General features: G+C 61.1%; 115 protein-coding genes and 1 tRNA gene (1 of these 116 running past the window's edge). 71 read left to right on the forward strand and 45 right to left on the reverse strand.

Translation table 11 applies throughout. From position 1 onward, the window contains the following. Positions 1-40: 40 nt before the first annotated feature. Positions 41-790 carry an RNA methyltransferase gene (locus NKF25_RS07925; RefSeq protein WP_253226149.1) on the reverse strand — a complete coding sequence of 250 codons (750 nt, stop codon included), beginning with the start codon at positions 788-790 and terminating at the stop codon, positions 41-43. A 223-nt stretch (positions 791-1,013) separates the two neighbouring features. On the opposite strand from NKF25_RS07925, the gene NKF25_RS07930 reads away from it, so the two are divergent. From NKF25_RS07930 to NKF25_RS07965, 8 genes are all read left to right on the forward strand, one after another. Continuing rightward, a complete protein-coding gene (locus NKF25_RS07930; protein ID WP_253226150.1) occupies positions 1,014-1,715 on the forward strand; it encodes a hypothetical protein in 702 nt (233 codons plus the stop codon). A gap of 865 nt (positions 1,716-2,580) precedes the next feature. Further along, on the forward strand, positions 2,581-3,810 hold the full coding sequence (locus tag NKF25_RS07935; protein ID WP_253226151.1) for a hypothetical protein: 1,230 nt from the start codon (positions 2,581-2,583) through the stop codon (positions 3,808-3,810). A gap of 130 nt (positions 3,811-3,940) precedes the next feature. Continuing rightward, positions 3,941-6,028, forward strand: a complete 2,088-nt coding sequence (locus NKF25_RS07940; protein ID WP_253226152.1) for a hypothetical protein — start codon at positions 3,941-3,943, stop codon at positions 6,026-6,028. Between the two features lie 130 nt (positions 6,029-6,158). Continuing rightward, complete coding sequence (locus NKF25_RS07945; RefSeq protein ID WP_253226153.1) at positions 6,159-8,252, forward strand: hypothetical protein; 2,094 nt, start codon at positions 6,159-6,161, stop codon at positions 8,250-8,252. 40 nt (positions 8,253-8,292) lie between these two features. Then, a complete protein-coding gene (gene folP / locus NKF25_RS07950) occupies positions 8,293-9,111 on the forward strand; it encodes a dihydropteroate synthase (RefSeq protein ID WP_253226154.1) in 819 nt (272 codons plus the stop codon). Then, a complete protein-coding gene (locus NKF25_RS07955) occupies positions 9,108-9,809 on the forward strand; it encodes a 6-hydroxymethylpterin diphosphokinase MptE-like protein (protein ID WP_253226155.1) in 702 nt (233 codons plus the stop codon). Before folP ends, NKF25_RS07955 begins: the two co-directional genes overlap by 4 nt. A gap of 11 nt (positions 9,810-9,820) precedes the next feature. Continuing rightward, positions 9,821-10,399 (forward strand): maltose acetyltransferase domain-containing protein, encoded by a 579-nt coding sequence (locus NKF25_RS07960; RefSeq protein WP_253226156.1) that lies wholly within the window; start codon positions 9,821-9,823, stop codon positions 10,397-10,399. A gap of 48 nt (positions 10,400-10,447) precedes the next feature. Further along, positions 10,448-11,857: an FAD-binding oxidoreductase gene (locus NKF25_RS07965; RefSeq protein ID WP_253226157.1), complete on the forward strand. Its 1,410-nt coding sequence runs from the start codon at positions 10,448-10,450 to the stop codon at positions 11,855-11,857. Between the two features lies 1 nt (position 11,858). Here NKF25_RS07965 and NKF25_RS07970 read toward each other — a convergent pair whose 3' ends face one another. Beyond that, positions 11,859-12,131, reverse strand: a complete 273-nt coding sequence (locus tag NKF25_RS07970; protein ID WP_253226158.1) for a hypothetical protein — start codon at positions 12,129-12,131, stop codon at positions 11,859-11,861. A 135-nt stretch (positions 12,132-12,266) separates the two neighbouring features. Between NKF25_RS07970 and NKF25_RS07975 the strand changes: the two genes are divergently transcribed. Then, the gene (locus NKF25_RS07975; RefSeq protein ID WP_253226159.1) at positions 12,267-12,926 is read left to right on the forward strand and encodes a class I SAM-dependent methyltransferase; all 660 of its coding nucleotides are present in this window, start codon (positions 12,267-12,269) and stop codon (positions 12,924-12,926) included. On the opposite strand, the gene NKF25_RS07980 is transcribed toward NKF25_RS07975, so the two are convergent. Continuing rightward, the gene (locus NKF25_RS07980) at positions 12,917-14,608 is read right to left on the reverse strand and encodes a thiamine pyrophosphate-binding protein (protein WP_253226160.1); all 1,692 of its coding nucleotides are present in this window, start codon (positions 14,606-14,608) and stop codon (positions 12,917-12,919) included. The two genes, NKF25_RS07975 and NKF25_RS07980, sit on opposite strands and share 10 nt — an antisense overlap. 160 nt (positions 14,609-14,768) lie before the next feature. Between NKF25_RS07980 and NKF25_RS07985 the strand changes: the two genes are divergently transcribed. Next, positions 14,769-15,755 carry a DMT family transporter gene (locus tag NKF25_RS07985; protein WP_253226161.1) on the forward strand — a complete coding sequence of 329 codons (987 nt, stop codon included), beginning with the start codon at positions 14,769-14,771 and terminating at the stop codon, positions 15,753-15,755. Positions 15,756-16,000: 245 nt separating this feature from the next. Beyond that, positions 16,001-16,231 carry a hypothetical protein gene (locus NKF25_RS07990; protein WP_253226162.1) on the forward strand — a complete coding sequence of 77 codons (231 nt, stop codon included), beginning with the start codon at positions 16,001-16,003 and terminating at the stop codon, positions 16,229-16,231. Between the two features lie 10 nt (positions 16,232-16,241). Here the strand turns inward: NKF25_RS07990 and NKF25_RS07995 are convergent, their stop codons facing one another. The 3 genes from NKF25_RS07995 to NKF25_RS08005 all read right to left on the reverse strand — a co-directional run bounded on the left by NKF25_RS07995 (position 16,242) and on the right by NKF25_RS08005 (position 19,354). Continuing rightward, complete coding sequence (locus NKF25_RS07995; RefSeq protein ID WP_253226163.1) at positions 16,242-16,652, reverse strand: luciferase family protein; 411 nt, start codon at positions 16,650-16,652, stop codon at positions 16,242-16,244. A gap of 269 nt (positions 16,653-16,921) precedes the next feature. Beyond that, complete coding sequence (locus NKF25_RS08000) at positions 16,922-17,923, reverse strand: TIGR04024 family LLM class F420-dependent oxidoreductase (protein ID WP_253226164.1); 1,002 nt, start codon at positions 17,921-17,923, stop codon at positions 16,922-16,924. Between the two features lie 141 nt (positions 17,924-18,064). Continuing rightward, positions 18,065-19,354, reverse strand: a complete 1,290-nt coding sequence (locus NKF25_RS08005; protein ID WP_253226165.1) for an MFS transporter — start codon at positions 19,352-19,354, stop codon at positions 18,065-18,067. 81 nt (positions 19,355-19,435) lie between these two features. Between NKF25_RS08005 and NKF25_RS08010 the strand changes: the two genes are divergently transcribed. The 3 genes from NKF25_RS08010 (at position 19,436) to NKF25_RS08020 (ending at position 22,076) form a co-directional block, all read left to right on the forward strand. Then, complete coding sequence (locus NKF25_RS08010) at positions 19,436-19,828, forward strand: helix-turn-helix domain-containing protein (protein WP_253226166.1); 393 nt, start codon at positions 19,436-19,438, stop codon at positions 19,826-19,828. A 57-nt stretch (positions 19,829-19,885) separates the two neighbouring features. Next, positions 19,886-21,070 carry a lactate 2-monooxygenase gene (locus NKF25_RS08015; protein ID WP_253226167.1) on the forward strand — a complete coding sequence of 395 codons (1,185 nt, stop codon included), beginning with the start codon at positions 19,886-19,888 and terminating at the stop codon, positions 21,068-21,070. Positions 21,071-21,143: 73 nt separating this feature from the next. Further along, entirely contained in the window at positions 21,144-22,076 is a 933-nt protein-coding gene (locus NKF25_RS08020; protein ID WP_253226168.1) for a PrsW family glutamic-type intramembrane protease, read from the forward strand. A gap of 83 nt (positions 22,077-22,159) precedes the next feature. Here the strand turns inward: NKF25_RS08020 and NKF25_RS08025 are convergent, their stop codons facing one another. Together NKF25_RS08025 and NKF25_RS08030 are read right to left on the reverse strand one after the other, a co-directional pair. Next, positions 22,160-22,624: a DUF5518 domain-containing protein gene (locus tag NKF25_RS08025; RefSeq protein ID WP_253226169.1), complete on the reverse strand. Its 465-nt coding sequence runs from the start codon at positions 22,622-22,624 to the stop codon at positions 22,160-22,162. A gap of 89 nt (positions 22,625-22,713) precedes the next feature. Further along, complete coding sequence (locus NKF25_RS08030; RefSeq protein WP_253226170.1) at positions 22,714-24,264, reverse strand: long-chain fatty acid--CoA ligase; 1,551 nt, start codon at positions 24,262-24,264, stop codon at positions 22,714-22,716. A 136-nt stretch (positions 24,265-24,400) separates the two neighbouring features. Here NKF25_RS08030 and NKF25_RS08035 point away from each other — a divergent pair, with 136 nt between their 5' ends. The 4 genes from NKF25_RS08035 to sod all read left to right on the forward strand — a co-directional run bounded on the left by NKF25_RS08035 (position 24,401) and on the right by sod (position 27,950). Continuing rightward, positions 24,401-25,798: a deoxyribodipyrimidine photo-lyase gene (locus NKF25_RS08035; protein WP_253226398.1), complete on the forward strand. Its 1,398-nt coding sequence runs from the start codon at positions 24,401-24,403 to the stop codon at positions 25,796-25,798. A 320-nt stretch (positions 25,799-26,118) separates the two neighbouring features. After that, positions 26,119-26,505: a hypothetical protein gene (locus NKF25_RS08040; protein ID WP_253226171.1), complete on the forward strand. Its 387-nt coding sequence runs from the start codon at positions 26,119-26,121 to the stop codon at positions 26,503-26,505. A gap of 114 nt (positions 26,506-26,619) precedes the next feature. After that, positions 26,620-27,219 (forward strand): superoxide dismutase, encoded by a 600-nt coding sequence (locus NKF25_RS08045; protein ID WP_253226172.1) that lies wholly within the window; start codon positions 26,620-26,622, stop codon positions 27,217-27,219. A 119-nt stretch (positions 27,220-27,338) separates the two neighbouring features. Beyond that, positions 27,339-27,950, forward strand: a complete 612-nt coding sequence (gene sod, locus NKF25_RS08050) for a superoxide dismutase (protein WP_066146261.1) — start codon at positions 27,339-27,341, stop codon at positions 27,948-27,950. A gap of 46 nt (positions 27,951-27,996) precedes the next feature. Here sod and NKF25_RS08055 read toward each other — a convergent pair whose 3' ends face one another. After that, positions 27,997-28,425, reverse strand: coding sequence for a hypothetical protein (locus NKF25_RS08055; protein ID WP_253226173.1), 429 nt, complete (start codon positions 28,423-28,425; stop codon positions 27,997-27,999). Positions 28,426-28,590: 165 nt separating this feature from the next. Here NKF25_RS08055 and NKF25_RS08060 point away from each other — a divergent pair, with 165 nt between their 5' ends. Both NKF25_RS08060 and NKF25_RS08065 read left to right on the forward strand, forming a co-directional pair. Next, a complete protein-coding gene (locus NKF25_RS08060) occupies positions 28,591-28,857 on the forward strand; it encodes a DUF5827 family protein (RefSeq protein WP_253226174.1) in 267 nt (88 codons plus the stop codon). Then, positions 28,854-29,642, forward strand: coding sequence for an ATPase (locus NKF25_RS08065; protein ID WP_253226175.1), 789 nt, complete (start codon positions 28,854-28,856; stop codon positions 29,640-29,642). The genes NKF25_RS08060 and NKF25_RS08065 overlap by 4 nt, the downstream gene beginning before the upstream one ends. Positions 29,643-29,651: 9 nt before the next feature. Here NKF25_RS08065 and NKF25_RS08070 read toward each other — a convergent pair whose 3' ends face one another. Further along, positions 29,652-30,230 carry an MBL fold metallo-hydrolase gene (locus tag NKF25_RS08070; protein ID WP_253226176.1) on the reverse strand — a complete coding sequence of 193 codons (579 nt, stop codon included), beginning with the start codon at positions 30,228-30,230 and terminating at the stop codon, positions 29,652-29,654. Positions 30,231-30,626: 396 nt separating this feature from the next. Continuing rightward, positions 30,627-31,112, reverse strand: a complete 486-nt coding sequence (locus NKF25_RS08075) for an Lrp/AsnC family transcriptional regulator (RefSeq protein WP_253226177.1) — start codon at positions 31,110-31,112, stop codon at positions 30,627-30,629. A 276-nt stretch (positions 31,113-31,388) separates the two neighbouring features. Between NKF25_RS08075 and NKF25_RS08080 the strand changes: the two genes are divergently transcribed. Beyond that, positions 31,389-32,288 carry an EamA family transporter gene (locus NKF25_RS08080; protein ID WP_253226178.1) on the forward strand — a complete coding sequence of 300 codons (900 nt, stop codon included), beginning with the start codon at positions 31,389-31,391 and terminating at the stop codon, positions 32,286-32,288. A gap of 35 nt (positions 32,289-32,323) precedes the next feature. Here NKF25_RS08080 and NKF25_RS08085 read toward each other — a convergent pair whose 3' ends face one another. Both NKF25_RS08085 and NKF25_RS08090 read right to left on the reverse strand, forming a co-directional pair. Then, positions 32,324-32,941, reverse strand: coding sequence for a class I SAM-dependent methyltransferase (locus tag NKF25_RS08085; protein ID WP_253226179.1), 618 nt, complete (start codon positions 32,939-32,941; stop codon positions 32,324-32,326). Beyond that, positions 32,925-33,629 carry an RNase P subunit p30 family protein gene (locus NKF25_RS08090; RefSeq protein ID WP_253226180.1) on the reverse strand — a complete coding sequence of 235 codons (705 nt, stop codon included), beginning with the start codon at positions 33,627-33,629 and terminating at the stop codon, positions 32,925-32,927. Before NKF25_RS08090 ends, NKF25_RS08085 begins: the two co-directional genes overlap by 17 nt. A 163-nt stretch (positions 33,630-33,792) precedes the next feature. Between NKF25_RS08090 and NKF25_RS08095 the strand changes: the two genes are divergently transcribed. Then, positions 33,793-34,878, forward strand: coding sequence for a phytoene/squalene synthase family protein (locus NKF25_RS08095; RefSeq protein ID WP_253226181.1), 1,086 nt, complete (start codon positions 33,793-33,795; stop codon positions 34,876-34,878). On the opposite strand, the gene NKF25_RS08100 is transcribed toward NKF25_RS08095, so the two are convergent. Next, complete coding sequence (locus tag NKF25_RS08100; protein ID WP_253226182.1) at positions 34,875-35,429, reverse strand: hypothetical protein; 555 nt, start codon at positions 35,427-35,429, stop codon at positions 34,875-34,877. The two genes, NKF25_RS08095 and NKF25_RS08100, sit on opposite strands and share 4 nt — an antisense overlap. A gap of 115 nt (positions 35,430-35,544) precedes the next feature. Beyond that, on the reverse strand, positions 35,545-36,801 hold the full coding sequence (locus tag NKF25_RS08105) for an ABC transporter substrate-binding protein (RefSeq protein WP_253226183.1): 1,257 nt from the start codon (positions 36,799-36,801) through the stop codon (positions 35,545-35,547). A gap of 284 nt (positions 36,802-37,085) precedes the next feature. Between NKF25_RS08105 and NKF25_RS08110 the strand changes: the two genes are divergently transcribed. Further along, entirely contained in the window at positions 37,086-37,964 is an 879-nt protein-coding gene (locus NKF25_RS08110) for a hypothetical protein (RefSeq protein ID WP_253226184.1), read from the forward strand. A 22-nt stretch (positions 37,965-37,986) separates the two neighbouring features. Here the strand turns inward: NKF25_RS08110 and NKF25_RS08115 are convergent, their stop codons facing one another. After that, positions 37,987-38,844 carry a 3-hydroxyacyl-CoA dehydrogenase NAD-binding domain-containing protein gene (locus NKF25_RS08115; protein WP_253226185.1) on the reverse strand — a complete coding sequence of 286 codons (858 nt, stop codon included), beginning with the start codon at positions 38,842-38,844 and terminating at the stop codon, positions 37,987-37,989. Positions 38,845-39,011: 167 nt separating this feature from the next. Here NKF25_RS08115 and NKF25_RS08120 point away from each other — a divergent pair, with 167 nt between their 5' ends. From NKF25_RS08120 to NKF25_RS08130, 3 genes are all read left to right on the forward strand, one after another. Further along, positions 39,012-39,587, forward strand: a complete 576-nt coding sequence (locus NKF25_RS08120) for a hypothetical protein (protein ID WP_253226186.1) — start codon at positions 39,012-39,014, stop codon at positions 39,585-39,587. Positions 39,588-39,706: 119 nt separating this feature from the next. Further along, positions 39,707-40,495: a class I fructose-bisphosphate aldolase gene (locus tag NKF25_RS08125; protein WP_253226187.1), complete on the forward strand. Its 789-nt coding sequence runs from the start codon at positions 39,707-39,709 to the stop codon at positions 40,493-40,495. Between the two features lie 2 nt (positions 40,496-40,497). After that, the gene (locus NKF25_RS08130; RefSeq protein WP_253226188.1) at positions 40,498-41,334 is read left to right on the forward strand and encodes a class 1 fructose-bisphosphatase; all 837 of its coding nucleotides are present in this window, start codon (positions 40,498-40,500) and stop codon (positions 41,332-41,334) included. Between the two features lie 27 nt (positions 41,335-41,361). Here NKF25_RS08130 and NKF25_RS08135 read toward each other — a convergent pair whose 3' ends face one another. Further along, positions 41,362-43,776 carry a hypothetical protein gene (locus tag NKF25_RS08135; protein ID WP_253226189.1) on the reverse strand — a complete coding sequence of 805 codons (2,415 nt, stop codon included), beginning with the start codon at positions 43,774-43,776 and terminating at the stop codon, positions 41,362-41,364. A 387-nt stretch (positions 43,777-44,163) separates the two neighbouring features. Here NKF25_RS08135 and NKF25_RS08140 point away from each other — a divergent pair, with 387 nt between their 5' ends. The 3 genes from NKF25_RS08140 (at position 44,164) to NKF25_RS08150 (ending at position 46,863) form a co-directional block, all read left to right on the forward strand. Next, a complete protein-coding gene (locus tag NKF25_RS08140) occupies positions 44,164-44,502 on the forward strand; it encodes a hypothetical protein (RefSeq protein WP_066146303.1) in 339 nt (112 codons plus the stop codon). Between the two features lie 131 nt (positions 44,503-44,633). Then, complete coding sequence (locus tag NKF25_RS08145; RefSeq protein WP_253226190.1) at positions 44,634-46,337, forward strand: acyl-CoA carboxylase subunit beta; 1,704 nt, start codon at positions 44,634-44,636, stop codon at positions 46,335-46,337. A gap of 178 nt (positions 46,338-46,515) precedes the next feature. Next, positions 46,516-46,863: a DUF5658 family protein gene (locus NKF25_RS08150; RefSeq protein WP_253226191.1), complete on the forward strand. Its 348-nt coding sequence runs from the start codon at positions 46,516-46,518 to the stop codon at positions 46,861-46,863. A 12-nt stretch (positions 46,864-46,875) separates the two neighbouring features. Here NKF25_RS08150 and NKF25_RS08155 read toward each other — a convergent pair whose 3' ends face one another. Beyond that, complete coding sequence (locus NKF25_RS08155) at positions 46,876-47,340, reverse strand: MaoC family dehydratase (protein WP_253226192.1); 465 nt, start codon at positions 47,338-47,340, stop codon at positions 46,876-46,878. 165 nt (positions 47,341-47,505) lie between these two features. Between NKF25_RS08155 and NKF25_RS08160 the strand changes: the two genes are divergently transcribed. Then, positions 47,506-48,675 carry a PQQ-binding-like beta-propeller repeat protein gene (locus NKF25_RS08160; protein WP_253226193.1) on the forward strand — a complete coding sequence of 390 codons (1,170 nt, stop codon included), beginning with the start codon at positions 47,506-47,508 and terminating at the stop codon, positions 48,673-48,675. Positions 48,676-48,796: 121 nt separating this feature from the next. Then, positions 48,797-50,071 (forward strand): glutamate dehydrogenase GdhB, encoded by a 1,275-nt coding sequence (gdhB, locus tag NKF25_RS08165; RefSeq protein ID WP_253226194.1) that lies wholly within the window; start codon positions 48,797-48,799, stop codon positions 50,069-50,071. A gap of 71 nt (positions 50,072-50,142) precedes the next feature. On the opposite strand, the gene NKF25_RS08170 is transcribed toward gdhB, so the two are convergent. Continuing rightward, positions 50,143-50,343 (reverse strand): hypothetical protein, encoded by a 201-nt coding sequence (locus NKF25_RS08170; protein ID WP_253226195.1) that lies wholly within the window; start codon positions 50,341-50,343, stop codon positions 50,143-50,145. A gap of 145 nt (positions 50,344-50,488) precedes the next feature. Here NKF25_RS08170 and NKF25_RS08175 point away from each other — a divergent pair, with 145 nt between their 5' ends. From NKF25_RS08175 to NKF25_RS08200, 6 genes are all read left to right on the forward strand, one after another. Next, a complete protein-coding gene (locus NKF25_RS08175; RefSeq protein ID WP_253226196.1) occupies positions 50,489-51,334 on the forward strand; it encodes a CoA ester lyase in 846 nt (281 codons plus the stop codon). Between the two features lie 84 nt (positions 51,335-51,418). After that, positions 51,419-52,675, forward strand: coding sequence for a Glu/Leu/Phe/Val dehydrogenase (locus tag NKF25_RS08180; protein WP_253226197.1), 1,257 nt, complete (start codon positions 51,419-51,421; stop codon positions 52,673-52,675). Positions 52,676-52,816: 141 nt separating this feature from the next. Then, positions 52,817-53,470, forward strand: a complete 654-nt coding sequence (locus NKF25_RS08185; RefSeq protein WP_253226198.1) for an HAD family hydrolase — start codon at positions 52,817-52,819, stop codon at positions 53,468-53,470. A 92-nt stretch (positions 53,471-53,562) separates the two neighbouring features. Further along, positions 53,563-54,234 carry a metal-dependent transcriptional regulator gene (locus NKF25_RS08190; RefSeq protein WP_253226399.1) on the forward strand — a complete coding sequence of 224 codons (672 nt, stop codon included), beginning with the start codon at positions 53,563-53,565 and terminating at the stop codon, positions 54,232-54,234. A 1-nt stretch (position 54,235) separates the two neighbouring features. Continuing rightward, positions 54,236-54,952, forward strand: a complete 717-nt coding sequence (locus NKF25_RS08195) for a TMEM165/GDT1 family protein (protein ID WP_253226199.1) — start codon at positions 54,236-54,238, stop codon at positions 54,950-54,952. Between the two features lie 71 nt (positions 54,953-55,023). After that, positions 55,024-55,680 carry a LysE family translocator gene (locus tag NKF25_RS08200; protein WP_253226200.1) on the forward strand — a complete coding sequence of 219 codons (657 nt, stop codon included), beginning with the start codon at positions 55,024-55,026 and terminating at the stop codon, positions 55,678-55,680. A gap of 33 nt (positions 55,681-55,713) precedes the next feature. Here the strand turns inward: NKF25_RS08200 and NKF25_RS08205 are convergent, their stop codons facing one another. Then, positions 55,714-56,421 (reverse strand): HD domain-containing protein, encoded by a 708-nt coding sequence (locus NKF25_RS08205; RefSeq protein ID WP_253226201.1) that lies wholly within the window; start codon positions 56,419-56,421, stop codon positions 55,714-55,716. Positions 56,422-56,513: 92 nt separating this feature from the next. On the opposite strand from NKF25_RS08205, the gene NKF25_RS24440 reads away from it, so the two are divergent. Then, positions 56,514-57,236 (forward strand): alanyl-tRNA editing protein, encoded by a 723-nt coding sequence (locus NKF25_RS24440; RefSeq protein ID WP_342766318.1) that lies wholly within the window; start codon positions 56,514-56,516, stop codon positions 57,234-57,236. Here NKF25_RS24440 and NKF25_RS08215 read toward each other — a convergent pair. Next, the gene (locus tag NKF25_RS08215; RefSeq protein WP_253226203.1) at positions 57,233-58,252 is read right to left on the reverse strand and encodes a metallophosphoesterase; all 1,020 of its coding nucleotides are present in this window, start codon (positions 58,250-58,252) and stop codon (positions 57,233-57,235) included. The genes NKF25_RS24440 and NKF25_RS08215 overlap by 4 nt on opposite strands. 163 nt (positions 58,253-58,415) lie before the next feature. Here NKF25_RS08215 and NKF25_RS08220 point away from each other — a divergent pair, with 163 nt between their 5' ends. The 3 genes from NKF25_RS08220 to NKF25_RS08230 all read left to right on the forward strand — a co-directional run bounded on the left by NKF25_RS08220 (position 58,416) and on the right by NKF25_RS08230 (position 60,564). After that, on the forward strand, positions 58,416-58,850 hold the full coding sequence (locus tag NKF25_RS08220; protein WP_253226204.1) for a hypothetical protein: 435 nt from the start codon (positions 58,416-58,418) through the stop codon (positions 58,848-58,850). A gap of 725 nt (positions 58,851-59,575) precedes the next feature. Next, positions 59,576-60,202, forward strand: a complete 627-nt coding sequence (locus tag NKF25_RS08225; RefSeq protein WP_253226205.1) for a PEGA domain-containing protein — start codon at positions 59,576-59,578, stop codon at positions 60,200-60,202. 131 nt (positions 60,203-60,333) lie between these two features. Further along, positions 60,334-60,564, forward strand: a complete 231-nt coding sequence (locus tag NKF25_RS08230; protein WP_253226206.1) for a hypothetical protein — start codon at positions 60,334-60,336, stop codon at positions 60,562-60,564. Positions 60,565-60,572: 8 nt separating this feature from the next. Here the strand turns inward: NKF25_RS08230 and NKF25_RS08235 are convergent, their stop codons facing one another. The 9 genes from NKF25_RS08235 to NKF25_RS08275 all read right to left on the reverse strand — a co-directional run bounded on the left by NKF25_RS08235 (position 60,573) and on the right by NKF25_RS08275 (position 69,927). Further along, positions 60,573-61,415 carry a class I SAM-dependent methyltransferase gene (locus NKF25_RS08235; protein WP_253226207.1) on the reverse strand — a complete coding sequence of 281 codons (843 nt, stop codon included), beginning with the start codon at positions 61,413-61,415 and terminating at the stop codon, positions 60,573-60,575. Between the two features lie 125 nt (positions 61,416-61,540). Further along, a tRNA-Gln gene (locus NKF25_RS08240) sits at positions 61,541-61,643 on the reverse strand. A gap of 55 nt (positions 61,644-61,698) precedes the next feature. Continuing rightward, positions 61,699-62,439, reverse strand: a complete 741-nt coding sequence (locus tag NKF25_RS08245; protein ID WP_253226400.1) for an HNH endonuclease — start codon at positions 62,437-62,439, stop codon at positions 61,699-61,701. 88 nt (positions 62,440-62,527) lie between these two features. After that, positions 62,528-62,956, reverse strand: a complete 429-nt coding sequence (locus NKF25_RS08250) for a metal-dependent transcriptional regulator (RefSeq protein WP_066146353.1) — start codon at positions 62,954-62,956, stop codon at positions 62,528-62,530. Further along, complete coding sequence (locus NKF25_RS08255; RefSeq protein WP_253226208.1) at positions 62,953-63,453, reverse strand: ferritin-like domain-containing protein; 501 nt, start codon at positions 63,451-63,453, stop codon at positions 62,953-62,955. Before NKF25_RS08255 ends, NKF25_RS08250 begins: the two co-directional genes overlap by 4 nt. Before the next feature lie 78 nt (positions 63,454-63,531). Next, positions 63,532-64,740: a Fe-S cluster assembly protein SufD gene (sufD, locus tag NKF25_RS08260; RefSeq protein WP_253226209.1), complete on the reverse strand. Its 1,209-nt coding sequence runs from the start codon at positions 64,738-64,740 to the stop codon at positions 63,532-63,534. Further along, positions 64,737-66,167, reverse strand: coding sequence for a Fe-S cluster assembly protein SufB (gene sufB / locus NKF25_RS08265; protein WP_066146363.1), 1,431 nt, complete (start codon positions 66,165-66,167; stop codon positions 64,737-64,739). The genes sufD and sufB overlap by 4 nt, the downstream gene beginning before the upstream one ends. A gap of 9 nt (positions 66,168-66,176) precedes the next feature. Beyond that, positions 66,177-67,082, reverse strand: a complete 906-nt coding sequence (locus tag NKF25_RS08270; RefSeq protein ID WP_253226210.1) for an ABC transporter ATP-binding protein — start codon at positions 67,080-67,082, stop codon at positions 66,177-66,179. A gap of 163 nt (positions 67,083-67,245) precedes the next feature. Then, positions 67,246-69,927 carry a DNA-directed DNA polymerase gene (locus NKF25_RS08275; RefSeq protein ID WP_253226211.1) on the reverse strand — a complete coding sequence of 894 codons (2,682 nt, stop codon included), beginning with the start codon at positions 69,925-69,927 and terminating at the stop codon, positions 67,246-67,248. A gap of 108 nt (positions 69,928-70,035) precedes the next feature. On the opposite strand from NKF25_RS08275, the gene NKF25_RS08280 reads away from it, so the two are divergent. Genes NKF25_RS08280 through NKF25_RS08290 form a run of 3 tightly spaced genes read left to right on the forward strand, consistent with a single transcriptional unit; the run spans position 70,036 to position 71,080 of the window. Then, positions 70,036-70,221 (forward strand): hypothetical protein, encoded by a 186-nt coding sequence (locus tag NKF25_RS08280; RefSeq protein WP_066146371.1) that lies wholly within the window; start codon positions 70,036-70,038, stop codon positions 70,219-70,221. A gap of 46 nt (positions 70,222-70,267) precedes the next feature. Continuing rightward, the gene (locus tag NKF25_RS08285) at positions 70,268-70,618 is read left to right on the forward strand and encodes a M48 family metallopeptidase (RefSeq protein ID WP_253226212.1); all 351 of its coding nucleotides are present in this window, start codon (positions 70,268-70,270) and stop codon (positions 70,616-70,618) included. Positions 70,619-70,645: 27 nt separating this feature from the next. Further along, positions 70,646-71,080 carry a hypothetical protein gene (locus tag NKF25_RS08290; protein WP_253226213.1) on the forward strand — a complete coding sequence of 145 codons (435 nt, stop codon included), beginning with the start codon at positions 70,646-70,648 and terminating at the stop codon, positions 71,078-71,080. On the opposite strand, the gene rad50 is transcribed toward NKF25_RS08290, so the two are convergent. Then, positions 71,057-73,723, reverse strand: coding sequence for a DNA double-strand break repair ATPase Rad50 (rad50, locus tag NKF25_RS08295; protein WP_253226214.1), 2,667 nt, complete (start codon positions 73,721-73,723; stop codon positions 71,057-71,059). The two genes, NKF25_RS08290 and rad50, sit on opposite strands and share 24 nt — an antisense overlap. Then, positions 73,720-75,213 carry a DNA double-strand break repair protein Mre11 gene (gene mre11 / locus NKF25_RS08300; protein WP_342766319.1) on the reverse strand — a complete coding sequence of 498 codons (1,494 nt, stop codon included), beginning with the start codon at positions 75,211-75,213 and terminating at the stop codon, positions 73,720-73,722. The genes rad50 and mre11 overlap by 4 nt, the downstream gene beginning before the upstream one ends. Positions 75,214-75,272: 59 nt before the next feature. Here mre11 and NKF25_RS08305 point away from each other — a divergent pair, with 59 nt between their 5' ends. After that, the gene (locus NKF25_RS08305; RefSeq protein WP_253226215.1) at positions 75,273-76,841 is read left to right on the forward strand and encodes a succinic semialdehyde dehydrogenase; all 1,569 of its coding nucleotides are present in this window, start codon (positions 75,273-75,275) and stop codon (positions 76,839-76,841) included. After that, complete coding sequence (locus NKF25_RS08310) at positions 76,842-77,921, forward strand: SDR family oxidoreductase (protein WP_253226216.1); 1,080 nt, start codon at positions 76,842-76,844, stop codon at positions 77,919-77,921. It begins immediately after the preceding gene. Between the two features lie 292 nt (positions 77,922-78,213). On the opposite strand, the gene NKF25_RS08315 is transcribed toward NKF25_RS08310, so the two are convergent. Beyond that, positions 78,214-78,438 carry a helix-turn-helix domain-containing protein gene (locus tag NKF25_RS08315; RefSeq protein ID WP_082837869.1) on the reverse strand — a complete coding sequence of 75 codons (225 nt, stop codon included), beginning with the start codon at positions 78,436-78,438 and terminating at the stop codon, positions 78,214-78,216. 191 nt (positions 78,439-78,629) lie between these two features. Here NKF25_RS08315 and NKF25_RS08320 point away from each other — a divergent pair, with 191 nt between their 5' ends. Next, positions 78,630-79,847 carry a proteasome-activating nucleotidase gene (locus tag NKF25_RS08320; RefSeq protein WP_253226217.1) on the forward strand — a complete coding sequence of 406 codons (1,218 nt, stop codon included), beginning with the start codon at positions 78,630-78,632 and terminating at the stop codon, positions 79,845-79,847. A gap of 128 nt (positions 79,848-79,975) precedes the next feature. Here the strand turns inward: NKF25_RS08320 and NKF25_RS08325 are convergent, their stop codons facing one another. Both NKF25_RS08325 and NKF25_RS08330 read right to left on the reverse strand, forming a co-directional pair. Further along, entirely contained in the window at positions 79,976-80,122 is a 147-nt protein-coding gene (locus NKF25_RS08325) for a hypothetical protein (protein WP_253226218.1), read from the reverse strand. Positions 80,123-80,176: 54 nt separating this feature from the next. Further along, the gene (locus NKF25_RS08330) at positions 80,177-80,374 is read right to left on the reverse strand and encodes a DUF5800 family protein (RefSeq protein ID WP_066146401.1); all 198 of its coding nucleotides are present in this window, start codon (positions 80,372-80,374) and stop codon (positions 80,177-80,179) included. An 897-nt stretch (positions 80,375-81,271) separates the two neighbouring features. On the opposite strand from NKF25_RS08330, the gene NKF25_RS08335 reads away from it, so the two are divergent. From NKF25_RS08335 to NKF25_RS08355, 5 genes are all read left to right on the forward strand, one after another. Beyond that, complete coding sequence (locus NKF25_RS08335; protein ID WP_253226219.1) at positions 81,272-82,237, forward strand: polymer-forming cytoskeletal protein; 966 nt, start codon at positions 81,272-81,274, stop codon at positions 82,235-82,237. A gap of 170 nt (positions 82,238-82,407) precedes the next feature. Then, entirely contained in the window at positions 82,408-83,256 is an 849-nt protein-coding gene (locus NKF25_RS08340; protein WP_253226220.1) for an electron transfer flavoprotein subunit beta/FixA family protein, read from the forward strand. 2 nt (positions 83,257-83,258) lie between these two features. Further along, the gene (locus NKF25_RS08345) at positions 83,259-84,836 is read left to right on the forward strand and encodes an electron transfer flavoprotein subunit alpha/FixB family protein (RefSeq protein WP_253226221.1); all 1,578 of its coding nucleotides are present in this window, start codon (positions 83,259-83,261) and stop codon (positions 84,834-84,836) included. 3 nt (positions 84,837-84,839) lie between these two features. Continuing rightward, positions 84,840-86,513 (forward strand): FAD-dependent monooxygenase, encoded by a 1,674-nt coding sequence (locus NKF25_RS08350; protein WP_253226222.1) that lies wholly within the window; start codon positions 84,840-84,842, stop codon positions 86,511-86,513. A 7-nt stretch (positions 86,514-86,520) separates the two neighbouring features. Further along, the gene (locus NKF25_RS08355) at positions 86,521-86,940 is read left to right on the forward strand and encodes a hypothetical protein (RefSeq protein WP_253226223.1); all 420 of its coding nucleotides are present in this window, start codon (positions 86,521-86,523) and stop codon (positions 86,938-86,940) included. A 23-nt stretch (positions 86,941-86,963) separates the two neighbouring features. Here NKF25_RS08355 and NKF25_RS08360 read toward each other — a convergent pair whose 3' ends face one another. Continuing rightward, complete coding sequence (locus NKF25_RS08360) at positions 86,964-87,359, reverse strand: DUF2267 domain-containing protein (protein ID WP_253226224.1); 396 nt, start codon at positions 87,357-87,359, stop codon at positions 86,964-86,966. Positions 87,360-87,502: 143 nt separating this feature from the next. On the opposite strand from NKF25_RS08360, the gene NKF25_RS08365 reads away from it, so the two are divergent. The 4 genes from NKF25_RS08365 to NKF25_RS08380 all read left to right on the forward strand — a co-directional run bounded on the left by NKF25_RS08365 (position 87,503) and on the right by NKF25_RS08380 (position 92,095). Further along, positions 87,503-88,234, forward strand: coding sequence for a GNAT family N-acetyltransferase (locus tag NKF25_RS08365; protein WP_253226401.1), 732 nt, complete (start codon positions 87,503-87,505; stop codon positions 88,232-88,234). 182 nt (positions 88,235-88,416) lie between these two features. Beyond that, entirely contained in the window at positions 88,417-89,391 is a 975-nt protein-coding gene (locus NKF25_RS08370) for a deoxyhypusine synthase (RefSeq protein WP_253226225.1), read from the forward strand. A 744-nt stretch (positions 89,392-90,135) separates the two neighbouring features. Then, a complete protein-coding gene (locus NKF25_RS08375; protein WP_253226226.1) occupies positions 90,136-91,317 on the forward strand; it encodes a redox-regulated ATPase YchF in 1,182 nt (393 codons plus the stop codon). A gap of 175 nt (positions 91,318-91,492) precedes the next feature. Further along, positions 91,493-92,095, forward strand: coding sequence for an NUDIX hydrolase N-terminal domain-containing protein (locus tag NKF25_RS08380; protein ID WP_253226227.1), 603 nt, complete (start codon positions 91,493-91,495; stop codon positions 92,093-92,095). 26 nt (positions 92,096-92,121) lie between these two features. Here NKF25_RS08380 and NKF25_RS08385 read toward each other — a convergent pair whose 3' ends face one another. Then, positions 92,122-92,760, reverse strand: coding sequence for a type 1 glutamine amidotransferase (locus tag NKF25_RS08385; RefSeq protein WP_253226228.1), 639 nt, complete (start codon positions 92,758-92,760; stop codon positions 92,122-92,124). 158 nt (positions 92,761-92,918) lie between these two features. Beyond that, complete coding sequence (msrB, locus tag NKF25_RS08390) at positions 92,919-93,323, reverse strand: peptide-methionine (R)-S-oxide reductase MsrB (protein WP_253226229.1); 405 nt, start codon at positions 93,321-93,323, stop codon at positions 92,919-92,921. An 87-nt stretch (positions 93,324-93,410) separates the two neighbouring features. Between msrB and NKF25_RS08395 the strand changes: the two genes are divergently transcribed. Then, on the forward strand, positions 93,411-93,563 hold the full coding sequence (locus tag NKF25_RS08395) for an HVO_A0556 family zinc finger protein (RefSeq protein WP_253226230.1): 153 nt from the start codon (positions 93,411-93,413) through the stop codon (positions 93,561-93,563). A 143-nt stretch (positions 93,564-93,706) separates the two neighbouring features. Here the strand turns inward: NKF25_RS08395 and NKF25_RS08400 are convergent, their stop codons facing one another. From NKF25_RS08400 to NKF25_RS24445, 3 genes are all read right to left on the reverse strand, one after another. Further along, the gene (locus NKF25_RS08400; protein ID WP_253226231.1) at positions 93,707-94,684 is read right to left on the reverse strand and encodes a D-2-hydroxyacid dehydrogenase; all 978 of its coding nucleotides are present in this window, start codon (positions 94,682-94,684) and stop codon (positions 93,707-93,709) included. Positions 94,685-94,816: 132 nt separating this feature from the next. Continuing rightward, complete coding sequence (locus NKF25_RS08405; RefSeq protein ID WP_253226232.1) at positions 94,817-95,803, reverse strand: alpha/beta fold hydrolase; 987 nt, start codon at positions 95,801-95,803, stop codon at positions 94,817-94,819. Between the two features lie 257 nt (positions 95,804-96,060). After that, positions 96,061-96,225 carry an HEWD family protein gene (locus NKF25_RS24445; RefSeq protein ID WP_342764502.1) on the reverse strand — a complete coding sequence of 55 codons (165 nt, stop codon included), beginning with the start codon at positions 96,223-96,225 and terminating at the stop codon, positions 96,061-96,063. Positions 96,226-96,303: 78 nt separating this feature from the next. On the opposite strand from NKF25_RS24445, the gene NKF25_RS08410 reads away from it, so the two are divergent. The 5 genes from NKF25_RS08410 (at position 96,304) to dph2 (ending at position 99,525) form a co-directional block, all read left to right on the forward strand. Continuing rightward, positions 96,304-96,897 carry a YbhB/YbcL family Raf kinase inhibitor-like protein gene (locus NKF25_RS08410; protein ID WP_253226233.1) on the forward strand — a complete coding sequence of 198 codons (594 nt, stop codon included), beginning with the start codon at positions 96,304-96,306 and terminating at the stop codon, positions 96,895-96,897. Positions 96,898-96,933: 36 nt separating this feature from the next. Then, complete coding sequence (locus NKF25_RS08415) at positions 96,934-97,449, forward strand: N-acetyltransferase (RefSeq protein WP_253226234.1); 516 nt, start codon at positions 96,934-96,936, stop codon at positions 97,447-97,449. A 109-nt stretch (positions 97,450-97,558) separates the two neighbouring features. Continuing rightward, positions 97,559-97,882 (forward strand): EthD family reductase, encoded by a 324-nt coding sequence (locus NKF25_RS08420; RefSeq protein ID WP_253226235.1) that lies wholly within the window; start codon positions 97,559-97,561, stop codon positions 97,880-97,882. 55 nt (positions 97,883-97,937) lie between these two features. Then, positions 97,938-98,426 (forward strand): TspO/MBR family protein, encoded by a 489-nt coding sequence (locus NKF25_RS08425; protein WP_253226236.1) that lies wholly within the window; start codon positions 97,938-97,940, stop codon positions 98,424-98,426. 61 nt (positions 98,427-98,487) lie between these two features. After that, positions 98,488-99,525, forward strand: coding sequence for a diphthamide biosynthesis enzyme Dph2 (gene dph2, locus NKF25_RS08430; RefSeq protein WP_253226237.1), 1,038 nt, complete (start codon positions 98,488-98,490; stop codon positions 99,523-99,525). 198 nt (positions 99,526-99,723) lie between these two features. Here dph2 and NKF25_RS08435 read toward each other — a convergent pair whose 3' ends face one another. Next, positions 99,724-100,641: a DUF726 domain-containing protein gene (locus tag NKF25_RS08435; RefSeq protein ID WP_253226238.1), complete on the reverse strand. Its 918-nt coding sequence runs from the start codon at positions 100,639-100,641 to the stop codon at positions 99,724-99,726. Positions 100,642-100,917: 276 nt separating this feature from the next. Here NKF25_RS08435 and NKF25_RS08440 point away from each other — a divergent pair, with 276 nt between their 5' ends. Both NKF25_RS08440 and NKF25_RS08445 read left to right on the forward strand, forming a co-directional pair. After that, positions 100,918-101,316: a hypothetical protein gene (locus tag NKF25_RS08440; protein ID WP_253226239.1), complete on the forward strand. Its 399-nt coding sequence runs from the start codon at positions 100,918-100,920 to the stop codon at positions 101,314-101,316. A 49-nt stretch (positions 101,317-101,365) separates the two neighbouring features. Next, positions 101,366-101,995: an METTL5 family protein gene (locus NKF25_RS08445; RefSeq protein WP_253226240.1), complete on the forward strand. Its 630-nt coding sequence runs from the start codon at positions 101,366-101,368 to the stop codon at positions 101,993-101,995. Here NKF25_RS08445 and NKF25_RS08450 read toward each other — a convergent pair. Continuing rightward, complete coding sequence (locus NKF25_RS08450; RefSeq protein WP_253226241.1) at positions 101,992-103,659, reverse strand: rhomboid family intramembrane serine protease; 1,668 nt, start codon at positions 103,657-103,659, stop codon at positions 101,992-101,994. The genes NKF25_RS08445 and NKF25_RS08450 overlap by 4 nt on opposite strands. Positions 103,660-103,744: 85 nt before the next feature. On the opposite strand from NKF25_RS08450, the gene NKF25_RS08455 reads away from it, so the two are divergent. Continuing rightward, entirely contained in the window at positions 103,745-104,122 is a 378-nt protein-coding gene (locus NKF25_RS08455) for a MaoC family dehydratase N-terminal domain-containing protein (protein WP_253226242.1), read from the forward strand. Here NKF25_RS08455 and NKF25_RS08460 read toward each other — a convergent pair. Beyond that, the gene (locus tag NKF25_RS08460; RefSeq protein ID WP_253226243.1) at positions 104,119-104,577 is read right to left on the reverse strand and encodes a hypothetical protein; all 459 of its coding nucleotides are present in this window, start codon (positions 104,575-104,577) and stop codon (positions 104,119-104,121) included. The genes NKF25_RS08455 and NKF25_RS08460 overlap by 4 nt on opposite strands. A 173-nt stretch (positions 104,578-104,750) precedes the next feature. Here NKF25_RS08460 and NKF25_RS08465 point away from each other — a divergent pair, with 173 nt between their 5' ends. Further along, the gene (locus NKF25_RS08465; protein WP_253226244.1) at positions 104,751-105,965 is read left to right on the forward strand and encodes a DUF4397 domain-containing protein; all 1,215 of its coding nucleotides are present in this window, start codon (positions 104,751-104,753) and stop codon (positions 105,963-105,965) included. A 192-nt stretch (positions 105,966-106,157) separates the two neighbouring features. Then, on the forward strand, positions 106,158-106,496 hold the full coding sequence (locus NKF25_RS08470) for a hypothetical protein (protein WP_253226245.1): 339 nt from the start codon (positions 106,158-106,160) through the stop codon (positions 106,494-106,496). A gap of 54 nt (positions 106,497-106,550) precedes the next feature. Here NKF25_RS08470 and NKF25_RS08475 read toward each other — a convergent pair whose 3' ends face one another. Further along, entirely contained in the window at positions 106,551-107,030 is a 480-nt protein-coding gene (locus NKF25_RS08475) for an acyl-CoA thioesterase (protein ID WP_066146472.1), read from the reverse strand. Positions 107,031-107,113: 83 nt separating this feature from the next. Between NKF25_RS08475 and NKF25_RS08480 the strand changes: the two genes are divergently transcribed. The 4 genes from NKF25_RS08480 to NKF25_RS08495 form a co-directional block, all read left to right on the forward strand. Further along, positions 107,114-108,724 carry a bacterio-opsin activator domain-containing protein gene (locus tag NKF25_RS08480; protein WP_253226246.1) on the forward strand — a complete coding sequence of 537 codons (1,611 nt, stop codon included), beginning with the start codon at positions 107,114-107,116 and terminating at the stop codon, positions 108,722-108,724. A 46-nt stretch (positions 108,725-108,770) separates the two neighbouring features. Further along, the gene (locus tag NKF25_RS08485) at positions 108,771-109,115 is read left to right on the forward strand and encodes an ArsR family transcriptional regulator (RefSeq protein WP_253226247.1); all 345 of its coding nucleotides are present in this window, start codon (positions 108,771-108,773) and stop codon (positions 109,113-109,115) included. 146 nt (positions 109,116-109,261) lie between these two features. Continuing rightward, the gene (locus NKF25_RS08490; RefSeq protein ID WP_253226248.1) at positions 109,262-109,492 is read left to right on the forward strand and encodes a HalOD1 output domain-containing protein; all 231 of its coding nucleotides are present in this window, start codon (positions 109,262-109,264) and stop codon (positions 109,490-109,492) included. Between the two features lie 78 nt (positions 109,493-109,570). Then, positions 109,571-111,231, forward strand: partial view of a TraB/GumN family protein gene (locus NKF25_RS08495; protein ID WP_253226249.1) — the 5' portion only. It continues 58 nt past the right edge of the window; the window shows 1,661 of its 1,719 coding nt (coding positions 1-1,661); the start codon lies at positions 109,571-109,573; its stop codon lies off the right edge, out of view.

The raw sequence follows: 111,231 nt of genomic DNA on the forward strand, positions 1-111,231 counted from the left end.
GCATGGCTACACCCTACTCTAGCGACAGATTATAAAGAAGTTATGTATCGTTTCGCCTCGGTCGGTGTGAGTCCGATGACGACGCTCGCTCGTTTGCTCGCCGGACGATGCCGCGCAGTGTTGCGATTTCCCGGCCAGTCGGATGTGCTCGACCGAACAGCCTGCGGATCATTCGCATGTTTTTGTCGTGCTTTTCGGCGGGTTGGCCGACGGTGTCGAGCAGGTCGGCAAAGGCCCCATAGAAGCCCTCTATTTCGCCCTCGTCGGCGCGCTCGCGTTCCACGTCCGGTAACTGGTATTCGTCCACGGTCAGCGTCCTGAGTTCGTAGAGGGTGACGGTCGCGGCTTGCCCGAGGTTCAACGCGGGATACGCCGCGCTGGCAGGAATCGAGCACACCTCGTCGATGCGTGCGAGTTCCTCGTTCGTCAACCCGTTCGCTTCCCGTCCGAAGATGAGGACGGTGTCCGTCTCCACCGTTTCGAGGTTCTCGGCGAGTTCCCGCGGTGTCGTGAACGGAAATCGAACGTGGTGGCTCGCGTCCTCGTTCGTCGTCGCCGTCAGTCCGACGGTGTGGTAGTTTTCGACCAGTTCGTCGAACGTGACGTCGTCGTAGTTCGGAAGGACGTCCTCGCGGGCCTGTCCGGCAAAGCCGTAGGCCTCGCTGTCACGTCCGAACTCCGGCGGGTTCACGAGTTTCAGGTCGTCCAAGCCGAAGTTTTTCATCGCGCGTGCTATGGTTCCGATGTTTCCGGGCGTCTTCGGTTCGACGATAGCGACTGCAGGTTTCATGTACGATACTCCCCTCTCGCGTCGAATCGCCACCCGCGAAGACCGACGTTCACGGTACTCATTACGCCCCCGTAGCAACCGGACCGACAAAAAGAGCGTGTTGTCGAGGAGCGGAGGACCCTGATTCGTGAATCGATGTCTAAGACGAACGGGATGGACGACTGATTTCCCCCTGTTCCTATCCGAATTTTTATTATCGTACAATCAAATTACACATCTAACAATGCCGTCTTCAGGGATTTCGTTCCGGGGGGGTAGTGGGTCACCGGAGTTCCACGACGTACTCGCCGATTTCAAGCAACGAGGCTGTAACATTCTCGTCACGGGGCGGGTCTCTGAAACGACGACGAACCGGACGACGATGCAACTTCTCGGGGCGTCAACCGAGGAACGAAAGCGGGTTCTCGTCCTGACCGATACGACGGCACAGTACGCGAACTCGAAACTCCCCGGCGGGACGAACGCGGACGACCCGGACGTCTGGGTCATCGACTGGGGTGACGACGAGCGGTCGGTATCGGGATCGATGCCCGTACCAGAGACGCCGCAACTGACGACTTCCCCCGAGGACTCGATTCGCGAACTACGGAGCGACATCGTCACCGCCGTCAGCTTCTTCGACGAGTGGGCGGACGGGTTGACGCCGTCGGAACTCCGACTCTCGTTCGACTCGCTCATCAAACCGCTCGAACGGTGTGAGCAGGAAGCGGTCGAACGGTTCCTCCGGACCATCATGGCCCTCATCCGTGGCGTTTCCGGAATGGCCCATTATCATCTTCCGGTTCCGACGTCCAACCCGGTCGTTCAGGAGTTGACGCCGTTGTTCGATGCGCGTGTCGAACTCCGCCAGTCGAACGGCCTCGTTCCGGAACAGCGCTGGCACATTCCGGAGTACGAACAAACGACCAACTGGGTTCAACTATGAGTCACGACGAACGAACGAACCCGAACTCACCGGTGTTCGAATCGAACCCGGATACGTCGGGGATTCGGATCTGGGACCCCATCGACAAGGGCAGTTTCGTGTTTCATACGCCCGTTCCCGTCTCCCTCGAACGGGCCGATACCGACACGTTTCCCGTCCCGATAGACTCGGCGGTCAGGTTGCGGACGAATCGTCTCGACGTCCCGGAACGGGTCGATTTCAACGTCTGGGATTCGGACGGATCGGTTTCCGACCTCGTAAACCCGTGTGACGGTGACTGGCACTCCGAACAGGTGGCCTACCTCGAAATACCGACGTCCCCGATGAAACTATACGTCCACGTCGACTGTCCGCTCTCCATTCGGGAACGGCACGGGAGCGTTCACATCGATCTGGGCAAAGAACGAACGATCTTCATCGGCAGTCGATCACACAGCGAATTGCCCGTCGGGACGATCACCGTCACCGACGACATCGAGGACCTGATGCGTGCGGTCTCGCTGCTCGGGTCCTCGCTGAAACCCTCGATCCCGAACGTTCGTTTCCCACGCTTCGTGGCCACCCACCGCTCATCGAGCGAGGTGACGAGTTTTCGGTCCCCTCGAACGTCGTTCGTCCCGAAACGGAAGTACGACTGGTACTGCCACCGGAGCGACGGTACGTCTACGCCGCGACGTCACTCGCGTACTATCTGGGCGCGAACGTGGTTCCCGGCGATGCCCCACGGCTTGAAACCCCAACTCGTCGGTATCCGTTGGATGGAACGGGAGGGTTCGACGGGTTCGAAGCGGAAGTATCCCGCGTCTTTCAACACCTCTTCTTCCTCGACTGTATCATCCGGAACGAAGGCTCGTACGACATCCCCGTGCAGGAACGCGAAGCGGTCGAACCGCTCTTGGACTTCGACTGTTCAAGCCTCTACGAACGGTCGTTGGCGGAACAGGTGGACACGTATCTCGACGTTCCGTTCGACGTTACTGAACCCCATCTTCCCAAATGGTGCCTGACGACCGATCTGGTGCCATCGGAAGCGAACGTCGGGGCGCTCCCGTTCATCGCGGACGAACTCTCGTTAATTCGGTGCCCCACACCCACCACCCACGTGCAACCGGCGGCAGAGGCCCCTGAAATAGCTGATTTCTGTCGAAGCACTCAGACCCCAGCCGAATCGGAGGGGAGTACGCCTGCTGTCAGTCCGCAACCGACGACGTCGAAGGAACACGTTTGGATCGGGGAAGGCGTTCCCGTCGGCGGCAACAAGGCGACGGTGGACTCCTATCGTCGCCGCATCGATCACGATTCGTCGGAACGCTCGACGATTCGGGTCCAGATCGTCTGCAACGACACGAACATGAATGACGAGGGGAAGGTGTGTGAGCAGTACAGCTTCCGGGATACGAGTCGTCACGAGGTCGATATCGCCTACAACTTGACCGTCGAGGAACTACGAACCGTATTCGCCGCCGACATCGATTATCTGCACTACATCGGCCACGTCAATCACAGCGGTATCGAGTGTGCCGACGGCGTGCTCGATACCCGGACGTTGGACGCGGTGAACGTCGAGTCGTTCCTGCTCAACGCCTGTCGCTCGTACGAACAGAGCGCCACCTTGGTCGAAAAGGGGTGCCGGGTCGGTGTCGCAACCCTGTCGGACGTGTCCAACGACCCGGCCACGAAGATCGGGTGTCTGCTCGCCCGCGGACTCGGTGCGGGCCTTTCGTTCTGGAGCGCGCTCTCCATCGCCCAGTCGGAGACGCTGTCAGGCGACCAGTACGTCGTCATCGGGGACGGGAGTCTCACCCTCTGCCAACCGTTTTCGAGGATCAAACCGATGCTGTTCATCGAGACGGACGATGATGGAGGGTACACGATTCGGATCAAACCGTTCTATCCCCCCCGTGACAGCGCCGGTTCGATGTTCGGATCGGTGTGGGACGACGACATGACACAGTACCTCCAGTCGGACTGGATCGGCGACTTCCACTTGGAGGCGGAGACGCTCGACGAGGTGTTTCGAGAGGAGTCGATGCCGATCAAATACGACGGCGACCTGTACTGGAGCGACGACATCACGACGAAGGATTTGCAGTAATCGATTCGGTTTTCATCCGTGAGTACCATCGTTGCGATATGATTGTTCGTTCCACCACGATTCTGACCGACGTTTCGGTGCGATTCGGACGATTCGAGCGGACAGTCTCCGGAACGAACACCGGGGAATCATGACGCGGGGCGAAGATCGACCGAAAGGGACTGGAATACAGGTCGAACGCGTTTCGGATGGGTGTGGAATTAGAATCTGGGATCCTATCGAAAAAGTCACCGTCGTGTTACGGACGCCGTCCCGAATCGACGTTCAACGAGGTTCGACGGACGGATTTCCGTTTCCCGTCGAGACGGCGGTCGAATTCCGGACGGATCGAATCGATATCCCCGCAGGTATGTCGTTCGGTGCTTGGGATAGTTCTGACGTGCTACGGGGCACCATCCAGCGAGGCAGGGGAACGTGGGAACCAGCGTTCCACGTCAAGTATCTAGAGCTATCGAACGCCCCGATGAGATTTTACATTGGCGTCGACAGTTCCACCACCATCGAGACCAAGAATAATTCTTCGAGGATCGATCTTGAGGGGAATCAACGAATCACGGTCGGTGTCGGGTCGAAATACCGATTCCCCGAGGGAACGATAACTGTCACCGACGACCCCGAGGACGTGATGCGTGCGGTCTCGCTGTTCGGATCGGCGCTGGATACCCTCTCACCCGAGCGCTCGTTTCCCACACTTCGGGGTCACCCGCCGCTCATCGAACGCGGTGACGAGTTTTCGACCCCTTCGGGTCTCGAACGTCCGGATACCGGAGTTCGGTTAGTCGTTCCCCCCGATCGGGAGTACGTCTATCCGATAGTCTCGTTGGCGTACTATCTAGGTGCGGAGGTGGTTCCGGGGAACCATCCGCGCCTCGAAACCCCCGATTCGGAGTACGTATTCAGTGACTCCTCATCGTTTGAGCGGGACGTCAACGAACTACTACGCCACGTTTTCTTCATGGATTGTGTGACTCGTGAAGAGTGGTTCTACTCGGCACCACTCCACATACGTCCCGAGATCGAATCGTTGGTGAACTTCGACTTCGAAAGCCTCTATGACCGCTCGCTATCCGAACAACTCGACGCATACTTGGACGTACCGCTCGACCGGGTCGGGCCGCATTTTCCGGATTGGTACGTCACGGTAGCGCTGGAACCGACGACACGAAACGTCGAAGCGCTCCCGTACGTTTCATCCGACCTCGCGTTCGTTCGGTGTCCGTCCCCTACCGCCTGCACGCCACGAACAGAGCCACCAAGAACGGTCACCGACTTCTGTCGGAGTCAAACGGCTTCGGGACAGACGACGGAACCGATGGTCGTGACCCCTCCGGAAACGGAAACCGTCCACGACGAATGGCTCGCTGCGGGAGTTCCGGTCGGAGCGAACAAACTCTCGATTGATTCGTATCGCCGTCGGGTCGCCGAGGTAGAACCGAAGACATCGACGATTACCGTCAAAATCGTCTGTAACGACCAGCGGATGAAATCCGAAGAAAGGGTCGCTGAGATGTATGATTTCCGGGAGGTGACCGACTACGACATCGATATCGAATACGACCTAACCGTCGACGACCTCGCGACGATGTTCACCACCGACATCGACTTCCTTCACTACATCGGGCACGTCACCGACGAGGGTATCGAATGTACTGACGGCGCACTCGACACACACGAACTGGGGGAAGTCGGGGTGGAATCGTTTCTGCTCAACGCTTGTCGATCATACCACCAGAGTATGGCATTGATCGAAAACGGCTGCCGTGGCGGTATCGCCACGCTTTCGGAGGTATCGAATACACCTGCGACCGAAGTCGGGTCGTGGCTCGCTCGCCTACTCGGACAGGGCTTCTCGATCCGTGATGCGCTCTCTATCGCACGAACGACGACACTGAGCGGGGACCAGTACATCGTCCTCGGTGATCCGACGACGGCAGTCTGCCGGTCGTTTACCGTGTCGAATTTCAGTGTCGAGGTCGCGTTAAAGGAGAGCGGAGTGTATTCGGTAACCGAAGAATTACACCTCGACAGGAAAAATGCCGGGACGACTTACTACCCCGGAGAGGAAGAAAGTGAGCGCCATTATCTGTCCCCCGAAACCGTGCGGAAGGAGATGACCGCCGACGAACTCGACGAACTGCTGAACACAGACCCGATGCCGGTCAAGTACGACGGCGACCTCTACTGGAGCGACGACATCACGACGAAGGATTTGCGGTGATCGATTCGGTTTTTATCGATGAGTACCATCGTTGCCGTATGATTGTTCGTTCCACCACGATTCGGAGACGCGTTTGGTTGCAATCCGGACTGGTTGGCGGGGCCGTTACCGGGTCCGGATTAAGTGAATCATGACGGGGGACGATAATCGACCGAAAGGGGCTGAAATACAGGTCGAACGCGTTTCGGACGGATGTGGAATTCGAATCTGGGATCCCATCGAAAAAGCCGGTGTCGTGTTACGGACCCCGTCACGAATCGATCCACAGCAGGGTTCGACGGAGGGGTTCCCGTTCTCGGTCGAGACGGCCGTCGAGTTTCGGACGGATCGGATCGATATCCCCGCAGGTATGTCGTACAACGCATGGGACACTTCCAACGCGATACGGGACACCATTTTCATGGGCGGTGGAGTGTGGGAACCATCGTTCCGCGTCGGCTATCTCGAACTGAAAGTCACTCCGATGCGGTTCTATATCGCCGTCGATTGCTTCCCAACGGTTCGATCCGGAGACAGTTCCTCGACGATCGAATTCGGGGAAGAACGACGTATCACCGTTGGGGTCGGGTCGGCGCATTGCACCCCCGAGGGAACGATTACCGTTACCGACGACCCCGAGGACGTGATGCGTGCGGTCTCGCTGTTCGGGTCGGCACTGGGAACGCTCTCGCCTGAACGTTCGTTCCCGACCCTCCGTGGGCATCCACCGCTCATCGAACGTGGTGACGAATTTTCGTCTCCACCAGATCTCGAACGTCCGGATACCGGGGTTCGATTGATCGTTCCTCCCGAGCGTGAGTACGTCTACCCGGTAGTCTCGTTGGCGTACTATCTGGGTGCGGAGGTGGTTCCGGGGAACCATCCACGGCTCGAAACCCCCGATTCGGAATACGTGTTCGGTGACACCACTTCGTTCGAACGAGAGATCAACGGACTGCTACGCCACGTCTTCTTTTTCGACTGTCTGACTCGTGAAGAGGGGTTCTACCCGGCACCGCTTCGTATCAGATCGGAGATCGAACCGTTGGTCCCCTTCGACTTCGAAAGTCTCTACGACCGTTCACTATCCGAACAACTCGACGCATACTTGGACGTACCGCTCAACCGGGTCGATTCGCACTTTCCGAATTGGACTGATGCGGTAGCACTCGAACTAACGGCACGAAACGTCGAAGCACTTCCGTACGTTTCGTCCAATCTCGCGTTCGTTCGGTGTCCGTCTCCCACCGCTCGGATGTCGCGGACCGAGCCACCACAAACGGTCACTGACTTCTGCCGAAGCCAAACGACGGCTTCGGGAGCGGTGACGGAAACGACGGTCGTGAGCATCCCGGAGACGGCGGCCGTCCACGACGAGTGGCTCGGTGAGGGGGTTCCTATCGGCGGCAACAAGGTCACCCTCGATTCGTATCGTCGTCGAACGGAGAACATGGAGCCGAAAACGTCGACCATCTCGGTCAAAATCGTCTGTAACGACCCGCAGATGAAAGCGGAAGGAAAAGTGACGGATCTCTATATGTTTCGGGAGATCACCGATCACGAGATCGATATCGAATACGATCTTACCGTCGAGGAACTCGCCTCGGTGTTCGCCGCCGACATCGACTTCCTTCACTACATCGGGCACGTTAACGACGAGGGTATCGAGTGCACCGACGGCGTGCTCGACACGCGGACGTTGGACGCGGTGAACGTCGAGTTGTTCCTGCTCAACGCCTGTCGATCGTACGACCAAAGCATGGCGCTAGTGGAGAAAGGATGTCGGGGCGGTATCGCCACGCTTTCGGACGTCTCGAACGGACCTGCGACCGAGGTCGGCTCGTGGCTTGCTCGTTTGCTTGGCCGGGGGTTCGCTCTTTGTGATGCGCTCTCTATAGTACGAAGAACGACGTTGAGCGGGAATCAATACGTCGCCCTCGGCGATTCCTCGGCGACTGTTTGCCGAGCCTTCAATTCGTCGAACAGTAGCGTTCACATCGATTCGTACACGGACGGTGTATATACTGCAGATCTGGAGATCCACATGTTACGAGGGCACAAAATCGGTTCGTTTTACAATCTCGTACAGGAAGACGACGAACGGTTCTACTTATTTCCCGAAACCGTGCGGAAGGAGATGACCGCCGCCGAACTCGACGAACTTCTCAAACAGGAGTCCTCCCCGGTCGAATACGACGGTGACCTGTACTGGAGCGACGACATCACCGCGGCGGACCTGCACTGAAAGGGCCGATTTTTAACCGTGCTCGCCCTCGTTTTCGGATATGCAGAACGTTTCCGCCGCGGGACTCGGAATCGGGCCGGAACATCCGCCGCGAATCATGGGCGTGTTGAACGTCAGCGAGGAATCCCCGTACGACCCGAGCGTGTACGACGACCCTGCCGACGCCGCGGCGTACGTGGACGCGGAACTCGTCGCGGAAGGCGCGGACATCGTGGACGTCGGTCTCGAATCGGCGAACAAACGGTTCGACGTGCTCTCCGCGGAGGAGGAACTCGACCGACTCGATACCGCGCTGGAAGCCATCGAACAGGTGGAAGGGAACCCCGTCTTCTCCATCGAAACCCGGTATGCGGACGTGGCGGATGCGGCGCTGTCGGGTGGCTTCGACATGGTCAACGACATCTGTGGCTTCGCGGACCCGGAGATGGCGACGGTCTGTGAACGCCACGACGCCGCCGTCGTGAAGATGGCGAGTCCGCCGGACCTGACCCGTCCCGGCGCGATCGAGCGCGTGGACGACATTTACGACGCGCTCGCCGCCGAACCGCTGACGGACAAGACCATCCTCGATCCCGCATTCGGCGGATGGAGCGAGGAGAAGACGCTCGCTGACGACCGCGAGACGTTCCACCGACTCGGCGAGTTACGAGAACTGGGGCGGCCAATCCTGGTCTCCATCAACCGGAAGAACTTCTTGGGTGACGTGGTGGGCAGGGACACCGAGGATCGACTCCCGGCCAGCCTCGCGGCGACCTCGCTGGCCGTCGAACGCGGGGCCGACGTGATCCGAACGCACGACGTGGCCGAAACCCGTGACGCGGCCGTCATCGGCCACGCGTTCGGCCGCGAACGGCAATGAGGTTCGACGAGTGGGACCCCGTCTACCGCGCAATCCTCGCGGATTTCGGCTTCCCCCGAACGGACGACGAACGCGCCCGCGACGTCCTCGCCGAACTCGCGGTTCCGTTCGACCGCGAGAAACTCGACCGGATCACCGGGAACACCGTCGCAATCGCGGGAGCGGCCCCCTCGCTGGCCGACGAACTCGACACGGCACGAGGAGCGGAGTGCGTCGTCGCGGCCTCGACGGCCGCCGACGTGCTCCTCGATGCGGGCATCGACGTGGACTGCATGGTGACAGACCTCGACAAAAATCCGGAGACGGCGCGGGAGTTGAGCGAATCGCGGATTCCGGTCGCGGCGCACGCACACGGAGACAACATTCCCGCGATACGCGAGTACGTCCCGACGTTCGACGCGGAGAACGTCCTCGCCACGACGCAGGCGGAACCGCACGGACCGGTCGAGAACTTCGGCGGGTTCACTGACGGCGACAGGGCGGCGTTCCTCGCCGACGAGTTCGGCGCGGCCGAACTCGTCTTCCTCGGCTGGGATTTCGACGACGCTACCGTGAACCCGATGAAACGGAAGAAGCTCGACTGGGCCGAGCGGTTGCTGTACTGGTTGGAACGGCGGCGCGACGAGCGGTTTTCGATTTTGGATGGCCGACGGACGGAAATCGATTTCGACACCGACCTATTTGAATCGGGGACGTAAACCGCCACACGATGGTCACCGAGAAGGAAAGGATGCTGGCGGGCGAGCTATACGACCCATCGGATTCCGAACTCGTCGAGGGGCGACAGCGGGCGAGACGACTCACGAGACGGGTCAACACGACGGAGGTAACGGAGGCGAACGAACGGGAGTCGCTGCTCCGGGAACTGTTCGGCTCACTCGGTGATTCCCCACACGTCGAGCCGCCGTTTCGGTGTGATTACGGCTCGAACATCCACGTCGGCGACGGCTTCTACGCGAACTTCGACTGCGTGATTCTGGACGTCTGTCGGGTCGAGATGGGGGACGACTGTTGGCTCGGACCGGGCGTCCACATCTACACGGCGACGCACCCCCTCGACGCGGAAACCCGTGTCGAGGGACCGGAGTACGGAAAACCGGTGACGATGGGGGACAACGTCTGGGTCGGCGGGAGGGCGGTCATCAACCCGGGCGTCGAAATCGGCGACGACGCCGTCATCGCCTCCGGAGCGGTTGTCACCGCCGACGTTCCGGACGCCGTCGTGGTGGGCGGCAACCCGGCGACGGTCGTCAAGGAACTGGATGGTGATGGTGAAATGGACGGGTAAGGAAGCCGTCCGAACAGCTTTATTTCATCGCACGCCGAGTGCTATCGTATGGCGCACGATTGTTCGTTCCTCCGCGACCTGCCGCTTCCCGACGACCGATTTTCCTTCGGCGACTCGCATCGCGCCGGGCACGCGGGGGATTTCGGAACCTTGGAAGCCGAGGAGGTAGAACCGGACGCGGTCGTCTGGCCGGAATCGACCGAGGAGGTATCGACGGTGCTCGCGGCGGCGGACGAGCGGGGCGTTCCGGTGACGCCCTTCGCCGCCGGAACCGGACTGGAAGGGAACGCGACACCGACCCGTGGCGGGATCAGCCTCGACATGACGCGGATGGATTCGGTGCTCGACGTTCGTCCGGACGACTTCCAGGTCGACGTCGAACCGGGGATTTTCGGGAAGGAGGTGGATGAAACCGTTGCTGGAGATGGGCTGTTCTTCCCACCGTTGCCGTCGTCGGGCGACATCTCGACGATCGGCGGGATGATCGCCAACGACGCGAGCGGGATGAAGACGGTGAAGTACGGCGAGGTCCACGACTGGGTGCTCGAACTCGAAGCCGTCCTCGCGGACGGATCCGTCATCACCGCGGGGAGCAAGGCGGTCAAAACGTCCAGCGGTTACAACCTCAAGGACCTCATCGTCGGCTGTGAGGGGACGTTGGCCGTCGTCACCCGTGCGACCCTCGAACTCGCGGGACGACCACAGCAGATTCGCGGGGGACGTGCCGTCTTCGATTCGCTCTCGGACGCCGTGGACGCGATTTCCGACGCGGTTCGGTCGGGCGTGGACGTGGCGAAGATCGAACTCGTGGACGAGACGAGCGCGACGATGGCGAACGCCTACACCGGGTCGTCGCTCCCCGACGTGCCGATGGTGTTCGTGGAGTTCCACGCGAACCACGGCATCGAGGACGAGATCGAGTTCTGTCGGTCGGTGTTCGAGGCACACGACGTCTCCCAGTTCGAGATCGCCGAGGGGGAAGAGATGAACGAGCTCTGGCAGATCCGGCGGGAGATGGCCTTCGCGGTCGAATCCTACGACCTCGACCTCTCGCCGCTCCATCTGGGCGACGTGACCGTCCCGATCAGCAGATACCCCGACATGGTTCGGCTCGTTCGGCAACTCGCCGACGAGCATGACCTGCTGATTCCCTGCTTCGGCCACGCCGGGGACGGCAACCTCCATTACACCGTGCTGGTGGACGAATCGGACGACGAGCACGTCGAACGCGCGAAGGAGGCCCAAACCGAAATCGTCCACACGGCCATCGAGTGGGGTGGAACCTGCACCGGCGAACACGGCATCGGACGGGGAAAACGCGAATACCTCGAACTCGAACACGGTGCGGCGAGCATCGACGCCATGCGTCGGATAAAGCGCGCACTCGATCCGAACGACACGCTCAATCCGGGCAAGATGTTCCCCGAGACGGTCGATGGTGGTCGGGTCGGAAACTGAGTCAGAAATCGTCGGCGAAGTCGCGTTTCGGCACTTCTCGATAGCGTTCACGCCCGACGGGCGTTCGCGTCCGCACGAGGTACGTCTCCTCGGTGAGGTCGTACACCGTCTTCCGTCGTCCCGCGTCGGTGGTTTCGGTCACCCGCGAAACGTCGTCGGAGTTCGAAAGGTGGTCGCCTAGCTGCCAGCTAATCGGGGTGCCACGGGGACCGGTCGGAGGGCGGTTCGCTTCGGACGCACGTGTGCCGTTCTGCCATTCCCCACGCAAATCCATGCCAATGGGAACGATATAAGGTGATAAAACGATATCGACATCGGACTATCACGGAAAATTAATATCGTCGGGAGACAGGCAACTGGCGTTTTAGGTATAACCGACGTTTTACGTATGGGGTTCGTAGAACCGTGAATGGATCCCAACAGCGTCCGCCAACAGTGGGAAGAACGGTCGGGAGAGTACTCGCCGGACTACTACGCCTACTACGGGCCGAACGAGACGAGCGAGTTGATCCGCGCTCGCCTCGACTCCGCTATCGAATCGGACGCGGCCATCCTCGAACTCGGGTGCAGTTCGGGACGGCACCTCGCGCACCTTCACGACGGGGGATACGAGGACCTTCACGGCATCGAAATAAACGGCGAGGCACTTTCGGTGATGGAGGAAAACTATCCCGAACTCGCCGCGGACGGAACGTTCTACATCGACGCCATCGAGGACACCATCACCGAGTTCGACGACGATCAGTTCGACGTCGTGTTCTCCGTCGAGACTCTCCAGCACGTCCACCCCGACGGGGGCGTATTCGAGGAACTGGAACGAATCACCGCCAACCGTCTCATCACCGTGGAAAACGAACGAAGAGCCGATGAGAACCTGGGGGAAGGAGACGACGGGTCGTCTGAAACCCCCGTGAACTACGTCCACGACGAGTTCCCGCTCTACTTCAGGAACTGGAATCGGGTGTTCACCGACCGAGGATTCACCGAGATTTTTTCCGAACAGACCGATCGGGACGTGTTTCGGGAATTCCACCTCGACGGCGGGGACGACGCGGCCATTCAGTCGTGAACCAACACGTCCACGACGCTCGGTCCGTCCTCGGCCAACGCCGTTTCCAACGTCTCCGCTATCGCACTGGGTGACTCGACGAGATAACCGCTCGCACCGTGGCTCTCCGCGTTCTTCGGGATATCGACCGGCGGTTCGAAATCCATGCCGACGTACTCGTGGTCGGCGTCCTCGCCGCCGAGCAGTTTCAGCGTGTTGTCCTTCAGGATGCGGTAGTTGCGGTTGTCGGAGACGACGACGGTCACGTCCACGTCGTATCGCGCCGCCGAGTAGAGCGAATGTGGGTAGTACAGATACGATCCGTCGCCGACGAAGCCAACGACCTGCCGCGGGTCGTCCCGCTCGGCTTCCGCCATCCCGGCCCCGATTGCGGCGGGGAGGCCGTAGCCGAGACCGCCACCCTTGTTCGAGATGTAGGCTTCCCGCTCGAACGCCCAGCGAAGGAGCATGACGTACTTCGACGTGATGCCCTCGTCCACGATGTACGGGGAAGAAAGGGTTTCCCGAAGGGTATCGACGAGTTCGGCTTTCGAGGCACGCGGGTCGTCGGTATCGTCGCCCTCGCCCATCGACGCCATCTGCCCTTTCGCGAACTCCTTGAACTGCGCGACGCGTTCCAACCGTCCCGTGAGTTCGTCGTCCCCTATTTCGACTTCCTCGGCGAGTTCGTCCATCACGTGTCCCAGATCACCCGTCACGGCGACGTCGGCGGGCGTGTTCTTGCCGACCTGCCACGGTTCGTCGTTCAGGTCGATGATGGTCGCGTCCTCGGGGACGAGGTCACGGTCGTGGCGCGTCAAGGTAGTATTGGTCGAACACCCCGCGAACACGACTGTGTCGGCGTTCATCGTCGCGGCGGCGATACCCTCGTCCGGCGGGATGTGGGACACCCACTGGTCGTGCGTGCCGGGGAAGTCCACTTCACAGGCCAATATTTCGGCGTGAACTCGCGCGCCGGTCGCTTCCGCCAACCGGACCGCCGCGTCGAGCGAGTCGACCTCGGAGTACGCGTTGTGTCGAGGGATGTGGTCGCCGACGACGATGACGGGGTCCTCGGCGTCTTCGAGCAACCTCGCGGCTCGTGCGATTGCGGCCGGGTCGCCGGAACCGGGGTTCTGAATCCGGCCCAATCGTTCGGGTTCGGCGTCGGTCTCGGCCATCATCACGTCGAGCGGGAGCGAGAGGAAGACCGGACCCGTCGGCGGCGTCTGGGCCACGCGGAACGCCCGCCGGAGCATGGTCGGGAGGGCTTCCACGTCCGTTACCTCCGCGCTCCACTTCGTGAACTGGTCGGTCATGGCGAGCACGTCTCCCGAGAGGATCGGTTCCTCGTGGCGGAAATCGAGGCTGTGTGCTCCGGCCGTGACGACGAGCGGCGCGCCCGTCACCGACGCGCCGTAGAGGTTGCCCAGTCCGTGAGCGACGCCCGGCGCGACGTGTAGGTTGACGACGCCGACCGGACTACCGTCTTCGGTACCTCGATAGTTCCTCGTGCTCGCATAGCCCGCGGCCATCCCCACCGCGATGTCCTCGTGTGGCGCGAGGACGTACTCCAGTTCGCTCTCTCCCAGCGCTTCCATGACCGGGAGTTCGGTCGTTCCGGGGTTCCCGAACACGTGTCGAACGCCGTAGGCTTCGAGCGCGTCAGTGAACAACGCCGCGCCCGTGCGTGTGTCTGCCATGCCGATGACTGGTCGTGAACCCCCAAAGGATTTCCGGGGGAACATAACGGTCCGAAACTGATCCGTGGGGGCGTGTACCGTGGTATCGTGTCTTCGAGAATTTTCAAGTATACCCGCACACTACCAGCGTCACCAACTGAACACAGGTGTCCACTCTCTCATGATTCCGTCACGATATCGAAATTCGATGCTGTTCGCTCTGCTCGCGGTGATCTGGGGTTCGTCGTTCGTCGCCATCAAGGCCGGCTTGCACGCGTTCCCACCCGTCCTCTTCGCGGCGTTCCGGTACGACGTCGCTGGCGCGGCCCTGCTGACCGTCGTCGTCGGCCTCGGCCTGCGAAACGACGACTTCCAGTGGCGACCGACGACACGAACCGACTGGACGCTCGTCGGAGTCGGCGGGACCTTCATGTTCGGTGCCTATCTCGCGCTCCTCTTCACCGGCCAGCAGTACGTCACGAGCGGCGTGGGTGCGGTCATCCTGAGCCTGAAACCCGTCGTCACGCCGCTGTTCGCATTGGCGCTCCTGCCGAACGAACGGTTCAACGCACTCGAAGTCGTCGGCGTCCTGCTCGCGCTGGTCGGCGTTGTCGTCGTCGCCGACCCCACATCGCTCGGCGGTTCGACGGTCGGCATCGCGCTGCTGCTCGTCGCGGCGCTCGTCTTCGCGTTCGCGTCGGTGGTGACCCAGCGATTGCGGACGACGCTCCCGGCGTTGACCCAGCAGGCGTGGATGATGGTCGTCGGCGCGCTCGTCCTCCACGCGACGAGCGCCGCAATCCGCGGGTGGCCGTCCGTCTCGTTCACCCGCCCGGCGCTCGTTTCGCTCGTGTACCTCGCGTTCGTCGCCAGCATCGGCGGGTACGTCATTTACTTCGACCTGCTGGAGCGAGTCGGCGCGAACGAGGTCAATCTCGTGAACTACGCCGTTCCAGTGGCCGCCACCCTGTTCGGGTGGGCACTCCTCGGCGAACCCATCACCGACGCGACGGTTTCGGGCTTCCTCGTCATCGTCGCCGGGTTCGTCCTGCTGAAGTGGGCGACGCTCAAACGCGGCGTCGTCGCCGCCCAGCGGCCGTCCCGACGCGTTCCCCAGGGAGGCTCGGAAACCGTCGTCGTCTCCGGAAACGTCTATTATCGCGGGTAGTAGGGCGGCGCGGTTGCGGTATGTTGGGGCTCGGCGGTCGTCTCTGAAAAACCAAACAGGACCGTTCGTAGTGAGCACGGAAGGGGTTCTCAAAACCATCGTCGCAGTGGTCCCAATCACAGGAAAATAAAATCGGATTCGCTCTTTCTCGCCCGAACGTACAAGTGCGAACCCGTCGTGGCGAATTCTACGATGATTCGTCCCGAGTACGAGCGAGACAACAGCACCATCAGGAGGTCGCCATAGTGCCGATCGAGGGTTGGCGACGGAGGGAGGATCTGGAAGGTGGCAAACAGATCCGGATCTGGTTGCGCGACGACGATACCAAGGAGTTGTACGTCGAAAATCTGACCTACCGAGACGAGGGCTACGCGGTTTACGTCTACGACGTGGAGGACGACGAGTGGGAGACTATCGCCGAGACCGATTCACGAGCGGATGCCGTCGAGAAAGCGACGGAGTGGGCGGGAAGTTAGAAACGGGTACTCAGAGGAGCGCCCGCAGTTCGTCGCTCGGTCCGAGGGAAGCGAGTTCCGAATCCACGTCGAGGTTCGAAAGCGTGTCCTCCCCGCCCGTCGTGTTCACCATCGTGCTGGCGTGAAAGAGGTATGAGAGTCGCAACAACCAGAGCGCACGCTCCACGTCGTCCGAACCCTCGACGTGGAACGTAGTCCACCCGGATCTCGGATAGATGTGATGTGGCTCCGTTCGCCCTTCCGTGACGAGCTCGTCGCGGACCCGACGCGGAAACGCGATATCGAGGATACCCCACTGATGGACATGGCCGATTTCCCGTGGCCCGAGGGAGAACTCCGTGCCACCGAACCGGTGTTCACCCACCTCCACGCCGTCCCATTCCGATACTTCCGTGATGATCGTCTCGATTGCTTGCGTCATGGTTTCCGTTCACCGTCCCCCCACAGTATGTGAATAGATCACACGGGGGTTTGCTCCTTTCGCAAAACGGGGACGATGACGGCGGAAATAGCTGGGCTCGGAGCTATCACTGGCCAGCGTACTAAAAGGCAATACAGGGGGTAGCCCCGGAAGGCTACCCTTCAAGGTTGCACTGTTCTAAGGCACGGGGCAGCTATGAAAGCCCCGATGTATCATTATCGATCTAGATATAAATCGGCGGTTCCTAACACGTTTGGTCGGGCACCGATTCACGGGGCCAACGCGGCCATCGTCTCCCGTGCGTCCTCGACCGTGGCACCGCGGGGGAACCCCACGGCGACCGAATCGACGCCGTCGATATCGGCGAACTTCTCGAACATCTCGCGGGCACGTTCGGGCGTGCCCGCGGCGGCGAGGTCGTCCAGCAGGTCGTCGGCCACCAGTTCGGTCGCCCGCTCCTTGTCGCCGTTCGCCCACGCTTCCGAGATGTCGTAGGCGACGTCCTCGTACCCCTGCCGGGCCAACGAATCGCGGTAGTAGGTTCCCATCCCACCGATGTAGAAGGCGGCGTGTTGTCGCGCGAGGTTTCGGGCGCGCTCGCCGTCCGAAAGCGCACAGCAGGTCAACGAGAGCGTCACTTCCACGTCGTCCGCATCGCGGTTTCCGAGGTCCACACCGCGCCGTAAGTCGTCGAGTCGGTCGGCCATCCCGTCGGGCGTGAAGAGGGTCGCGTGCCACCCGTCGGCGAACCGTCCCGCCAACTCCACCGACTTCGGCCCCATCCCGGCAGCGTCGATCGGCGGCGGCGTTTCCGGTGGCTCACACCGCAGTCGGAAGCCACCCAGCGTGAAGCAGTCGCCGTCGTAGTTCACCGTCTCGCCCGACAGCACTTTTCGGACGATGTCGATGGTTTCGCGGGTGCGCCGCAGCGGGCGGTCGAACGCCTCGCCGTGCCATCCCTGAATGACGGCCGGTCCGCTCGGGCCGATACCGAGCCGAAATCGTCCGTCCGACACTTCCTGTAGCGTCGCGGCGGTCTGCCCGATGAGCGCGGGCGACCGCGAGTAGACGTTGACGATGGACGGCCCGAGACCGATTTTTTCCGTGCCGAGCGCCATCGCGGTCAGGCTCGTCACCGCGTCGCGTCCCCACGTCTCGGGAAGCCACGCGTGTTCGTAGCCCAGTTTCTCAGCCTGCTGTGTCAGTTCGACGAGCGTCTCGACGCTCGGTTGTGCCGCGACCGGGAGATGAACCGTCCTCGTTGCAGCCATTTCCTATGAATCGTTCGTGTAGTTACCTATCGGTGTCGGTATTCACGATTTACGGGTTTCCGGGAGTTGTTCGCCGAAGGGTACCCACAAGTATCGGGGAATAGAGTTCGAGGGTAGCGCTCGACCGACGGGAGACAGTGTTCACGTCCCGAAGGAGTTCGGTTCGACGCTCGTGACCGGCGGGAACTCGCGGAGTGCGGGCACGACCAGCCAATAGCCGACGAGCAAACAGTACCCTATCGCGGAGAACCCGATGACCGTCGCGCTTCCGTATCTGTCTCCGAGCGACCCACCGATGAGATACCCGACCGGACCGACGGCCGCGACGAGACTTCCGGTCGTGGAACTCACACGCGCGAGCAAGTCGTTCGGAACGCCGGTCTGAATCGTCGCGCTGACGAGGACGTTGTAAATCCCGATGGGGATGGTGGCGATTCCGTAACAGAGGAGCACCGCCGGGAGCCAACCGACCGTGACGATACCGAGTTGGCCGACCGCGGTGATCAGAAAGCCGACGATTACGAAGCGGCCGAATCGAATCGTCTCGAACCGCGACGCGACGAGCGACCCCACGAGGAGACCGACGGTCATGGCCGCGATGAACAGTCCGTACGTCTCCGCGCCGCCGAGCGAATCGGCGAACGCCGGGAGCACTGCCGTCGAACCGGCAGTGAACGCGCTCACGAAGCTCGCCGCGACGACCATGTGCCCGACGACCGAGTTCCGAATCAACTCGAACCCCTCGCGGATGTCGGCGAGGTACTCCGTAGCGCTCGGTGACGTTCCGGTCTTCTCGGTCGTGGGAACGCTCAGCAGGGCGAAAAAGGTGGCACTCACGACGAACGTCGCCGCGTCGAAGGCGAACAGCGCGACGGCACTGAACACGGCGATGAGCGCCCCCGACAGGGCTTCTGCCACCGCACCGATGGTCTGATGCGTCGCCGATTCGAGCGAGTTCGCTCGGGGGAGAAGTTCCTCGTCCACGAGTCGAGGAAGGGCGGCTTTCTCGGCCGGAGCGTTGAGTCGTCCGAGAAGCGCGAGCAGTCCGACGACTGCGAGAACGAGGGAGACGCTCACCGTGTGAACGCGGGCGACTACGGGAACCGAAACGACGACGATGGCCTGTGCCGCCCCGACGAGAACGAGGAGTCGGGAGAGGCGTGAGCGGTCGACGATGGGACCGAACAGAAACCCGAACACTATCGGAAGCCGGGACAGGAATCCGGCGAGTCCGGTATAGAACGTCGAACCGGTCAGCTGATACACCAACCACATCGACGCGATGGAGTACAGTTTGTCGCCGACGCGGTTGACGATGCGAGCGAGATACAGCCGCCGAAATCCCGTGTTCGAGAGGAGGGTTCCCGTCTTCGATGACATGAACCGTCCACGCCATCCCGCCGATTTCGCCGACGAGTCGATGTCAGCCATACGCACTGTCGAGCCGAGTGAACAATCAAGCTTCGGCGAACGCCAGTTCTGTAAGAATTCTTATTGTTTTTCGGGGGATTGATGGCGAGCGCCGTCGAAAGCACCGCTATGACGTACGGGACGGACCCCCCGATGGACGCGCTCGCCGTGCTGGGCAACGAGATTCGCATGTCCATCCTCCGGGAACTCGCCGACGCCGAGGAGTCGCTTTCCTTTACCGAACTCCGCGAGCGTGTCGGCATTCGTGACACCGGGAAGTTCAACTACCATCTGACGAAGCTCTGTGAGTACTTCGTCCGACAGACGGAGTCCGGGTACGAGTTGGGCCACGCCGGAACGCGAGTCATCACGGCCGCGAATCCGACGGCATCGAGCGAGGGTGGTGCACGCGATGACGACGGTGCGTGCCCCATCTGCGGCGAGCAGGACTGCGAGAAGTTGTTTCACGTCCATCTGACTCCCGGTTCGTTCTGACTCGGTTCCTGAACCGTTCGGAACAAAGTATAATTCTACACAGTCTTTCAATCCGGTATGGACGATTCCTCGGAACCGTTCGGCCCGAACCGACAGAACGAGGTGTACGCTGGCGGCATGCTCGCCGATCAAACGCCCGATTTGCCGACTTCCCCCGAAGCGCTCGCCGAACTCGCACGCGAGAACCTCTCCCCGGAGGCCCACGCCTACGTCGCCGGGTCCGCCGGGTCCGAAAGCACGAAGGACGAGAACCGCCGCGCCTTCGACCGCTGGCGTATCGTCCCCCGGATGCTCCGCGACGTGTCCGAACGCGACCTCTCGGTCGAAATCCTCGGCCAGAGGCTCCCCGTCCCCGTCATGCTCGCACCGGTCGGCGTTCAATCCATCATCCACGACGAGGGCGAACTCGCCACCGCGCGGGCCGCCGCCGAACTCGACGTTCCGCTCGTGTTGAGCTCCGCCTCGTCCGAGACGATGGAGGACGTTTCCGAGGAACTGGGCGATACGCTCGGCTGGTTCCAACTCTACTGGAGCGCCGACAGGGACGTCGCCGCGAGTTTCCTCTCGCGGGCCGAGGACGCGGGCTACGAGGCCATCGTCGTCACGCTCGACACGCCGATGATGGGCTGGCGCGAGCGCGACGTGGACCACGCCTATCTCCCGTTCCTCGACGGCGAGGGTGTTGCGAACTACCTCAGCGACCCCGCGTTTCGTGCATCGCTCGACTCGCCACCCGAGGAGGACGCGAGTGCCGCCCTCTGGCGGTTTACCGAGATATTCGGCGACCCGTCGCTGTCGTGGGACGACCTCGCGTTCCTCCGCGAACGCACCGACCTTCCAATCGTGTTGAAGGGGATCCTCCATCCGGACGACGCACGGAAAGCGATCGATCGGGGCGTGGACGGGGTAGTCGTCTCGAACCACGGCGGGCGGCAGGTGGACGGCGCTATCGGCGCGCTCGATGCGCTCCCGGCCATCGTGGACGAAGTCGGTGACGAGGTTCCCGTCCTCTTCGACAGCGGCATCCGTCGCGGTGCGGACGCCGTCCGCGCCATCGCGCTCGGCGCGGACGCGGTTCTGCTCGGCCGACCGTACATCTACGGACTCGGAATCGCGGGCCAAGACGGCGTGCGGGAAGTCCTGCGAAATTTCCTCGCGGACCTCGATCTGACGCTGGCGCTGTCCGGACACACCTCGTTCGACGAACTGTCCCGTTCGGCCCTGCGCGAAATCGAGCGGTGACGGGTTCCGGGCGAGGAAACACTTTGGGGGTCGCTCCCGTATCGGAACGGGCTATGGGGGAACACGGAACGTGATGCGGGGAGAGGACTCGTACGACATCGAATCGTGGGAGCCACGGACCCTGATGGATCGGTTCTCGTTGCGGTTGTACGGCTTCCTCGCCGAGGCGGTCCGCGGCGCCACGCTCGTGCTCGCGCTGACGTTCGTGTTCATCGAACTCGGGTTGGTAGCGACGACGCTCGAAAAACGCCCGATTCTCGGCTTGCTTTCGTTCGTCTCAATCGTCCCGGCGCTCCTCCTCGCACTCTATATCTGGCGCGTCGATCCGACGGAACGGGAACCGATCCCCACGCTCGTCGCCACCTTCCTCCTCGGCGTGGTGTTCGCCGCGTTCGCCGCGGTCATCAACACCTTCGGGATGGGCGTCCTGAACGATGTGGGTATCGAGACGCTCGCCATCGTCCCCTTTTTCTTCCTCGTCGTCGGGCCGGTCGAGGAGACGGTGAAGTGGCTCGCCGTTCGGTTCCACGCCTACCGCACGCCACACTTTCAGACCGCCGTCGACGGTGCCGTCTACGGGGCGATGGCCGGACTTGGCTTTGCGACCATCGAAAACCTGACCTACGTCGTCGGGACGGTCGGAACCAACGGCGGTACCGCCGTCACCGTCTCGGGTGTCGCAGTGACGCGCGCCATCGTCGGCCCGAACCACGTGCTCTGGGCGGCCATCTCGGGCTACTACCTCGGGTTGGCGAAGATAGTCTCCTCGAACCGTGGGCCGATAATCGTCAAGGGAATCGCCATCCCCGCGTTCCTCCACGGGTTTTACAACTCGACCGCCGGATTCGTGACGAACCTACTGTCGTCGATATTCGGCGGTGACGCGTTGGCCTGGTTGCTCGTCTACGTGCTCGTCTTCTCGGGACTCGTCGCGTCCTACCTGTTCCGAAAGATTCGGCGGGCACGCGAGTATTACGAGGACCAGATGCGATTGGGATGGCTGTGAGACGAGGACCAGATGCGATTGGGATGGCTGTGAGACGAGGACCAGATGCGATTGGGATGGGTTTGAGTACCGAGGATTTCCAGTCAGGCACCCGACCGACGTTGCCGCGTCGTATCGAGACGGTCGTGCAACCAGCCACCGACGAACCCGCAGGCCATCCCGACGAAGAGCAGGACGATAGGCATGACGAGCAAAGTAACGACCGCCGCCGCAACCGAGATCACGGCCATCAGCCACGAGTTCCCGACGGCATCGACGAGGACCGGATCACCCCACCACTCGACCAACCCGGTTCCGGCGTTCCAAACGGCGATGGGAACCCCACCGACGATGCCGGTCACGGCCCCCACACGAGTTCCGCGTATCGACCGCGTGCCGTAGCGATAGCCCGAGAGTACACAGGCGACGGCCAGCGGTGTCGCCGAAACGGGGTCCGGAGTCAGTAGCCAGTTGTAACCGACGGTAAACGGGATGGAAGCGACGCCGAGGAGGACGGCGGTTCGGAACCGGTCGTCGCGCAAATCTCGGAGGGTTCGGGACGCGATCATCGGTTGAATATTTATCAGTTTGTGGCATAGCTCTTTCCCGCTCGCGGACGAAAAATCGATCTTCTCCGGTCGTCGATCTTCTCCAGTCGTTACTGTTGTTGCAGTTCGAACTTCTGTACCTTCCCGGTCGTCGTGCGCGGGAGTTCGTCCACGAAGACGACTTCGCGGGGGTGTTTGTACGCCGCGAGGTTGTCGAGGCAGTACTGCTGGATTTCGTCCTCGGTCACGTCCGCATCCGGCGTGAGGACGACGAACGCTTTCACGGTCTCGTTTCTTCGTTCGTCCGGGATACCGACGACGGCGACGTCGGCCACGGCGGGGTGTTCGAAGAGGAGTTCCTCGACTTCGCGCGGGTAGACGTTGTAGCCCGCCGTATTGATCATGTGCTTCTTCCGATCCACGACGTAGAAGAAGCCGTCCTCGTCCCAGTAACCGATATCGCCGGTGTGGAACCACCGCTTTCCGTCCGCTTCGGTGAACGCATCCGCTGTCGCGTCCGGCAGGCCAGCGTAGCCCCGCATCACGTTCGGACCCGCGATCACGATCTCGCCGGTCACGTCGTCCAGTTCCGCGTCGTCCTCGGCGAGCGGCCCTTTCTCGACGGGCGGCCGTTCCTCGAAGTCGTCGGTCACGATGCGAGCGCTGACGCCGTCGATGGTTCGACCGATACTGCCCACGCGACGGCCCTTGTCGGGCGTGTTGAAGTGCGTGACGGGACTCGTCTCGGTCAGCCCGTACCCCTCGTAAATCTTCGCGTCGTACAGTTCCTCGAATCGCCGAAGTACTTCGATGGGGATGCCACCGCCGCCGACACCGGCCATCCGGATGGACGAGAGGTCGAACTCGGCGGCGTTCGGTTGGTTGATGATGTCGTTGTACATCGCGGGAACGCCGTGCATCATCGTCAGTTCTGCGTCCTGAATGAGCGAAAGCGCCTGCTGGGCGTCCCACGTCGGCAGCGGGTAGAAAATCCCGCCACTGAACAGCGTCGCGTTCATGCAGACCGTCATACCGTAGATGTGGAACAGCGGGAGGACGCCCAACAGCGAGTCGTCCGGCCCGACGCCGCCCGGCGCGAGGGCCGCCGCCCCGTGCGCGTTCGAGGTGAGGTTTCGATGGGTGAGTTCCACCCCTTTCGGCGTGCCCGTCGTTCCGCTGGTGTAGGGCTGAACGGCGAGGTCGTCGTCCTCGCGTGGTTCGACTTCGCCGTCCCCCTCGGCGAGGAAGTCACCGAAGAAGGTCGCGTCCCCCTGACCGAGCGAAACGATGTGTTCCACGTCGGTTTCGTCCCGGACCTCCTCCACGAACGGGACGAGGTCCGGAAGCGTCACGACGACTTTCGCGCCGCTGTCGGCGAGCAGGTGGCTGATCTCCCGCGTTCGATACTGCGGGTTCATCGGCACCACGACGCCGCCCGCCGCGAGCGTCCCGTGGAACGTGACCACGAACTCGGGCGTGTTCGGGAGGTAGACGGCGACCCGGTCGTCCACCCCGACGTCCCGTTCCGCCAGTCCCGCGGCGAACCCGCCGATCTGCGCCCAGAGATCTTCGTACGTCAACTCCCTATCGTCGGTGACGATGGCCAAATCGTCCGGCTGTTCGGAAACCGTGTCCCTCACCGACGTGGTAAGATTCACCATGAACAACTGTAAGAAGGGCACCCTCATAAAACATCATTGTAAATTCGTGTCGAATGGTTGATCTGCTGTGGTGCTCCAGGGGGAACCCTACAAAGTGGGTTCGCTCGTTAAGAGGATCGTCCTCGTTCCCTCGCCCATGCACCTTCACTGGCATCGGCGCGACCTCCGGGTCGAGGATAACCGGGCGCTTTCGATGGGTGACACCGTCCTCCCGGTGTTCGTCTTCGACGACGAGGTTCTCGCCCACGCGGCCCCACCTCGGGTGTCGTTCATGTGCTCGGCGCTCGAATCGCTGCGTGAGTCCTACCGCGAACGCGGCGGCGACCTGCTGATCGTTCGCGGCGACCCGCGCGAGGAACTGCCGCGAATCGCCGAGGCGTGTGACGCCGACGCCGTCGTCTGGAACCGGGATTACTCCGGATTGGCGAAGGCACGCGACGCCGACGTTCGGGACGCGCTGGATGTCGCGGAAATCGACCATCGAGCGTTTCACGACGCGCTCTTGCACACGCCGGGTTCCATTACGACGAACGAGGGCGAGTACTACTCCGTCTACACCTACTTCTGGAAGAAGTGGCGCGACCGGGACAAGGACGCGCCGTTCGACGCCCCCGACGAAATCGTCTCGCCGGAGGAAGTGGTTGGCGAGGTCGACGGCGCGATTCCGTCCCTCGCCGACCTCGGATTCGAGGACCCCGAGGGGAACATCCCTCCCGCCGGAACAGAGGCGGCCCGCGACCTCGCGGCCAAATTCTGCGAGCGGGACGTGTATCGATACGACGACGCCCGTGACTACCCCGCCCGCGAATCGACTTCGCGTCTCTCACCGCATCTCAAGTTCGGGACCATCGGAGTTCGAGAACTGTGGGAGACGACGGTGAAGGCGAAAAACGACGCCGAGAGCGCGAGCGATGCCGACTCCGTCGAGGAGTTTCAGGGGCAACTCGCGTGGCGGGAGTTCTACATGCACGTGTTGGACAACAACCCGGACGTTGTTGTGGAGAACTTCAAGGACTACCAGTACGACATCGCGTGGCGCGACGACCCCGACGGCGTGCGGGCGTGGAAGAACGGGGAGACGGGCTATCCCATCGTGGACGCCGGAATGCGCCAACTGCGCGAGGAGTCGTGGGTACACAATCGCGTCCGCATGATCGTCGCCTCGTTTCTGACGAAGGACCTGCTGGTGGATTGGCGCGAGGGCTACGACTGGTACCGACGGAAACTCGTGGATCACGACACCGCGAACGACAACGGCGGGTGGCAGTGGGCCGCCTCGACCGGTACCGACGCACAGCCTTACTTCCGCATCTTCAACCCGATGACGCAGGGCGAACGCTTCGATGCGGACGCGACGTATATCAAGCGGTTCGTTCCCGAGTTGGAGGATGTCCCCCCGGACAAAGTTCACGATTGGAACGAACTCGACCTGGACGAACGGGAGGCGCTCGCGCCCGACTACCCCGCCCCAATCGTGGACCACGGGGAGCGCCGGGAGATGGCCATCACGATGTTCGAAAACGCGAGAGGATGACGAGTGTACGCTGAAATCCGGTTTATAGTGTCCACAACCCGGTGAAAGACGGCTGAACGGAGGTGAACCGTCGTTTTTCGTTTCCGGTAACCCTCGGTTTCCTGATGCTAGTTGCCACTGACTGTTGGCTGGAATACGTGCGATGAAAGCGGTTAATCCTCGCTACTCGGAAGTTAATCGGAAAGACGGCAGGTAGCGGGAGTCATCTCCCACTCAACGGTGACCGGGATTGAAGTACAAATCCATCGACGAGCGACGACAGGGTCGCACCCACCTCACGTGGTGAATGGGAGGTGGGGACTTGCGCCCAAGAGGCAATCATGAAAAAAACGCTCAAAATACTGCTCGTAGTAGCAATGGTCGGCAGTTTGTTCGCAGTCGGGTTCGCGGGCAACGCCGCCGCACAGTCACGAGATCGAGGAGATTCACAGCACAGCGGTCAAGTCGCAGTTTCACACGTTGACCAAGACCAGGGTGTCATCCAGTACAACCGCAACCACCAGGACGACAACTACGCGGTTTCGGCAGCGGTGAACGTCGGTGGACGCAATGATGGTCCGACAGACGCTGCCGCTCGAGACCGCCGAAGTAACGGTGCGGAGTCCGGCGACGCGATCGCCGTCCAAGCGAGCGCACAGAGCAACAAGAACTCGCAGTTCGCCTGGTCGAACGCCCAGAACGGCAACTGGCAGAACCAGGACGACTAAACCTCGGTCATCGACGCGACCGGGATTTTCGCGGAGCTTATTTTATCGAGCGACCTCGGACCGTCGCCTCAACACTTAACATCACGACCGTTGACCACTGTCCGGGGGTTACCAATGGCAACGTACGAACTACCGGAATTGCCGTATAGCTACGACGCGCTCGAACCGAGTATCGATGCGCACATCATGGAACTGCACCACGACAAACACCATCAGGGCTACGTCAACGGTGCGAACGCGGCGCTCGACACGCTCGAAGCGATGCGGGAGAACGACGAGTGGGGGGACGTGAAAGGTGTCGAACGAAATCTCGCGTTCAACCTCGCGGGCCACATCAATCACTCCGTCTTCTGGGAGAACATGTCCCCGGACGGGGGCGGGGAACCGGGCGGCGAACTCGCCGATGCGTTGGACGACCAGTTCGGGTCGTTCGACGAGTTCAAGGCCAACTTCTCGGCGGCCGCGAAGGGCGTCGAAGGCTCCGGGTGGGGGATGTTGCTATACGACCACGTCGGAGAAATCCCGATCGTGACCATGGCCGAGAACCACCAGAATCAGTCACCGATGGCGACGCCGCTGTTGGTACTCGACGTGTGGGAACACGCCTACTACCTCCAGTACGAGAACAACCGCGGCGAGTACGTGGACAACTTCTGGGACATCGTCAACTGGGACGATGTAGAGGAGCGCTACGACGAAGCGAGCAGTAGGTGACGACCGAGCAATCGCCCTGAAGTCGGTCTATTTTGCCGCCGTATCGTGTGATATGTTAGCTAACATCTCCTCAAGGTTTAACAGGCTAAGACGAGATACAGTTAGTGGAGGTAATTCATATGCCAGAAAAATCGAACGCGGAACTACCACCGCTCCCGTACGACTACGACGCGCTGGAACCGCACATCTCCGAGCAGGTTCTCACGTGGCACCACGATACGCACCATCAGGGCTACGTAAACGGCCTCAACAGTGCCGAAGAGACCCTCGCGGAGAACCGCGAGTCCGGTGACTACTCCAGCACGGCGGGTGCGCTGGGTAACGTGACCCACAACGGCTGTGGTCACTACCTCCACACCCTCTTCTGGGAGAACATGGACGAGAACGGCGGCGGCGAACCCGAGGGCGAACTCGCCGACCGCATCGAGGAGGACTTCGGTTCCTACGAGGGATGGAAGGGCGAGTTCGAGGCCGCCGCGAGCGCCGCAGGTGGCTGGGCACTCCTCGTCTACGACCCCGTCGCCAAACAGCTTCGCAACGTCAAAGTTGACAAGCACGACCAAGGCGCACTCTGGGGTAGCCACCCGATTCTCGCGGTGGACGTGTGGGAGCACTCCTACTACTACGACTACGGTCCGGACCGTGGCGACTTCATCGACAACTTCTTCGAAGTGGTCGACTGGGACAACGTCGCAGAACAGTACGACAACGTCGTGTCGCGCTACGAATAGGTCCGAACGCACCGATATTTTTTCGAGACAGCAGAGAAAGCGACGGCTATTTCTCGTCCGACGTTACCGTCGGAACGTCGTATCCGGAAGCGATGTCGCTGACGTGTCGATAGAGCGATTCGTAATCGTACCCGCCGGGTTGCAAGTCGAAACTGGCGAACACGCCGACGTTTCGCTCGTCGTCGTCGAAGAACATGCGGAACTGTTCGAAGTCGGTGAATCCCCTGACCGTGTACTGATAGTTGGCGTAGTAGAGTTGGTCGTAGGTGTCACGGGTGATGAATCCGAACCGCTCGTTGTCCACGAACTTCTCCACGTCGACGGTTTCGAGTTTGTCCGCGACGTCCTCACGGAGAAAGAGCATCTCGAAGTCGTGTTGGTCGAACAGCCAGATATCCCGAAGATAGGTACCGCCGAACTCGGCGAAGGCCGAGACGAGCGCTTCTTTCGTCTCGCTTCCCGATTCCTCGTCCATGTCGTTTTCTATCTCTAATGCACCAATATAAAAACTCGGATATAATGATCATTTATTATATTTGTTCGAGTATGATCGAACGATAGTACGCTCACGCATATCAAATAGCTCGTCGACGCGCCTCGATTCGGGAGCTTTTACGCTCGGTCGGACGTAGGTACACGCATGCCGAAGCCAAAAGACGATTTCGAGGAGTTGTATCCGTGTGATTTCTACGAACCGGAAGAACTGCTCGACGAGGAGATGATGTATTCGGTCTATGAAATCGCCCGCCTGCTTCAGGGTCTCGACCCCGACGCCGAACTCGACGTCGAAACCGAGGAGATTCTGCTGGATTGGGCGATTCCGTGGGTGATGCGAAACTCCGAGCGCCTCGTCGTCGCCGAACCGCCGAGCGACGAGGAACCGGGGTACTACGGGCTGAAGGAATGACGATACTCGTCGCCGGAAGCGACCGCGTGGACGCCGGAAAGACGACGTTCACGGTCGGTCTGCTCGCCCATCACGATGCGGTCGGATTCAAACCGCGGGCGGGCAACGACTTCTGGTTCGACCACGACGACGCCGTGCGTGCCCTCTCGGACGGACGACTGTACGGCAAGGACGCGACTCGACTGGCCGACGCGAGCGCAGGAAATCACGCGCCGGAGGACGTGAATCCGGTGCACCGACTGTGGCGGCCCGCACCCGGCAAAGGAAACGGGTTGCTCGGCCAGTCCCGCCGCGAGTTCCTCGTGGACCGCGTCGGCGAGGGATTCGTCGTCAACGGCACGGTCTCACTTCCCGAGCCCGTGCGCGAGAACCTCCCGCTCTCGGATGCCGTCGTCGTGGATTCGCTGAAGGGGTTGAACGACCAGACCGAGCGACGATATCTCCCGCACTTCCGGGCATTGGCCGAGCGGATTCGAGCGGAAGACCGGGCGGTCGTGGAATCCTACAGCGACATCGCTCTGCCGATTCGAGACATTGAGTTCGACGCCGTCGCCGTGGTCGAACCCCGCCGCGTGCGGGTGTACGACGGCACACGCTACGCGAAGGCCTGCGAGGTTGCGGACAGCAGCGTCCACGACGGAACGATGGAAAAACGTGTGGCGGACGTCGTGAGCCTGCTCGACCCCGCCGAAACCATGACGCTCGAACCGCTGGCGAAAGAGGAGCGGAACGACCCCGAAAAAACCGCGTCAGCGTACGGGGAAGCATACGAGGCGCTTCTGTAACCCTGCTTCTCACCGCATCCGCGCCGCTTGCGACGCCAATTCGACGTCCTGATACGGATTGGTCGTCACGCTCGGGCCGTGGCCGACGTGCATCTCCGCCAACTCCTCGTCCACCGTGTCGATGACGGAATCGATGCTCTCGATGAGCACCCGGCGGTCACCCTCATCGAGGTCGGTCCGGCCGAAGCCGCCGTTCTGGAAGATGAGGTCGCCCGCGAACAGGATTTTCGGGGAATCGGCGTAGAAGCAGAGGTGGTCGTTCTTGTGTCCCGGCGTGTGGAGCGCGAGGTAGTCGTGGTCTCCGATTTTCACCGTGTCCCCGTCCTCGATGGCGACATCGACGCCGGGTTGGTCGGTGTCGAAGCCGAACGCTTCGACGCCAAAGGCGTCCTTGACGGTCTCCAGGTTGCCGACGTGGTCGGGGTGAGTGTGCGTGATGATGACCGCATCGAGGTCGTCCACCTCCGCTTGGACTCGGCCTACGGCATCGAAGTTCGATCCGGTATCCACGAGGACGGTCCGCTCTCCGTCCACGAGGAACGCGTTGCTGGTAAACGCCTGCACGCCCGTCGCGATGTTTCGAATCATGTCTTTCCTCGAATTCACACCTCGCACGTTCACCACCCACGACCATCAATCCCGCTCAATCAACATCGATATCGCCGCCAGACCGCGGAAGCAAGGTAATAACCGCACTCACATACACGAGAGTGGTTACCAAACGTATCCACACGGAGTACAATTATAAGCGGTAATATAGATAGGAAAGAACCGTTCGACCGGGGAGTGACGGAAGAGAATCCATCGCGGTCTCCCGAACGAGTGATGCAATCAAGCCGTGGATAAGCCAGTATCGTCATCCCCATACCCACTTCCCCCTTCTACGACCGTTCGGCACCGTCGTTGTGGTATCACGCCCAGTAGCGGAACCTATCTCTCCCGAAGGGGGTGGAACCGGTGGGTCCCGAGAGCGGTGGGACGGCCCTACTCCTCCGCGAGTTCGTCGACTAGGGTGTCCAAACTATAGCTCTGGAGCACGCGGTGGGAGTCACGAAGGGTGGAGATGACGAACGTCGAGTTCGTCCGCTCGACCTCCTCGATGCGTTCGAAATCCCCGATGAGACGTTCGACCATCTCGCGCCCGGTGAGATGCGCGACGACGATGAAGTCGGTTTCGCCCATGGTGAAGTACGCCTGTGTGACCCCTTCGATGTCGAGGATTTTCTCACCGAAGTCCGAGTACGACCCGGTGTAATCGGCGAATACCTCGACGACGACGGTGACGCCGAGTCCGAACTGTTCGAGGTCGATGTCGTACAGGTCGTTTTCGATGACGCCCGCCTCGCGCAGGTTGTTCAACCGGTAATGAATCGTCGAGACTGGGATGTCGGTCTCCTCGTGTAACTTCTCCGGACTGCCGGTCTCCAGATCCGAAATGGCCTTGAGCAGTGTAACGTCACGTTCGTCCATTGATTTCGAACTATACGTCGATCATACTTAATATCACGACTTCGGCGGGGCGACGAATGGTGATGCACGAGGGGTGATCTCCCCTGATGGTTGGCAACTAATGTCTATAACGATTCAATACCAAGAATTTACTCTAACTGTCTCAATAGATCTTGTATGTGATTCGGTTGCAACGCTGTTCCTTGTAGAAGGGTTTAACAATGGTGGCCTGTTACAGTTGGATAGAAATCTATGAATGCGACAAAGCTTGGAAGATATCTTCCGATGAATGGTGTGATGTTCGGATTACTGGCCCTCTTCTGGGGTGGCTCGTTCGTCTCGATCGACGTCGGGCTGCACCACTTCCCGCCGCTCCTGTTTGCGGCGGTTCGCTACGACGCGGCCGGTCTGCTCATCCTCGCGTACGCGGCGTTTACGACCGACCGCTGGAAACCCCGGACGCGCGGTGACGTGCTCGCCATCGCCACGATCGGCGCGTTCATCATCGCGGGCCACCACAGCCTGCTCTACCTCGGTCAGGAACACGTTCCCGGCGCGCTCGCGGCCGTCATCGTCAGTCTCTCTCCGGTTCTCACGGCCGTCTTCGCCAGCGCGCTCTTCGCAGACGAACACGTCTCCCCCCTCGGTGCGCTCGGTTTGGTGCTCGGCGTCGCGGGCGTCGCTATCGTCGCCAACCCGACTTCCGCGAACCTCCTCTCGACGGACGCGGTCGGAATCGTCCTCGTCTTCCTCGCCGCAGCGAGTTTCGCCCTCGGTTCTGTGTTGAGCCAACCGTTCGAGACGAGCGTCTCGATCCCCTCGCTTCAGGGCTGGTCGATGCTGTTCGGTTCGATCATCATCCACGGCGTCAGCTTCGCCAGCGGCGAGTCACCTGCCGCCATCGACTGGTCGTTTTCGGCCATCGCATCGTTGGGATACCTGGTGCTCGTCTCCGGCGTCATCGCGTTCCTCATCTACTTCCACCTGCTCGACTCCATCGGCGCGACCGAACTGAACCTCGTCGGCTACCTCGAACCCGTCGTCGCCACCCTCCTCAGCTGGCTGGTGCTGGGTGAACTGGTCGCCAACACCACCATCATCGGCTTCGCTGCCATCTTCGCCGGCTTCGCTCTGCTGAAACGGCACGCGCTCTTCGACTTCGTCCGCATGGCCTCGCCGAACGTCGGACGCGCGTAAGCGGGAAAAAACGTACTGGTGCGGAAAGCTGATTTTTACGACGATTCTTGCACGCGTTCGGCGACCAGCACCCCGACCTGCTCGTGAACCCGCTCGACGGCGGTCAGCGAGAAGCCGTTGTCGGTCAGCACGTCGGCCAGATGGCCGACCGTCGAGGGGTCGTCCACCTCGGGACTGTAAAACGGGACCTCCGGGTCGGGCGTGCCGAAGAACATCACGTCGCCCAACACGAACTTTCGCGGCCCCAATTCGGCGATTGCTTCGATGGCTTCGCTCTTTTCCTCGTCGGAGAGGTGATGCATGGCGAAGTTCGATACCACGATATCGATGTCCTCGCCGACGTTCGGATCACGGAAGCGACCCTCGCCGAACTCGACGTTTCCGATGTCGTTCTCCTCGGCCTTCGTTCGCGCCTCGTCCATCATCCCTTCGCTGATGTCACGGCCGATGACGCGCTTCGCGTCGGGGGCGAGCGCGAGCGCGATTGCGCCCGTGCCGGTCCCCAAATCGAGGACGACGTCGTCCGCACCGGGGTCGGCGTGCTCCACGACCAAGGAGACACAAGCGCGATACTCCTCGCTGTCCTGAGAATCGTCGTAGTCGCCAGCGATGTCCGAAAAGCGGTCGGCGTGTTCCTCAATCGTCTTCTTCATACCGCCCACGTTTCACGCCGGGCGCAATGAAATCGTCGGACTGAATCGTCCGGTTTCGGTCGGCGAGGTGACCCCACTCGCGCAAGCCCTCCTCGATCTGTTCGGGCGAAAACCCGATGATCTCGCCGACGGCCGTGAGTTCGCGGGGTGCCCGCAGTTCGAGGTGCGTACGCGGGTTGGCGCTGACGACGAACGGGGCGTCGTATTTGACCACCAACTCGCGGAGTTTCCGGAGGTCTTGGATGGCCTGCACTCGCGGGCCGCCGTCGGTACGGAGGACACGGGACAGGTCGAATTCGATGCGGACGCCGTGTTCGGCGGCGGCCTTCGCCAGCACGTGGTTGAAATCCCCGCGTCCGCGCATCGGGTGGGCCAACACGTCGATCCGCTCCTCCTCGACGGCAAACCGGTTGAGCTTCGCCGTGCCGCCGTGGAGCAGGAGGACCGTCGTCTTCGGGCGAAAGTTACCGACGTGGCCGCTGGCCTGCGATGGGTTGTCGGCGCGGATTTCGAGGCCGTCCACCACGTCCACGCCGTACTCGTCGCTGACGGTCTCGGCGTCGAATTCCGCCCGTGAATCGCCGTGATTGCGGACGACGACGCCGTCGAACTCGTACTCACTCGCCGTGGCCGCAAACCGCGCGACGGTAGCTTCCCCATCCGGGACGGCGTGGACGCCCTCGTACATTCTCGTGTTCGAGTGCGGGGTGGTGAGACTTGGTGCTTGCGACTCTCGGTCCACGGGGACGGCGTCACCGGGAGTCGGAACTGATTAGCCGCTCCAGCCAAACCGGAGTGGTAAGCCCAAGGGGTTTTCCCGTCTCAACCCGGAAGGAAGGTTCAATAACAGAATGGATAACCAGCCACCGACCTCCGCGACCGCCGACGAGCCGCCAGGGGCAGACATCGAATGGTGTCACCAAGCGGTTCAAGGTGTCTCCCGCACGTTTGCCATCACTATCGAGCTGCTCGATACGCCGATGGCCGACGCCATCTGCGTCGGATACCTCCTCTGCCGTGTCGCGGACACCATCGAGGATGCGGGCCATATCCCGCCCGCCGAACAGGCGAGCCTCCTCCACCAGTACGACGCCGTCCTCGACCCGACCGATGCGACGACAGTTGAGGAGTTCCGCGAGGCTGTAGACGAGTGGATTCCCGACGATACCGACGGCGACGATGCCGATTGGTCCGTCGTCAGTCACGCCCCCCGCATCGTGCGGACGTTCGGTACGTGCTCTCCCTCGGTCCGGCAAGCGGTTCGACCGCCGGTGCGTGAACTCGTGAACGGGATGGCGATGTTCGTCGAACGGTATGCCGACACGGGTGGTCTTCGAATCGGAAGCAGGGCGGAACTCGAAGAGTACTGCTACTACGTCGCGGGAACCGTCGGAGAACTCATCACGAACCTCGTCTGCCAGGATGCGGATTCGGCGCAGGCGAGCCGTCTACGCGAGACCTCGGAATCGTTCTCGCTCCTCCTCCAACTCGTCAACGTGACGAAGGACGTCTACGTGGACTACCACGACGAGAACAACGTGTACCTTCCCGAGACGTGGCTGGACGAGGCCGATGTCCCGCAGGACGAACTCTGTGACCCCGAACACAGCGACGACGTCGCGGACGTCGTCGCCCGAACCGCGGACCACGCACACAGCTTTACCGACGACGCCCAGACGTATCTGGAGACCATGCCGCGCGAGCGGGGCAACCGTCTCGTCGCGTGGACGATTCCCTACCTGCTCGCGGTCGGGACGCTCCGCGAAGTCAGAAAGCGACCGGAGGACGCGCTTCGTCGAGCGGGTATCAAGGTTTCACGCGAGGAGGTGCACTCCCTCATCGCATCCCTCTCCAGCGGCGTCGAACGCGAGACGCTCGGCGAACTGCGGCGGACGATTTCCGAGAGGCCGTTTCACCGGTCTTCGAATTCGATTTAGCGAGGGATCCCGACGGAACCCGAAAGACGACCGACGGCGTCCGTAACCCATCCGGACAGCAGGAACACCCATACCGTCGTGCAGGCGACGCCGAATTCGACCGCGACGGCTTCGATTGCGAACGGCGGCCGTCCGCCGAACGCGTTTCCAACGACGACGGTCGCGCCGTAGGTGACGATAATCGGCCAGCCGAGGGTGAGGCCGAGGAGACGGACTGCGAAGTCGAGTTCACCGGGGAGAAACGGGAATCCCGTAACCGCGTAGCCGCCGAGCAACAGCGAAGCGATGGCGAACACGGCGAGCGTTTCGTTCGACGGGGAGAACAGGGTTCGAGCGATACCCGACCGGGTATCGTCGGGATTCACCGCGGCAACCACGAGGATTGCGAGCAGATAGCCGACGGCGACGGACGCGACGCCGAGTGTGACCGTTCGGGGGGTTATCCCGGAGATTTCCGCGTCCCGGTTCACGAACCACAGGAGGGCGGACGCCGTCACGGCAAACGGAAAGACGTGGCTCCGTTGCGGGCGGACGTTGGAGAGGGAGGGCATGGAACAACCGTTGGGTAGCAACTGTTACCAATCCTTCGACAATAGGGAAAAAGCGAAGTGGGAGGTTTTGGAGTTCCCTATCGGTTCGACGCGACGGATCGACGACTTCCGCCGGTCAGACGTCGTCGGCCCGTCCGGTCACGATGTCCGCGACCCGTCGTTTGTCGAACAGCTCTTCGTCCGCTCCGAACTTCGGATACGGCTGGCTCTCGGAGAACTTCGGCCACTCGCCGAACACGTCGGGGTACAGTTGTTTGACCGTCATCTCCAGTTGGAAGAGGTTGACGAGCGGACCCTGATAGCGCATCCCCTGCACGAACACGCGGTCGTTCTTCACCGCCGAGATGTTCGAGGCGACGGGGTCGCTTTCGAGTATCTCCCGAGTCTTGGACATCTCGTGGTCCGGTGCCATGCCGCCGAGGACGAGTAACACGTCCGGGTTCGCCTCCAGCATCGCCTCGAAATCCACCTTGTCGTTCGAGGAAACCTTGCTGCCGAAGGCGTCCGTTACGCCGAGCGGACGGATGTGCGCGCTGAGGAAACCGGGCGCGTTCAGCTTGTAGGCCCAAATATCGGAGAGGTCCGCGGAACCGGTGACCATGATCGCCGTCGGTCGTTCGTCCTCGGGTGGCAGCTTCGATTCGATGGTCGAAACGAGGTCGGCGTGAACTGCCGCGAGCGCCTCGTAACGCGCTTCCTCGCGGAACACCTGTGCGACCTTGCCGAAGATGTCCCAGAGGGAGTAGTACTCGTAGCTGTCACGCCAGCCCTTCGGCGGCTTCCGGTTGGCGTCGCTGTAACTGTTGCCGAACCACGGGCCGACGTTTTTCGCGATTTCGTTCACGTCCGAGCGCGACCAGTTCTTCATCGACACCATCTCCGCCGGGTCCGCGAGGTGAACGTCGCTGTCGAGTTCGTACAGTTCCTCTTTCGGTGCGCCCCACGACGAGAAGCAGTCCGACCAGTCAACCGAGACGCCGTCGAGGCGCTCGTAGTAGAGGTTCATCACGGTGTCGTAGTACTCCGGTGCGTGGAGTGCGTTGACGCCGTCGCCGTGGCCGAGTGCAACGGCCATCCCCGCATGGTGGGTGAGGACGGTGAAGATGTCCTCCGGAACGGCGTCGAACGTCACCTTTCCCATCGGGGACATCGACACCGAATAGCTCCCGTCCGCTGCATCGGTCGTTTCCGTCTCGGTATCGGTCGTTTCGGTCGCGGTCGTGGAACCCTGACCGTCGGATTTCGACCCCACGTTCCCGTCGTTACTGCCGGTACAGCCAGCGAGGAGGCAGGTGGCGGCGACGCCGGAGCCGACTCCGAGAAACCGCCGACGTGTTGGACACCACCGCCCCGCTTGCGTGTCTCGTGTCATAATTTTAGGCTCGCCTAAAACAAGATAACTGTTGCGATTTTTAGGTAGGCCTAAAGAAATTCGGAGACGTTGGTGAGTTTGATACTGTAGCGGTAGAGCCGCGTAATAGCGGAGATGAGAGCCATTCCCGGAATGTGAAAATGATTGGAGGGGGTTATTTATTTTTATGCTGAATTGATGATGTTGGTAATAATGAAGGGTCCCAACCCAACACGGATCGAACGAACTGTCCCTCGAATGACGCTGCCACACTCGGTAGACGAGACGGTCGGCGGTGAGCGCTGATGCGGTCACGATTACCGCTCCTCCTCACCGTTTGTCTGGTGCTGGCAACCGTCAGCGGTTGTGTCGGACAGTTGCCCGATGATGACGCCGGTGCCGGTGTCGAAACGACTTCCCAGACGACGACTGCAACGACCGATACGAACACGTCACAACGGACACCGACCACGACGTTCAGCGACGCGAAAGCTCACGAGGTCGTGAACGACATCCGCGCGAAGCAGGAGAACATCAACACGTACCACGCTGTCGAAGTGGAGAAACGGATCTACCACCTGCCGAACGGCAGTACGTACACTCGAACGAAGAAAGTCGATCGCTCGGAGCGGTACGCGGACGGGACGAAGCTTCTGCGAGTGGAATACCTCCACCCGACCAGGAACAGGATCATCATCGAAAACCGAACGAATACGATAGCGTACGAAAGCGCGACGAACACGTACGACGTGAGTGACCGGCGCGACGGCCCCGCGCACTACTACATCAGCGGCGTCTACGAGGCCAAACACGAGTTCGAAGCCGCGTTCGACCACGACGCGCTCACGTACCACGGGAAAACGCACGTGCTCGGCCACGAGGTGTACGTCATCGAGTTCGACAATCCACAGAAGAACTCCGAGAGAGCATCGTGGTACAACTCGACGTTCTGGATAGACGCTCAAACCGGTGCACTCGTCAAGAGCAAAACGAACTATCCGCTACCGATCGACCAGACGCTCGACCAGATCAAGAACAGGTTCGAATCGGGTCACCAAAAATCGAAGAACGCAACCGTGATTCACAACGGAACGGTCGTCTCCACCTATCGTGACCTCGCCGTGAATCAGAAACTGCCCGAGGGAACGTTCGCGCCGCCGAAGAACGCGACCCGAAAGGACTGATAACGGCGGTCCCGCTGTTTTTTCAGTACTCGTAGAAGCCCTTGCCCGTCTTCTTGCCCAAGTCGCCCGCATCGACTTTGCGCTTGAGCAGGTAGGCTGGCTTGTATCGGTCGCCGAGTTCCTCGAAGAGGGTTTCGCTGGCGTCGAGACAGATGTCCAGTCCGATGTGGTCCGCGAGCGTGAGCGGTCCCATCGGGACGTTCGTTCCGAGCGTCATTCCCTTGTCGATGTCCTCCTTGCTGGCGACGCCTTCGTCGTAGGCGCGGATGCCCTCGTTGATCCACGGCATGAGGATGCGGTTGGTGACGAAGCCGGGTTTGTCGTCGGACTCCCACGTCTCCTTGTCGAGGTCCTCCGCGAGGTCGTGTGCGAGCGTGACGACGTCCTCGTCCGTCTTCTCGCCGACGACGAGTTCGACGCCCTTCATGATGGGGACGGGGTTCATGAAGTGGAGGCCGACGATTTGCTCCTCGCGCTCGGTCACGCTGGCGATGGTTGTAATCGAGAGCGTGCTGGTGTTGGTGGCCAGCACGACGTCCTCGGGGAGCACCTCGTCCAAGTCGGCGAAGATGTCCTGTTTGATCTCCATGTTCTCGACGGCCGCCTCGACCACGAAGTCACAGTCCGCGAGGTCTTCGAGGTCCGTCGTGCCCGTGATCCGGTCGACGGCCGCCTCGGCTTCCTCCTGGCTCATCTTCTCCTTGCCCACGAGTCGGTCGAGACTTCCCTCGATGGTGTCGAACCCGTGCTGGACGAACTCGTCCTTGATATCGCGCATAACCACGTCGTAGCCGTTCGTGGCGGCGACCTGCGCGATGCCGCTGCCCATCGTTCCCGCGCCAACTACGCCGATACTGTCGATGTCGGAAAGCGAACGCATGATGGCAAGTGCTGCCGGAATCGTTGTAAGGATAGCGGAACGCGGGCGAGAAAGTCGAACTGAACTACTGTGATATATGAAATATACAACACCAGTGGACAGTAACGAAACGAATAGGTCGTGTACGAAACATTAATGGGGATCGGGTGGGAGAAAGAAACGAATCGGTGAGGGACGTGAGGGAACACGAGACACGCGAAACGGCCGAGATCGAAACGATAGACGTGAAATACGTCGGCCCAGCGACAGCGGCGGTCATCGAGGACGCGCCGTTCGACGTAACGGATATCCGAAATCGCACCGCCTCCTACGAGATGTTGCGGGAAGCAGGCGTCCATCCGGGCGTCGCTGGCCGTCTGCGTCGGGAACACTCCCTGTCCTGGTCGTTCGAGTCCGGCAACGATCTGACCGACCGTTCGAGCCAAATCCGTGGCCTGCAGGACGGCGAGCGTGCGTGGATTGCAGCCAGTTCCGGCGACTGGGAGGCCGAGACGACCGAAACCGCGACGGACGGAAGCGGTGACGCCGACGCGGAAGAGGCCGCATGGCGGGACCGAAGCAGTCCCGACCCCGTGACCGACGTGCCGGAAATCGACGACGAACTGGCCGGTGAACTCGCCGAAGCGGGTATCACCTCGGTCCGAAGTCTGGCCATTGCCAATCCGGAACGCGTGGCGGACTCGTTGGCCTTCGATTTGACGCGTGTCGCGAAGTGGCGCGAGTCGGCTCACGAACTGTTGTGAATTTACTACTATTGTAGTTTCCCATTCTCACAATAGAGCTACTGAGAACCCCGAAATCAATCGTTTAGGTTCGGACAGTACCAGTACACTCTTATATATCCTCGGTGCAGTTTCGGTTGATGATTCCGCTGACTGACTCGCAAGTCACGCGAGACGGCAAAGCACTTATTCTCGCCCACGACCACGGTCTGGAACACGGGCCGTCGGCCGACTTCGGCTCCGTTCCGGAGACACTGGACCCCGAGAAGGTTTTCGAAACCGCGACCCACGACGCAGTTACGTGTCTCGCGGTTCAGAAAGGCCTCGCGGAGACGTACTACCCCTCCTACGAGGACGACGTCAACCTCCTCGCCAAACTCAACGGGACGAGCAACCTCTGGATGGGCGAACCGTACTCGCCACAGAACTGGACGGTCGATTACGCCGCCGAACTCGGCGCGGACGCCGTCGGCTACACCGTCTACTCCGGCTCGAACAACGAGACGAGGATGTACGAGGACTTCCGCGACGTGCAGGAACGGGCACACCGCGAATACGACATGCCCGTCGTCATGTGGTCGTACCCGCGCGGACAGGGTCTCAAGAACGACACGAAGGAGAGCACTATCGCCTACGCGACCCGAATCGCGCTCGAAATCGGCGCGGACATGGCGAAGGTCAAGTACCCCGGAAGCCGCGAGTCGATGGAATGGGCCGTCAAGTCCGCCGCCGACATGCCGGTCGTCATGAGCGGTGGGTCGAAGACCAGCGACTACGAGTTCCTCTCCAGCGTCGAAGCCGTGATGGACGCCGGTGGTTCCGGACTCGCCGTCGGCCGCAACGTCTGGCAGCGTGATGACCCCGAGCGAATCCTCGACGCGCTCGAAAAGGTCATCTTCGACGGCGCGACCGCCGACGAAGCGCTCTAACGATGGAGACGGTTACAAAAATCATCGAGGTCGTCGCGGCCGCCGCGCCCGAAATCCGTGGCGGTCTCACCGGCCGCCGTCGAAAGGCGGACGAGGAAAACCCAAGCGGGGAAATCCAGATGGCCGCCGACGTGTGGGCCGACGAGTACCTCGAAGCGGAGCTGACGGCCATCGACGGCGTCGGCGAGTTCGCCAGCGAGGAGCGAGAGAGGGTCGTCGATTGCGGCGACGGACTGTCGGTCGCTATCGACCCGCTCGACGGCTCGTCCAACCTCAAATCCAACAACTCGATGGGGACCATCGTCGGAATCTACGATGCGCCGCTCCCGGCGAAGGGAACGGACCTCGTCGCGTCGGCGTTCGTCCTCTTCGGTCCGATCACGACGATGATGGTCGCCCGCGACGATTCCGTGACGGAGTACGTCGTGGAGGATGGTGAACAGCGGGTCGTCACCGAGGACGTGACGCTCCCCGATGACCCCACGGTTTACGGGTTCGGCGGCCGCGTTCCGGACTGGCCCGAGGCGTTCACCGCCTACGCGCGCGAAGTCGAAGACGAACTCAAACTGCGCTACGGCGGCGCTATGATCGGCGACGTGAACCAAGTGTTGACCTACGGCGGCGTGTTCGCCTATCCCGGTCTCGAATCCCGCCCAGAAGGAAAGCTTCGGCTGCAGTTCGAAGGGAACCCGATGGCGTACATCATCGAATCCGCCGGTGGTCGGTCGTCCAACGGCGAGAAATCGATCCTCGAAGTGACGCCCGAGCGACTACATCAACGGGTACCGCTCCACATCGGGAACGCGGACCTCATCGAACGACTCGAAGCCGCGCTGTAGTCGGATTCCCATTTTCGATTTTTTCCGTTAGCTGCTATTCGTCGGCGTCGTCCGTGGCCCGGTCGTCGTCGCAACGGTCGTCGGAGCAGCAGTCGCCGTCGGTCCGCCGACCGTCGTCCGTGGCACGGTCGTCTGATTCGTTCCGCTCACTTGTCGGATACACCTCTGCACGTCGTTTTGCTGCACCGTCGCGACCGTCTGCCCGTTCGAATCGAAGAACGTCGCGTTGACGAAGACGTATCCCGGAACGCCGAGGTCCGCCGTCGAGTTCGTCCACGTCACCTTGCCGTCGGCCGCCGGTTGGAAGTCCCCGGCGGAGATGTTCTGTGTCACCAGCACGCCCGACTGCGGGTTCGAGGCGTTGACCAGCAGCGCCTGCATCCGGTAGTCATCGGGTTGCGTCGCGTTCGCCGTGATTCGGGTGCAGGACAGGTTCGCCGAGAGCGGCGCGGTCGGCGGTGCGGTCGTCGATGTCGTGGTCGGTGTCGCGGTGGCATTCGCCGTCGTGGTTGGTGTCGCGGTGACATTCGACGTCGTTGTCGTCACATTCGACGTCGTGGTTGTGGTTGGTGTCGTCGTGACGCTCGTGGTCGTCTGCGTAGTAGTCGTGACATTTGGCGTCGTGGACGGCGGTGCGGTCGTCGATGTCGAGGTCGGTGCCTGTGTCGACGTCGCCGTCGTGGTTTGTGCCGATGTCGTGGTCGGCGTCGCGGTGGTCGACGTCGGAATCGGCGACGGAGTCGGCGTTGCCTCGCCGCCCGCTCCCTGTTTTGCGACCGACCGGAGCGTTTTCGGTGGAGCGTTCGCCCTCGACTTCACTCGGTTTGCCGCCTGTTCGGTCCCCGAAACCGCCGTTTGCTGAATCTGGCCCGCGCTGTTCACGTTCCCTTGCGTGGCGGACTGCGTCGCACCGGCGGCCGCGCCGAAGGTGATCGCCTGAATCTGCGTGACCGAGGCTTTCTGCACCTGCGTGATTCCACCCGTCGCAGCGCCCTGCGCGGCGGCTTGTATCTGCGTGACGGTCGCCTGCTGGCTCTGGGAAACCGCGCCGTTCGCCGCACCACGTGTCGCGGCCTGCACCTGTGAAATGCTCGCCTGCTGGCGCTGACTCGCCACAACGCCGCCTTTACACGCCCCTCTTGCGGCGGCTTGCACTTGTGTGACGCTCACCTGTTGGTTCTGGGTAATGGCCCCGGACGCCGCCCCGGCACAGGCCGACTGAATCTGGGTGATTCGAACGGTCTGCACCTGCGTGACTCCGCCCTGTGCCGAACCCTTCGCGGCGGCCTGAATCTGTTTGACGTTCACGACCTGCTTCTGGACGGCACCTTGGGTCGCACCTTGTGCCGCCCCCTGCGCGACGATTTGAATCTGCACGATGTTCACGATCTGGACCTGCGTGATGCTCAATGCACCAATCGCCGCACCGCGACAGGCCGACTGAATCTGTGAAACGGTGGCTCTCTGCGCCTGTGTGAGTCCACCAGTCGCCGCGCCTTGTGCGGCAACTTGAATCTGTGTGACGCTCACCCGCTGGACTTGGGAGACGGCCCCCGCCGCCGCACCGCGGCAGGCCGCTTGGATCTGTTCGACGTTCACCTGTTGAATCTGTGTCGCACCGCCTCTCGCCGCGCCCATCGCGGCGACTTGAACCTGCTTCGCGTTCGCGGTCTGTGCTTGGGCGGCCCCGGTCGCCGCGCCTCGTGCCGCCGCCTGCACCTGTTGGACCGAAACGTTCTGACGCTGGTCGAGCGCGCCGAACGCCGCACCCTGTCCGGCCTCCTGGATCTGTGAGACGCTCGCTCCCTGATTCTGTACCGCACCGGTCACCGCACCCTGTGCGGCACCGCGTGCCGCCACCTGTACCTGCGTAACGTTCACCCGTTGACTTTGAGCGACTGCGCCGTGGCCAGCACCGAACGCCGCGGCTTGCACCTGCGAGACGTTCGCCCGTTGGGTTTGGGAAACTGCGCCGGTCGTTGCCCCCTGTGTCGCCACCTGTATCTGGGTGACGTTCACGTCCTGACTCTGGAGGAGGGTACCGTGTGCGGCACCGCGCGCGGCGGCCTGAACCTGTTTGACGCTCGTCGATTGATCCTGTGAGACGGCCTGTGTCGCACCCTGTACTGCGGCCTGTCGCTGTTCCTGACTGATGGAGACACCTTGTCGCTGTGCCAACGCGGCCCCCTGTGCGACACCGCGGGCGGCCGCCTCCTCACGGGTCGAACGGTTCGAATCGGTCTGTAACAGTTCACTCGCGCCGTCGTTCACCGACAGTACGGGAAGCGTCGCCGCCGACTCCCCGACCAGGGGTGCCGACGCCTCCATCGACTGGGTGGATGACGTCGTGCCGGAGTTGGTGGGAGAAACGACGGCGATGCTTGCGATGCTGACGAGGAGGACGAGTCCGACCGCGACTACAGCCCGTGTGAATCGATCCATAATATACGACTCACACGCGCGAGACGCACGTCAACCGGAGCCATCGTTAATTCCGTTTCCTCACGTCCCCGGCCGGTTGTGATCGTTGACACGTGGTAGCGTCGCCCGACGGTCCCGGCAATCATTGCGAGTCATCGTGGTAATCGAAATTTCGCGATGACGAGCGGCAACCGAATATAGTCGGTGGTGTACTTATTGGAAATAAATTTATTCGGGCCGATGAATTCCTATCCGTTGGCACGTTTCTAGATGTCTAGATTCACCATTCTTTATCTATGCTGGTCAACTCCTCTTGAGCGTCGCATGAGCAATGAGTCACCATACCGTGACGACTCGGGGAACCGCCCGTCGGGACATCCGCCCCACGTACTTCGTGCCGAACCAGGAGTGAGTAGACCGTCTTTCGATGACATCTTCGAACTCCTGTCGGATAAGCGGAGACGATACGCAATCCACTATCTCTCAACGACTGCGGATGGCGTAGCAACGCTTTCCGACCTCGTAGAACAGGTCGTTGAGTGGGAAACGGAAACGTCGCCAAACGACGTTCCGGACGATTACCGACGACGTATCGAAGCGTCCCTTCATCACACACACCTCCCAAAACTCGCTGACGCGAACATCATCGATTACGATGCACGGAGCGAATCACTTCGGTACTGGGGGCAACCAGTGCTTGAAGAGTACGCGGAGCACGTCGCGGCCATGGAACTGCCGGATCAGTAACCACGTCCCGATTCCGCTCCCATCGTCCTCTCCCTAGACACTTCTTTCTCCACTCTCTCCGTCTCCCGCTCGAAAATATTGTCGCGATAGAAAGGGAAAACGGTTTGAAATCGCTTCGCGCATTCTCATTCATGAAAGTCCGTATCGGTGAAGGGGCGACCGACGAGGAAGCCTCGGCGATCGCCAGCGCACTCGCCGAACACGTCGGCAGCGAGGTGGAAGTGTTCGTCGGTGACGAAACGGAACCGACCGTCACGTGGGACGAACCCGGCGAACCGCTGGAGGACGACCTCGGACCGACCGAGCGCGAGGAACTGCTCCGGGAAGAGATCGAGGAGATCGAGTTGGGCGGTCCGGAGAAGTACAAGGAGCGCCTCTCCGAGAAGGGAAAACTATTCGTTCGGGACCGACTCGACCTCTGGTTCGGAGAAGAAGGGATCAAGTTCGAGGACGGCCGGTTCGCCGAGTTCGACGCGGACGACCAACTGCCCGCCGACGGCCTGCTCACCGGCGCGGCCACGTTCGAGGACCGCGACCTGCACTTCATGGCGAACGACTTCACGGTCAAGGCCGGAAGCATGGCCGCCAAAGGGGTCGAGAAGTTCCTGCGCATGCAACAGCGGGCGCTCCAGAATGGGAAACCCGTCCTCTATCTGATGGACTCCTCGGGCGGGCGTATCGATCAGCAGTCCGGGTTCTTCGCCAACCGCGAAGGAATCGGGAAGTACTACTACAACCACTCGATGCTCTCGGGGCGCGTTCCACAGATCTGCGTGCTCTACGGGCCGTGTATCGCCGGTGCGGCGTACACCCCCGTCTTCGCCGATTTCACCATCATGGTCGAGAACATGTCCGCGATGGCTATCGCCTCGCCGCGGATGGTACAGATGGTCACCGGGGAGGACATCAGCATGCAGGACCTCGGCGGCGCGCACATGCACGCGGCGGAATCGGGAAGCGCGGACCTCGTCGCCCGCAACGAGGAACACGCCCGCGAACTCGTGGCGGACCTCATCACGTATCTCCCCGACAAGGCACACGAGAAACCGCCTCGAAGCGAACCGAAAGCGCCGAAACTGTCGCCGGACGGTATCGACGAGGTCATCCCGTCGAGTCCGAACCGGGCATACGACATGACCGACCTCATTGAGCGCGTGGTCGATTCGGATTCGTACTTCGAACTCAGGCCGGAGTTCGGCGGCGAAATCATCACGGCGTTCGCCAAAATCGACGGCCGTCCGGTCGGCATCGTCGCCAACCAACCGGCACAGCGCTCGGGTGCCATCTTCCCGGACGCCGCCGAGAAGGCGGCCGAATTCATCTGGAAGTGTGACGCCTTCGAGATTCCGCTCCTCTACCTCTGTGACACGCCGGGATTCATGGCCGGGTCCGGAGTCGAGAAGGACGCGATCCTGGAGAAAGGCAAGAAGATGATTTACGCCACCTCCTCGTCCACCGTCCCCAAAATCTCCGTCGTCGTCCGGAAGGCGTACGGTGCGGGAATCTACGCCATGTCCGGCCCCGCGTACGACCCCCAGAGCGTCATCGCGCTCCCGTCCGGCGAGATCGGCATCATGGGTCCCGAAGCGGCGATCAACGCGGTGTACGCGAACAAGTTGAACGACATCGAGGACCCGGAGGAACGCGCCCAGCGCGAGCAGGAACTCCGCGAGGAGTACCGCGAGGACATCGACGTGCACCGCATGGCGAGCGACATGGTCATCGACGACATCGTCCCGCCGAGTACCCTCCGCGAGGAACTCGTCCAGCGCTACGACTTCTACGCCGGTATCGAAAAGGACCTCCCGGACAAGAAGCACGGAACGATCCTGTAATCGGCCGACGGGGACCGACACCTACTTTTTCACGTCCGAACGGCGAAATGACCGTATGAACATTATTCGAATCGGACAGTAGCACCCGCTTGAACACCGGGTGAACCGATAAGGCACTTCATAATAAAGCACCGTTCAGGCGTATCCGGGATGACGTGGAACTACCGCGCCATCACCTATGAGTCATCAGCAGTTCTCTTACCGCTATCAACGCACGGGTTGGTTCGATTTCGACGACGTGGAACGACTGCTCTGGGCCGTCGTCCTCCTCGCGCTGGTCGGCGACCTGGTTACGACGTACGTCGGGTTACAAGTGGGACTCGCCGAATCGAACCCGGTCGCACGCGGCGCGCTCGGCCGATTCGGATTCCTCTCGCTCGTCGGCCTGAAGATGTTCGCGTTGGCCGTCGGATTCGTCTGCCGGACGCTCGTTCCTCGACAGTACGTCACGCTCGTCCCCGCCGGACTCGCGTTCCCGTGGATGTTCGCCGTCGTCGTCAACCTCTCCCTATTCACCCGACTGTGAAACCTCCCCTGTCTACTCGGCGTTCGCCTTTTTGAGCGACAACGCCGTCCTGTCGAACTCACAGACGAGCGTCTCGTCCTCACCATCGACCTTGAACACTTCCACGTGCATGGTGACGACCCCGCGCTCGCCGTCGCTCGTCTCGCGTTTGTCGGTCACGGTGGACTGTGCCCGAATCGTGTCGCCGTGGAAAACCGGGTTGGGGTGTGAGACGTTGTCGTAGGAGAGGTTGGCGACGATGGTTCCGTCCGTCGTGTCCGGGATCGAGACGCCGACAGCGAGACTCATCGTATAGAGACCGTTGACGAGGCGCTCGCCGAACTGGGTGTCGGCCGCGAACTCGGCGTCCAGATGGAGTGGCTGTTGGTTCATCGTCATATCACAGTATTTCTGATTGTCGGCTTCGCTGATAGTGCGCCGCCTCTCGTGTTCGATAGTTTGGCCCACCTCGAACTCCTCGTAGTACAGTCCGGTCATGGCGAGATTTGGGTCAGCGGTGGGAAAAATCCTGTCGGTCTCCGTCGGGTCCGTTGCAACCGTTCCAACCGTTGCACGGCCGATAGCGGGCTGTAACCGGTTCATAACAAAGTAGACAGTATTCGAATGACTTGGCAGTCAGGCAGAATTCAGGTCTAGAGAAATATGAAATATTACAGCACACGACAGTCGACGGCGGACGACACGACGTTCATCTCGGATGGCGGCACCGATTCGGGTTCGAAGCCGCCTCGACCGTCCACCGATGGCGGTATCGACTCGGAACCGGATATCCGCCCCGGACCCGTCGATCCCGGGAGCGAGGAGGAACCGACGACGCCGACGACGCCGATGACACCGTTGAGCGACAGCAAGCGCGTTCACGCGCGGTGGTTCGCCCAAGTCGGTGGGCCGGTCGAAACCACACCCGTCGTCAGGGACGGGTCTGTGTACGTCGGTACCGAGAACGGGTTCGTCTGTAGTATCGACCAGCGGGATGGCGTGAGCAACTGGCTGTTCCAGGCACCGAACGCGGTCGGGTCGCCGACGCCGGGTGGGGACCTCACCTACGTCGGTGACAGGAGCGGGAACCTGCTCGCACTCGACAGGACGAACGGAACGCGTGAATGGTGTTTCGAGTCGGATGCTGGCGTGGAGGAAGCGCCGATACTCGTCGGGAACACGCTGTACGTCGCTTCGCGCGATGGACAGGTGTCCATGCTCGACGCCGAAACGGGTGAGTTGAAATCGTCCTTCCGAACCCCCGCACGAGCGCTCACGTCGATGCAGATAGCGGGTAACACCCTCTACGCGACCGGACTCGACGGTGGGCTGTTCGCCCACGACGTGGACGACGGGGAGGAGTTCTTCCGCTTCGCACCGTCACTCGCCATCGCGGGCGCTCCCGCCGTCGTCGGTGACACGGCCTACGTCGGGACCGTGGACGGCGACCGAATCTACGCGCTCGACGCCGAAACGGGCAAAACCAAATGGCGGCATCAGACCGACGCCGGAGTCTGGTCGTCGCCGGTCGCCATCGGCGGTATCGTTTACACCAGCTCCGCGGACGGGAATATCTTGGCGCTCGACGCGCGGGAGGGTACCGTCAGGTGGTGTGTCGAAACCGACGCCCGCGTGTGGGGGTCGCCCGTCGTCACGAACGAACTGGTCTACGCTTGCAACGACGACGGCTTACTGGTCGCGCTCGACCGCGCCGACGGCCGCACCAGGTGGCATTTCCGAGCACAGGATTCGCTGGTCGGGTCGCCAGCGGTCGGCAGCGAGTCCGTCTACGTCGGTGACGTGGCGGGAATGATTTACGCCTTGCCGCAGTAAGTCGCTCACCGTCCTCCTCCGTATCGTGCCGTGGTATCTCATGCCGACGCAACGACGGATGGCAAGGCATTTCTCGTATTACTACCGACTAAACTGGCAAGCCTGTCGGAGGCGTCCAACTATGGCATCTACTGGGAAGCAGACTACGGACGAACCGGAAACGGCGGTTGAAACGGCACGACGACAACTGGAGCGCGCGGCGGCGCACCTCGACGTGGACCGCGGCACGATCGAGCGCTTGAAGCACCCCGACCAAGTACACCGGGTTTCGGTGCCGCTGAAGCGGGACAACGGTGACACGGATATCTTCACCGGCTACCGCGCACAACACGACAGCGTGCGCGGACCGTTCAAGGGTGGAATGCGCTACCACCCCGGCGTCACCGAAGACGAGTGCGTCGGTCTCTCGATGTGGATGACGTGGAAATGCGCCGTGATGGACCTCCCGTTCGGGGGCGCGAAGGGTGGCATCATCGTCAATCCAAAGGAACTCAGCAACGAGGAAAAGGAACGGCTCACCCGCCGCTTCGCCGAGGAACTGCGCGACTTCATCGGCCCGATGCGCGACATTCCCGCGCCGGACATGGGAACCGACGCGCAGGCGATGGCGTGGTTCATGGACGCCTACTCCATGCAGGAAGGCGAAACGCAACCCGGCGTCGTCACCGGTAAACCGCCGGTCATCGGCGGTTCCTACGGCCGCGAGGAGTCGCCCGGTCGCTCGGTTGCCATCATCGCCCGCGAAGCGTGTGAGTACTACGACTACGACCTCGAAGACACGTCGATCGCCATCCAAGGGTTCGGGAGCGTCGGCGCGAACGCCGCCCTCTCGCTCCACGAGTGGGGTGCGAACGTCGTCGCCGTCTCCGACGTGAACGGTGCGATCTACGACGAGGACGGACTCGACATCGACGCGATTCCGACCCACGAGGAGGAACCCGAGGCGGTCACGACGTTCGACGGCCACGAGGCGATTCCCAACGAGAAACTCCTCGAACTCGACGTCGACGTGCTCATCCCGGCCGCGATCGGAAATGTCCTCACTGAGGCAAACGCTCACGAGGTGCAGGCGGACATCATCGTCGAGGGTGCGAACGGTCCGACGACGACCACCGCGGACGAGATATTCGAGAAGCGCGGCATCCACGTCATTCCGGACATCCTCGCCAACGCGGGTGGGGTGACGGTCTCGTACTTCGAGTGGCTACAGGACATCAACCGCCGCCAGTGGTCGCTCGAACGCGTGAACGAGGAACTCGAATCCGAGATGCTCACCGCGTGGGACGACGTCCGATCCGAAGTCGAAGAGCGCGGCGTGACGTGGCGTGACGCCGCGTACATCGTCGGCCTCTCGCGTATCGCCGAAGCTCACACGGCGCGCGGACTCTGGCCGTAAAACGGTCGGAAGCGTCCTTCGGGACGTTCACGAACGGAAATCTTTTCTGTCGTTGTTCGGGGGGAGAACCATCACCGGTCGGGCATTCCTGCTCCGATCGCAACGCCGATAGCGATTCCGACCCCCATTCCGAGTGCGATGTTGTCCAGCGCGACACCGATACCGGCGCCGAGAGCGACGCCAATGCCGATACCGACTCCCATGTTGGTGTTCGAATCGGACCCCTCGTCCGCGTTCGACTCTTCCGTTCCCGACGTTTCCGTTCGTTCCATGCCGACGTACCGAAGGGTGGCGGGATAAACCTATCTGGGGAGTTTCCGATTCGATACGTTCTTCGAACGACGAAACTGGCGACGTCGAGGATGCACGAACGAAACCGTTCGGTGGGTTGAAATCGACGCCACACGTCGTTCCCGTATGCCACGACGAAGCGTCATGTTCACGCCGGGCGACCGCCCGGAGATGATGCGAAAAGCACCCGGCGCAGGGGCCGACGTGATCGTGTTCGACTTGGAGGACGCGGTCTCTCCCGAGCGAAAGGACGAAGCCCGCGAGGCCGTCCGTGACGTGCTCACGGACCCGGCGTTCGACCCGGACTGTGAGGTGTGTGTTCGCGTCAACCCGACGGGGATCGCGGCGGACGACGACCTCCGTGGAATCGCCGAGGGTGCCGACGCCATCGATTCGGTCATGCTGCCGAAAACGGAATCGGGCGACGATGCCGAGACGCTGGTTCGACTGCTCCACGAACACGACTGCCGGGTTCCGATCCTCGCGCTGGTCGAGACGGCGAGCGGGGTTCTCAGCGCCGCGGAAATCGCGGCGGTGGACGAAACGGCCGCCCTCGTGTTCGGGGCGGAGGATCTGTCGGCGGACATCGGTGCGACTCGAACCGACGAGGGGACCGAGGTGCTCTACGCCCGGGAACACGTCGTCATCGCGGCGAGCGCCAACGGCGTCGACGCCATCGATACCGTTTACACCGATTTCGGTGATACGGAGGGATTGAGCGAGGAGACGGAGTTCGCCATCCGACTCGGCTACGACGGGAAGATGGCGATCCATCCGGCGCAGGTCGCACCCATCAACGAGGCGTTCACGCCCGACCCGGAGCGGGTGGAGTGGGCCGAAGCCGTCCTGACGGCGAAAACGGACGCCGACGAGGACGGACGCGGCGTTTTCAGAGTTGACGGTGAAATGATAGATGCGCCGCTCATCGCCCAAGCGGAACGGATCATGGAGTACGCGGACGCTGACAACTGACTCTCTTCCTTATACCTCATTTAGGTATAATAGTTCATGGTTATTTCGTCACGTTTAACAGTGGGTGGGTGGGACTGACAAACGATGTCCGAACAAGCTAATCCGTTCGAGAGCTTGCAGGAACAGATAGACGACGCGTCCGAATATCTCGACGCGTCCCCTGACGTTTTCGAGCGGCTCAAGCACCCCCAGCGGATTCTCGAGACGAATCTCTCTGTCGAGATGGACGACGGGTCCATCGAAGTGTTCAAAGCGTTCCGTTCGCAGTTCAACGGCGACCGCGGCCCGTACAAAGGTGGCATCCGCTACCACCCCAACGTCTCCCGCGACGAAGTGAAAGCACTCTCCGGATGGATGGTCTACAAGACCGCCGTGGTTGATATCCCCTACGGCGGTGGGAAAGGCGGTATCATCATCGATCCCGACGAGTACAGCGAGGACGAGTTGGAGCGCATCACGCGCTCGTTCGCCAAGGAACTCCGCCCGTTCATCGGCGTCGACCAGGACATTCCCGCGCCGGACGTGAACACCGGCCAGCGCGAGATGAACTGGATCAAAGACACATACGAGAAACTCGAAAACACGACCGAACCGGGCGTCATCACGGGTAAAGCGCTCGAAAGCGGCGGCAGCGAAGGCCGCGTCGAGGCGACGGGTCGCTCGACCATGCTCACCGCTCGTGAGGCGTTCGACTACCTCGGCAAGGAGATGGACGGCGCAACCGTCGCCGTGCAGGGCTACGGGAACGCCGGATGGATTGCCGCGAAACTCATCGAAAACCTCGGCGCGAAGATAGTCGCCGTCTCGGACTCCAGCGGCGGTATCTACAACCCAGACGGACTCCACGCACGCGACGTCAAGGACCACAAGAACGAGACCGGTAGCGTCGTCGAGTACGCCGGTGCCGAAGAGGAAATCAGCAACGAGGAACTCCTCACGCTCGACGTGGACCTGCTCGTTCCCGCGGCGCTCGAAAACGCCATCGACGGTGACCTCGCGAAGGACGTTCAGGCGGACGTCATCGTGGAAGCCGCGAACGGCCCGCTCACGCCGGACGCCGACGACGTGCTCACGGAGCGCGACGTTTACGTCTTCCCCGACATCCTCGCCAACGCGGGCGGGGTGACGGTCTCGTACTTCGAATGGGTCCAGAACCGCCAGCGCTTCTACTGGTCGGAAGAGCGCGTCAACGAGGAACTCGAAGACGTCATCGTCTCCGCGTTCGGCGACCTGACGGACGCTTACGAGGCGAACGACCTGCCGAACTTCCGGACTGCGGCCTACGTCGTCGCCCTCCAGCGCGTCATCGACTCCTACACCGAGAGCGGCAACTGGCCATAGCCGACGAATAAGGCCATTCACGGAGCAGTTTTCGAACGACGACGGTTCGATCGAACACCTTTTTTGGCCCGGTCATCGCGTGCGAACGGGGAACGTCCTGTCCTCGAAGGGTACTTTCCGCCGGGGTAGAGATATCATCTAATGACGACTGCCGTTTACTTCGACCTCGACAACACTCTCCTCGAATACACCGCCTCGTTCGGGGAGATAACTGCGCGGTCGTTGCCCGTCGAACCGACGGAGGAGATGCTGGTACGGTATTCGGATGCGGTGTTGGAGGCCATTACGGAACTGCAATCGAATCCGTACGAACGCGCCTTCGCCGCGGTCTGTGCGGAACACGACCTCGATGCGGATCCGAGCGCGTTGGCGACACGCCACATCGAAAACGAGGCCGAGGCCACGCGCATCCGACCGGCCGTACGGCGGTTGGTCGAAACCGTCTCCGCTCGACATCCGACCGGAATCCTCACGAACGGGGACGGGCGGGCACAACGGCGAAAGATCGAAGCGCACGGACTCGAAACGCTCGTCGATACCGTCATCGTCTCGAACGAGTTCGGTGCCCGGAAACCCGACCCGGTGATCTTCGAGGAAGCGAAACGGCGACTCGACGCGGACGACTACATCTACATCGGCGACACCTTCGAAGAGGACATCGTTCCCGCCCGCGAGCAGGGATTCGGAACGGTGTACGTCGGCGACGAGTCACGACCGGCGGCCCCGGTCTCGGCCGCCGATATGACGGAACTCGCGGACGTACTCCTGCCGTTGATCGAAACGACGGGGACGTAAAAGGAACGTCAGAAGTGAACGGGGAGGGGACCGTATCAGCCACTGAGTACACGACAAATTGAAGGTTTAGAAGCGTCTAATCCTCGGTAGTGATGCTGAGCGACGTGATGGAGGACTACTTGAAGGCCATCTATACGCTCCAGACGGAGGACGGGGGTCCGGTAGCGACCTCCGAAATCGCGGACTATCTGGGGGTAACACCGCCGACAGTCACCAGTATGGTTGAAAAGCTGACCGACCGTGGACTGCTCGATCGGGAGAAGTACAAGGGGGTGGAACTCACCGCCGAGGGAGAGACGGTCGCGCTCGAAGTGCTCCGTCACCACCGATTGCTGGAGGCCTACCTGACGGAACATCTCGACTACTCGTGGAGCGAAGTCCACGATGAAGCCGACCGCCTTGAACACCACATCAGCGAGGAGTTCGAACAACGCGTCGCCGAGGCACTCGGGAACCCGACCATCGACCCCCACGGGGACCCGATTCCCGACGCGAACCTCTCGCCCATCGAGGAGGACGACACGACACGCCTGAACGAACACGAGGCCGGTCAACACGTCGTCGTGGCGCGCGTCAGCGACCGCGACGACGAGGAGTTGCGCTACCTCGCCGAAGCGGGAATCTCGCCGGGAACGGAACTCGAAATCGTTGACGTCGCCCCGTTCGGCATGGTGACCGTGTCCGTCCTCGGTGGGGAACAGAGCCTTCCGGAAAGCGTCGCTCGGTCGATTCGCGTCCGGGCGGTCGTCGAAGAAATCGCCTGAGATGGTCGGAGAACCGACGCCGTTAGCGGCGGGTCTCCAAGGGGTCATCAACCGCTACGACGGCTACGGCCCGCTCGTCGCCGCGTTTCTCGCCAATCTGCTCGCCACCTTCGGTGACAAAGGACAACTCGTCGTCGTCACCCTCGCGTCACGCTACGACGCGAAGAAGGTGTTTCTCGGCGCGATGGCGGCGTTTTCGTTGTGGAGTACCGTCGAAATCGCGTTCGGTCACCTCATCGAATCCACCCTTCCAGGGAACGCCATAACGGTACTGACCGGCGGTTTGTTCGTCGTCTTTGGACTTTGGACGTTGACGAACGCGGTACCGAAGTTCGCCGAGGACTCCTCGTCCGACCCACCGCTCGTAACCGGCGGCGGAATGGACGTGGGCATGACTGGGAGGCTGATTCCGGACGAGTTACTGAATCGGATGGGTGCCTACGGCGGCGTGCTTTCGACGTTCGTTTTCATCATGTTCGCCGAGTTCGGCGACAAGACCCAACTGCTGACGATCAATCTCTCGACGACGTTCCCGCACTCGCCGCTTTCGATATTCGTCGGCGTCATCGCGGCGCTCGGTCTCAGGACGGGACTCGACGCCTTCATCGGCGAGCGCTTCGAGCGCGTCCTCCCGACGAAGTGGCTCGAACTCGTCGCGTCGCTCGTCTTCCTCGCCTTCGGCGCGCTCGTCTTCGCCGAATGGCTCGGTTTCCCGTGAACTCCCCGCGCCACTCACCTCTTTCCCCTAACCGCGGTCTTTTACTCACCCCATCCCAAACTGGGTGACAGATGTTTGCCGTACTCGTCTCGGCGTTCGCGGGGGTCGTTCTCGGACTCTCGCTCGCCGCACCACCGGGTCCGATGAACGCAGTTATCGCCGAGGAGAGCGTTCTCCGCGGGTGGCGGTCGGGCTTTTTCGCTGGACTCGGTGCGATGACCGCCGACGCGTGCTTCTTCGTCCTCGCACTCGCGGGCGTCGTCACGGTCGTTCGGGAAGCCCCACTCGTCCGCGGACTCATGGTCGGCGTCGGCGGACTGTTGATGCTGTATTTCGCCTACGGCGCGGCGAAGGACGCGACCTCAACGTTCACCACGGATTCGGTGGATGAGGACGCGAGGGGGTTCCGGAAGGCGTTCGCGCTCGCCATCACGAACCCGTTTCAGATCATCTGGTGGCTCACGGCCGGCGTCGGTCTGCTCGACCCGGGTCAGTTCGACGTGCTCTCGGGACTCCCCGGACACCTCACGGTATCGACCGGCGGGCCGATAATCATCGTCGGTTTCTTTTTGGGCATCGCGTGCTGGATTACGGGCTTTCCGGCGGCGCTGTCCGCGGCAGAAAAACGGATCGACTCGCTCGCACCGGCCGTCGCGTACATCAGTGCGGGAATTCTCGCGCTAGCGGGGATTTCGTTCCTCTACGACGCCGTGACGACGCTCGCATAAATTAGTCGGATTCGAATTCGATCTTCCGTCCGCTCAGCGTCCGGTGCCGCGGGGCGAACCCGACGGTTCGGCGTCCATCTCGGGAACTTCGTCTTCGAGCCATTCGCGGAACCACTTCACGCGCTTGAGTCTGCGGTGAGCGATGTCCTGTGCCGTCTCGCTCTGCACGCGGGAAGACGCGTCCTTGCCACGTTCGAGCACGCGGTCCACCATCTCGGCGGCGGCCATGTGCGTCCGCGCCTCGTAGCCCATGCGCAACAACATCAAGGCGGTCCCGTTCGCGCCGACCTTGTCGAGCATGTCGGCTTCGATGAGGGACTGGGCTTCCTTCGAGAGGCGCGAGAGGTCCCCCTGATAGGAGTGGTCTTCGACGGCTTTGCACACCTGGTCCACGAACGATTCGGGGAACTCCCCGTGCGATTCGAGGTACTCGCGGGCGACCCGCGCACCTTCCTCGGCGTGGACTTCCTGATCCGCGTCGAGTTTGGCGATGTCGTGAAACAGCGATGCGACGCGGGCGACGTCCACGTCGGCCCCTTCGCGTTCCGCTATCGTTTCCGCGAGGTTCACGACGTTGAGAATGTGGTTGAATCGGTAATCCGCGGAGTGCCACGGATACCACCGCATGCGTCCCCCACTTTCTTCGTTTTGGACGCTCGCATCGAGATACTCGTACACGAACGTCTTCATCTCCTCGAATTCGGAATCGGAGACGGGTGAACCCTTAATTTCGACACCCACAAAAATCCCTCCAGCGTTCAGCATTCGTACTCATTACTGATACAAACGCACGATTCGCTCTTTAGCGTTACGACGAGGTCATTAAGTCCCGGGTGTTCTTCTCCCCGTGTATGACCGAAGCGTTGTACCTCGAAGCGACCGAGGAGCGGGAATTCGAAGCCACAGTCGAGCGCGTCGTCGACGACCGCGTCGTGCTCGACCGAACGCTGTTCTACCCTGAAGGCGGTGGCCAACCCTTCGATACTGGAGTTCTCGAAACCGACGGCGAGACGTGGAACGTCACCGACGTACAGAAGAAGGACACCGTCTACCACACCGTCGATGGAACCCCGCCCGAAGCGGGGACGACCGTCACCGGACGAATCGACTGGGACCGACGATACGCCCACATGCAGTATCACACCGCCCAGCACCTCCTCTCGGCGGTGTTGTTGGACGAGTACGACGCGAGCACGACCGGAAACCAGTTGTACACCGACCGCGCCCGAATCGACTGTGGCTACGAACGGTTCACCGACGAGGAGTTCGCCCACATCGAGTCGGTCATGAACGACCGCATCGAGGACGGACTGGAAGTCTCGTGGTACGAACTGGACCGCGAGGAAGCCGAGTCCTCCCTCGACCCGGAACGAACGCGGATCCATCTGCTCCCAGAAAGTATCCGCGAAATCCGTATCGTGGAGATCGAAGCGTTCGATAAAACCGCCTGTGCCGGGACACACGTCCGACGGACCGACGAACTCGGGGAGTTCAGGATTACCGGTCGGGAGACCAAAGGAAGCGACGAAGAGCGATTGAAGTTCGTGCTGGATTAGTGAGACGCCAACTGGCGCTCGTCTACGAGCGGCAACGAGTCGAGTCGCGCCGCCGTAATCTCAGCGAGGGCATCGCTTCGGGCGGAATCCTTCTTCGCGTGCATGTAGGCTTCCCTCGTGCCCTCCGGACCTGCCGTGGGAACGAATCGAACGGTCGTCCCGTGTCGGTCGATGTCGAACAGGAGGTACGCCTGTGGGAACGAACACAGCGACGGGGCGAGGAGTTCGCGTACGCCCATCGTTTCGGCCGTCGCCGGGACGTGCAAATGACCGGAGACGTGGAGCGGAACGTCGTGTCGGGAGAGGAGTTCGGCTAGGTCGCTCGCGTTTTGCATCGGGAACGACGACCGCCACGAATGGGCGTCCGTTTTATCGCCGAGACCCGGAAGGTTGTGATGGGAGACGACGATCGGGGCGTCCGTCTTCGGAAGCGTCTCGTCCAGCCACGCGAGTTGTTCGGCGGAAATACAGCCGTCGTGGCAGTCCGACAACGTACCGGTCGGCGTCGATGCGCTGTTCAATCCGATGACGTCCACGCCGCCCACCTGCCGATGGAACGGGAGTTCTTCGGGCGTGAAGTTCGATTCGAACGAGGAGAGCGCCGGTGTCTCGTGGGCGTCGAACGACTTCGGAACGTCGTGATTGCCGGGGACGGCGACGAACGGAACGTCGAGGTCAGCGAGGAGCGATCGGACGGTTTCGAAATCCGCGACGGACCCATCCTCCGTGAGGTCGCCCGCGAACACGACCGAATCCACGTCACGGCTGTTTACGTCCTCGATAACGGTCCGGAGGCGGTCGCGTGTTCGGTGGAAGACCTTCCACGTCCCCTGCTTTTCGGTAGAGACGTGCATGTCGGAGACGAGCGCAATCCTCGTTTTCGTCTGACTTCGAGGATGCGAGAATCGAGCGAATAGAGGACCGGAGTCGGTAGTCGCCTCGGATGATTCGATGACCGCGTCAGTTGGGCCGGATTTCTCGGTGATTTCCAGCGCCATCCCCTCTTCGAGCATCATACGTGTAAACTGCCGCGAGAAGTATAAACCTAGCGTATAGAATATATATCTACCACCATATTCTATATAGACTTGGCCGAATAGTCTATTAGGGATCAGGTCATGTCCGACACACATGTCTGACTGACTTTCATTACGTCACACGTCGAAACGGAAGGTGAGGATGAGCACGAGAAGCCTCCAAGGAATCGGAACAACGAGGACGACGACGACAACGGAGTCGTCGTCTCCCTATCTCAACAAGATTCTACAGTTGATGGGGTTGTTTTTCTTCATCAACGGGATCTATGTAGCGTTTTTCTCGGATAACATATTCACGGCGTTCGGCTACTACTTCGTGGTGATCGCTGCCATCTGTGCGATACTGTCACGGGCAATCTCGCCGGAAGAACCACTCATCTCCAAGGAAACGCAACGCAAAGTTCGACAGCTAGCTGGCGGTTCGACGTCGACTCAGACACGCCGTTCCGGACGCCAACGTTCGGGACGACAAAGCGAGTTCGACGTTCGTCGGTATCTTCGTAAGGTCGTGAAAGCAGTAGAGCGAATCGACGTGGGCGGGTCGACGTCGCGTGGCAACGGCCGCGACCGGCTCTAAACCCCTATTTTCCATATTATATTACAGATTCAGATCACTCGCTATCGAAATCACGTTTCCCCCGATACTGGCCGTTTTCAGCAGCGAGACCGCTCGTAGAGAGTCAATGTTCCGTCTTCGACAAAATCGTCCCCATCGTACACGCTTAGTTTAACATATCCCTTCGTGAGCAGTTTGTCCAACGGTGGTGTCTCATTCGGATCGAAGCGAAGCGACAGACACAACGATCCGTCCTCCTCGAACTGTGCATTTTTTACTGTCATCCCATATCGCCCATGTTGTCTATATCTCATAAGGAGTCTCGATTGATGGTAGATATTACAGAAGTAGCGCGAGGGTATATGTCTTGTTTCTATTTGTTAGCGAACCCATCACTTGTCTGTAGAAAGGACATATCCAAATACAACTGATCGAGAGCTGTAACGGACTATTTCGGCGATATCGATCCGTGTCGCTTTCAACACTCACTGGTGTGTGCTAACGATAGTCTGACGTTTTCGAATCGTTTTATAATGAGATGTTCGTCAAAAACGGGTAGGCCGATTCAATTTGCTTGTGGACGATTCGACGAGCGTGTACGACCGGCTCAGAGTCGGGTAACGTCCTCCTACTGACGAATGATCACGTTACTCTCCCCCTGACTGGTTTCGAAATGAGGAAATGGCAGATTAATTACTGACAACAGGATATTTATGGAGCATCGCGTATATATGAACATACCACATATGAATCGGAATCGATCAATCGCAATCGTCCTCGTCATCTCCGTGCTCCTCGCCGGTTGTGCCGGTCTCGGTGGTTCGGATACGACGAGTTCGAGTACGGCGACGACGACCACGACGAGCGCCCCCACATCGACGAGTTCGAGCGCGTCGACGACGACGGCGACGACTACGACCACCACGACGACCACGACCACGGAGGAAACCACGACGACGGAAGAGGCTTGGGAGCCGCCAAAAGCACCGAACACGCCGTTCCAGCACAAGGAGGACCCCACCCGCTTGAAGAGCGTCAAACTCGTGGACAAGGTGAAAGCCAAGAGCGGTAACGGCTACTCCAACTTCAACGTCGAAGTCGTCGCCAACACGTCCATGAAGAACGTGGACCCGGAACCGCTCGTCGACGGTGACCCGTACTTCCTCGTCCAAATCAACGGCAAGAACGTCGGTCGGACGGGCGTCCGATTCCAGCACGACGAAGGTACTTACCCCGTCGATATCGACAAGAGAGCGTTCGAGCAGTTCAACGACGGCACGCTCCACGTGACGGTGTACCTGCTCGACAAGGACCACCAACACGACGACGTGTACGCCAAGTGGACCGGCACCATCCAGTATAGCTCGAAGTAAGCGGTTCGATTCTTTTTTCTAGTTTTTTAGCTCGTGATGAGTAGCACTCCGCTATCGCTACTCCGGATAGGTGGCAGAATTCGTTCCGACTACCGACAAAGTACTTACCACGAGTGTTCCAAAATCCGAATATGATCGAGATCGGAAAAACGCTCTTCGGACTCGTACTCCTCGTCGGGGGCGTGTTTGCGTACCGGTACGCCTATGAGTTGTCACGGTTGAGTGAACGTCTCGATTCCATCGGGAGCACGATGTCTTGGGACGAGGTCGAACCGACAAACTGGCGGGTCCTTCTCAGTCAACTCACGAGCGTCATCGTGGCGGGCGTCGGCGTACTGATGGTGCTCAGAGGGGTATTTTAATTTCCGAATTATCGAGAATTACTCGGGACGCGTGCCACGGCGAGCATTTCTCGGGAAACGTCTACGACCGTTCGGTCTTCCCGAAGTTCCCGGAGGAGTTCTCGCACCGTCCCCCGAGCCTCTTTTTCGTGAGTTTCGAAATCGACGTCGAGCATCGTGCAGATACCGTTGAACCCTGCGGTCCGCTCTACGCGCAAGTCGGCTTGCGCGAACTCCGCTTCCAGTTCAGCGAGGCGATAGTAGTGGCACTCGGTCCAATCCGGTTCGTCGTACGTCTGCATGGCGAGTTCACGGGTGTAGTCACCCGAGCGTGCCTCGGGAAGCAGTAACGGATACGTCGTCTCCAAATTCCCTTCGCGAAGGATGATTTCGAGGTTCGCCAACCGCCCGAAGACGGAGACGACGATAGGTGAACCGGGAGTCGAGACCCGACTGAGTTCGTCGAGCGCCGCTGCCCTCCCGTCGGCATCGAGAATATGTGAGAGCGCACCACCGAGACAACACACGCCGTCGAAGGTGTCATCATCGAACGGAAGTCCACGGAGGTCGCCTTGAACGGTACGAACCTGATCAGCAACGTCGTGCTCGGTGATTTTCTCACGCCCGGTACGAAGCTGTGTTCGACTCACGTCGAGGAGAACGGGGCAGTTTCCACGCTCGGCGAGGCGAATCGCATACCGACCGGGGCCGCCACCCGCATCGAGAATCAATCCGTCGTCCGGAAAGAACTCATCGAGGTACTCGAACGTCCCTTCAAACGCGATTTCCGAGAGGAACGAACCTCGGCGTCGGCCCCACTCCCAGTCGGCTTCTTCGTCGTAGAACCGACGGGGGTTCATCGAGTCGAACATACACGTTCTGTGCGTTCTTCAGTTATAATCTCTTCCGTGGGAGTTGAAATTTCGTTCAGATAGCTTCTGGATTTACTCCGCGACAGAAGTCACTGTGTTTCGGGATGACTACTGTAAAATTCTAGTAGTCCCGGGCGGATTCGAACCGCCGTCAATGGCTGTCTTCCGCAGTTGGAAAAACCAACCACGTCCAAAGGCCATTATGATTGGCCGCTACACCACGGGACTGCGATTACGCATCTTCGGATAATGCGTCCTGGTACAAGTGTGTTGCTTTTCTTGGTTAGTTTGGAAGAGTCGTATTCCCCTCTTCCACATTTCGATGACAACTTCTGCAGAGGGTGATGACGTTGTCCAAACGATGTGCTTCTTGTGGGTTATCAAATTCACGTAGTCGGATAATGTGATGCACATCCGGTGTTTGTCCGATTTCTGACTCTGTTTTTCCACATTGTTGGCACGTCCTAGCATCTCTTTCAAGCGCTTGCTGTCGAATACGCCACCATCTTCCAGTATAGTTAATTGTAGAATCTTCCCACTGGTGATGGTTTTCTCCAACAATATTTTCAGATAGCCAGCTGCCATAGCAACCCATATCACAAAATATTCCTCTGCTACGACCCTTATTTCGAGATGGTCGGACAATCATCTGCTCGTGACAGTACAAACATTCTGTTTCAATTCGCTTGCCCTTCTTTGATGGGTTTTCGGGAAGTAAACCCGTAGCTTTTTGAATACAATCTGAACAATAAATCCCCTTCTTATTTGAAGGATAATAGCTAAACTCACTCCCACATTCATGACACTCAGTAATCACTCTTCCACCACGCCAGTTCCCATTATTTTCAGCAGCGTTGGGCGAACAGCTCTGACAAAATTGCTTCCGAGCTTTTTCATCGTAAAACTGTTTTCCACACCCTTTGCACGTCCTATTTGGAAGGCTCTCACCATGTTTATGAGTGTGATGTATTCTCACCCCTTGTTGCGAATCAAATGATTTGTTGCACGTCGGGCAGCCCACCATAGTCACTATTGACTATGTAGTCACATTATATATATAGTTTAAGAATTGAAATCTGGTTTCACTGACCGAAATCCCTTTGGTCAATTCTTCAGTCCGCGAATCCGTCTTCGACCAGATGTTCACACATGTCCTCGTCGGCGTAGAAGCAGTCCGGACACTGGGGTTCGCGGTCGATGATGGTGTCCAGTCGGTTCGCGACGGTTTCGTCGATGACGCTTTCCAGTTGTTTCGCCTCCATCTGGAAGTCATCGACTTCGAGGACGTTGGCGAGGAAGCGTTCCAGAATGCAGTAGGTCTGAAGCGCGTCGCTGGCACGGGCTTCGCCCTCTTCGGTAAGCGTGACCCCGCGATACTTTTCGTGCTCGACCAACTCCCGTTCCTGGAGTTTGCCGACCATTTCGTTGACGCTCGCGGGACTCACGCCGAGTCGGTCCGCGAGTGCCCCGGTCGCCGCCGGGCCGTCTTCGATACGCTGGACGAGATAGATCGCTTTGAGATACTGATCTGCTGTGTTCATTCTGCGTCCTCCATCAATTCCGCGACTTCTTCGGCACCCTCTGCTTCCTCCGCTCGAATCCCCGAGAGCGTTTCGAGCAGTCGCTCCCGCTCGACGCCGAACGTCGTCTCGCTCTCCTCGATGGCGACGATGAGGTCGTCGTAGAACTTGTACGCCGTCTCCTCGCCGTGCAGTTGGTCGTAGAGCACGCCGTCGAAATCGTCGGGGGCGGTCTGTGCGTACTGCTCGCCCACCAACAGTTCGATCTCCTCGAACGGAATCGTCTCGGCATCGAGCTCGTCGATCAACGATTCGAGTCGACCCCTGTGTTCCGCCGATTCCTCGCGTGCCTCCGCGAGCATCTCGCGTATGTCCTTGTGAAGTTCGTCCTGTTCCTCCGAAGGGAGGGTCTCGAAATGACGCGCAGCCCGTGCCTCGACGACTTCTTCAAGTACGACGCCGATTTGGAGCAAGCGCGCGAGTTGGCGGTCCGACGAGACGCGCTGACTCACACTCATATCCGTGAAAAAGTGGTGGGGAAACTTAACACTCCCTGATGTCGGTCGCGGAAACGAAGGGAAAGAAAACGGTGAAGATCAGTAGTCGAGTCGCTCGACGATCTTCGCGTCGAGGTCTTCACGGAGCTCCTCGACTTCGACTTCGTCGAGAACGGGGACGAAGAACCCTTCCACGAGCATGTTCTTGGCCAGTTCGTCCGGCACGCCGCGCGATCCCATGTAGAACAGGTCCTCCTCGTCGACCTGTCCGACCGTCGCGGAGTGGCTGGCTTCGGTGTCGTGGTTGTTGATGATGAGTTTCGGCGAGGCGTCGGCTTCGCTCTGGTCCGAGAGCATCAGCGTGTTCTCACGCTGGTAGGAACTCGTGTCCCACGCGTCCTTTCCGACGTCCTGGACGCCCTCGTAGACGGAGCGCGCTTCGTCGTCGAGCACGCCGCGGGTGACGAGGTCGGCCGTCGTGTGTTCGTTCTTGTGCCAGACGCGGGCAGCGACGTCGAAGTGCTGGTCGTCGTGACCGAAGAACGCGCCGACGGTCTTCGTCTCCGAGCCTTCGCCGTCGAGCAGCGTCTCGACGGAGGATTTGGTGAGTCGAGAGCCGACGTTCCCCTCGACCCAGTTGACGGTGGCGTGGTCGGCGGCGGTACCACGCTTCAACGTGTAGGTGTACGTCTCCTCGTCGACGTCCTGCAGGGAACCGTACTGGACGTGGCTGTTCTCGCCAGCCGCGATTTCGACCAGGCCGCTGTAGTAGCGTTCGCCTTCCAACTCTTCACTCTCCTGGCGTTCCATGATGGTCACCGAGCTCGATTTCTCGGTGACAACGAGCGTGTAGTTGAACAGCGACTGGCTCTGCATCGTCGTCCGAATCGTCACGTCCTCGGCGTCGACGCCCTCGGGGACGTAGACGAGCGTACCGGACGTGAACAGCGCCGTCGAGAGCGCCGTCAGGTAGTTGTCTTCGGGGTCGATGACGGAGCCGAAGTACTCCTCGACGATCTCCTCGTGCTCGTCCAGCGCGTCGGACAGCGAGAGGACGGAGACGCCTTCGGGTTCGACGCGCTCTTTCTCCTCTGCGGCCGACAGCGGATCGACGAAGCTGTCGTAATCGAGCGCGTCGAGGTTCGTCCAGTCACGTCCCGGCGTTCGAATGACGTCGGGCATGTCGAGGTCGTCCAACGCGGAAAGCGCGTCGAGACGTGCTTCGAGCAGCCACTCGGGTTCGCCGAGGTCGCTCGAAATCTCGCGGACGGTCTCCTCCGAGAGGGTGCTGTGAACCTGCGTGCTCATCCGAGGCTGCCCTCCATTTCGAGTTCGATGAGGCGGTTGAGTTCGACCGCGTACTCGATGGGGAGTTCTTCCGTGATGGGTTCGATGAACCCGCTCACGATCATCTGTTTCGCGTCGTCGTCGTCGAGACCGCGGCTCTGGAGGTAGAAGACGTCCTCGTCACCGATTTTCCCGACGGTCGCCTCGTGGGCGACGTTGACGCGGTTTTCGTTGATCTCCATGTACGGCATGGTGTCCGACGTGGACTCGTTGTCGAACATCAGCGCGTCACATTCGACCGACGTGGACGAGTCGACTGCCCCTTCGCTGATGTGAACGAGACCGCGGTAGTTCGTGCGGCCTCCGTCCTTGCTGATGGACTTCGACTCGATGGTCGAGTTGGTGTTCGGCGCGTTGTGGTACACCTTTGCGCCGGTGTCGATGTTCTGTCCCTCGCCCGCGAAGGCGATGGAAATCTGGTTCGCGGACGCGCCGCGACCCTTGAGGATGGAACACGGGTAGAGCATGGTGGATTTCGAACCCATGCTTCCCGAGACCCACTCCATGCGGCCACCTGCTTCGACGATGGCGCGCTTGGTGTTGAGGTTGTACGTGTTCTTCGACCAGTTCTGCACGGTCGAGTACTGGACGTGAGCGTCCTCGCCGACGAAGACCTCAACGCCACCGGAGTGGAGGTTGAACGCGGAGTATTTCGGTGCCGAACAGCCCTCGATGTAGTGGACTTCGCTGCCCTCTTCCGCGATGATGAGCGTGTGTTCGAACTGGCCCATCCCTTCGGAGTTCATGCGGAAGTACGCCTGCACCGGCATCTGGACGGTCACGTCCTCGGGGACGTAGACGAACGACCCTCCGGACCAGACCGCGCCGTGGAGCGCCGCGAACTTGTTGTCGCTCGGCGGCACGCACTTCGTCATGAAGTACTCTCGGACGAGGTCCTCGTGCTCCTGGACCGCTTGGTCCATGTTGCAGAAGATGACGCCCTTTTCCTCCCACTGTTCCTGCATGTTCTGGTAGACGACCTCGGACTCGTACTGGGCACCGACGCCGGAGAGCGCGTTGCGCTCCGCCTCCGGGATGCCGAGTTTGTCGAAGGTGTCCTTGATGTCGTCCGGGAGGTCGTCCCAGTCGTCCGCGCCGCCGCGTTTGTCGACGTCGGGGCGGATGTAGGGAACGATCTCCTCGACATCGAGTCCCGAGAGGTCGGGCTGGCCGGGCCAGTCCGTCGGCATGGGCATGTTCTGGTAGTGTTCCAGTGCGCGAAGACGCCGCTGGAGCATCCATTCCGGTTCGTCCTTGTCCTCGCTGATGAGGCGGACGACCTCCTCGGTCAGTCCCTTGTCGGACTTGACCGCGGCTCGCTGTTCCTTCTTGAACTCGAACCGTTCTTCCGTATCTGTCTCTTTCAAGTGGTCCTGATCTGAACTCATGATATCACCTTATGCGGTCTCGTAGACCTGGTCGCGGACCCAGTCGTACCCCTTGTCTTCGAGTTCCTCGGCGAGCTCCGGGCCGCCTTCCTTGACGATTTCGCCGTCGAGCATGATGTGGACCGTGTCGGGTTCCACGTAGTCGAGGATACGCTGGTAGTGGGTAATCTGGAGGATGCCAGTACCCTGCTCGTCGCGGAGTGCGTTGATTCCTTTCGATACGTCCTGTAGGCGGTCGATGTCCAGCCCCGAGTCGATCTCGTCCAGCACCGCGATGGACGGTTCGAGGATGGCGGCCTGCAGCACTTCGTTCTGCTTCTTCTCACCGCCGGAGAACCCGGCGTTGAGGTAGCGCATGGCGAACTTCTCGTCCATGTCGAGTAGTTCCATCTTCTCCTTGAGGAGTTCCTGGAACTCGGCGACGCCGACTTCACCGTCGTCGGCCGGGCCTTCCATCGGACTGGTGTCGTAGCCGGACTCTTCCTCTTCGTCTTCAACTTCGTCCTCTTCACTGAAGAGGTCTTCGCGCTCTTCGAGTTTCGCGTTGAGTGCGGTGCGGAGGAAGTTGGACATCGTGACCCCTTCGATTTCCGCGGGGTACTGGAACGCGAGGAAGATGCCGAGCGCCGCGCGCTCGTTCGGTTCCATTTCGAGAAGATTCCACGTCCGCTTGTCTTCCGGAATCTCGATGTCGCCGAAATCACCCTCTTCGAGGTGTAGGAGTACCTCTCCCTCGGTGACTTCGTACGCGGGGTGTCCCGCGATGACTTTCGACGTCGTCGATTTCCCGCTTCCGTTCGGTCCCATCAACGCGTGAATCTCGCCGGATTCGACTTCGAGATCGACGCCGTTGAGGATCTTTTCGCCTTCTTCCACGACCTCTGCGTGGAGGTTTTTCAGTTCGAGCGTTGCCATTGTTAGGTTCACCTAAGTCGTTTAGACGAAGGGTAGGTCGTCCCATAACCGTTTCGCATTCCTGTGCAATCGATTTTCGGAAAGGAAAAAATAGTTTCCCAGAGTGGAAAAGGAGTGCCCTCCAGGACGGCGCAAGAACGGATCGGAAATCAAACCGACCCAGTCACATGAAACTGCTGAGGCCGGTCTGCTGTTGGCCCGTTTTCACTTCCTCCCACGAGACGTCGAGCGCCTCCAGCACGCGCTCGATGGGGCCCTTGAGCGTCTTGTCGAGCATCTTGTCCCAATCGATTTCGAACTCGTCGGGAATCTGGTCGGCGTACTCGAAGCAAATGACGTCCTGTTCGTGTTTGAACTCGCCGTACAGCGTGTCCGGACGAGCGTCGAACTCCCCTTCACGCTCGATTCGCTCGAAGTACGCTGGATGTACCTTCTTTAGATAGAGGCGTTTCGGCTTGCTTCCGCGCTGGAAGTTGGTTCCAAGCAGGAGGTTCGCGTACTTCGCGCCGCGAACCTGTGCCGTATCGGTGTCGTAGTTGTCGAGTCGTTTGCCGATACCGCCCGGAATGGCGACCTCGTTCAAATCGACGTTCCCGTCCTGGAAGTCCACGATGATGTCGTGGACGTACTCCTCCACGTCGTCCAAATCTTCCCCGGTTACGATCATCTCGATGACCTGCCGCTGGACCTCCTTCGTGATGGGCGCGATGTCCGAGCGTTTGTACTCGAACCCGGTGATGTCGATGTCGTCTACGTCCTTGCCTTCCTTCCAGATGATGTAGCCCGCGTACCGCTTTTTCTTGCCCGCCTGGAAGAACCGCCGGTACAGTTTCTCGAACTCGATCTGGAAGCGATGTTCGTTCGCGTTGAGTTCCTCGCGCGCGAACTCGTCATAGCGGGAGTTGATGTGCTCCTCGATTCCGAAGGACTGTTCGAGGGCCTCGTCCTTCGCGATGTCGCCGCCGAGTTCGAGCATCACCGAATCGGTGTCCCCGTATGCCACTTCGTAGTCGATTTCGTTCGCCGCCGTCTCGGTGAACTCGATGACTTCCCGGCCAGTGGCGGTGATGGCCGCGCCCATCTCCTTGTCGTAGAGGCGGAACCGGTCCCACCCCAGCACGCCGTACAGCGAGTTCATGATGACCTTCACCGCGGCTTGCTGCCGGTCGTAAATCCCGTACTCGGCGCTGTTCGGGTCGTGTTCGTTCCGCAGTCCCTTTTTCTCCTCGCGCTCGGCCAGCGTTTCCGTGATGATGTCGCGGATGATGCCGTCCTCGTCCTTCCGGAAGTGGGTGCCGTTCGGCGCGACGTAGGTATCCCCGTCGAACGTTTCCGGGTCCACCTTCGTCTCGGGGGACGCGTTGATGGTCGCCATCGACATCGGATACAGGGATTTCAGGTCCAGCACCGTCACGTTCTCCCTGACGCCTGTAATCGGGTCGAACACGGCACCGCCCTCGTAATCCTCGCTCTCGACCTGCCCCTTCGACGGGAGCGCGAACTGACCGTGGGCTTTGTGCAGGACGTACACGTCCACCGCATCGCCTGGCGTCGTCGCGTCTTCGAGTTTACATCCGACGAACGAGGCGACCTCCTTCCAGAAGGTGACGATGTCCTGTTTCTTGTCGAGTTCGACGCAGAGTTCCACGTCCCGAACGTTGTACTCCAGCAATCGAGTCGGGTTCTCCTCCCAGAGGTCGCCGATGTCGCCCGCGTAGCGCTCCTTCCCGACGCCGAGTTCGACCTCGCCGACCGCGTCCAGCCGATAGGAGTCGAGTTCGCTGAACTGCGTTCGTTTGTACGCGTACAGCAGGTCGAAGACGACGCGACCCTTGACGGTCGGGCCACCCCAGTCGCTCCGCCACACTTCGTTCACGCGTGAGAGTCGGTTGTAGTTGAGGTCGTAGTCGTGATGCGGTCCCTCCAACCGTTCGAGTCGGTCGAGGAAGTACGGCGCGTCGAAGTCCTCGAAGTTCCACCCCGTGAGGACGTCGGGGTCGGTGTCGTCGATGTAGTCGAGGAACGAAGCGAGCATGGCCTCCTCCGTCTCGAACGTCCGGACGTCGATGGACGGTTCCTCCCGAAGCGGTTCGTATTCCGGGAGGTCCGTCGGCAGGTCGGCCTCGCCGTCGGGCGCGTCGAACAGCCACGCGATGTACTCGTCGCGATAGGAGTCGTGACTCGTCAGACAGACGATCGGCTCCTCGCCGTCCTCCGGGAAGCCGGAGCGGTCGTCGACTTCGATGTCGAAGGTGTGTACCCTGAGATTTGCCTGCACCTCGGCCGCTTCTACTTCGCTTTCCTGAACGACGAGGCCGCCGTCGTCCCGTCGTCGTTCCGGAATCCGAATCCCGCTGTTGATGTCCTTGTCGATGAGAAACCGGTTGGGAAAGAGGATGTCGGCCTCGAAGTGCTCGAACTCGTCGCGGATGTTACCGACGTCGCGTGGCGTCCGACCGAAAATCTTGGTCAACTGCTCGCCACGGATACTCTCGTATCCCTCCTCCGAACCCGTAATTCGGCCATCGTTCAGCTTCCCGTCGTTCAGCGTCTTCGTCGGCGCGTAGAAGTACGGTTGAAAGCCGACGACGCGGACGTGTTCCTGTTCGTCGTCCGACGTCCGGCCGAAGACGTGGATGATGGGTTCTTCGTCGTCGCCGTTCCCGTCGATGGTGTAATCTACCTGTGTCACCGCGAGTTCGATGGTTCCCTGCGAGTCCGGGAGCCAATCGGTATCGGCGTCCACGACGTGCGCCGTCGTGTCGTTTGCTCCTGCAACGGCGTGGGCTTCCGCTGCGGGGCGTTCCTCGCCGCCCGCAAAGTCGCCAAGCCCGGATTGAGTCATGTCGATTGTTTTTGGCGCTTCCGGGTAAAAACCCTCCCGTTTGTGCCAGTCCCGGAAGGGGAAAGAGATTTAATGTGTTAACTCATAGCACAGGTTGAGGTCAAGCCAATGTCTGACCGTGCAACAGAAGACGGAACGCTGGACTGCGCAGAAACCGAACTACCGGTTCCCGACGAACCGATGAGTTCGATTGAAGCCTATGAGACGGAGGACGGTGTCGTATTCTACGATGCCAACAATCCGCTCGGCTGGCTCAAGGCGTCCAGCACGGTCACGCTAGAAAAACACGTCTGAATCGACTCCGAACGCTTTTCCCTTTTATCCACCAACGTTCGACACCGTGTCCGACGACTTCGGCGATGACGATGAATCCTCGGAACCTGATGAGGCTTCTGAAGGGGGTCTATTCCCGAAAAATCCGGCCGACTGGTTTCAGGTCGGCGGGGTGAACGACAGTGATTACAACGGGCCAACGGTCCGCGATTACAGCGAGGTGGACGCACCTTCCGAGATCAAAAACGAGTTCTGGAGACAAGTGCTGTTGTTCAATATCGCCATCTTCTGTCTCGCCCTCGGCGTCTTGCTCATCGCCTTCGAGCAACGATGGGCCTTCGGCGGCGGATTGCTCGCCGTCGGCGTCGTGGCGTTCGTACGCGGGTACCGCCGTTATCAGGAGTTCCAGAAGGACTAACCCGTCCGCCGCCGCTAGAACGACCGTATGCGAACCGTGCGCGACGAATCGGGGAAGCCGTATCTACTGGTCAAACGGTCGAGCGAGTCAAGCCTCGTCCGCGACCCGAAAACTGGAGAGGAGCGATATCTCGAAAACGATAGTCTCGAACCCGCCGAGGGGGAATCCCCACTGGAAACCGCTGCACGCCGAGTACACCCATCGGTCAGACGAATTCTCACCGCCGTTCCGAACGACCGCGCCCTCGGCCTGTTGGTCGAGTTGTTCGAGCGGGGGGCGGTTCCGGCACGAACCCTCGTCTCGTCGTACGATCTCTGTGAAAGCGATCTGCACGGCTTGCTCGCCGAATTTCGTGCGGCAGGGCTCGTTGAGGAGCGCAAAATCATGGGTGAACGTGGATACGGGTTGACCGATATCGCACGGGAGGGACTGGAACTGTTAGTCGGCGACGCCGAGCAGTGAATCGAGTTCCTCGACGTGCGATCGATTCGTGGTCGAATCCTTCTCCACGCGCACGAGGTTGTCCGCACCACCGACCAACTCGTCGTCGTGGCTGACGACGATGATCTGTTCGACGCCCAACTCGCGCATCGATTCCACGAGTTCGACCAACTGCGAGACGTGTCCCGAGTCGAGGAACACCGTCGGTTCGTCCAGAATGAGCGGGGGCATCGGCGCGCTTCCCTCGATCCCCTCCGCGAGCAACCGATAGATGGCACAGCGCAGGCTCAGGTTGAACAGCGCCCGTTCCCCGCCCGAGAGCTGTTGTGGGTCGAGCGGTTCCCCGTCCTTCTGATAGATCGTGAGACGGTACTCGCCGTCGAGCGCGATGCGCGCGTACGAATCGTTCTGGTACACCAGATCGAACACTTCGTTCAGCATCCGTTCGAGGCTCCGCACGTTTCGCTGGCGGAGTTCCGATCGGAGGTCTCCGTACATCGACTGCAGATCCGCGGCCTCGTCGTACAGCGATTCCAGCGCCGAAACGCGGGCTTCGATATCGTCACGCCGATTCCGAAGTTCTTCCAACTCCTCGATTTCACCACGAACGCCACCGATTCGATCAATGAGGTCGTCCCGCCGTTCGCGGAGCGACGACAGTTTGTCCGTAACCTGTTCCAGGTAGTTCTCCGCCCGTTCCTCGTCGTCACGGGCTTTTTCGACCGCCGACTCGTCGTACGCTTCTCGGAGCTCCGACTGCCGCGTCCGTTTGTCCGAGAGGCTCTCGCGGCGCTGATCGTTGAGTTCCTCCAGATGGTTTCGTGTTTCCACAAGCCGTTCGAGCTCTGATTCCGCGTCCGATATCTTCCCCTGAATGGTTTGGATCCGCTCGATTCGTGCCTCGCGCTCGGCTATCGCCTCGCGCTTGGCTTCGAGCGTTTCGGCTTCCTCCCGGTGGGTCGCCGCCTTCGCTTCGAGTTCGTCCACGTCCGAACGGCGTTCCTCCGCGTCCGATCCGAGCGTTTCGGCTTCTTCCCGAAGCTTCTCGGCCTCTTCGCGCTTTTCCTCGACGGTTTGCGCCCGACTTTCGACCAACTGTTCGACGTTCTTTCGGTTGCTCTGGCGCTCTCGAACGCGGTTCTCGGCGGTGACGAGTTCCTCCGCACGCTCGATTTTAGTCTCCAGTTCCGTGCGCGTTTCCCGGAGCGACTCCACTTTCCCTTCCAGTTCCGCTACCTTGGATCGGTCCTCGTCCACGGTATCGACGTGTGGAGATTCCTCCACGGGTTGCCCACACTCCGGACATTTCCCGGCATCGAGGAGACGTTCGGCTTCCGCGACCCGCTCCTTCGCGGTTTGCAGTTTCGCCCGAACGTCGGTCTCTTCCTCACGACAGTCCGTGAGGTCCGAGCGAAGCGATTCGAGATGCTCTTTCGCCTCGCCGAACTCGATAGGGGTATCCGTGAACCGCTTCCGATACGATTCGATTTCCTCGTCCAGTTCGGTCAGTTGCTCGCGGCTGGTTTCGAGTTGTTCGGTCGTCTCCTCGACTTCCGCGTCGAGTCGCTCCGCTCGCTGGCCCTTTTCGTCCGCTCGTGATTCGAGTTCGTCGGCTCGTTCCCCGAGGTTCGACGCTTGATTGTCGAACATCTGGGCCTTCATGCGCCGGTCTTCCAACTCCTCCGCGACGGATTCGTCCTCGGAGTCGAGTTCCGCCAATCGCGCGTCGAGCACGTCCTTGTCGGCCGTTTCGAGCGTCGTCTCGGCGAGCAGTTCGTCGACGTTCGATTCCAACTCCGAAATCCTCTCCCGAACCTCGCTCGCCTGCGTTCGGCAGTTCTCGCGTTTCCCTTCCGTCTCGGCGATTTCGTCCCGCAGGGTTTCGATATCCTCGGAAACAGATTCCAATTCTTCCCGTTTTTCCTCGGACGTTTCGAGCGTCTCCCGTGCTCCTTCGAGCGTTTTCCGCGCCTCGTCGCGGTTCCCTTCGAACCGCTCGATTTGCGACTCCATCTCGTTGCGCTTCGATTCGAGGTCGTTCAGCAGTTCGTGGAGGTTCTTCTCCTCTTTTCCCTCGATCTGGGATTCGAGTTCCGATAGACTCCCGCTCCGGTCGTCGAGGACGCTTTTCACCCCGAGGCGGGCGTCGCTCGCACGCTCCCGGTACTCCTCCAGTTTCCCGAGTTGGAGGAGGTCGTCGATCATGTCCTGTCGCTGTGACGGCGTCGCGTTGATGAGTTTGTTCACCTCTCCCTGTCGGACGTAGGCACAGTTGACGAACGCCTCCGCGTCCATCCGGAACAGGCCGACGATGTGGTTGCGGACGTCGCGGGCACCGTCGAACGTCGCGTCGGGGGTTTCGAGTACGCATTTCGCGGTCTGGGCGTTCTCCCCCGTCGCACGGATTCGGCGGTGGATATGGTAGTTCCCGCCAGCGTGCTGGAACCAGAGTTCGACTTCGGCGTCCTCCGCACCGATGGTGACGACGTCTTCGAGCGTTCTGTCGAGCGCTCGCGCGCCGTACAGCGCGAAGAAGCACGCTTCGAGCAGGGAGGATTTGCCGCTCCCGTTGAGGCCGTGGATGACCGTGATTCCGGAATCGAGCGTGAGGTCGGCATCCTCGTAGCATTTGAAGTTCGACAGCCGAACGCGTTCGAACTTCACAGGTAGTCCTCCATCGAAACCTGCCCATCCGTTCCGTCAGCAGCGTCGGCGGCGTCAGACTCGGCCTCGACGTCACTGTCGTCAGCGCTCGCAGCATCGCCCGTACTCCCTGTTTCGTCCATGCTTTCCGTATCGTCCGTACTTTCCGTTTCGGCCGTACTTTCCGCATCCGCGGAGGACTCCACGGGCTGAGATTCTGCGATCGATCCTTCGATCGAATCCTGCGACCCTACTTCGGACCCGTCGTCGGCCGGGGAATCGGCGGTCGATTCCACCGCGACAGCCGTTCCGTCTTCGGGACTCGAACTCACCGAAACGGAAATATCGGACCCGTCCGTCTCGGATTCCTCGTCCGTCGATTCCGATCCTTCGCCTTCCATCGGTTCGAACGCCCCGACGTCGTCCGCGATGCGGGTCGAAACGTGATCCTCGATGGCCGCCCGGACGTTCGAATCCGCGACTTTGCTCGCGCGAACGAGTTCGTCCAGTTCGTGTGCGGCCTCGCTGAGTCCCATCTCACGGACGCGCTGGCGCACGGCGTCGTCCGGGTCGGCGAACGAAACCGACAGTTCGTCGGCTTCGGCTTCGATCTCCCGTCGGTCGGTGATACGGGCGACGAGCGCCCCCGCCTCCAACGCGAACTCCTCCACGCGGGCGGGCGTGACGTCCTTCCCTTCGCCCTCGATGGAGATCAGGACGACCGAATCCTCCACGTCGTACTCCCGAATCGCATCACGCACGCGGTCGATACCATCGTCCTCGCCGAGCGTCACCGATACGTACTCGAAATCCCGGGTCGGGATGCCGCGCCGGGTGATGGTCACGTCGTCGGAAAAGTGGACGATGTTGTAGCCCCGGTCGTCGCGCTCGCTCGCGCTGGCGCGCTCGGTCGAACCGCAGTAGGTGACCCACGCGTCGGCGACTTCCTCCCGTTGCGGTTTGTGGTTGTCGCCGAGCAACATCGCGTCGAAATCGACCGACGCCTCGGTCAGTACTTCCTCCGCGTCCCAGTTGCCGAACTCGAACGGTTGAAACAGGCCGTGGGCGACGAGCGCGGCGGTATCCGCGTCGTGTTCGTCGAACTCGTATTCGAGTTCGTCGCGTTTCGAGAGCGGAACGTGGTCCAAGCCGTAGAAGGCGGTGTCGCCGACGAGGACCGGGGACGGTCCGAGTCGCGTCGCAAGCCCGAGCGTCTCGAAGAGGTCGAGCCACTGTTGGCCGTGCGTGCTCTCGTGGTTCCCGACGATTGCGAGAAACGGGATGTCCGCCCGATTGAGTTTCCGAAGGACGGAAATCGTCCCGTGGAGGTCGATGAGTCCCGGTCGGCGGTCGTGAAACAGGTCACCAGCGTGGACCACGGCGTCGACGTCGTCCTCGATGGCGTCCTCGACGACCCTGTCGAAGGCGGCAAGAAAATCGTCCCGTCGCTCGGGCGAATGGTACTGGCGATACCCGATGTGAGTGTCGCCCGTGTGAATCACCCGTGTCATTGCTTTCGGTAGGTTCCCTTCTCATAAATTGTTTCCGTGACGGTCGCGTTGAGAGGTGCATGACGTTTCAGACGGCGAGGGTTCGAGCCGACCTGCTCGCCGACCTCGACGGAGCGGCCGCCGTCGCTGACAGCGGTTCCGACGATTCGATCCCCGTCCACCTCCCGTTCACCGGCGAACAAGTCGGAAGCGTTCCGGCGGCGACCGAGCGGGACGTTTCCGAGGCGGTTTCGCGTGCGCGAGCGGCCCAACGCGAGTGGTCGTCGTGGTCGGTCGAACGACGGGCGTGCCTTCTGTCCCGGTTTCACGACCTCGTGCTCGACAGGCAGGACGAACTGCTCGACGTGATGGGGTTGGAAAGCGGAAAAGCGCGACAACATTCCTTCGAGGAAGTCCTCGACGTGGCGACCAATGCCCGATACTACGCGAACCGTGGAGCGGACTTCCTGCGGCCACGTCGGCGAGATGGAGCGATTCCGTTCGCGACGAAGACGAAGGAGTACCGGACTCCCGTCGGCGTCGTCGGGATTATCGCACCGTGGAACTACCCGCTCACGCTCGCCGTCTCGGACGCGATTCCCGCGCTGTTGGCCGGAAATTCGGTCGTTCTGAAACCGGCAGAGGAGACGCCGTTTACCGCACTGTTCGCCACGAAACTGCTTCGGGAAGCGGGAATCCCCGAAAACGTCTTCCAGGTAGTGACCGGTCGTGGGGGCGAGGTCGGCCCGGCGCTCATCGACGGCGTGGATTTCGTGGGGTTCACCGGCAGCACCGAGACGGGGCGAACGGTGGCGAAGCGCGCAGGGGAGAACCTCGTGAAGTGCTCGCTGGAGCTCGGCGGAAAGAATCCCATGCTCGTTCTCGACGATGCGGACGTGAGCGAGACGGTCGAGGGTGCGATTCGTGGCTGTTTCACGAACGCCGGACAGCTCTGTCTCTCCTTCGAGCGACTGTACGTGCAGGACGGCGTGTACGACGCGTTCCTGGGTCGATTTGCGGAACGAACTCGGAACCTCACGATGGCCCCGTCGCTCGACTACGATATCGAGGTCGGATCGCTCGTCTCCGAAGCGCAGTTCGAGAAAGTACGGGCACACGTCGAGGACGCCGTGGAGAAGGGAGCGACGGTCGTGACGGGCGGAAACGCGCGGCCGGACCTCGGGCCGTACTTCTTCGAGCCGACGATTCTGACGGACGTGACGGACGGGATGGTTCTCGCGCGCCAAGAAACGTTCGGGCCGGTCGTCTCCGTCACCCGGTTCTCGGATTCGGAGGAGGCGATTCGACTCGCCAACGACTCCGAACACGGTCTGAACGCGAGCGTCTGGACGACCGATTCCGAGCGAGGATGGGATGTCGCCCGACAAATCGACTGTGGGACGGTGGGGATCAACGACCCGTATCAAGCAACGTGGGCGTCGGTCGACGCCCCGATGGGCGGCATGAAGGCTTCGGGAGTCGGTCGCCGTCACGGCCGCGAGGGGATTCTCAAGTACACGGAAGCACGAACGGTCGCCGAACAGCGGTTCGCCTCGCTCGCGCCACCGCGACGGATTCCGACGGAGTGGTACACACGAGCGATGACGGGCGTGATGCGTGCGTTCAAGTGGCTTGAGGGTGGCCGATAGATGTCCGTCTTTCTCACCGGATTTCCGGGATTTCTCGGGTCGGTGCTGACGGAGCGATTGGTCGCCCGTGGACGTTCGGTCACCTGCCTCGTACAGCCGAAATACCGGCAGAAAGCCGAGCAACGGGCGCGGGAAATCGAGCGTGAGTCTACGGGGGACGAGTCGGGACGAATCGAACTCCTCGTGGGGGACATCACCGAATCGGACCTCGGACTCGGCGAAGGGATGGATCCGTTGCAAACCGATACCGACGCCGTCTACCATCTCGCGGCCGTGTACGACCTCGCCGTGAGTCGGGAGGTCGGAATGGTCGTCAACGTCGACGGGACGACGAACGTCCTCGATTTCGCGGACGGTTGTGGAGACCTCCGGCGGTTCCAGTACGTGAGTACCTGTTACGTGAGCGGGCGCTACGACGGGACGTTCACGGAGGACCACCTCGTGGAGGGCCAGCAGTTCAACAACTACTACGAGACGACGAAGTACCTCGCCGAGGTGGCGGTACAGGAGCGGATGGCCGACGGGTTGCCCGCGACGATTTACCGCCCGGGAATCGTCGTCGGGAATAGCGAAACCGGCGAGACGCAGAAGTACGACGGTCCGTACTACCTGCTTCGGTGGCTTCTGCGTCAACCCTCGGTGGCCGTCGCCCCGACCCTCGGAAACCCGGCGACGTACGAGGTCAACGTCGTCCCACGGAACTTCGTGGTTGACGCGATAGCCGAACTGAGCAGACTGGACGAATCGATCGGGGAGGTGTACCAGCTTTGTGATCCGAATCCGCTCACGGTGGACGAGATGCTTCGAGTCTTTGGACGGGCGACGGGGAAACGGGTCGTCCGAGTGCCGGTTCCGAAGAGCGCCCTGAAACGGGTGCTTTCCAGCCTCCCGGAGTTGGGTATCGAACCGGCAACGCTCGATTACTTCGACCAGCCGACGAGCTATGCCTGTGAGAACACGCTGGCCGCGCTCGAAACGATCGACGAACCGGTTCGCTGTCCGGCGTTCGGGTCGTACGTCGGGAATCTGGTGTCGTTCGTCCGCGAACACCCGGAGATCACGCCCGACGCGATGGTGTGACCGTGGAGCAATGGAAGCGGGAATTGGTAAGATAGCTACCGTTGTAAACGGCGAAGTGAGCAAAACAGGGTGAGTAGACGGAGTGGGAAGAGCGGGGGAAGTGGGGTGAGTGGAGGGCGCGGGGGAAGTGAGGTAAGTGGAAGGAGCGGGGGAAGTGGTGGGTGTGGGGTGAGTGGAGGGAGTGAATCGAGTGGGTGGCGTCAGCCGATCGAGAGGTGTATGGTATGGTTGTGCCACGGGTGGCTACCGTTGGCCGCGCCATGAGATATAAACGCTCAGGTGGGTCGGGGAATTAGAGGTCGAGCGTGTAGAGGCGCTTGCGGGCGTCGGAGAACGAAAACCGAGAATCCACGAGGTCTTCGTCTTCGAGACGGGTCAGGGCGTAGCGAACGGTTCGCGGGGGCAGTAGCGTCTCGTCCGCGAGTTCGCTCTGGGTCATCGTCTCGTTGTATTCCAGCACCTTTGCGACTAACTTTGCGCTCGGAGGGAGGTCGCGGATGGTGGCGGTCGAATCCACGTCCTGAAGCCGAGTATCGGTCGTTCGTGATAGCTCTGGGGCACTCATCAATCATCCATTTCGGATACAGCGTAATAATATTTCCCATTCGTTTTTATTACCTTCAGGAATTAAAATGCAGGGATGGTCCGTGTGTACCAACAGGTCGTTCACCCGAAGCCTCTTAAGATGCAGGCTCTTATCCGGAACTGATGACCGATACTGTGGATGACGTAGAACTCCCATACGACGAGGAGAGTACGTCACAACAGGAACAAATAGAGGCTCTCCAAGAGCGTCTCGATGTCCTCGAATCCCAGAACGAGGAAATGCGGGACAAGCTTCTCGACGCGAACGCAGAGAACAACAAGTATCAGCAGAAACTCGAACGGCTCACCCACGAGAACAAGAAGCTGAAACAGTCACCGCTGTTCGTCGCCACGGTACAGGAGATTACCGACGAAGGCGTCATCATCAAACAACACGGCAACAACCAGGAAGCGGTCACCGAAGTGACCGAGGAAATGCGCGAGGACCTCGACCCTGACGCGCGTGTCGCCGTGAACAACTCCCTCTCTATCGTGAAGACGCTCGACGACGAGACAGACGTGCGCGCTCGCGTGATGCAGGTCACGAAGAGCCCCGAGGTCACCTACGCCGACATCGGCGGACTCGAAGAGCAGATGAACGAGGTTCGGGAGACCGTCGAGATGCCGCTCGAACACCCCGAGATGTTCGAAGAGGTCGGTATCGATCCGCCGAGCGGCGTGCTCCTCTACGGTCCGCCAGGTACCGGGAAGACGATGCTGGCCAAGGCCGTCGCCAACCAGACCGACGCCACGTTCATCAAGATGGCCGGATCTGAACTGGTCCACAAGTTCATCGGCGAAGGTGCGAAACTCGTCCGCGACCTGTTCCAAGTCGCACGTGACCACGAGCCAGCGGTCCTCTTCATCGACGAAATCGACGCCATCGCGTCGAAGCGCACCGACTCGAAGACGTCGGGCGACGCCGAAGTCCAGCGGACGATGATGCAGTTGCTCTCGGAGATGGACGGCTTCGAGGATCGCGGCGAAATCCGCATCATCGCGGCGACCAACCGCTTCGACATGCTCGACCGCGCCATCCTCCGCCCCGGTCGCTTCGACCGTCTCATCGAAGTGCCCAACCCTGGCGAGGAAGGCCGCGAGCAGATCTTCGAGATCCACACCCGCGACATGAACGTCGCCGACGACGTGGACTTCGAACACCTCGCGGAGGAGACGGGCGACGCCAGCGGTGCCGACATCAAGGCCATCTGTACCGAGGCCGGGATGTTCGCCATCCGCGACGAGCGCACCGAAATTCGGATGCAGGACTTCCTCGACGCACAGGAGAAGATCGAGCAGGAAGAAGAGGAGAACGACGAAGTCTCCAAGACGTTCGCGTAATCTCGTCTAAACAATTCTGGGCCGCCCGCAGCACCCGCTTCGGGCGGATTTTCCATCGTTCGCAGTTCCCAACTCGCAGTTGTCGAGCGGTCAGTCGTTTCAGAACGCTCAATTATTCGAGCGACCAGCTATCCTAGCAGCCAAAAAATAGCGTACGGAATCCCGAACAGCAGGACGGTCATCGACACGAGGATGAGCAGATACGATCCGACCGTGCTCGCCGCGGTCTTCCACGCGGGGTGGTCGAAGCCAGCAGTTTCAGCGGTTTCGGTCATACCCGACGTTTCGTGTCTCTCACCTAAACGCTACCGGACTGTCAGGGGGTTCGATTACCGCAAGATGTCCCCGATTCGGCGCGCCTGACCACCTGTCGCCGGGTCCTTCTCCACGATATGCAGCACTTGGTGGTCCGTCACGTCGTAGTAGGACTTCCCCGTCGCCTCCTCTATGAGGTCCTTCGAGAGCCGGAATTCCGTCCCTTCGTACACGACATCGACGCCATCATCATCGAACGAGAGCGTAGTCATGCCCCTTCGTTGGCCACGGTCGGATAAAAAAGCTACAAATCGGAGACGACGATACTGGTTCTGAAAGCTCCCGTCCGTTCGCTACGAAGAGACGTGTTTGATCCTGTTTTTGGGATTGTAGTTGCCGGGGAATAGAGTTTGAACGTCCCCATTCGTTTGCTACACAGGGGTGTTCGCTGGGTTTGTGAGTGCAGTCGCTAAGAAGACGACCTCGACAGCCTCCGCCCATGTGGATAGTTGCTCGCGCAGACGACCACGTAAACGCAAGCGTACGGCCCCTTTCAACCCACCCACACCACGCACCTCATCCTCCCCAACCTCTTCTCCCGTCCGGTCGCTCGTCCACCGTCGGAGACAAGCTCCGACGAGCCACTCGTTCACTCCGGAAGAGCAAGCTCTTCCGTGCTCCCGTTCGCACGCTCACGGGAACTTCGTCGCCGGCGCTTTGCGCCGGCTTCCAGCGGGACCTCCGGTCCCGCCCGGTTCACGAGGACCTCGCGCGGGCGCACAGGGGTGCGCCTTCGCACGCCGTAGCGGCTGGTCCGTAGCACTCAGCCTGTCCTTCCGAGTGGCGCACGCTGGCACCGGCCGGAGGCCAGCGGTCGGCCGACGGTCGGTGCCGATAGCGTGCGAGGGATGACGAAGGGAGCGCTAGCGACCTGAGGAATCGGCTGGGGAGGCGTGTGGTGTGGGGCGGGGGCTGTCGAGATCGTCTTCTTAGCGACTGCACTCACATACCAGACAGACACCTCTGTTCGGAGTGAACGGGTGGGGACTTTCGAGGTAATCATCCCAGCAACTTCGATCACAAAACTATCACTCACAGCCCTTCGTGGCGGCAGACGGGCGTCAGACGACTCGGGAGGATTTATTACGAGCGAACCGGTGGTAGGATGTGTGCCGCTCCGTTCCGACCCTCTGGATGAACTCTCGATTCCCGACGGGACGACCGTCGAAGAACACGACCTAGTGACCGACGGGGACATCATCGTCGGCGCGCAGAGTACCGTCGAGTTCGGCGTACGGGGAAACAACGTCGTTGCGGGCGAACGGGCGACGTTCGGCGGACACATCGAAGCCGAGGACGACTGCCGACTGGACCTCTGGTGTGACGTGGACGGCGACGTGCTCGTCGGACAGGACGCCTATCTGGGCGAACGCGTCCACGTCACCGGCCAACTGATGGTCAGCGGCGATCTGGATATCGGCGACGACGTGGAAATCGACGAGGGGTTCGAAGCCAACGGCTGGATCGTCATTCGCAACCCGATGCCGACCGTGGTCTTCCTCTTCGTCTACCTCTCGCAACTCCTCCGACTCGGCGAGGAGGAGGCCGCCCAGGGCATCATCGACGATGTGCTGGACGAGAGCGACGCGGAACCGATCACGATTCCGCGAAACGCCCACGTCAGCGATGACGCGTGGCGCGTCTCCACTCCTGCCGCCGTCGGCGACGACTGTCGCCTCCACGGCAACATCCGGGCTGAGGAAATCACTGTCGGCGCGGACAACGAAGTGTTCGGAAGCCTGCGCGGCCGCGGCGATATCGTGGTCGGCGAACGAACGCGAATTCACGGCGACGTGACGACTCGCAACGGGACCGTCGTGCTCGAAAACGGTGCCGAAGTGCTGGGCGACGTGTCCTGTACGGACCTCGAATTCCACGAGAACGCGACGGCCGACGGGACCATGCGCGCACGCGGGGAGATGACGATGGTGCGCGCCGAAACGCGAAGGCCGACCGACGAGGAGGAATCGGAGAGCGAACCCGAGGAGGTAGAAGACGCAGAAGACGCCGCCGAAGCGGTCGAGACGGCCCATCGAGACCGAAGCGGTTCCGACGGGCCAGCACCACAGGCCTGAGCAGTGACACGTTTTCGCCGTCATTTCGTCTGAGCGACAGCCATCAATCTTCCATTGAATCCGGCAAGTATGTCAGATTATTGTTAGACCTCCGACAGTATAATAACGACTGAGGGAATTGGTAATGATTGACGTATGCAAACTAAACACACTCACGGTAGGAGGTACCGATGCACTCGGTCGTGTTGACCAAGGGCGTTCCGGACTTCCGCGAGGGGCAGGTGTCGTTCGACGAGGACGGCCACCTCGAACGTGGGAATACACCGACGGTGATGAACCCGAACGACCGGTTTGCACTTCAAGCCGCCCTCCAGACGAAGGTGAAACACGGTGGAACGGTGAGTGCGATGAGCATGGGGCCACCCGGCTACGCCGACGTGCTGGGCGAAGCGATGTCGGTGTACGCCGACGACCTCTACTTGCTCTCCGACCGCGCGATGGCCGCCGCCGACACGTGGTCCACATCGATCACCCTCTCCGCAGGTATCGAGAAACTCGACCATCCCGACCTCGTTTTCGCGGGATTCAAAACGGCTGACGGAGAGACGGGACAGACCGGCCCACAGACCGCGTGGTGTCTCGATTATTCCGTCATCACGCACGTCATCGCCATGGAGGTGGACGAGGACGAGGGCCGCGTTCGCGCCAAGCGACTCGTGGAAGGGGACGTGGACGAAATCGAGACGGTCGAATCCCCGCTTCCGGCGTTCATCGTCATGGACCCCGAGTACGAGGCGAGCTATCGGAAGGCCTCACATCGACTCCGGCGCAAACAACTCCAGGACGAAACCGAGGAGCGCGCCGCGGAGTACGAGGAGTATCTCACGACGTGGGATCACGAGGACCTCAACCTCGACCCGGATTACATCGGGTTGGACGGATCGCCGACCATCGTTTCGTCCGTGGACCCGATCCCGAAGGCACCGGCCGAGCGCGAAGCCACGATGGCGACATTGGACGACGAGGAGGCGATGTCCGACGTGCTCGAAACGATCCAGCCGTTCGCGGCAGGTGACTGATCATGGCTGAAATCACCCCCGGCGAGCGAACCGTTTCGGAAATCGAGGACGAGGTTCGAACCATCGAGGACCCCGGTGCGCTCTCCGAACTGCTTACCGAAGAGGAGGACGGAAAGGACCGCAAGACGGCGAAGAAAGCGATTCAGGAGCGGATCGACGAAGTCGCCGACGAGTCGCCGGTCAGCGAGGCCGACGGCGGGACGGATACCGACGACACGGAAACCGAAGGCGAGTACGAGGAGACCGAGGAAGACGTGGAAAGCCCAGACGAAGCGGAAGCGACGGCGGAAGAGCCGGAATCGGACGAATCCGAGTCCGCGGAGAGCGAATCGACGGACGGCGAGGACGAGGAAGTCGAAGAAGACGACGGCCTCACCGAACCGACCGTCGACAAAAAGCACGTTCGAGCGCTCGAAGACGGCGTCTACCGCGACATGTGGGTGTACTGCGAGACGCAGGGCGGCGAACTCCTCGACGTGTCGAGGGAGATGCTCGGCAAGGCCCGCGAGTTGATGGACGGCTACGCCGAGGAGTACGGCGACGAGGAACGGGTCGTCGCCGTTCTCGTCGGCGACGACATGGAGGAACTCGCCGAGGAGTGTATCACCCTCGGTGCGGACGTGGCGGTCTATCACGACGACGAGCGACTGGAGCGGTTCCGCCACAAACCGTACACCGAAATCGTCGCGGACATGGCCCGCTCGAAGACGGACTGGAAGGAGTACGACAAGCCGCGGTACTTCCTCTTCCCGGCGACGAACAACGGCCGCGACCTCTCGGCACAGACGCAAGCCGAACTCGACTCCGGACTGGCGAGCGACTGTTCCGGCCTGACAATCACGGACGAACTCATCTCGAATCCCGTGAAGACCGGCGAACCCGGCGAGAAAATCGAGTTCGAGCGCATCCTCCACATGCAACGCCCGGACTTCTCCGGGTTCGAATACTCGACCATCCTCTGTATCGACAACCCCGACCGGGAGTTCCACCCGCAGGGCTGTTCGGTGATTCCCGGGAGTTTCGATCAGATGGCCCCCGACGCCGACCGGGAAGGCGAAGTCGTTTCGCACGACGCCGAACTTCCGGACGACTGGTTCCGCGTCGAGGTGTCCGAGTGGGACACCCTCGACACCGGCGTGGACCTGACCGACCGGGACGTCATCGTCGCGGTCGGCCGCGGTATCGGCGACGACCCCACGGAGGGGATCGAACTCGCGCTCGACCTCGTGGACGCGTTCGAGGACGCGGACCTCGGACTCTCGCGCGGCGTGGTCACGGCCTCCTACAGCGTGGAGGGACACGTCGAGCAGTACGTCTCCGAGGAGCGACAGATCGGCGAGACCGGACAGGTCGTCCAGCCACCGCTGTACATCGCGGCGGGTATCAGCGGCGCGATTCAGCACAAGGTCGGGATGGACGAATCCGAAACCATCATCGCCATCAATACCGACACTGACGCCGACATTCGGGACTTCAGCGATTTCTTCATCGAAGGGGACTTGTTCGAAGTGTTGCCCCGCCTGACGGACGCGGTAGAGGCGGGCGAACTGGACGCGGTCGCAGCGGAGGACGATGACTGAACGATGAGCGAGGAATACGAACACTACGAAGCCGTCGTGGTCGGTGCCGGTCCCGGTGGGGCCGCCGCCGCCGCGACGCTCGCACGCAACGGAATCGAAACGCTCGTCCTCGAACGCGGTGTCGAGGCCGGGTCGAAGAACGTCTCCGGTGGGTTGCTGTACGCCGAGGAGTCGGCTCCCTACACCATCGACTCGCTGTTCCCAGACTTCCGCGAGGAGGCGACCGAACGGCCGATCACGGACTACAACATCCACAACGTGGCCGGGAACAAGGTGAAGTCGTTCGACATCACCCGACTCCACGAACACGACACGGAGTGGTCGGACGCGGTCCTTCGGCGGAAGATGGACTCGTGGCTCGCCGACCAGGTTCACGAGATGACCCACGAGACGGGCGGCGGTCTGCTGACCGGCGTTCACGTCAACGGTCTCCTCCGGGAGAACGGGAAAATCGTGGGCGTCACCAGCGACGAACTCGACCCGATCAAGGCCGACTTCATCGTCGCGGCGGACGGCGTGAACAGCGAACTCGCCCGACAGGCGGGGCTGATGGACTGGGACGAACCGGAGGAGTGGTTCCAAGGCGTCAAAGCGGTCATCGAGATGCCCGAGGACGTCATCCAGGAGCGGTTCGACGTCGGCGAGGGAACGGGTGCGGCCCACCTCTTCTCGGGCAACCTCTTCGACGACGTTCGCGGCGGCGGCTTCCTCTACACGAACGAGGATTCGCTCTCCATCGGGTCGGTCTTCCACCTCGACAGCCTCGTCGAGGAGGAGGCGGAACCCCACGAACTGCTGAACAACCTGCTCACACACCCGCTGCTCGGACAGTGGCTCAACGGCCACTACAACGAGATAGAGTACTCGGCGAAACTCGTTCCCGACTCGAAGAAGGTCGCACACCCGGCACCGCACCGCGGACGCCTCGTCCTCGTCGGCGACGCGGGCGGGCAGATGCAGGCCCAAGGCCCCATCATCAAGGGCATGAACCACGCCGTGAGTGCGGGCGCGCTCGCGGCGGAAGCGTTCGCCGAGGCACGCATGCGCGGCGACCCCGAGGAGGCGGGCCGACTGTACGAAAAGAAGCTCAAGGACGAGGGCGTGATGGGCAAACTCCGCCCCCGTCAGTATCGGGCGACGCGCGGCGTCGCCGAGAACGACCGGATGAGCGAACTCGTAGATGGGGTTCTCTCGTCGTCGCTCGGCCGGGTCGCGCTCCGCTCCGGCCTCCTGTCGGGACAGCTCGAACGGCTGTACGGTTCTCCCCTCCTTTCCACGATGATTCCGGACACGCGGACGCCGTACGTCACGCTGCCGACGGTCATCGCGGAGGAACTCGGCACCGAAATCACGGACACGAACGAGGTCGAACCCAAGAGCCTCGCCGACCGCATCGGCGACCTGACCTACGACACCGACGTCGGCAACCCGCACATCGAACTGCGGGACAACTCCTACGAAGCCAGCGGGGCGGCCGTATCGGCCTGCCCGGTCAGCGCGGAGGGCTTCGGCGGTGGCTGCTATCGTGCGGAGACGGTACAGGAGAACAGCCACGAGGAGGAGATAGTCAGCCTCGACACGCAACCCTGCGTCGAGTGTGGGACGTGTGCTATCGTCGCCGACACGAAGTGGGAGCACCCCCGCGGTGGCAAGGGCGTCGAGTTCCGAGAAGGATAGCGAGCGCATGAGCGAATACCGCGACCGAATCACGTCCCTCGCGGAACGGGCACGGGACGACCGCGAATCGTTCGACCCGCCCGCCGACCCGCCGGACGAGGAACTGGCGGTGGCGTATTTACGAAACGGGGTCGGCGACGTCGTTTCGGTCTACATCGACGGCCGAACGGCCGAACTCGCCCGATTCGACGCGGACGAGATGGCGACGATGGAGCGAGCGCTCAACGAGTGGGTCGCGCTGTACGCCCGCTGTTACGGCTACGACATCGAGACGGAGTTCACGGTGCGGGAGGTCGCCGAGATGGTGTTGAAGACGTACGATCTGCGCGACACGGTGCAGTTGCTGACGCAAATCCCCGACCCGAAAGCGGAACGGGTACGGCGAGGCGAGAATGGAATCGGTGCGGCGAAAGCGGACCGTGCGTAGCTGAAAACGAGGTGGTCGGGGCCTCAGTTGAACGCCTCTTCGTTCCCCACCAATTCGAACAGCGGGTCGTACTCCTCGGGCAGTTGCCCGCGAATCTGTTCGAACTCCCCTTCCGGAACGACCTCCGCGACGAGCGACATCACGCCCTTCGCGTGAAAGAGCGCATCACCGTCGTCGATCCCCTCGCGCTCGGCGACGCGGGAGACGAACTCGTCGAAGTGAAACCGTTCCCCCGACTCGGCGTGGATGAGATACCAGTCGATTTCCATTGGGAGTGGCCCCGCGAGGTCTTTGGCCTCTCCCGCCTGTAAGCGCTCGCCGAGCGTCATCAACGTGGCCCGAATCGCGCGTACCGCTTGACCCTGTTTTCCCAATTTGAGACGATGCTGTACCTGTCCGATGAACTCGCTGTAGTCCATGATACCCCCACGCCCATCACGACGGGGTACTACAAGAATCGAGCGGCGGAGTTCGATGGGGGGATATCGACAGCTCCGAGACCTCTCACCATGGTTTCAGAACCATCGTTAATAATAAGTATAGATAGATGGTAACAGTGTACATGGAGTTCTCCGAGAAACTCGAATTCGGTCACGACGACCGCCGACGAATCTACGAGTACGTCGAACGCCACGGTACGGCGAACGTAAACGACGTACAGGATTCGCTCCGCATCGACCCCAGCGGGTTCCGTCATCACATCGCCATCCTTCGCCGCGACGGCTACCTCACGGAGGAAGACGATGCTCTCTCCGTCGCGCTCGAAACCGGCGCGGAGGAGGAGTTCAACGACGAGGACATCGAGTTCGTCATCCGCCCTGCCCGCCAGGAGGACCTCTCGGGAATCGTCGGCGCGATTCGACAAGTCGCCCAGGAAGGGTCGTACATCGTCGCCGAGACCGTCGCCGACGAGATCGACCATCAGGAAGCCCTGCTCCGGCACAACGACCTCGAATCACGGATGTTCTTCGTCGCGACCGTCGGCGACGAAGTCGTCGGCTGGGTTCACCTCCACGCCCCCGAACTGGACAAACTCAGTCACACCGCCGAACTGACCGTCGGCGTGCTGGACGAGTATCAGGGCCACGGCATCGGAAGCCACCTTCTCGAACGCGGACTGGAGTGGGCGGGTGCCAACGGGTACGAAAAGGTGTACCAGAGCGCCCCCTCGACCAACGAGAACGCCATCGACTTCCTCGAAGCCCACGGCTGGGAGACCGAAGCCGTGCGGAAGAACCACTACAAGATCGACGGCGAGTACGTCGACGAAGTGATGATGGCCGTGAAGTTGTAGGCGAGTCCGACCGGCAACGATCGATCCCGTTTTTGCACTTGCTTACTATTATCGAGCACTCGCGTACGTGTCGAAGCTTCTCACGAACCATGCCGATCAAAAAATCTGTTTCTGATACTCCGCCGACATCCTGACGACGAAAAATCTGAAGACTCATTTCGGTTCGGCCACGACAACACCCTATGAGCGACGAAAGCCACGACAACGTCGTCCCCGGGAGCGAGGAGGAAATCGCTTCCCCCGACGTTGCAGGCTACGATTTCAAGGGCGAATTCGACTTCTTCGACATGCTGTCGTCGTACGAGACGACCGGATTCCAGGCGAGCCACCTCTACGAGGCGATCGAACTGATTCGAGCGATGCGCGAGGAGGGCGCGGAGATTTATCTCACCTTCACCTCGAACATCGTCTCGTCGGGGCTTCGGGAGGCCGTCGCCTACCTCGCCCGGGAGGACCTCATCGACGTGATGATCACCACTTCGGGGTCGATCACCGAGGACGTCATCAAGACCGAAAAGCCGTTCAAGATGGGCGAGTGGGACGTGGACGAGGCCGAAATGCGCGAGCGGGGTATCAACCGCCTCGGCAACATCTTCGTCCCCTCCGACCGCTACGTCTGGTTGGAGTCCTACCTCAACGACTTCTTCGAGGACTTCTTCGCCGAGGAGAAGGTCCGCACGCCGATGGAGTTCTCCCGCGAACTCGGCGAGACGCTGGACGACGAGGACTCCATCCTCTCGAACGCGGCGGACAACGACATCCCCATCTTCTGTCCCGCTCTGACCGACGCGGAGGTCGGTAACTTCCTCTACTACTACCGACAGGGCTACGACTCGGACGTCGGCATCGAGATTCTGGACGACTACGACAGCCTCATCGAGAAGGGCCTGCTCGCGGACAAGACCGGCCTCATCGTCCTCGGCGGCGGCGTCCCCAAACACCACGCCATCATGACCAACCTCTTCCGCGGCGGCGCGGATTACGCCGTGTACGTTTCGACCGGCATGGAAGGCGACGGGTCGCTCTCCGGTGCCCCACCGCACGAGGCCGTCTCGTGGGGGAAGATCAAGGAGGAAGCGACGAACTACGTGCAGGTCGAAGCCGAGGCGACGCTCGTGGTTCCGATGATGCTCGCTGGCGGGTTCAAAGTCGATTAGAAGGCGAGCAGGTTTTGGAGTCCGTTTTCTAGCGAGAGCGGCCGCGAGCGGGCGGGGGCTTTCGAGGACTGCTTCCCAGTAGTTGCAATCGAAAACCAGCCAAACACGACTCGTAGCGAGCGAACGGGGGATTTCAAGGACTGCGTCTTAGTCGCATTCGGCACAACTCACCCAAACAGCACAGCTTCAAGTTCTTGGCTTAGTATCCGATGAACAGTCACCCACGGCACTGCATGAGCAGACGGGATACAGCATGAGTCGCATCCACGAGGTTGTTGAAGAACTCCGTGAATTTCGAGAAATCGTGCTGAAATGGATCGCTTATAATATCAAACGAACTGTGGTACAGTGAAATCATATGCCGTATGGCGATTCACCACGCCAAAATGGTCTAAACCATATTTTATCTATCGAGTTGCTTAATCCGATGTGATTGGTATAGGATAGTCAGACCAAGAATAACTAACAGTAGTAATAGGAGGGGAATAGGCGATTCAAATCCTACCTCTCGATAGATATTAGACAATTCTGACGAGAACAAAAAAGATACAATTACAACCACTGCCACGATTATAATCGATGATTTGTTGTCCATATTTCTACGATTGACTTGGTCGGTAATAAGGATTTTACCATCGTGGATAGCTTTCTCGGGAACAGACATCAGAATAGAAAAATCACCGAACGCTGCTTCTCCCCACAAAAATCGAAAGACAGTTCCGACCCTCTGTGGTATCACCAAGCATGATTTCTATCGCGCTCGCGGGCAAACCGAACGCCGGGAAGTCCACCTTCTACAAGGCAGCCACGCTGGCCGACGTGGACGTGGCGAACTACCCGTTCACGACTATCGACGCGAATCGCGGGGTGAGCTACGTCCGAACCGACTGCCCCTGTCTCGAACGCGACGAGCGCTGTGGCAACGACAACTGTCACGACGGGAAGCGCTACGTTCCAATCGAACTGCTGGACGTGGCCGGATTGGTTCCGGGGGCACACGAGGGACGCGGACTGGGCAACCAGTTCCTCGACGCACTGACGAACGCGGACGCCATCGTCAACGTCGTGGACGCTTCCGGCGGGACGAACGAGGAGGGCGAACCCGTCGAGGTGGGGAGCTACGACCCCGTCGAGGAGGTCGATTTCATCGAGGAGGAGATGGACCAGTGGCTCACGGGCATCATCGACCGCAACTGGGAGGGCGTGGTGCGTCAATCGCGCTCGCCGGGATTCGACATCGACGAGGCGCTCGCGGACATGCTGACAGGGTTCGGGGCGACGGAACACGATGTGACGACGAGTCTCCGCGGCTTGGAGTATCCCGGCGACCCGCAGAAGTGGACGGACGAACACCGCGTGGCACTGGCCCGCGACATCCGCGCCCGGACGAAGCCCATCATCCTCGTGGCGAACAAGGCCGACATCGCCCCCGAGGAGAACATCGAGCGACTCCGCGAAACGGGCAAGATAGTCATCCCCGCGACCGCCGAGGGTGAACTCGCGCTCAGGCAGGGTGTCGAGGCAGGCGTGGTGGACTACGACCCCGGCGACGAGGATTTCGAGGTGGTCGGCGACCTGAGCGATCAACAGCAAGCCGGACTGGAACAGATTCGCGACGTCATGCACGAGTGGGGCGGGACGGGCGTCCAAGAGAGCCTCGACGCCGCCGTGTACGACCTGCTCGACCGGATCACGGCGTTTCCCGTGCAGAACGATTCGAAGTGGACGGACGGACAGGGTAACGTCCTCCCGGACGCCTTCCTGCTCCCGAGGGGGTCCACGCCGCCGGACCTCGCCTACGCCGTCCACAGCGACATCGGCGACGGCTACCTTCACGCCGTGAACGCCAAGACGAAACGCGACATCAGCGACTCCTACGAACTGGAAGAGGGAGACGTGATAAAAATCGTCAGCACGGCGAAGTAAGCCGCTCGTCCGGTCATCGTTTTCCCGCTCACCGTCTTTCCTGCACCCCGTTTTCCTGTAGCACGTTTCTCCAGCAGCACGTTTCAATCACCTTATCGACCCATTGATTGATATTGATTCGACTTCTTTCATAAGACGATTATGGCACGTAATCGCACGAACAACGGAGAGTTCGATGTCTGAATCGGCGGGGGACGACCTCACATCCCTCCTCGACGAACTCCGGATCATGGCACAGGTGGGCCTCGAATACGCCGACGACCCGTACGACGAGGAGCGCTACGAGCGGATTTTGTCCCTCGTAAGCGAGTGGTACGGTCGGTCGTACGACCTGCCGTCGGAGGAAGTTCGACAGCGGTTCGCCGAGGAGGTCGGCTACGTCACGCCGAAGGTGTGTGCGGAGGCCGTCATCTTCGATTCGGACGGACGGCTTCTCCTCCAAAAGCGAACGGATGACGGTACGTGGTGCTTTCCGTGCGGGTACACCGACCCCGACGAATCACCGGCGGAAACCGCCGTGCGGGAAACGCGAGAGGAGACGGGTCTCACGGTCGAGGTGGACGAACTAGCCGGAATTCACACGAGAAAACCCGGAGAGCACGGCCCGCACTGTCTGGTTCGTCACTCCTACCTCTGTTCCGTCACGGGCGGCGAACTCCGGGTCTCCCACGAGGGCGAAGACGTACGGTACTGGCACATCAACGATGTACCGGTTTGGCACAAGGACCACGAGCCATCGGCACGCGCGGCGGCCAGGAAGCGACGGAATTCGGAGTAATCGTCGAAGGTCGGAGTCGAGTCGCCCTATCCGTCGTCCACCAATCTCGCGAAGTTTTCGAGCACCCGTTCCCCGCTCGCGTCCGCAAACGACAACTCGTTCTCCTGCCAGCCGAAGTCCTCCGCGATTCGCGGGAGCAACTCGTCCGTGAACTCCGGGTGGAACTGCGTCGTCCACAGCGGCACGTCCCGATGACGGCTGGCGAAGTACTCGTTGTGCGCCGTCGAGCCGATGGCTTTCATTCCAGCACCCAGTTCGACCACGTGGTCGCCGTGTACCGCCGGAACGACCGACGAAACGCCCTCGAACAGCGGGTCATCCGTCAACTCGGCCCGAACGAGTCGGTTCGTGAGGCCGCGATGTTCGACCGATCCACCGAGGGCGTCGTTCACCAACTGGTGGCCGAAACAGACACCCAGCGTCGGAATTTTCCGTTCGATCAGTTCGCGGACCAGTTCGGCTTCCTCCTCCATCCACGGATACTCGTCGCGCTCGTACACCCCCGCCGTGCTCCCGGCGACGATGACGCCGTCTACGCCCGACAGGGACGGTTGGCCGCCCGCCGCCACGTAGTCGTACACCTCGTGATCCGGCAGCAACGACTCCATCGCGCGGACGAAGTAACGATAGTCCGGGTTCACCTCGTTCTCCAGTACGAGCAGCATGGGTGAGAATCGGATTGAGAGTGATAAAAAGCTACGCGAGGACGATCTTCAGGCTCACTACGGATCGATGTCCATCCCGTCGTACCCGAACCGCAGATTCAGGTCGTCGTACTCGCTCCGGTGCACGATACTCGTCGTCGCTTCGCGAGTCCATCGAATCACTCGTCGGCGAAGTCGAGCGAGACGCTGTTGATGCAGTAGCGTTTGCCGGTCGGTTCCGGGCCGTCGTCGAAGACGTGGCCGAGGTGGCCGCCGCAGTTCGCACAGACGACTTCGGTACGGACCATTCCCTGGCTGGTGTCCTGTCGCGTCTCGACGTTGTCCTTGGGTACGTCGTAGAAACTCGGCCAACCGCAGTGTGAGTCGTACTTCGTGTCCGAATCGAACAACTCCGCGCCGCACCCGGCACAGACGTAGGTACCGTCGTCCGTTCTATCGAGGTGTTCGCCGGTATGGGGGCGTTCGGTACCCTGCTCGCGGAGGACACGGTACTCCTCGTCGGTCAGTCGTTCGCGCCACTCCTCGTCGCTCTCCGGTAGGTCGGTGGACGGTCGTTCGCTCATGCCGTCATCTAGTTCCTGCGGCGGGATAAACTGTCTGCACAGGGGGCCAGTAAATTCATGTTTTGGGCGATTAACAGTGTGGACGATATGAGTCTGACTACTGAGAAAGGCATCATCGGACATCTCGTGGGGGAAAAGTGTCAATGGTGCGACGACGGCACGCTCGTTCACGAGACGTACAAAGGAAACGAAGCGGCGATCTGCGACTGCTGCGAGACGCCTACCGCACAGCTCTGGTAGGGATCCGCGAGCGATCTATCTCCTACCGAATTCACTTTTTTCGTCCCGAACAAGAAGACGAAACTCCGTGAGCGGTGCCAGCGGAACCGTACGCGAACGAGGGCACGGTTTTCGTGCACGGGATTACGGTTTTCGTGGTGTTTTCAGCGAACTGCGTTCCGAAGGTCGTCGTACGACCCCGTCTCGGTCACGTGTTCGACGTTCTCGGCGAGGATGTCCGCGAGGCGGGCGAAGTATTCCGGCGTGTGGCCAGCCATGTGCGGCGTGATGAGCACGTTATCGAAGTTCCACAGCGAATGGTCTTCCGGTAACGGCTCCGGATCGGTGACGTCCAGCGCCGCGCCGCGAATCGCATTGCCGCGAAGCGCCGAAACGAGCGCGTCCGTTTCGACCACTTTTCCGCGTGCGATGTTCACCAGGACGGCGTTCGGCGGGAGGGTGCTGAACTCCGCGGTCCCGATCAACCCGCGCGTCTCGGGCGTCAGCGGACAGGCCAACACGAGATACTCCGTCCGGGCGAGCGCGTCGTGCAGACCGTCGAAGCCCACCACTTCGTCCGTCGGGCCGCCCTTCTCCGGCGAGTACCGAACGCCGATGGTCTCGACGCCGAACCCGTCCAACCGCTCGGCGATGGCCCGTCCGATGGCACCGAGTCCGATGATGGTTACGGTGCTCCCCTGCAGTTCGTGTGCCTGAAAGTGCCGCCATTCGCCGTGTTCCTGTTGCCGTTCCGCGCGGAGGAAGTTCCGGGTGAACGTGAGTATCGCGCCGATGACGTGCTCCGCGATGTTCGGTCCGTGAACACCGGAGGCGTTCGTCACCGCCACGCCCCGTGATTCGAGCGCGTCGAGCGGGAGGTGTCCCGTTCCAGCGGACGCGGCGGCGAACAATTGGAGGTTTTCGGCGCGGGAGATCAGGGCTTCGTCGATTTCGAGGCCGGTCACGATTTCCGCATCGACGATGTACTCGCGCTCCTCTTCCGGGGTTCTCGCGCGAACGATTTCGTGGTTCGGCAGTCGCTCACGAAGTTCGGCAACGTAGTCGGACATCGGCATGCCGTGCGTTCCTCGACTCAGTACGAGCACGGTCGGTTCCTCAGATCCGGTTTCGGCGTCAGTCATACACCCGGCTTCTCGCCGAAAGGAAATAGAAGTAGGTGTCCCGGAACATCCTACCACCGTCCTGTGGGCGTTCGAGCATCACACAACGGTCGAATCATGGATGGACGATCGAATCACGGGCGGACGGTCGAATCATGGATGGATGGTCGAGTTACGATGTGGTGGCGAGAGGTGGTCTGCCAGAAAGTCGTACACTCGCTGTCGGGAATCCCGGGCGAATCGTGATTCGTTGAGTTCGAAGTCGTGGCCGCCGGGAGCGTCGTCGTAACACTCGTATTCGAACTCCGCGCCGACGTCGCGCAGGGATTCGACGAGCGACTCGACTTCGGAGTGATGGACATCGCCGTCGTTGGTCGTCGCGTGGATCCGGAGCGGGGTTCCCGTGGCGATTGCTTGATGGGCGGGCGAGCGCTCGCGGTACCGGTCCGGGTCGGCGTCCGGCGTGGTACCGAGGTGATAGCTCGCCGTGTACAGGCGGTGATATCCCTCGTCCTTGTACTCCCAGCGCTCCAGCAGGTCGGAGACGGGTGCACCAGCGTAGGCGACGGCGTAGGAATCGGGATACCGAAACACGGACAACAGGGCGTGCAACCCGCCGTGGCTCCACCCTACGACCCCGATCCGTTCGTCGTCGACCTCCGCTCGGTCGGCGACCCAGTTGCGGGCGGCGAGCGTGTCGGCGATCTCGTGGCCGCCGTAGTCGATGGCCTCGTAGTGTTCGCGGCCGTATCCGGTGCTTCCACGATACTCGGGAGAAACGACGACGTACCCCTCGTCGAGCAGTTCCCGAACGACGCTCACGTACTTCGTCGAGAAGTTGTCGTGAATTCCACCGTGGACGAGGACGATTGCGGGGCGGGACGAAGCAGTATCGTCGTCCGAGGGGCCACTGACCGGGAAAAACGCGTACGTCGGAATTTCGAGTTCGACATCGGTGTTCGGAATCGAGGGACCGAGCAGGGTGAACTTCCGAACCCGAGCGTCGGGGAGTTCGTGATACCAGCGGTTGTCGTCCGCCTTCCGTTGGAGGATGTCGAGTCGATGGTCGAGTCGGTTATCGAACTCGTTGCCGTCGGTCCCGCCAAGCCATCGATGTACGTCATCGGCGTGGTCGTCCATTATCGATACGATGACCGCACGGATGATAAATACAGGGTAACGACAGGTAGAAATATATATGTTTTCCGGTTGAGGTAATTCATCCCACGAGACCGATCCCTGGTCGCCGCTCACGGGATCGCAGCCGGTTTTATTCTCGTTCGCTTCGCTGTCGCCGTACTTCCCGAGCCAACGCGCCGACCCCGATCGCGAGAACTCCGAGGGCCAACACCCACGGCCCAGTTTGTCGATCTCTCGCTCTCGATTTCTCGGACACGCTATTCTCTAATCGGGCTGTGGGATCCGTTGATGTCCCACTCGTGAATACAGAAGGGTCGTCCCTCATTCCCCGTGATCTTCCAGTTATGGTCTGATTCGTCCCACGAGTCCTCGCGTCCGCACGCCACGCACTGTCGTCGGTTGGGTCGGTTGAGTTCAGCCATCATACCCGAGAAACGACGTGCAGGCACTTAAACAGACGGCAACAGGGCATTTTACCGCGGGCGTCGAACGTCCCATCGATGCTCCGAAGACGAACCTTCCTCGTCGGCGTCGCTGAGGGAGGCGTGGCCCTGTCGGGGTGCACAGGCGTTCGCCACGATGGGAGCGACCGGACGACGCGAACGGAATCGAGGACGAACACCATGACGGAATTCAAAACGACCGCGTTCGAGGACGGCGGCCGCGTGCCGACCGAGTTCACCTGTAGCGGGAAGGACCGCTCGCCACCGCTCGAAATCTCGTCGGTCCCGAACGACACGGAATCGCTCGCCATCATCATCGACGACCCCGACGCACCGAGCAGAACCTTCACCCACTGGTTGCTGTGGAACCTCCCGCCGAACACCCACCGGATCGGGGGCGGCGTTCCGGGAGCGAAGACGGTCGATTCGCTCGGTGGGGCACGACAGGGGACGAACGGATTCGGCGAAATCGGCTATCGCGGTCCCTGCCCGCCGAAGGGCGACGGCCCGCACACCTACCGATTCACGCTGTACCTGCTCGACGAGAAACTCGGACTCGACGCGGGTGCGAAACGCGACGCCCTATTGAACGCGATGGACGGGAAACGACAGGGTAGCACCCGATTCACGGCGAAGTTCGGTCGGGGATAGCGAACTGATTTCGTCCCACGGCGACGACGACCGGTAATGAACGATTTCGACGTACGCCCCGAGAACGAAATCGAGACCGATGAAATCAGCGACGTCGTCGCCGCCGCGTTCGGTCGCCGCGACGAGGCGGACATCGTCGCGGCACTCCGGGAGTCGTCCGCATTTCGTCCTGCGTTGTCGCTCGTCGCCCACCGTGACGACGAAATCGTCGGTCACGTCATGTTCACGGACGCCACGCTCGACGACGACGAAGAACGAGGGGCGCTCGTGCTCGCGCCGCTCGCCGTCGCGCCCGACCACCAGCGTTCGGGCGTCGGGAGCCGACTCGTTCGAGTCGGCCTCGACGCCGCCCGGACGGCGGGTGACGACCTCGTCTTTCTCCACGGCGATCCAAACTACTACGGACGGTTCGGATTCACGGCGGCAATTGCCGCCGGGTTCGAGAATCCGATCGACTTGTCCGACGAAGCGTTTCAGGTGTTCGACCTGACGGGAGATGGGTCGGATGAAACCTCGGGAACGCTCACCTATCCGTCTCCGCTTCGGGAGTGAAATTTCATTTCTCTTCTCGCTTCCCCGTTCCCGGTTTCCGGTTCCCCATTCCCGATTTTCGGCCGCCAGTCGATACAGCGAAGTTACCGGGGAAACGATTTCACATTCCATGATAAAGATGGTCGATTTGCTGGTCCGCAAGGACGGCATGAGCCACGAGGAGTTCGAGGAGTACTGGCTGGACGAACACTCCGAACTGGCGAAGGAACTCCCCAACGTCAAGAAGTACGTTACCTCCGTCTCGAAGGACCCCGAGAAGGCGGGCTACGACGGCGTCCTCGAACTCTACTTCGACTCGACGGCGGACATGAAGGCCGCGTTCGACTCCGAGAAGGGGGAGGAGGTCATGGCCGACGCCGCGGAGTTCATCGACATGGAACAGGGTCCGACGCTCATCCTCGACGAGACGGTGCAGTTGGACGAACTAAACTAGTCGAACCGACGTAGTTCGGGAAAAGGAACACCCTTTTTCGTGTGGTACCGAACCTATGGAGATAGTCAGCCGTCAATCGTTCTCGTGGCGCGACGTGCCTGCCCTGCTCGTGAGCATCGTCGTCTGTGAACTGGCGGGAATCGTTCCGTCGATCCTGACCGCAACCTCGGTGGCGACGTGGTACACGACGCTTCAAAAACCCGGCTTCACGCCGCCGAGTTGGGTGTTCGGGCCGGTGTGGACGACGCTGTATTTCTTGATGGGAATCGCGCTCTATCTCGTCTGGCGACGGGGTGACAACCGATTCGCGCTGGGTATTTTCGCCGTTCAACTCGTCCTGAACGCGAGTTGGACGCTCGTCTTCTTCGGCATGCAGTGGCCAGCGGGCGGGTTGGCCGTCATCCTCGCCCTGCTCGTCGCCATCGTCGCGACGATGGTCGCGTTCGCTCGCATCGACCGGCGGGCGGCCGCACTGCTCGTCCCCTACCTCTGTTGGGTCAGCTTTGCCACCCTGTTGAACTACGAACTCTGGCGGCTGAACTGAGCGAGTAGGGAGAAAACCGGGAACGCCGGGGTTAAAAGTTCTCGGCCGCAAGGGAGGTATAATGAGCGAACAGAGCGGGTACAGCGAGGGAGACCTCCGAAACACCGGGATGGCTCTCAAACACGACCGGGAATGGGATTACGAACTCGAACGCATCATCGAAGCGGTCGACGAGCGCGACGCCGAAAAAGTTGGGCTGCAGTTCCCCGAGGGACTCAAACGCCGCGGCCCGCAGGTGGCCGACGACCTCCGCGAACTGCTCCCCGACGACGTGACGATTCTTCTCTCGGGGCAACCCTGTTACGGAGCCTGTGACCTGGACACCTACCTGATGAAGCGCACCGACGTGTTCGTCCACTTCGGTCACTCGCCGATGAAGAACACGGACAAGGTCATCTACGTCCCGCTGTTCTCGAACGTGGACGTCTTCCCCATCATGGAGGAGTCGCTGGAGGAACTCGAAGTCGGCGACATCGGCCTCGTCACGACCGCTCAGCACATGAACCACTTCGAGCGGATGCGCGAATGGCTCGAAGAGCGCGGCTTCGACGTGCACACCCGGCGCGGAGACGACCGACTCACCCACGAGGGACAGGTTCTCGGCTGCAACTACGCCTCAGCGGACATCGACGCCGACCAAGTGCTGTACGTCGGCGGCGGGAAGTTCCACCCGCTCGGACTGGCGATGGAGCACCCCGACAAGACGGTCGTCATCGCCGACCCCGTGAACAACGTCGTCACCGTGGCGGACACGGAAAAATTCCTCAAACAGCGCTACGGCGCGGTCCACCGCGCGATGGACGCCGAGAAGTGGGGCGTCATCTTCTGCACGAAAATCGGACAGGGTCGCTGGGACGTCGCACAGGACATCCTCGACGAGAACGAGAACGCCTACCTCATCACGATGGACGAGGTGACGCCCGACCGACTGAGAAACTTCGACATGGACGCCTTCGTCAACACCGGATGCCCGCGCATCACGACCGACGACGGCCCGCGGTTCCACAAGCCCATGCTCACGCCCGGCGAGTACGAAATCGCCGTCGGCAACGAACCATTGGATTCCCTCGAATTCGACACCTTCCACGGCACGTGGTAGGAAAATATTTGTAGCGCTTCTCTCTCATTCTCCCTTCTTGCCGTAACCGAATGACCCGTCCAGTGGTGTTTCTCTCTTCGCGTGGAGAGACCCATCAAATCGAAATCAGTCGAAGTCGGCCCCAGTTCGCTCCTTCGTCGCTCACGAGAACCGCGAGAGAGCGAAGCTCTGACTGGTTCTCGTTCGTTCCTTCGTCACTCACGAGAACTCCCCAACAACCGCAGGCATACACCCGTCGCCGGGTTCGTGATACGAGAAGTGGTCGGGGACGTAATCGACGTTGTGATCCTCGTAGTTCCCCGGCGGCGTCCCTTCACAGCCAGATTCTCCGACGGCGGAGTCGAACTCGGCTGTCGAGTACGCCCACGTGAGCACTTGATCGTCGGATTTCCAGAAGTTGTCGAACTCGCCGACGACGTTGGCGATTGCGGGACCGTACTCGCCATCGACGGCGACCGATTCGTTGTCGGCGGCACCGCCGAGCAGGGTCGCCGACTCGACGTAGTCGCTGTAGCCGAGCGAGTCGAGCGCCCCGATGGTCGCCGGAACGACCCGCCCGCCGAGCGAGTGGCCGATGAGGCGGACGCGAGCGCCGGTTCGGGCGCGGTAGTCGGTGATGAAGTTGGCGAGTTTCGCGCCGTTTCGCTCCGCGATGTCCGTCGCGGGCCACCACTGGTCGATGCGGGTGTCCGAGTCGTAACTGAACCCGATGACCGGATGGGTGTAGCCGTTGTTCCGGAGTGAGGTTTTGACCGTCTCGAAGTGGTCGGGTGCTTCGTCCGGCGCGACCAACCACCCGTGAACCGAGATGACGACTTCCTCCGGGTTCGCGCTCCCGTAGCCCGGTATGTCCCCGACGGTGCTGTAATCCCATTTCGTGTGCCCGTCGGTCAACTCCTCTTCGTACAGCCAATCGATGTCGAAATGACCGCGTGTCGTCGCGCGGGGGAAATCCGCGGGTCCGGTGATGTCCCCGTCGTCGCCTTCGAACCCGGCGGCGGTTCCGGTGACGCCGACCAGTCCGACCGCCGCCGCGGCCGTCCCTTTCAGCATGGTCCGACGGGTTATCTCGGTCGTTTCGGTCGCCTCTGAGTTTCTGTCGGTGTCTCGCGGCATGAATTCATAGAGCCCATTCCAGATATTAAATCTGTTGCAAAATTCGTTAGGGTTTCTGTTCGCGAGATCGAATACATCCATCCGCGCGATCTCACGCGTCCTTACGTTCGATTCGATACGTTCGTCCCTCGTATTCGATGACCCGCGACTCCGACACGGAAATCGCCGTTCGGTTCACGTCGAGGTTGACCCGGCGAACGCCCGTTTGACCAACCGAGATTACTACTAGACATACACAAACCTTTTTGTATTCCCAGTAGGTATTGTGTGGTAACCATGAGCGTAACTCGTCCATCCACGATCGAAACCGCGATCGAAGGCTGCCGACCCACCGACAAGACCCCAGTGACCCTCGATGCGGCCGCGCTACCGGCCTCGCGCGACGACCTGCGCGACCTGCAGACGGAACTCGCCGCGAACGATTTCGTCCCGGCCGGAGTGACGGTGCAAGCCTGCTTCGACGCCGACTGCTCCTTCGCCACGCAGGACGAGGCCGACCGGATTCGGGAGTACATCCGGACCGCCGCGTTCATCGGCGCGGGTATCGTCACAGTCGAATTCGATACCGTCGAAGACGAGTCGAAAGTCCGCCCGTCCCTCGCCGCGCTGAAGGAGCGTGCCCGCCGTGAAGGCGTCACGCTCGAACTGGACGGCCCGCTGACGCTGAACGCCTGATCCGATCTAAAACCTGTCTCTTACGTCGTCCCGCCGCGTCCACCCGATCATGGGAAAACGCGCGCTGGAACGACGTCTCTCTGCCGTCTCCACGTTCGACCAGCCACGCGTCGAGTTGGAGCAGTATCCGACACCCGCGGACCTCGCGGCCCACCTCGTCCATCTCGCGGACGTTCACCACGATATCGCGGGGAACATCGTCCTCGACCTCGGAACCGGAACCGGAATGCTCGCCATCGGCGCGGCGACTCGTTCGCCAGCGCGCGTCGTCGGTCTCGACTGTGATTCGGCCGCGTTGGCACAAGCGCGGGAGAACGAGCGTCGGGTCGAACCGTCCGCTTCTATCGACTGGCTACTGGGCGATGCGACCCGTGTACCGCTCTGCACAGTCGATTCGGACTCCCCCGTCACCGTCCTGATGAACCCGCCGTTCGGGGCACAGGAAGGCAACGAACACGCCGACCGGGCATTTCTCGAAGCGACCGCAGACATCGCGGACGTCTCCTATTCGATTCACAACGAGGGAAGTATGGGGTTCGTCGAATCCTTCGCCGACGACGCCGACGCCGAAGTGACACACGCGTTTCGCGCGGAACTGCCGCTCTCGCGGCAGTTCGAGTTCCAGCGCCGGGAGCGGACGGTTCTCGACGCCGAGGTTTTCAGAATCGAGTGGCGTTAGCCGCCGTACTGTTCTTTTTTGGCGACTTCGATACGCGAATCGTTGACGGCGGCGATGATATGGTTGTTCTTCTTCCGGGTGAACCTGATACCGTCGATGGTCACCGTCGAGTTTTTCCCCGGCATCGGCGCTGTGCCGACGGTGGACTTGTTCTTCGACAATCGCAGGACGAACCGTCCCTTTCGTGGGACGATCGACACGTTGTTCCCGGCGAGGACGGGACTCGCCGTCACCGAGTCGGACGAGAAGACGTGCTTCCACCGCCCCTTCGACGACCGAATCCACACCTGATACGCCGCACCGCCGCCGGTGACGGTCCACCCGGTGCGTCGCACCTTCACCGTTTTCGCCCACCCGACGCCGCCGACCCTGACCGTTGCTCCGCCAGCGTACGCGAGTTGCCCCTTCGACACCTCACGGGACCATATCTCCCGATCCGGGTTGATGACGATGACGCCGCTGGTGTTCACGTCGGTCGTCTCGCCGCCGACCGATACGTCGATGACGGACACCTTGCGGTTCGGCACGTTCTCGGCGTACGTCACGGTGTAATCCCCGACCGTCACACCCGTATCGAGGGCGTCCGCCCTGTTCCGATGGACCGTCGTGAGGTTCAACGGGGCGGCGACACCGGCCATGATGATGATCGGTATCAATAGCAGTACCGTTCCGACCTGTCGCGCGCTCGGCGAGAACGTCCGTTGGTCCGTCGTGCGGACCGCGACCGCGAGCAGCGTCGCCAGCGTGAGGACGAACAGGACGCCCAGCGCGCGAAAGAGGACGAACGTCTCCATGCCGCGATACCACCAGAGCGCCCACAGCGACGACGAGACGAGGACGACGAACCCACCCGCCCACACCCGAAGCGCGCTCGGTCGAACGCCGCGCGACCGGAGGAGATAGACGCCCGCGACCGCGCCGAGGAAGAAACCCATCGTGTGACCCTGGATGGCGATGCCGTACCACCACGGCCGGGAGAAACTCGTCGTCGCGTGTGCGATCGTTTGCGGGTCGTGAAACGCGGAGTAGAGGGTCGAAACGACGGTCTGCACCGAGAGTGCGATGACTGTTCCGAGCGGATAGCGAACCAGCGCGAATCCGACGAACGCGAAGAAAACGCCGGAGAAGCCGATGACGGGACCCCACGAGAAGATGCTGGTGAGGAGTCCGATGGCGACGACGCCGAGCGGGAACAGGACGAACGCCCGGACCCACGGGTTCGTCCGCCACGAGGAGAACGACGTTTCGCCGTCGTTCGGCGGATAGTGGCCGAAGTAGTACTCGGCCAGCGGCGCGACGGCCAGCGTGCTCGTCATGTTACCGAGCAGGTGGCTCGGCCCGACGTGTGAAAACGGTCCCGTCAGCATTCCGAGCGGGTAGAGATACGACCACGACGCGAACGCGACGGTTACGGGATTGTACCAGTGGTTCCAGCCGTCCTGTACGAACAGATACACCGCGATGACCCCCGAAACGCTGACGACCGTCCCCCACGGGATTCCGAAGAGAAACCGTTTCCGGAGCGTTCTCCCCCACCGTCCGCGCGGACGGTCCAATCCCCAGACGACGACCATGGAAACCAACAGGCCGAGCAACAGGCCGAGTTGCATCGGCCACCCAGCGAACGGCGACACCATGTTCGGACCGTGTAACCGCGATACCATAAAACGAACACGTCCGCGGTCGCCGCGACTACCGACCGGTCGCGTCCGCGGAAAACGTTAGGTCGGTTCGTGAGAACATCGAGGTATGACAACGACGCCGACGGAGGGCGAGACGAGGTCTTTCTCGCGGACGTTCACGAACGAAGAGGTCGCCGCGTTCGCCGACCTCTCGGGCGACCGGGGACAACATCACGTCGAAGGGGAGACGCCGATGGTTCACGGCCTGCTGACGGCGACGCTACCCACGAAAATCGGCGGCGACATGGACTTCATCGCGCGGGAGATGACGTTCCAGTTTCGACGGCCGGTGTACGTCGGCGAGGAAATCACCTGCGAGACGACGGTCGAAGATATCGTTTCGAGTCCGGAGCGTCACGAGATGGTCGTCTCGTTCGCCTGTGTGAACGAGGACGACGAGGTCGTCCTCGCGGGCGACATCGACGGCGTGATATTCAGGAATTAGAAGTCCGGCAAGTCGTCGGGCGCTTCGAACTCCGCTTCCCAGTCCACGTAGTTCTCCGCGAGGACGTCACAGACGACCTGTCCGAGTTCGGTCAGCGATGCGTTGATAGACGAGACGGCGTTCCACGAGTCGATGTCCGGGTGGATGTCCCTGACCTTCCAGTCCTCGGGGATGCCCGGCGCGTGGTAGCCAACGCGGTTCGCGAAGTCGTCCCAGAAGAAGTCGAACTCCGAAAAGAGGTCCAACTCCAGCGCGGTTTCGAACTCGCGTTCCTCCAGGTCAGTGTGTTCGGCCCACTGGTCGAACGATTCCTCCCACGCACCCTCGCGGAGGAAGTCTTCCAGTTCGTCGCGGTGGTAGTCCCGCTCGCCCGCGACCGACACGTCATCGTACTCCTGAACGTCCATCTCGGCCTGAAGCGTCGGCGGATCAGGGGCAGGTACGTCGAGTCCCATGAATCCGGATAGAACGGGTGCTCGGATAAGCGTTCCTTCAGGGACGGCACGGTAGGTATGGATTTCGACCGCGACGAATCGCCGGAAATCGAAGTTACGTCCCCGAAAACAGCCGTTACACGCGTGGACGGTCTGGGAGATTTATCCACGTTCCTGCCGACGAACGATCCGGAATGAGGGACACGACACGCACACTCGGAGTCACGCTCGTCGCAGCGCTACTCGCTGTCAGTGCCGGGTTCGCCGGTATCGGGGCGATGGCCAGCGGCGGCGGTACGACGACGAGCCAAACGACGATGGGGAATGGAACGACGTACGCGACACCGACAACCAATACGACGACTGCGATGGGCGGGACGGCCACTGCGGCACCGACGTCCACGACGACGGCGAACGAGACGATGACGACTGCCGCGAACCAAACCACGAGTCGGACGACGGCGAACCAAACGACCGCCACGAGTCGAACGACGACGTCGAACGGAACGGGGAACGCACAGGTTCGCGTCGCGCACATGTCGCCGGACGCACCGCCGGTCGATGTCCTCGTGGACAACGAGACGGCCGTCTCCAACCTGTCCTACGGGAACGTCTCGGACTACACGAGTCTCCCGGCAGGCGAGCACAACGTGACGATCACCGCCGCGGGCGACCCGAGCACCGTCGTTTCCTCGGACAACGTGACGTTCGACGCGGGCACGAACTACACCGTCGCGGCGACCGGGTTGCTCTCGGGAAGCGGTGATAACGCGTTCGAGCCGGTCGTGTACGAGGACAACTTCACCGCGCCCGGACAGGGGAACGCCTCCGTCCGCCTCGTCCACGAAGCCATCGGAGCGGGACCGGTGGACGTGACCGTCAAAGGGACCAACACCACGTTGTTCGACAACGTGTCGTTCCGCAACGCGACGGCGTACAAGGAAGTCCCGGCAGGTAACTACACGCTGGAGGTCCGTCCCGCGACCGCGAACGACGACGGAACGGTGCTCAAGACGTTCAACGTCACGCTGAACGAGAGTACCGCCTACTCCGCGTTCGCGGCGGGATACGTCGACCACGACCTCGTCCCGCAGGGGACGCCGGACAGGCCGTTCGACCTCATCCTCGTCACCGACTTTACGGCAGCGGGGAACGTGACGACCACGCCGACGACGGCTACAGCGACGACGACCGCAACGACCACAACAGCCACAACAGCCACATCCACGACGCCACAAACGACGAGTTCGACAGGCACGATGACGACCACGCCGGAAACCACGTCGATGAACACGACGAGTACGACACCGCCTACGAACACGACGACCGCCTCGACGACCACCTCGCAAACGACGACGATGGCGGAGAACACGACCACCACGACCACTACCACGACCACCAGCAAGTAGACCATCCGCCGTTTTTTCGGATTCGTGGGCGTCACACTCGTGGATAAGAATAAATGCGTTGAGTAAGATACTTGATAGATTAGCGGACGTCGAGCTATCGGATACGGCCCGTACGCTGTCGCGGCGGGTATCGCACTGACTGCCGCGCTCGTAACCGGGGTGTTCGACTTCGTTCCCGTCTCGGGACGATTCGTGCATTCGGTCGCATCGGTTCTCCCGCTTTCCGAACCGATCCTATCGCTGTCGTTGTTCGTCGGGCTTCCGCTACTGCTCGCGTTTTTGATCGTCATTCGAGCCGCGTACGTCACCACGCCCGTCAACGTGGTGCTCGCACTGTTCGCCGTCCCCTGTTTGCTCGTCTGCCTGTGGGCGTTCTACTCGGCCGTTTTCACCAGTTCTGGCGTCTATTTCGGAGGTCTCTTCGCCATGGTTGCGGGGACGTCGCTGGCCATCGTCGTACTCGCCGACGGACTCCTCTCACGCGTCGGTGCGTTCCGCTCGGCTCGTCGGCGAACCCAGTTCCCCGACTGAGTCGCCCGTTTCGTTCTCCAGGTTCCGATCACGGCGCTCGACCGAAACCACGCCTCAGTCGATTCGTTCGACGAGTCTTTGGAGTTGTTCGATACGCTCCTCGCGGGCGGTGTCACGAAGCGCCTGCTGGTTTTCGTCGGGGCATTCGAGTTCGGGGACGGGCGTCGGCTTGCCGTCGTCGTCCAGCGCGACGAAGGTGAAATACGACGTCGTCGTTTCGCGGTTGATCCCCTTGCGCGGGTCCTCCGCGTGCACGTCCACCTTCACGTCGATGCTCGTCCGGCCGGTATCGAAGACGAACGCCTCCACGACGGCGACCTCGCCGCGGTCGATGGGCGAGATGAAATCCACGTGGTCCATCGACGCCGTGACACACTGGTTCCCGCAGAATCGCATCGCCGAGATCGCGCCACAGATGTCCATCCAGTGGAGCACCGCTCCCCCGAGTGCCCGGTCGAGGTTGTTGGTATCGTTCGGCAGGAGCAGTTCGGTCATCTCGGTGTACGAATCCATCAACGTCGCCGTGTCTGCCATACGCCCACTTCTCGGGCGTCGTACTTAGTTCGTCCCAGTTTTGCGCGCCAGAGTTATGCGCGTCGCCGACCGCTAGTACCCCAATGAGCCGGGAGCGGACGAAGCCGGAATCGAAACTGTTGGCGACCGAAAAAGTCGTGTCAGCCATCGGCGATGGGATCTATCAACTCGACCCCGACGGTCGCTTCGTCGCGGTCAACGACGCAGTCACCGAAACGACCGGTTACGACCGCGAGGAACTGCTCGGGGAACACGTCTCACTTCTCGTGGACGATGCCGACGTGCGACGCCTCGAAGACGAAATCGCGGATCTGCTGTCGAGCGACCCGGATGGAGTTCGAACGACCGAGTTGTTGCTTCAGGGAGCGAGCGGGGAGGAAGTCCAGTGTGAAATCCGTTTTTCCGTGGTGCTGTCCGATGGGGAGTTCCTCGGCACGGTCGGCGTCACCCGCGACACCTCGTGGAAAAAGCGACGGGACGCCGCGCTGAAGGCACAGCGCGACGAACTGACACAACTCCGCCACATCAACGCCGTCGTTCGAAGCATCGACCGCGCCGTCGTCCGCGCGGACACGGTCGAAGGGATCGAACAAGCCGTGTGTGACCGCATCGCGGCCGCCGAACCGTATCGGTTTGCGCTCATTTCCCGTTTCGACCCCGAACTCGAAACCCTCACGCCCGAAGTATGGGCGGGTATCGACGGGGAGTACGCCGAGAACCTTCGAGAGACCGACTTCATCGATTCCGACAGTGAAGCCGTGGAAGCGACCAGAACGCGCTCGGTGCAGGTCGTACGAGACGCCACGACGGAAGTGCACGACTGGGAGGGTCCCGTTTCGGACACCGGTCGTTGGTCGATGGCGTTCGTTCCGCTGGTCCACGACCGGACCGTTTACGGCGTCCTCGGCGTGTACTCCGACCGCCCGTTCGCGTTCGAGGGTCCGGAGCGTGACGTGTTGGAAGAACTCGGTGAGATGGTCGGCTACGCGCTCTCGGCGGTCAAAACCCGGTTGGCGCTCGTGGGCGACCGAACCATCGAACTGACGTTCCAGTTCTCGGACGACGAATACCTCTTCACCGTTATTTCGGAGGAGTTGGACTGTGTCGCTCGGTTCGAGGACGCGATATTGCATCCCGACGGAGCCATGCTGTTGTACGCCTCGATAGAGGGAGCCGATCCCGAGCGTGTCCTCGACTTCTGTCGGGAGTTCGGCGTCACGCATCTTCGAGGGATCAGCGAGCGGGAGGACGAATGCCTGCTGGAGATACGCTACGACGAGCCGATGGCATTTTCAGTGCTGACGAACCACGGCGGTATCATCCGGTCGGCAACTGCGGAGGACGGGGTCGCACGCGTTACCGTCGACATGCCGGAGACGGGCAACGTCCGCGAAGTCGTCAAAGCCATGACTAGTGTGTTCGAGGATTCCGAACTCATCTCCCGACAGACGATCGAACAGCCGACGGAAACGCGCGCCCGGTTCCGCGACACGCTCGAAGACCGACTCACCGAGCGTCAACGAACGGTCCTCACGACGGCGTATCGAGCCGGGTACTACGACTGGCCACGCGGGAGCACCGGGGAGGAACTCGCAGAATCGCTCGACATCGCTCCGCCCACCTTACACAAACACCTCAGACTCGCCGAGCGAAAGGTACTCTCGGGAATCTTCGACGAGCGGGATCGGGACTAATCGTTTAGCCTTCCCACTCAATGCCGTTCGGTGGTTGATCTCTGGTATGACAATCGATACTCTGCCGAGGAAAAACGACGGTGTACGATTGGACGAGACGTCCCCTTCCTCTCTCGACACGCTCTTCAAGGTGTTCTCGGAACCGACTCGGCGCGAAGCGGTCGTTCTCCTGCGACGTGAAGACGACCCTCTTTCCGTGATGGACCTCGCCGACCGCCTCGACGGCGATGCCGACCACATACACATCGCACTCGTTCACGTTCATCTCCCGTTGCTGGATCGTGTCGGAATCGTCGACTGGGACCAAGTGAGGGAGTCAGTCGAATTCGCGGACTTCCCCGACGAGTACAACGAACTGTTGAACGTCGTCGAACGAGATGTCCAGCAGTAATCTCAATATCAGACCCCTTTTAAAAACTCAACTATTGAACGCATAATCGCATGCGAGTCGATATAATATGTCCATGAGTGAATCAATCCGTGTTGAAAGGAACATCCGATCCAGTCGCGTCGGCCCAGTACTCGTGGGGTGGCGAAATGACACTCGTTCAGACTATCGTCGAGACGATGTCGTCGGTGAGTGGTCGATCACCTGAAGAGCTACCACCGCTTCACCACGTCGTTGATGTCGATGCCCTCGAATCCGTCTTCGGTCCCCGTGGTAACGGCCAGCTTCGGTCCGTCACAGGTGAAATCTCGTTTATGTACGAGGAGTACGAAGTCGTGGTCGAGAGCCAGGGCCGCGTCCTCGTCCACGTCGCCGATTAGTTCGATTCGCCGCCGAGCGCGTAGAAAAATTGCCTTGTCATCGATACTGGTAAAAATAGCGAGAGAGTACGGAGAGTGATGACCGACCAGCGCCCGCCGTCATCCGGAGGCGGCGAGGGAAACATACGAGTAGTCGGAACGGCCCACGTCTCTGAAAAAAGCGTCGAACGAGTCGAAGAAGCCATCGAGGTGGATCAACCGGAGATAGTCGCCGTCGAACTCGACGAGGGGCGATACCGGCAGATGCAGGGCGAGGTCGCGGAGGACCTCGACCCATCGGATTTACTCCACGGAAACACCGTCTTTCAGTTTTTGGCGTACTGGATGCTGTCCTACGTGCAGGCGCGGATGGGTGAGGAGTTCGACATCCAACCCGGTGCGGACATGAAGGCCGCTATCGAGGCCGCGGAACGGCACGGTAGCGGCGTTGCACTCGTGGACCGCGACATTCAGATGACGATTCAGCGCTTCTGGGCGCGGATGAGCGTCCGCGAAAAGCTACGAATGGTGGGCAGTCTCGCCCTCGGCGTGACCGACCCGCTCACTATTGGCCTCGTCGGTGGTGCCGTCTTCGGCGTCTTCTTCGCCATGATCTTCGGCGTCTTCCTCTCGCCGCTTCTCGGGTTGAACGGAGCACTGACCTTCGGCGCGGGAACCGGCGCATTCCAACTCGTCGGTGGCCTCGCGGGTGGCGCGTTCGCCGGACTAGTGCTCGGAAGTCTCGCGCTCTCCATGGGGATGACGCGACGAATCGACCTCGCGCTCGGCGGCGGATTGGTGCTCGGAATCGTCGCCGGTGCGGCGGCGGGCGTCGGCGCGATCAGTCTCGTCGGTGCGGGCACGCTCGCCGGAATCGGCGCGGTCGTGCTCCGAATCCTGACGTCGCTCGTCATCGGCGTCGGTATCGGCATGGTCCTCGGGATGCTTGGCGGGTTCTTCCTCGGAAGCGCCCCCGTCGAAGAGGAGGAACTCGACGAGGAGTTCGATATCGAGGATCTGACCGACGGCGACGTGATCACGGCGATGATGGAGGAGTTCCGTCGGTTCTCACCCGGTGGCGCGGAAGCCCTCATCGACGAGCGTGACGCGTTCATCGCACACAAACTCGTCACGCTTCGGGAGGCGGGCCACGACGTCATCGCCGTCGTCGGCGCGGGTCACCGCGCCGGGATTCAGGGATATCTGGACAACCCGAGTACCCTTCCACCGATGGAGTCACTGGTCGGCACCGAGAAAGGCAATCGATTCTCGCTGTTCAAACTGCTCGGCTACTTCATCACGGTCGCGTTCTTCGCCTTCTTCATCCTGCTGGCGATGGCGGGCGTGCGACACACGTTCCTCATCGAGGTGTTCGCGGCGTGGTTCCTGTTCAACGGCATCTTCGCCTTCGGACTGGCGAAACTCGCCGGTGCACACTGGGTCAGCGCACTCGTCGGCGGCGCGATTGCGTGGTTGACCAGCATCAACCCGCTCCTCGCGCCCGGTTGGTTCTCGGGCTACATGGAGCTGAAATACACGCAAGTCAACATCGCCGACATCGCCACACTCAACGAGATCATGAGCGACGAGGAGTTGCCCCTCGGGGACATCATGAACCAGATGCTCGAGGTACCGCTGTTCCGACTCATCGCCATCGTGGCGATGACGAACATCGGGAGTATGATCGCGACGTTCCTCTTCCCGTTCGTCGTCCTGCCGTTCCTCGGGCCGCAAGTCGGTGGCGTCGCAGAAATCACGCG

The sequence above is a fragment of the Haladaptatus sp. AB643 genome, assembly GCF_024136975.1.
In the GTDB taxonomy this organism is placed as follows: Archaea; Halobacteriota; Halobacteria; order Halobacteriales; family Haladaptataceae; genus Haladaptatus.

Excerpts from the sequence above, each read along its gene's own strand:
- NKF25_RS07925 (WP_253226149.1), bottom strand. The coding sequence starts at position 790 with ATGAAACCTGCAGTCGCTATCGTCGAACCGAAGACGCCCGGAAACATC.
- NKF25_RS07930 (WP_253226150.1), top strand. The coding sequence starts at position 1,014 with ATGCCGTCTTCAGGGATTTCGTTCCGGGGGGGTAGTGGGTCACCGGAG.
- NKF25_RS07940 (WP_253226152.1), top strand. The coding sequence starts at position 3,941 with ATGACGCGGGGCGAAGATCGACCGAAAGGGACTGGAATACAGGTCGAA.
- NKF25_RS07945 (WP_253226153.1), top strand. The coding sequence starts at position 6,159 with ATGACGGGGGACGATAATCGACCGAAAGGGGCTGAAATACAGGTCGAA.
- folP (WP_253226154.1), top strand. The coding sequence starts at position 8,293 with ATGCAGAACGTTTCCGCCGCGGGACTCGGAATCGGGCCGGAACATCCG.
- NKF25_RS07955 (WP_253226155.1), top strand. The coding sequence starts at position 9,108 with ATGAGGTTCGACGAGTGGGACCCCGTCTACCGCGCAATCCTCGCGGAT.
- NKF25_RS07960 (WP_253226156.1), top strand. The coding sequence starts at position 9,821 with ATGGTCACCGAGAAGGAAAGGATGCTGGCGGGCGAGCTATACGACCCA.
- NKF25_RS07965 (WP_253226157.1), top strand. The coding sequence starts at position 10,448 with ATGGCGCACGATTGTTCGTTCCTCCGCGACCTGCCGCTTCCCGACGAC.
- NKF25_RS07970 (WP_253226158.1), bottom strand. The coding sequence starts at position 12,131 with ATGGATTTGCGTGGGGAATGGCAGAACGGCACACGTGCGTCCGAAGCG.
- NKF25_RS07975 (WP_253226159.1), top strand. The coding sequence starts at position 12,267 with ATGGATCCCAACAGCGTCCGCCAACAGTGGGAAGAACGGTCGGGAGAG.
- NKF25_RS07980 (WP_253226160.1), bottom strand. The coding sequence starts at position 14,608 with ATGGCAGACACACGCACGGGCGCGGCGTTGTTCACTGACGCGCTCGAA.
- NKF25_RS07985 (WP_253226161.1), top strand. The coding sequence starts at position 14,769 with ATGATTCCGTCACGATATCGAAATTCGATGCTGTTCGCTCTGCTCGCG.
- NKF25_RS07995 (WP_253226163.1), bottom strand. The coding sequence starts at position 16,652 with ATGACGCAAGCAATCGAGACGATCATCACGGAAGTATCGGAATGGGAC.
- NKF25_RS08000 (WP_253226164.1), bottom strand. The coding sequence starts at position 17,923 with ATGGCTGCAACGAGGACGGTTCATCTCCCGGTCGCGGCACAACCGAGC.
- NKF25_RS08005 (WP_253226165.1), bottom strand. The coding sequence starts at position 19,354 with ATGGCTGACATCGACTCGTCGGCGAAATCGGCGGGATGGCGTGGACGG.
- NKF25_RS08010 (WP_253226166.1), top strand. The coding sequence starts at position 19,436 with ATGGCGAGCGCCGTCGAAAGCACCGCTATGACGTACGGGACGGACCCC.
- NKF25_RS08015 (WP_253226167.1), top strand. The coding sequence starts at position 19,886 with ATGGACGATTCCTCGGAACCGTTCGGCCCGAACCGACAGAACGAGGTG.
- NKF25_RS08020 (WP_253226168.1), top strand. The coding sequence starts at position 21,144 with ATGCGGGGAGAGGACTCGTACGACATCGAATCGTGGGAGCCACGGACC.
- NKF25_RS08025 (WP_253226169.1), bottom strand. The coding sequence starts at position 22,624 with ATGATCGCGTCCCGAACCCTCCGAGATTTGCGCGACGACCGGTTCCGA.
- NKF25_RS08030 (WP_253226170.1), bottom strand. The coding sequence starts at position 24,264 with ATGGTGAATCTTACCACGTCGGTGAGGGACACGGTTTCCGAACAGCCG.
- NKF25_RS08035 (WP_253226398.1), top strand. The coding sequence starts at position 24,401 with ATGCACCTTCACTGGCATCGGCGCGACCTCCGGGTCGAGGATAACCGG.
- NKF25_RS08040 (WP_253226171.1), top strand. The coding sequence starts at position 26,119 with ATGAAAAAAACGCTCAAAATACTGCTCGTAGTAGCAATGGTCGGCAGT.
- NKF25_RS08045 (WP_253226172.1), top strand. The coding sequence starts at position 26,620 with ATGGCAACGTACGAACTACCGGAATTGCCGTATAGCTACGACGCGCTC.
- sod (WP_066146261.1), top strand. The coding sequence starts at position 27,339 with ATGCCAGAAAAATCGAACGCGGAACTACCACCGCTCCCGTACGACTAC.
- NKF25_RS08055 (WP_253226173.1), bottom strand. The coding sequence starts at position 28,425 with ATGGACGAGGAATCGGGAAGCGAGACGAAAGAAGCGCTCGTCTCGGCC.
- NKF25_RS08060 (WP_253226174.1), top strand. The coding sequence starts at position 28,591 with ATGCCGAAGCCAAAAGACGATTTCGAGGAGTTGTATCCGTGTGATTTC.
- NKF25_RS08065 (WP_253226175.1), top strand. The coding sequence starts at position 28,854 with ATGACGATACTCGTCGCCGGAAGCGACCGCGTGGACGCCGGAAAGACG.
- NKF25_RS08070 (WP_253226176.1), bottom strand. The coding sequence starts at position 30,230 with ATGATTCGAAACATCGCGACGGGCGTGCAGGCGTTTACCAGCAACGCG.
- NKF25_RS08075 (WP_253226177.1), bottom strand. The coding sequence starts at position 31,112 with ATGGACGAACGTGACGTTACACTGCTCAAGGCCATTTCGGATCTGGAG.
- NKF25_RS08080 (WP_253226178.1), top strand. The coding sequence starts at position 31,389 with ATGTTCGGATTACTGGCCCTCTTCTGGGGTGGCTCGTTCGTCTCGATC.
- NKF25_RS08085 (WP_253226179.1), bottom strand. The coding sequence starts at position 32,941 with ATGAAGAAGACGATTGAGGAACACGCCGACCGCTTTTCGGACATCGCT.
- NKF25_RS08090 (WP_253226180.1), bottom strand. The coding sequence starts at position 33,629 with ATGTACGAGGGCGTCCACGCCGTCCCGGATGGGGAAGCTACCGTCGCG.
- NKF25_RS08095 (WP_253226181.1), top strand. The coding sequence starts at position 33,793 with ATGGATAACCAGCCACCGACCTCCGCGACCGCCGACGAGCCGCCAGGG.
- NKF25_RS08100 (WP_253226182.1), bottom strand. The coding sequence starts at position 35,429 with ATGCCCTCCCTCTCCAACGTCCGCCCGCAACGGAGCCACGTCTTTCCG.
- NKF25_RS08105 (WP_253226183.1), bottom strand. The coding sequence starts at position 36,801 with ATGACACGAGACACGCAAGCGGGGCGGTGGTGTCCAACACGTCGGCGG.
- NKF25_RS08110 (WP_253226184.1), top strand. The coding sequence starts at position 37,086 with ATGCGGTCACGATTACCGCTCCTCCTCACCGTTTGTCTGGTGCTGGCA.
- NKF25_RS08115 (WP_253226185.1), bottom strand. The coding sequence starts at position 38,844 with ATGCGTTCGCTTTCCGACATCGACAGTATCGGCGTAGTTGGCGCGGGA.
- NKF25_RS08125 (WP_253226187.1), top strand. The coding sequence starts at position 39,707 with ATGATTCCGCTGACTGACTCGCAAGTCACGCGAGACGGCAAAGCACTT.
- NKF25_RS08130 (WP_253226188.1), top strand. The coding sequence starts at position 40,498 with ATGGAGACGGTTACAAAAATCATCGAGGTCGTCGCGGCCGCCGCGCCC.
- NKF25_RS08135 (WP_253226189.1), bottom strand. The coding sequence starts at position 43,776 with ATGGATCGATTCACACGGGCTGTAGTCGCGGTCGGACTCGTCCTCCTC.
- NKF25_RS08145 (WP_253226190.1), top strand. The coding sequence starts at position 44,634 with ATGAAAGTCCGTATCGGTGAAGGGGCGACCGACGAGGAAGCCTCGGCG.
- NKF25_RS08150 (WP_253226191.1), top strand. The coding sequence starts at position 46,516 with ATGAGTCATCAGCAGTTCTCTTACCGCTATCAACGCACGGGTTGGTTC.
- NKF25_RS08155 (WP_253226192.1), bottom strand. The coding sequence starts at position 47,340 with ATGACCGGACTGTACTACGAGGAGTTCGAGGTGGGCCAAACTATCGAA.
- NKF25_RS08160 (WP_253226193.1), top strand. The coding sequence starts at position 47,506 with ATGAAATATTACAGCACACGACAGTCGACGGCGGACGACACGACGTTC.
- gdhB (WP_253226194.1), top strand. The coding sequence starts at position 48,797 with ATGGCATCTACTGGGAAGCAGACTACGGACGAACCGGAAACGGCGGTT.
- NKF25_RS08170 (WP_253226195.1), bottom strand. The coding sequence starts at position 50,343 with ATGGAACGAACGGAAACGTCGGGAACGGAAGAGTCGAACGCGGACGAG.
- NKF25_RS08175 (WP_253226196.1), top strand. The coding sequence starts at position 50,489 with ATGCCACGACGAAGCGTCATGTTCACGCCGGGCGACCGCCCGGAGATG.
- NKF25_RS08180 (WP_253226197.1), top strand. The coding sequence starts at position 51,419 with ATGTCCGAACAAGCTAATCCGTTCGAGAGCTTGCAGGAACAGATAGAC.
- NKF25_RS08185 (WP_253226198.1), top strand. The coding sequence starts at position 52,817 with ATGACGACTGCCGTTTACTTCGACCTCGACAACACTCTCCTCGAATAC.
- NKF25_RS08190 (WP_253226399.1), top strand. The coding sequence starts at position 53,563 with ATGCTGAGCGACGTGATGGAGGACTACTTGAAGGCCATCTATACGCTC.
- NKF25_RS08195 (WP_253226199.1), top strand. The coding sequence starts at position 54,236 with ATGGTCGGAGAACCGACGCCGTTAGCGGCGGGTCTCCAAGGGGTCATC.
- NKF25_RS08200 (WP_253226200.1), top strand. The coding sequence starts at position 55,024 with ATGTTTGCCGTACTCGTCTCGGCGTTCGCGGGGGTCGTTCTCGGACTC.
- NKF25_RS08215 (WP_253226203.1), bottom strand. The coding sequence starts at position 58,252 with ATGATGCTCGAAGAGGGGATGGCGCTGGAAATCACCGAGAAATCCGGC.
- NKF25_RS08220 (WP_253226204.1), top strand. The coding sequence starts at position 58,416 with ATGAGCACGAGAAGCCTCCAAGGAATCGGAACAACGAGGACGACGACG.
- NKF25_RS08225 (WP_253226205.1), top strand. The coding sequence starts at position 59,576 with ATGAATCGGAATCGATCAATCGCAATCGTCCTCGTCATCTCCGTGCTC.
- NKF25_RS08230 (WP_253226206.1), top strand. The coding sequence starts at position 60,334 with ATGATCGAGATCGGAAAAACGCTCTTCGGACTCGTACTCCTCGTCGGG.
- NKF25_RS08235 (WP_253226207.1), bottom strand. The coding sequence starts at position 61,415 with ATGTTCGACTCGATGAACCCCCGTCGGTTCTACGACGAAGAAGCCGAC.
- NKF25_RS08245 (WP_253226400.1), bottom strand. The coding sequence starts at position 62,439 with ATGGTGGGCTGCCCGACGTGCAACAAATCATTTGATTCGCAACAAGGG.
- NKF25_RS08250 (WP_066146353.1), bottom strand. The coding sequence starts at position 62,956 with ATGAACACAGCAGATCAGTATCTCAAAGCGATCTATCTCGTCCAGCGT.
- NKF25_RS08255 (WP_253226208.1), bottom strand. The coding sequence starts at position 63,453 with ATGAGTGTGAGTCAGCGCGTCTCGTCGGACCGCCAACTCGCGCGCTTG.
- sufD (WP_253226209.1), bottom strand. The coding sequence starts at position 64,740 with ATGAGCACGCAGGTTCACAGCACCCTCTCGGAGGAGACCGTCCGCGAG.
- sufB (WP_066146363.1), bottom strand. The coding sequence starts at position 66,167 with ATGAGTTCAGATCAGGACCACTTGAAAGAGACAGATACGGAAGAACGG.
- NKF25_RS08270 (WP_253226210.1), bottom strand. The coding sequence starts at position 67,082 with ATGGCAACGCTCGAACTGAAAAACCTCCACGCAGAGGTCGTGGAAGAA.
- NKF25_RS08275 (WP_253226211.1), bottom strand. The coding sequence starts at position 69,927 with ATGACTCAATCCGGGCTTGGCGACTTTGCGGGCGGCGAGGAACGCCCC.
- NKF25_RS08280 (WP_066146371.1), top strand. The coding sequence starts at position 70,036 with ATGTCTGACCGTGCAACAGAAGACGGAACGCTGGACTGCGCAGAAACC.
- NKF25_RS08290 (WP_253226213.1), top strand. The coding sequence starts at position 70,646 with ATGCGAACCGTGCGCGACGAATCGGGGAAGCCGTATCTACTGGTCAAA.
- mre11 (WP_342766319.1), bottom strand. The coding sequence starts at position 75,213 with ATGACACGGGTGATTCACACGGGCGACACTCACATCGGGTATCGCCAG.
- NKF25_RS08305 (WP_253226215.1), top strand. The coding sequence starts at position 75,273 with ATGACGTTTCAGACGGCGAGGGTTCGAGCCGACCTGCTCGCCGACCTC.
- NKF25_RS08310 (WP_253226216.1), top strand. The coding sequence starts at position 76,842 with ATGTCCGTCTTTCTCACCGGATTTCCGGGATTTCTCGGGTCGGTGCTG.
- NKF25_RS08320 (WP_253226217.1), top strand. The coding sequence starts at position 78,630 with ATGACCGATACTGTGGATGACGTAGAACTCCCATACGACGAGGAGAGT.
- NKF25_RS08325 (WP_253226218.1), bottom strand. The coding sequence starts at position 80,122 with ATGACCGAAACCGCTGAAACTGCTGGCTTCGACCACCCCGCGTGGAAG.
- NKF25_RS08330 (WP_066146401.1), bottom strand. The coding sequence starts at position 80,374 with ATGACTACGCTCTCGTTCGATGATGATGGCGTCGATGTCGTGTACGAA.
- NKF25_RS08340 (WP_253226220.1), top strand. The coding sequence starts at position 82,408 with ATGCACTCGGTCGTGTTGACCAAGGGCGTTCCGGACTTCCGCGAGGGG.
- NKF25_RS08345 (WP_253226221.1), top strand. The coding sequence starts at position 83,259 with ATGGCTGAAATCACCCCCGGCGAGCGAACCGTTTCGGAAATCGAGGAC.
- NKF25_RS08350 (WP_253226222.1), top strand. The coding sequence starts at position 84,840 with ATGAGCGAGGAATACGAACACTACGAAGCCGTCGTGGTCGGTGCCGGT.
- NKF25_RS08355 (WP_253226223.1), top strand. The coding sequence starts at position 86,521 with ATGAGCGAATACCGCGACCGAATCACGTCCCTCGCGGAACGGGCACGG.
- NKF25_RS08360 (WP_253226224.1), bottom strand. The coding sequence starts at position 87,359 with ATGGACTACAGCGAGTTCATCGGACAGGTACAGCATCGTCTCAAATTG.
- NKF25_RS08365 (WP_253226401.1), top strand. The coding sequence starts at position 87,503 with ATGGAGTTCTCCGAGAAACTCGAATTCGGTCACGACGACCGCCGACGA.
- NKF25_RS08370 (WP_253226225.1), top strand. The coding sequence starts at position 88,417 with ATGAGCGACGAAAGCCACGACAACGTCGTCCCCGGGAGCGAGGAGGAA.
- NKF25_RS08375 (WP_253226226.1), top strand. The coding sequence starts at position 90,136 with ATGATTTCTATCGCGCTCGCGGGCAAACCGAACGCCGGGAAGTCCACC.
- NKF25_RS08380 (WP_253226227.1), top strand. The coding sequence starts at position 91,493 with ATGTCTGAATCGGCGGGGGACGACCTCACATCCCTCCTCGACGAACTC.
- NKF25_RS08385 (WP_253226228.1), bottom strand. The coding sequence starts at position 92,760 with ATGCTGCTCGTACTGGAGAACGAGGTGAACCCGGACTATCGTTACTTC.
- msrB (WP_253226229.1), bottom strand. The coding sequence starts at position 93,323 with ATGAGCGAACGACCGTCCACCGACCTACCGGAGAGCGACGAGGAGTGG.
- NKF25_RS08395 (WP_253226230.1), top strand. The coding sequence starts at position 93,411 with ATGAGTCTGACTACTGAGAAAGGCATCATCGGACATCTCGTGGGGGAA.
- NKF25_RS08400 (WP_253226231.1), bottom strand. The coding sequence starts at position 94,684 with ATGACTGACGCCGAAACCGGATCTGAGGAACCGACCGTGCTCGTACTG.
- NKF25_RS08405 (WP_253226232.1), bottom strand. The coding sequence starts at position 95,803 with ATGGACGACCACGCCGATGACGTACATCGATGGCTTGGCGGGACCGAC.
- NKF25_RS24445 (WP_342764502.1), bottom strand. The coding sequence starts at position 96,225 with ATGGCTGAACTCAACCGACCCAACCGACGACAGTGCGTGGCGTGCGGA.
- NKF25_RS08410 (WP_253226233.1), top strand. The coding sequence starts at position 96,304 with ATGCTCCGAAGACGAACCTTCCTCGTCGGCGTCGCTGAGGGAGGCGTG.
- NKF25_RS08415 (WP_253226234.1), top strand. The coding sequence starts at position 96,934 with ATGAACGATTTCGACGTACGCCCCGAGAACGAAATCGAGACCGATGAA.
- NKF25_RS08420 (WP_253226235.1), top strand. The coding sequence starts at position 97,559 with ATGATAAAGATGGTCGATTTGCTGGTCCGCAAGGACGGCATGAGCCAC.
- NKF25_RS08425 (WP_253226236.1), top strand. The coding sequence starts at position 97,938 with ATGGAGATAGTCAGCCGTCAATCGTTCTCGTGGCGCGACGTGCCTGCC.
- dph2 (WP_253226237.1), top strand. The coding sequence starts at position 98,488 with ATGAGCGAACAGAGCGGGTACAGCGAGGGAGACCTCCGAAACACCGGG.
- NKF25_RS08435 (WP_253226238.1), bottom strand. The coding sequence starts at position 100,641 with ATGCCGCGAGACACCGACAGAAACTCAGAGGCGACCGAAACGACCGAG.
- NKF25_RS08440 (WP_253226239.1), top strand. The coding sequence starts at position 100,918 with ATGAGCGTAACTCGTCCATCCACGATCGAAACCGCGATCGAAGGCTGC.
- NKF25_RS08445 (WP_253226240.1), top strand. The coding sequence starts at position 101,366 with ATGGGAAAACGCGCGCTGGAACGACGTCTCTCTGCCGTCTCCACGTTC.
- NKF25_RS08450 (WP_253226241.1), bottom strand. The coding sequence starts at position 103,659 with ATGGTATCGCGGTTACACGGTCCGAACATGGTGTCGCCGTTCGCTGGG.
- NKF25_RS08455 (WP_253226242.1), top strand. The coding sequence starts at position 103,745 with ATGACAACGACGCCGACGGAGGGCGAGACGAGGTCTTTCTCGCGGACG.
- NKF25_RS08460 (WP_253226243.1), bottom strand. The coding sequence starts at position 104,577 with ATGGGACTCGACGTACCTGCCCCTGATCCGCCGACGCTTCAGGCCGAG.
- NKF25_RS08465 (WP_253226244.1), top strand. The coding sequence starts at position 104,751 with ATGAGGGACACGACACGCACACTCGGAGTCACGCTCGTCGCAGCGCTA.
- NKF25_RS08475 (WP_066146472.1), bottom strand. The coding sequence starts at position 107,030 with ATGGCAGACACGGCGACGTTGATGGATTCGTACACCGAGATGACCGAA.
- NKF25_RS08480 (WP_253226246.1), top strand. The coding sequence starts at position 107,114 with ATGAGCCGGGAGCGGACGAAGCCGGAATCGAAACTGTTGGCGACCGAA.
- NKF25_RS08485 (WP_253226247.1), top strand. The coding sequence starts at position 108,771 with ATGACAATCGATACTCTGCCGAGGAAAAACGACGGTGTACGATTGGAC.
- NKF25_RS08490 (WP_253226248.1), top strand. The coding sequence starts at position 109,262 with ATGACACTCGTTCAGACTATCGTCGAGACGATGTCGTCGGTGAGTGGT.